The sequence below is a fragment of the Stenotrophomonas sp. STK16_22 genome, assembly GCF_051984505.1.
GTDB classification, from domain to species: domain Bacteria; phylum Pseudomonadota; class Gammaproteobacteria; order Xanthomonadales; family Xanthomonadaceae; genus Stenotrophomonas; species Stenotrophomonas maltophilia_A.
Map to the genome: position 1 here is coordinate 4,201,400 of NZ_CP196972.1, position 113,090 is coordinate 4,314,489.

General features: G+C 67.6%; 100 protein-coding genes, 1 tRNA gene, 5 pseudogenes and 2 riboswitches (2 of these 108 running past the window's edge). Of the genes and pseudogenes, 57 read left to right on the forward strand and 49 right to left on the reverse strand.

From position 1 onward, the window contains the following. A protein-coding gene (locus ACSYAO_RS19420) for a DUF932 domain-containing protein (protein WP_099470511.1) crosses the window boundary here: on the reverse strand, nt 1-572 show its 5' portion. The gene continues 385 nt to the left of window position 1, outside the view; only the first 572 of its 957 coding nucleotides appear in the window; the start codon lies at nt 570-572; its stop codon lies beyond the left edge, outside the window. Between the two features lie 490 nt (nt 573-1,062). Here ACSYAO_RS19420 and ACSYAO_RS19425 point away from each other — a divergent pair. Beyond that, a pseudogene (locus tag ACSYAO_RS19425) lies at nt 1,063-2,196 on the forward strand (transposase); the annotation flags it as partial. A gap of 106 nt (nt 2,197-2,302) precedes the next feature. Here ACSYAO_RS19425 and ACSYAO_RS19430 read toward each other — a convergent pair. The 4 genes and pseudogenes from ACSYAO_RS19430 to ACSYAO_RS19445 all read right to left on the reverse strand — a co-directional run bounded on the left by ACSYAO_RS19430 (nt 2,303) and on the right by ACSYAO_RS19445 (nt 6,745). Further along, a complete protein-coding gene (locus ACSYAO_RS19430; protein WP_075076221.1) occupies nt 2,303-2,815 on the reverse strand; it encodes a TetR/AcrR family transcriptional regulator in 513 nt (170 codons plus the stop codon). A 108-nt stretch (nt 2,816-2,923) separates the two neighbouring features. Next, nucleotides 2,924-3,811 (reverse strand): 3-hydroxyacyl-CoA dehydrogenase, encoded by an 888-nt coding sequence (locus ACSYAO_RS19435; RefSeq protein WP_016448220.1) that lies wholly within the window; start codon nt 3,809-3,811, stop codon nt 2,924-2,926. Further along, nucleotides 3,808-5,766: pseudogene (locus ACSYAO_RS19440) on the reverse strand (oleate hydratase). Before ACSYAO_RS19440 ends, ACSYAO_RS19435 begins: the two are co-directional and overlap by 4 nt. 10 nt (nt 5,767-5,776) lie before the next feature. Beyond that, nucleotides 5,777-6,745 (reverse strand): IS5 family transposase, encoded by a 969-nt coding sequence (locus ACSYAO_RS19445; protein WP_075076220.1) that lies wholly within the window; start codon nt 6,743-6,745, stop codon nt 5,777-5,779. A gap of 318 nt (nt 6,746-7,063) precedes the next feature. Between ACSYAO_RS19445 and ACSYAO_RS19450 the strand changes: the two genes are divergently transcribed. After that, entirely contained in the window at nt 7,064-7,855 is a 792-nt protein-coding gene (locus ACSYAO_RS19450) for a 3-hydroxybutyrate dehydrogenase (RefSeq protein WP_023124372.1), read from the forward strand. A gap of 38 nt (nt 7,856-7,893) precedes the next feature. Continuing rightward, entirely contained in the window at nt 7,894-9,090 is a 1,197-nt protein-coding gene (locus ACSYAO_RS19455; RefSeq protein WP_023124371.1) for a patatin-like phospholipase family protein, read from the forward strand. A gap of 16 nt (nt 9,091-9,106) precedes the next feature. On the opposite strand, the gene ACSYAO_RS19460 is transcribed toward ACSYAO_RS19455, so the two are convergent. Further along, entirely contained in the window at nt 9,107-9,466 is a 360-nt protein-coding gene (locus ACSYAO_RS19460) for a CopD family protein (protein WP_440566171.1), read from the reverse strand. Between the two features lies 1 nt (nt 9,467). Here ACSYAO_RS19460 and ACSYAO_RS19465 point away from each other — a divergent pair. From ACSYAO_RS19465 to ACSYAO_RS19505, 9 genes and pseudogenes are all read left to right on the forward strand, one after another. Continuing rightward, a pseudogene (locus ACSYAO_RS19465) lies at nt 9,468-9,701 on the forward strand (TCP-1/cpn60 chaperonin family protein); the annotation flags it as partial. Nucleotides 9,702-9,937: 236 nt separating this feature from the next. Continuing rightward, nucleotides 9,938-10,738: pseudogene (locus ACSYAO_RS19470) on the forward strand (transposase zinc-binding domain-containing protein); the annotation flags it as partial. Between the two features lie 307 nt (nt 10,739-11,045). Continuing rightward, nucleotides 11,046-11,801 (forward strand): hypothetical protein, encoded by a 756-nt coding sequence (locus ACSYAO_RS19475; protein ID WP_146260259.1) that lies wholly within the window; start codon nt 11,046-11,048, stop codon nt 11,799-11,801. 104 nt (nt 11,802-11,905) lie between these two features. Beyond that, on the forward strand, nt 11,906-12,952 hold the full coding sequence (locus ACSYAO_RS19480) for an efflux RND transporter periplasmic adaptor subunit (protein ID WP_171974408.1): 1,047 nt from the start codon (nt 11,906-11,908) through the stop codon (nt 12,950-12,952). Nucleotides 12,953-12,958: 6 nt separating this feature from the next. Further along, complete coding sequence (locus ACSYAO_RS19485; RefSeq protein WP_075077143.1) at nt 12,959-16,063, forward strand: efflux RND transporter permease subunit; 3,105 nt, start codon at nt 12,959-12,961, stop codon at nt 16,061-16,063. Next, on the forward strand, nt 16,060-17,574 hold the full coding sequence (locus ACSYAO_RS19490) for an efflux transporter outer membrane subunit (RefSeq protein WP_075077144.1): 1,515 nt from the start codon (nt 16,060-16,062) through the stop codon (nt 17,572-17,574). Before ACSYAO_RS19485 ends, ACSYAO_RS19490 begins: the two co-directional genes overlap by 4 nt. A gap of 397 nt (nt 17,575-17,971) precedes the next feature. After that, complete coding sequence (locus ACSYAO_RS19495; protein WP_075075807.1) at nt 17,972-18,748, forward strand: AadA family aminoglycoside 3''-O-nucleotidyltransferase; 777 nt, start codon at nt 17,972-17,974, stop codon at nt 18,746-18,748. 31 nt (nt 18,749-18,779) lie between these two features. Continuing rightward, entirely contained in the window at nt 18,780-19,133 is a 354-nt protein-coding gene (locus ACSYAO_RS19500) for an MmcQ/YjbR family DNA-binding protein (RefSeq protein WP_003246929.1), read from the forward strand. A 408-nt stretch (nt 19,134-19,541) separates the two neighbouring features. Continuing rightward, a pseudogene (locus tag ACSYAO_RS19505) lies at nt 19,542-19,700 on the forward strand (PLP-dependent transferase); the annotation flags it as partial. Between the two features lie 139 nt (nt 19,701-19,839). On the opposite strand, the gene ACSYAO_RS19510 reads toward ACSYAO_RS19505, so the two are convergent. Next, the gene (locus tag ACSYAO_RS19510; protein ID WP_075077198.1) at nt 19,840-20,100 is read right to left on the reverse strand and encodes a Sir2 family NAD-dependent protein deacetylase; all 261 of its coding nucleotides are present in this window, start codon (nt 20,098-20,100) and stop codon (nt 19,840-19,842) included. Between ACSYAO_RS19510 and ACSYAO_RS19515 the strand changes: the two genes are divergently transcribed. After that, nucleotides 20,052-20,804 (forward strand): PepSY domain-containing protein, encoded by a 753-nt coding sequence (locus ACSYAO_RS19515; RefSeq protein WP_080469313.1) that lies wholly within the window; start codon nt 20,052-20,054, stop codon nt 20,802-20,804. The genes ACSYAO_RS19510 and ACSYAO_RS19515 overlap by 49 nt on opposite strands. A gap of 131 nt (nt 20,805-20,935) precedes the next feature. On the opposite strand, the gene ACSYAO_RS19520 is transcribed toward ACSYAO_RS19515, so the two are convergent. From ACSYAO_RS19520 to dtd, 5 genes are all read right to left on the reverse strand, one after another. Then, complete coding sequence (locus tag ACSYAO_RS19520) at nt 20,936-22,114, reverse strand: tyrosine-type recombinase/integrase (RefSeq protein ID WP_111008373.1); 1,179 nt, start codon at nt 22,112-22,114, stop codon at nt 20,936-20,938. Between the two features lie 180 nt (nt 22,115-22,294). Then, nucleotides 22,295-22,370, reverse strand: a tRNA-Ile gene (locus tag ACSYAO_RS19525). Nucleotides 22,371-22,494: 124 nt separating this feature from the next. Next, a complete protein-coding gene (yjjJ, locus tag ACSYAO_RS19530; RefSeq protein WP_065428852.1) occupies nt 22,495-23,895 on the reverse strand; it encodes a type II toxin-antitoxin system HipA family toxin YjjJ in 1,401 nt (466 codons plus the stop codon). A 258-nt stretch (nt 23,896-24,153) separates the two neighbouring features. Further along, nucleotides 24,154-26,007, reverse strand: coding sequence for an RNA polymerase sigma factor RpoD (gene rpoD / locus ACSYAO_RS19535; protein WP_014038623.1), 1,854 nt, complete (start codon nt 26,005-26,007; stop codon nt 24,154-24,156). Nucleotides 26,008-26,097: 90 nt separating this feature from the next. Then, nucleotides 26,098-26,538: a D-aminoacyl-tRNA deacylase gene (gene dtd / locus ACSYAO_RS19540; RefSeq protein ID WP_049401012.1), complete on the reverse strand. Its 441-nt coding sequence runs from the start codon at nt 26,536-26,538 to the stop codon at nt 26,098-26,100. A gap of 60 nt (nt 26,539-26,598) precedes the next feature. Here dtd and ACSYAO_RS19545 point away from each other — a divergent pair, with 60 nt between their 5' ends. From ACSYAO_RS19545 to ACSYAO_RS19560, 4 genes are all read left to right on the forward strand, one after another. After that, nucleotides 26,599-27,519, forward strand: a complete 921-nt coding sequence (locus tag ACSYAO_RS19545; protein ID WP_049461974.1) for a lauroyl acyltransferase — start codon at nt 26,599-26,601, stop codon at nt 27,517-27,519. 87 nt (nt 27,520-27,606) lie between these two features. Further along, nucleotides 27,607-28,743, forward strand: coding sequence for a GTP cyclohydrolase II RibA (gene ribA / locus ACSYAO_RS19550; protein ID WP_049461973.1), 1,137 nt, complete (start codon nt 27,607-27,609; stop codon nt 28,741-28,743). Between the two features lie 75 nt (nt 28,744-28,818). Beyond that, the gene (locus ACSYAO_RS19555; RefSeq protein ID WP_049461972.1) at nt 28,819-29,319 is read left to right on the forward strand and encodes a PH domain-containing protein; all 501 of its coding nucleotides are present in this window, start codon (nt 28,819-28,821) and stop codon (nt 29,317-29,319) included. Next, a complete protein-coding gene (locus tag ACSYAO_RS19560) occupies nt 29,316-30,860 on the forward strand; it encodes a PH domain-containing protein (RefSeq protein ID WP_049461971.1) in 1,545 nt (514 codons plus the stop codon). Before ACSYAO_RS19555 ends, ACSYAO_RS19560 begins: the two co-directional genes overlap by 4 nt. A 97-nt stretch (nt 30,861-30,957) precedes the next feature. Here ACSYAO_RS19560 and ACSYAO_RS19565 read toward each other — a convergent pair whose 3' ends face one another. Continuing rightward, nucleotides 30,958-32,016, reverse strand: coding sequence for a CDP-glycerol glycerophosphotransferase family protein (locus tag ACSYAO_RS19565; RefSeq protein ID WP_049461970.1), 1,059 nt, complete (start codon nt 32,014-32,016; stop codon nt 30,958-30,960). On the opposite strand from ACSYAO_RS19565, the gene ACSYAO_RS19570 reads away from it, so the two are divergent. After that, nucleotides 32,015-32,833: a glycosyltransferase family 2 protein gene (locus ACSYAO_RS19570; RefSeq protein ID WP_049461969.1), complete on the forward strand. Its 819-nt coding sequence runs from the start codon at nt 32,015-32,017 to the stop codon at nt 32,831-32,833. The two genes, ACSYAO_RS19565 and ACSYAO_RS19570, sit on opposite strands and share 2 nt — an antisense overlap. A 43-nt stretch (nt 32,834-32,876) precedes the next feature. Continuing rightward, nucleotides 32,877-33,998, forward strand: a complete 1,122-nt coding sequence (locus ACSYAO_RS19575) for a glycosyltransferase family 4 protein (RefSeq protein ID WP_049461968.1) — start codon at nt 32,877-32,879, stop codon at nt 33,996-33,998. Nucleotides 33,999-34,016: 18 nt separating this feature from the next. On the opposite strand, the gene ACSYAO_RS19580 is transcribed toward ACSYAO_RS19575, so the two are convergent. From ACSYAO_RS19580 to def, 4 genes are all read right to left on the reverse strand, one after another. Beyond that, nucleotides 34,017-35,738, reverse strand: coding sequence for an ArnT family glycosyltransferase (locus ACSYAO_RS19580; RefSeq protein WP_049461967.1), 1,722 nt, complete (start codon nt 35,736-35,738; stop codon nt 34,017-34,019). A 23-nt stretch (nt 35,739-35,761) separates the two neighbouring features. Beyond that, nucleotides 35,762-37,093 (reverse strand): 16S rRNA (cytosine(967)-C(5))-methyltransferase RsmB, encoded by a 1,332-nt coding sequence (gene rsmB / locus ACSYAO_RS19585; protein ID WP_032128556.1) that lies wholly within the window; start codon nt 37,091-37,093, stop codon nt 35,762-35,764. Nucleotides 37,094-37,096: 3 nt separating this feature from the next. Further along, the gene (gene fmt, locus ACSYAO_RS19590; RefSeq protein WP_049461966.1) at nt 37,097-38,020 is read right to left on the reverse strand and encodes a methionyl-tRNA formyltransferase; all 924 of its coding nucleotides are present in this window, start codon (nt 38,018-38,020) and stop codon (nt 37,097-37,099) included. 120 nt (nt 38,021-38,140) lie between these two features. Continuing rightward, nucleotides 38,141-38,653, reverse strand: a complete 513-nt coding sequence (gene def / locus ACSYAO_RS19595) for a peptide deformylase (RefSeq protein ID WP_008267110.1) — start codon at nt 38,651-38,653, stop codon at nt 38,141-38,143. 126 nt (nt 38,654-38,779) lie between these two features. Here def and ACSYAO_RS19600 point away from each other — a divergent pair, with 126 nt between their 5' ends. The 9 genes from ACSYAO_RS19600 (at nt 38,780) to ACSYAO_RS19640 (ending at nt 48,388) form a co-directional block, all read left to right on the forward strand. Beyond that, nucleotides 38,780-39,913, forward strand: coding sequence for a LysM peptidoglycan-binding domain-containing protein (locus ACSYAO_RS19600; RefSeq protein ID WP_032128553.1), 1,134 nt, complete (start codon nt 38,780-38,782; stop codon nt 39,911-39,913). 129 nt (nt 39,914-40,042) lie between these two features. After that, nucleotides 40,043-41,170 carry a DNA-processing protein DprA gene (gene dprA, locus ACSYAO_RS19605; RefSeq protein WP_049461965.1) on the forward strand — a complete coding sequence of 376 codons (1,128 nt, stop codon included), beginning with the start codon at nt 40,043-40,045 and terminating at the stop codon, nt 41,168-41,170. Nucleotides 41,171-41,213: 43 nt separating this feature from the next. Next, entirely contained in the window at nt 41,214-41,687 is a 474-nt protein-coding gene (locus ACSYAO_RS19610; protein ID WP_005411195.1) for a DUF494 family protein, read from the forward strand. Between the two features lie 39 nt (nt 41,688-41,726). Then, complete coding sequence (locus tag ACSYAO_RS19615) at nt 41,727-42,485, forward strand: pilin (protein WP_049461964.1); 759 nt, start codon at nt 41,727-41,729, stop codon at nt 42,483-42,485. Nucleotides 42,486-42,534: 49 nt separating this feature from the next. Then, nucleotides 42,535-43,467 carry an RDD family protein gene (locus ACSYAO_RS19620; protein WP_049461963.1) on the forward strand — a complete coding sequence of 311 codons (933 nt, stop codon included), beginning with the start codon at nt 42,535-42,537 and terminating at the stop codon, nt 43,465-43,467. A gap of 193 nt (nt 43,468-43,660) precedes the next feature. Next, a complete protein-coding gene (locus ACSYAO_RS19625; RefSeq protein WP_049461962.1) occupies nt 43,661-46,147 on the forward strand; it encodes a DNA topoisomerase I in 2,487 nt (828 codons plus the stop codon). A 147-nt stretch (nt 46,148-46,294) separates the two neighbouring features. Beyond that, nucleotides 46,295-46,885: a Sua5/YciO/YrdC/YwlC family protein gene (locus ACSYAO_RS19630; RefSeq protein WP_019338925.1), complete on the forward strand. Its 591-nt coding sequence runs from the start codon at nt 46,295-46,297 to the stop codon at nt 46,883-46,885. 43 nt (nt 46,886-46,928) lie between these two features. Next, nucleotides 46,929-47,606: a DUF4124 domain-containing protein gene (locus ACSYAO_RS19635; protein ID WP_049401000.1), complete on the forward strand. Its 678-nt coding sequence runs from the start codon at nt 46,929-46,931 to the stop codon at nt 47,604-47,606. A gap of 35 nt (nt 47,607-47,641) precedes the next feature. After that, nucleotides 47,642-48,388: a hypothetical protein gene (locus tag ACSYAO_RS19640; protein ID WP_049461961.1), complete on the forward strand. Its 747-nt coding sequence runs from the start codon at nt 47,642-47,644 to the stop codon at nt 48,386-48,388. 93 nt (nt 48,389-48,481) lie between these two features. On the opposite strand, the gene ACSYAO_RS19645 is transcribed toward ACSYAO_RS19640, so the two are convergent. After that, nucleotides 48,482-49,258: an SDR family oxidoreductase gene (locus ACSYAO_RS19645; RefSeq protein WP_049461960.1), complete on the reverse strand. Its 777-nt coding sequence runs from the start codon at nt 49,256-49,258 to the stop codon at nt 48,482-48,484. A gap of 111 nt (nt 49,259-49,369) precedes the next feature. Here ACSYAO_RS19645 and ACSYAO_RS19650 point away from each other — a divergent pair, with 111 nt between their 5' ends. Continuing rightward, nucleotides 49,370-49,582, forward strand: a complete 213-nt coding sequence (locus ACSYAO_RS19650) for a hypothetical protein (RefSeq protein WP_049400999.1) — start codon at nt 49,370-49,372, stop codon at nt 49,580-49,582. A 73-nt stretch (nt 49,583-49,655) separates the two neighbouring features. Here the strand turns inward: ACSYAO_RS19650 and sppA are convergent, their stop codons facing one another. The 4 genes from sppA to ACSYAO_RS19670 form a co-directional block, all read right to left on the reverse strand. Then, complete coding sequence (gene sppA / locus ACSYAO_RS19655) at nt 49,656-51,578, reverse strand: signal peptide peptidase SppA (protein WP_049400998.1); 1,923 nt, start codon at nt 51,576-51,578, stop codon at nt 49,656-49,658. Nucleotides 51,579-51,693: 115 nt separating this feature from the next. Then, on the reverse strand, nt 51,694-53,058 hold the full coding sequence (locus ACSYAO_RS19660) for an MATE family efflux transporter (RefSeq protein ID WP_032129679.1): 1,365 nt from the start codon (nt 53,056-53,058) through the stop codon (nt 51,694-51,696). Nucleotides 53,059-53,297: 239 nt separating this feature from the next. Beyond that, nucleotides 53,298-53,876, reverse strand: coding sequence for a DUF3106 domain-containing protein (locus ACSYAO_RS19665; RefSeq protein ID WP_049423404.1), 579 nt, complete (start codon nt 53,874-53,876; stop codon nt 53,298-53,300). After that, entirely contained in the window at nt 53,869-54,873 is a 1,005-nt protein-coding gene (locus tag ACSYAO_RS19670; protein WP_032129681.1) for a hypothetical protein, read from the reverse strand. Before ACSYAO_RS19670 ends, ACSYAO_RS19665 begins: the two co-directional genes overlap by 8 nt. 412 nt (nt 54,874-55,285) lie before the next feature. Here ACSYAO_RS19670 and ACSYAO_RS19675 point away from each other — a divergent pair, with 412 nt between their 5' ends. Together ACSYAO_RS19675 and ACSYAO_RS19680 are read left to right on the forward strand one after the other, a co-directional pair. Next, entirely contained in the window at nt 55,286-57,463 is a 2,178-nt protein-coding gene (locus ACSYAO_RS19675; RefSeq protein ID WP_049461959.1) for a primosomal protein N', read from the forward strand. Between the two features lie 294 nt (nt 57,464-57,757). Then, complete coding sequence (locus tag ACSYAO_RS19680; protein ID WP_182266802.1) at nt 57,758-58,720, forward strand: IS110 family transposase; 963 nt, start codon at nt 57,758-57,760, stop codon at nt 58,718-58,720. A 141-nt stretch (nt 58,721-58,861) separates the two neighbouring features. Here ACSYAO_RS19680 and ACSYAO_RS19685 read toward each other — a convergent pair whose 3' ends face one another. Together ACSYAO_RS19685 and ACSYAO_RS19690 are read right to left on the reverse strand one after the other, a co-directional pair. After that, the gene (locus ACSYAO_RS19685; protein WP_049461958.1) at nt 58,862-59,482 is read right to left on the reverse strand and encodes a glutathione S-transferase family protein; all 621 of its coding nucleotides are present in this window, start codon (nt 59,480-59,482) and stop codon (nt 58,862-58,864) included. A 113-nt stretch (nt 59,483-59,595) separates the two neighbouring features. Next, nucleotides 59,596-60,375, reverse strand: a complete 780-nt coding sequence (locus ACSYAO_RS19690) for an NYN domain-containing protein (RefSeq protein ID WP_010481148.1) — start codon at nt 60,373-60,375, stop codon at nt 59,596-59,598. 123 nt (nt 60,376-60,498) lie between these two features. On the opposite strand from ACSYAO_RS19690, the gene ACSYAO_RS19695 reads away from it, so the two are divergent. Then, entirely contained in the window at nt 60,499-61,779 is a 1,281-nt protein-coding gene (locus ACSYAO_RS19695) for an NAD(P)/FAD-dependent oxidoreductase (RefSeq protein WP_049461957.1), read from the forward strand. Between the two features lie 218 nt (nt 61,780-61,997). On the opposite strand, the gene ACSYAO_RS19700 is transcribed toward ACSYAO_RS19695, so the two are convergent. From ACSYAO_RS19700 to ACSYAO_RS19710, 3 genes are all read right to left on the reverse strand, one after another. Continuing rightward, on the reverse strand, nt 61,998-62,429 hold the full coding sequence (locus ACSYAO_RS19700; RefSeq protein ID WP_049461956.1) for a nuclear transport factor 2 family protein: 432 nt from the start codon (nt 62,427-62,429) through the stop codon (nt 61,998-62,000). Between the two features lie 68 nt (nt 62,430-62,497). Beyond that, nucleotides 62,498-62,890, reverse strand: coding sequence for a hypothetical protein (locus ACSYAO_RS19705; RefSeq protein ID WP_223224703.1), 393 nt, complete (start codon nt 62,888-62,890; stop codon nt 62,498-62,500). 94 nt (nt 62,891-62,984) lie between these two features. Further along, nucleotides 62,985-63,251: a GIY-YIG nuclease family protein gene (locus ACSYAO_RS19710; protein WP_005419660.1), complete on the reverse strand. Its 267-nt coding sequence runs from the start codon at nt 63,249-63,251 to the stop codon at nt 62,985-62,987. A gap of 40 nt (nt 63,252-63,291) precedes the next feature. Next, a riboswitch (glycine riboswitch) is annotated at nt 63,292-63,381 on the forward strand. Between the two features lie 13 nt (nt 63,382-63,394). Next, nucleotides 63,395-63,498, forward strand: a riboswitch (glycine riboswitch). A gap of 84 nt (nt 63,499-63,582) precedes the next feature. On the opposite strand from ACSYAO_RS19710, the gene ACSYAO_RS19715 reads away from it, so the two are divergent. The 4 genes from ACSYAO_RS19715 to ACSYAO_RS19730 all read left to right on the forward strand — a co-directional run bounded on the left by ACSYAO_RS19715 (nt 63,583) and on the right by ACSYAO_RS19730 (nt 71,782). Further along, on the forward strand, nt 63,583-64,200 hold the full coding sequence (locus tag ACSYAO_RS19715; protein ID WP_005411215.1) for a trimeric intracellular cation channel family protein: 618 nt from the start codon (nt 63,583-63,585) through the stop codon (nt 64,198-64,200). Nucleotides 64,201-64,485: 285 nt separating this feature from the next. Then, the gene (locus ACSYAO_RS19720) at nt 64,486-65,652 is read left to right on the forward strand and encodes an MdtA/MuxA family multidrug efflux RND transporter periplasmic adaptor subunit (protein ID WP_012512239.1); all 1,167 of its coding nucleotides are present in this window, start codon (nt 64,486-64,488) and stop codon (nt 65,650-65,652) included. Next, the gene (locus tag ACSYAO_RS19725; protein ID WP_149908989.1) at nt 65,649-68,726 is read left to right on the forward strand and encodes a multidrug efflux RND transporter permease subunit; all 3,078 of its coding nucleotides are present in this window, start codon (nt 65,649-65,651) and stop codon (nt 68,724-68,726) included. Before ACSYAO_RS19720 ends, ACSYAO_RS19725 begins: the two co-directional genes overlap by 4 nt. Continuing rightward, nucleotides 68,723-71,782 (forward strand): efflux RND transporter permease subunit, encoded by a 3,060-nt coding sequence (locus ACSYAO_RS19730; protein WP_080356513.1) that lies wholly within the window; start codon nt 68,723-68,725, stop codon nt 71,780-71,782. The genes ACSYAO_RS19725 and ACSYAO_RS19730 overlap by 4 nt, the downstream gene beginning before the upstream one ends. Before the next feature lie 43 nt (nt 71,783-71,825). On the opposite strand, the gene ACSYAO_RS19735 is transcribed toward ACSYAO_RS19730, so the two are convergent. The 8 genes from ACSYAO_RS19735 to ACSYAO_RS19770 all read right to left on the reverse strand — a co-directional run bounded on the left by ACSYAO_RS19735 (nt 71,826) and on the right by ACSYAO_RS19770 (nt 77,693). Next, nucleotides 71,826-72,137 carry a DUF5076 domain-containing protein gene (locus ACSYAO_RS19735; RefSeq protein WP_080356512.1) on the reverse strand — a complete coding sequence of 104 codons (312 nt, stop codon included), beginning with the start codon at nt 72,135-72,137 and terminating at the stop codon, nt 71,826-71,828. A gap of 452 nt (nt 72,138-72,589) precedes the next feature. Continuing rightward, nucleotides 72,590-73,663: a 3-deoxy-7-phosphoheptulonate synthase gene (locus ACSYAO_RS19740; RefSeq protein ID WP_049462798.1), complete on the reverse strand. Its 1,074-nt coding sequence runs from the start codon at nt 73,661-73,663 to the stop codon at nt 72,590-72,592. Nucleotides 73,664-73,958: 295 nt separating this feature from the next. Next, entirely contained in the window at nt 73,959-74,216 is a 258-nt protein-coding gene (locus ACSYAO_RS19745; protein WP_005414620.1) for a hypothetical protein, read from the reverse strand. Nucleotides 74,217-74,328: 112 nt separating this feature from the next. Further along, nucleotides 74,329-74,667 (reverse strand): DUF6616 family protein, encoded by a 339-nt coding sequence (locus ACSYAO_RS19750; protein WP_149908988.1) that lies wholly within the window; start codon nt 74,665-74,667, stop codon nt 74,329-74,331. A gap of 55 nt (nt 74,668-74,722) precedes the next feature. After that, the gene (locus ACSYAO_RS19755; protein WP_049462800.1) at nt 74,723-75,463 is read right to left on the reverse strand and encodes a DNA alkylation repair protein; all 741 of its coding nucleotides are present in this window, start codon (nt 75,461-75,463) and stop codon (nt 74,723-74,725) included. Continuing rightward, entirely contained in the window at nt 75,460-75,960 is a 501-nt protein-coding gene (locus tag ACSYAO_RS19760; RefSeq protein ID WP_049462801.1) for a MarR family winged helix-turn-helix transcriptional regulator, read from the reverse strand. Before ACSYAO_RS19760 ends, ACSYAO_RS19755 begins: the two co-directional genes overlap by 4 nt. A gap of 55 nt (nt 75,961-76,015) precedes the next feature. Continuing rightward, nucleotides 76,016-77,044, reverse strand: a complete 1,029-nt coding sequence (locus tag ACSYAO_RS19765; protein ID WP_049462807.1) for an LLM class oxidoreductase — start codon at nt 77,042-77,044, stop codon at nt 76,016-76,018. Between the two features lie 13 nt (nt 77,045-77,057). After that, nucleotides 77,058-77,693: a glutathione S-transferase family protein gene (locus ACSYAO_RS19770; RefSeq protein WP_049462802.1), complete on the reverse strand. Its 636-nt coding sequence runs from the start codon at nt 77,691-77,693 to the stop codon at nt 77,058-77,060. 246 nt (nt 77,694-77,939) lie between these two features. Here ACSYAO_RS19770 and ACSYAO_RS19775 point away from each other — a divergent pair, with 246 nt between their 5' ends. After that, nucleotides 77,940-78,863 (forward strand): LysR substrate-binding domain-containing protein, encoded by a 924-nt coding sequence (locus ACSYAO_RS19775; protein ID WP_049462803.1) that lies wholly within the window; start codon nt 77,940-77,942, stop codon nt 78,861-78,863. An 88-nt stretch (nt 78,864-78,951) separates the two neighbouring features. Here ACSYAO_RS19775 and groL read toward each other — a convergent pair whose 3' ends face one another. Both groL and ACSYAO_RS19785 read right to left on the reverse strand, forming a co-directional pair. Then, complete coding sequence (groL, locus tag ACSYAO_RS19780) at nt 78,952-80,601, reverse strand: chaperonin GroEL (protein WP_005411226.1); 1,650 nt, start codon at nt 80,599-80,601, stop codon at nt 78,952-78,954. 81 nt (nt 80,602-80,682) lie between these two features. After that, nucleotides 80,683-80,970 (reverse strand): co-chaperone GroES, encoded by a 288-nt coding sequence (locus tag ACSYAO_RS19785; protein WP_005411227.1) that lies wholly within the window; start codon nt 80,968-80,970, stop codon nt 80,683-80,685. Between the two features lie 312 nt (nt 80,971-81,282). On the opposite strand from ACSYAO_RS19785, the gene ACSYAO_RS19790 reads away from it, so the two are divergent. From ACSYAO_RS19790 to ACSYAO_RS19810, 5 genes are all read left to right on the forward strand, one after another. Beyond that, nucleotides 81,283-83,073, forward strand: a complete 1,791-nt coding sequence (locus ACSYAO_RS19790) for an endonuclease (RefSeq protein ID WP_049462804.1) — start codon at nt 81,283-81,285, stop codon at nt 83,071-83,073. A 68-nt stretch (nt 83,074-83,141) separates the two neighbouring features. After that, the gene (cutA, locus tag ACSYAO_RS19795) at nt 83,142-83,480 is read left to right on the forward strand and encodes a divalent-cation tolerance protein CutA (protein WP_014648595.1); all 339 of its coding nucleotides are present in this window, start codon (nt 83,142-83,144) and stop codon (nt 83,478-83,480) included. Then, a complete protein-coding gene (locus ACSYAO_RS19800; RefSeq protein ID WP_049462805.1) occupies nt 83,477-85,858 on the forward strand; it encodes a protein-disulfide reductase DsbD family protein in 2,382 nt (793 codons plus the stop codon). Before cutA ends, ACSYAO_RS19800 begins: the two co-directional genes overlap by 4 nt. Further along, entirely contained in the window at nt 85,855-86,418 is a 564-nt protein-coding gene (locus tag ACSYAO_RS19805) for a TlpA family protein disulfide reductase (protein WP_049462806.1), read from the forward strand. The genes ACSYAO_RS19800 and ACSYAO_RS19805 overlap by 4 nt, the downstream gene beginning before the upstream one ends. Nucleotides 86,419-87,068: 650 nt before the next feature. Further along, on the forward strand, nt 87,069-89,591 hold the full coding sequence (locus ACSYAO_RS19810; RefSeq protein ID WP_149908987.1) for a PepSY domain-containing protein: 2,523 nt from the start codon (nt 87,069-87,071) through the stop codon (nt 89,589-89,591). Between the two features lie 78 nt (nt 89,592-89,669). Here the strand turns inward: ACSYAO_RS19810 and ACSYAO_RS19815 are convergent, their stop codons facing one another. After that, nucleotides 89,670-92,207 carry a methyl-accepting chemotaxis protein gene (locus tag ACSYAO_RS19815; RefSeq protein ID WP_049463268.1) on the reverse strand — a complete coding sequence of 846 codons (2,538 nt, stop codon included), beginning with the start codon at nt 92,205-92,207 and terminating at the stop codon, nt 89,670-89,672. Between the two features lie 202 nt (nt 92,208-92,409). Here ACSYAO_RS19815 and ACSYAO_RS19820 point away from each other — a divergent pair, with 202 nt between their 5' ends. Next, nucleotides 92,410-93,249, forward strand: coding sequence for an arylamine N-acetyltransferase family protein (locus tag ACSYAO_RS19820; protein ID WP_049463269.1), 840 nt, complete (start codon nt 92,410-92,412; stop codon nt 93,247-93,249). Between the two features lie 91 nt (nt 93,250-93,340). Here the strand turns inward: ACSYAO_RS19820 and ACSYAO_RS19825 are convergent, their stop codons facing one another. Genes ACSYAO_RS19825 through ACSYAO_RS19835 form a run of 3 tightly spaced genes read right to left on the reverse strand, consistent with a single transcriptional unit; the run spans nt 93,341 to nt 95,470 of the window. Next, nucleotides 93,341-93,712, reverse strand: a complete 372-nt coding sequence (locus tag ACSYAO_RS19825; RefSeq protein ID WP_032129576.1) for a VOC family protein — start codon at nt 93,710-93,712, stop codon at nt 93,341-93,343. A 22-nt stretch (nt 93,713-93,734) separates the two neighbouring features. Beyond that, nucleotides 93,735-94,373, reverse strand: a complete 639-nt coding sequence (locus ACSYAO_RS19830; RefSeq protein ID WP_032129575.1) for a response regulator transcription factor — start codon at nt 94,371-94,373, stop codon at nt 93,735-93,737. Next, nucleotides 94,370-95,470 (reverse strand): sensor histidine kinase, encoded by a 1,101-nt coding sequence (locus ACSYAO_RS19835; RefSeq protein WP_049463270.1) that lies wholly within the window; start codon nt 95,468-95,470, stop codon nt 94,370-94,372. Before ACSYAO_RS19835 ends, ACSYAO_RS19830 begins: the two co-directional genes overlap by 4 nt. 156 nt (nt 95,471-95,626) lie before the next feature. Here ACSYAO_RS19835 and ACSYAO_RS19840 point away from each other — a divergent pair, with 156 nt between their 5' ends. From ACSYAO_RS19840 to ACSYAO_RS19850, 3 genes are all read left to right on the forward strand, one after another. After that, complete coding sequence (locus ACSYAO_RS19840) at nt 95,627-96,049, forward strand: DUF2141 domain-containing protein (RefSeq protein ID WP_049463271.1); 423 nt, start codon at nt 95,627-95,629, stop codon at nt 96,047-96,049. A 25-nt stretch (nt 96,050-96,074) separates the two neighbouring features. Next, nucleotides 96,075-97,598 carry a carotenoid oxygenase family protein gene (locus tag ACSYAO_RS19845; RefSeq protein ID WP_049463272.1) on the forward strand — a complete coding sequence of 508 codons (1,524 nt, stop codon included), beginning with the start codon at nt 96,075-96,077 and terminating at the stop codon, nt 97,596-97,598. A 62-nt stretch (nt 97,599-97,660) separates the two neighbouring features. Continuing rightward, complete coding sequence (locus ACSYAO_RS19850) at nt 97,661-98,377, forward strand: ABC transporter substrate-binding protein (protein ID WP_049463273.1); 717 nt, start codon at nt 97,661-97,663, stop codon at nt 98,375-98,377. A 72-nt stretch (nt 98,378-98,449) separates the two neighbouring features. On the opposite strand, the gene ACSYAO_RS19855 is transcribed toward ACSYAO_RS19850, so the two are convergent. Next, complete coding sequence (locus ACSYAO_RS19855) at nt 98,450-99,349, reverse strand: LysR substrate-binding domain-containing protein (protein ID WP_049463274.1); 900 nt, start codon at nt 99,347-99,349, stop codon at nt 98,450-98,452. A 98-nt stretch (nt 99,350-99,447) separates the two neighbouring features. On the opposite strand from ACSYAO_RS19855, the gene ACSYAO_RS19860 reads away from it, so the two are divergent. Continuing rightward, entirely contained in the window at nt 99,448-99,633 is a 186-nt protein-coding gene (locus ACSYAO_RS19860) for a hypothetical protein (protein WP_049463275.1), read from the forward strand. Here the strand turns inward: ACSYAO_RS19860 and ACSYAO_RS19865 are convergent. After that, the gene (locus tag ACSYAO_RS19865) at nt 99,630-101,177 is read right to left on the reverse strand and encodes an alkaline phosphatase (RefSeq protein WP_049463276.1); all 1,548 of its coding nucleotides are present in this window, start codon (nt 101,175-101,177) and stop codon (nt 99,630-99,632) included. The two genes, ACSYAO_RS19860 and ACSYAO_RS19865, sit on opposite strands and share 4 nt — an antisense overlap. A 118-nt stretch (nt 101,178-101,295) precedes the next feature. Between ACSYAO_RS19865 and ACSYAO_RS19870 the strand changes: the two genes are divergently transcribed. Continuing rightward, nucleotides 101,296-102,090, forward strand: coding sequence for a D-alanyl-D-alanine carboxypeptidase family protein (locus ACSYAO_RS19870; RefSeq protein ID WP_049463277.1), 795 nt, complete (start codon nt 101,296-101,298; stop codon nt 102,088-102,090). Nucleotides 102,091-102,095: 5 nt separating this feature from the next. On the opposite strand, the gene ACSYAO_RS19875 is transcribed toward ACSYAO_RS19870, so the two are convergent. Together ACSYAO_RS19875 and ACSYAO_RS19880 are read right to left on the reverse strand one after the other, a co-directional pair. Beyond that, nucleotides 102,096-102,689, reverse strand: coding sequence for a TetR/AcrR family transcriptional regulator (locus ACSYAO_RS19875; RefSeq protein ID WP_049463278.1), 594 nt, complete (start codon nt 102,687-102,689; stop codon nt 102,096-102,098). 16 nt (nt 102,690-102,705) lie between these two features. Beyond that, a complete protein-coding gene (locus ACSYAO_RS19880; protein WP_049463279.1) occupies nt 102,706-103,302 on the reverse strand; it encodes an NAD(P)H-dependent oxidoreductase in 597 nt (198 codons plus the stop codon). Between the two features lie 126 nt (nt 103,303-103,428). On the opposite strand from ACSYAO_RS19880, the gene ACSYAO_RS19885 reads away from it, so the two are divergent. After that, entirely contained in the window at nt 103,429-103,962 is a 534-nt protein-coding gene (locus ACSYAO_RS19885) for a hypothetical protein (RefSeq protein WP_049463280.1), read from the forward strand. Between the two features lie 73 nt (nt 103,963-104,035). On the opposite strand, the gene ACSYAO_RS19890 is transcribed toward ACSYAO_RS19885, so the two are convergent. After that, entirely contained in the window at nt 104,036-104,863 is an 828-nt protein-coding gene (locus ACSYAO_RS19890; RefSeq protein WP_049463281.1) for an isocitrate lyase/PEP mutase family protein, read from the reverse strand. Between the two features lie 165 nt (nt 104,864-105,028). On the opposite strand from ACSYAO_RS19890, the gene ACSYAO_RS19895 reads away from it, so the two are divergent. From ACSYAO_RS19895 to accC, 5 genes are all read left to right on the forward strand, one after another. Further along, nucleotides 105,029-105,757: a DOPA 4,5-dioxygenase family protein gene (locus ACSYAO_RS19895; protein WP_049463282.1), complete on the forward strand. Its 729-nt coding sequence runs from the start codon at nt 105,029-105,031 to the stop codon at nt 105,755-105,757. 350 nt (nt 105,758-106,107) lie between these two features. After that, entirely contained in the window at nt 106,108-106,557 is a 450-nt protein-coding gene (gene aroQ, locus ACSYAO_RS19900) for a type II 3-dehydroquinate dehydratase (RefSeq protein WP_049401743.1), read from the forward strand. Then, on the forward strand, nt 106,554-106,979 hold the full coding sequence (locus tag ACSYAO_RS19905) for a lysozyme inhibitor LprI family protein (RefSeq protein ID WP_080355197.1): 426 nt from the start codon (nt 106,554-106,556) through the stop codon (nt 106,977-106,979). The genes aroQ and ACSYAO_RS19905 overlap by 4 nt, the downstream gene beginning before the upstream one ends. A 53-nt stretch (nt 106,980-107,032) precedes the next feature. Then, nucleotides 107,033-107,512, forward strand: a complete 480-nt coding sequence (gene accB / locus ACSYAO_RS19910) for an acetyl-CoA carboxylase biotin carboxyl carrier protein (RefSeq protein WP_032129560.1) — start codon at nt 107,033-107,035, stop codon at nt 107,510-107,512. A 10-nt stretch (nt 107,513-107,522) separates the two neighbouring features. Then, nucleotides 107,523-108,890, forward strand: a complete 1,368-nt coding sequence (gene accC / locus ACSYAO_RS19915; RefSeq protein WP_032129559.1) for an acetyl-CoA carboxylase biotin carboxylase subunit — start codon at nt 107,523-107,525, stop codon at nt 108,888-108,890. Nucleotides 108,891-109,019: 129 nt separating this feature from the next. On the opposite strand, the gene ACSYAO_RS19920 is transcribed toward accC, so the two are convergent. After that, complete coding sequence (locus tag ACSYAO_RS19920) at nt 109,020-109,394, reverse strand: hypothetical protein (protein WP_049463283.1); 375 nt, start codon at nt 109,392-109,394, stop codon at nt 109,020-109,022. Further along, entirely contained in the window at nt 109,391-110,356 is a 966-nt protein-coding gene (locus tag ACSYAO_RS19925) for a hypothetical protein (RefSeq protein WP_032129558.1), read from the reverse strand. Before ACSYAO_RS19925 ends, ACSYAO_RS19920 begins: the two co-directional genes overlap by 4 nt. A 163-nt stretch (nt 110,357-110,519) precedes the next feature. Between ACSYAO_RS19925 and prmA the strand changes: the two genes are divergently transcribed. The 3 genes from prmA to fis all read left to right on the forward strand — a co-directional run bounded on the left by prmA (nt 110,520) and on the right by fis (nt 112,643). Beyond that, a complete protein-coding gene (gene prmA / locus ACSYAO_RS19930) occupies nt 110,520-111,440 on the forward strand; it encodes a 50S ribosomal protein L11 methyltransferase (protein WP_049463300.1) in 921 nt (306 codons plus the stop codon). Between the two features lie 42 nt (nt 111,441-111,482). After that, on the forward strand, nt 111,483-112,253 hold the full coding sequence (locus ACSYAO_RS19935; protein WP_049463284.1) for a DUF3426 domain-containing protein: 771 nt from the start codon (nt 111,483-111,485) through the stop codon (nt 112,251-112,253). 114 nt (nt 112,254-112,367) lie between these two features. Continuing rightward, complete coding sequence (gene fis / locus ACSYAO_RS19940; protein ID WP_005419706.1) at nt 112,368-112,643, forward strand: DNA-binding transcriptional regulator Fis; 276 nt, start codon at nt 112,368-112,370, stop codon at nt 112,641-112,643. A 125-nt stretch (nt 112,644-112,768) separates the two neighbouring features. Here the strand turns inward: fis and ACSYAO_RS19945 are convergent, their stop codons facing one another. Further along, a protein-coding gene (locus ACSYAO_RS19945; RefSeq protein WP_032129555.1) for a phosphatidate cytidylyltransferase crosses the window boundary here: on the reverse strand, nt 112,769-113,090 show its 3' portion. The gene runs 674 nt beyond the window's last position; only the last 322 of its 996 coding nucleotides appear in the window; its start codon lies beyond the right edge, outside the window; it ends in the stop codon at nt 112,769-112,771.

The window sequence follows — 113,090 nt, forward strand, 5'->3', positions numbered from 1 at the left end:
ACCAGGTCCGGATTGAACTGGCTGCGGTGGGGCACCTTCACGGCCCCGGCGTTGCTGCCCAGGGCGATCGACAGGGTGTTGTTGCAGACCACTCGGACCGAGGTGAACTGGGCGGTCGTGGCCAGGGTACCGTCGCAGGCCGTGGCCAGCAGCAGGTAGCCGTCCACGCGGTCCCTTCGCTTCAGGACGGTGCTCTGCCCGGTCTTGGCCAGCGCCCAGAACTTGCGCCCCTCGCGGAGCACGCCGGCCGACTCCAGCTCGAAGCCGCCGACTTCGGTCAGGTCGCGGTAGAACTCCAGGATCTCACCCGGCTGGACCACCTTGTACCGCTTGGACACGACCGACAAAGGCGCTTGCGTGTCGGACCGGTACAGGACTTTCTGCTCCGGGAAGGCGTTGATGGCACCGATCCCGTTCTTGCCAACCACGTAGCGGACCTCCGACTCTTCGATCGACCAGTCCATGCCGGCCTCCCGCTTCCAAACATCGATCGGCTGTTGCGGCGCCAGCTTGTGACCGAGGCCGTGCCACGGCCGCTCGCCGGCATAGGCCATTGTTTCAACCAGGTGCATCGTCTCTTCTCCTTAATCTCGGGCATAAACGCACAAGGCCCGGCGATTGCCGGGCCTTGTGGTGTGTCACGGGTTGGATCACGGGAACTTCGGGTGTTTACTGCGGACGCAGCTGGCAACGCTCACCAGAGCTGTTGCGATTACCACAAGGATGCAGTAGATCGCCTCCGACCTGTCACTCATAGGGAATCCAGGATTAAGGCACACAAGGAGCGCTGTGCCCTTGCGCAAAGCCAGACCCTACTGGCTTCAACGAGGTGATATGTAGGTAAGATTCTTTTGAATCGCGTTTTGATGCGTTGTTCAACGCGCTCGGCCGGAGGTGCGTTCCATAATGCCGCTCCGTCACGGTTGCTGTTGTGGCTGACCGGCATGCCAGCCGACGTCCGCTTTCGACCCGAAGCGGACATTCGCATGATTTGAATCGAAAAGGCCCGCATCTCTGCTGGGCCTCCGCATTCTGAGCGATCAGGAAGTGAACCTGACCCCGTTGTTCCTCCCCTACCCGTTGCGCTTCCTGTTCGCCAGCAAGCCGGAGGCCATCAGCCCGGTGCTGGGCATCGTGCATCGTGTGATCGCCGGTTGGCTTGCCGATCAGGCCGGCGTGCCGCGGGATACGGCGCAATGCGGCGTGGTGACCCTGATCCAGCGCTTCGGCAGCGCGCTGAATCTCAACATCCACTTCCACATGCTGTGGCTCGACGGCGTGTACGAGGACACCACCGAGCGTCCGCAGCGCAAGCCGCGCCTGCACCGCACCCGTGCGCCCACATCGGCGCAACTGACGGAACTGGCCAACACCATCGCGCATCGCGTGTGCCGGCACCTGTCGCGCCGCGGCTGGCTCGAAGGCGAAGACGAATCCGTGTTCCTGTCCGACAGCGCGGGTAGCGACGACGGCATGGATGGGCTGCGGATGAGTTCGATGACCTACCGCATCGCCACCGGTCGCGACGCTGGCCGCAAGGTCGTCACCCTGAAAACGCTACCCGGTGATGCGGGTTCTCTGGACGGCGACGCCGGCAAGGTCGGCGGCTTCTCGCTGCATGCCGGCGTGGCCGCGGAAGCACACGAAAGCCACAAGCTCGAAAAGCTGTGCCGCTACATCACGCGCCCGGCGATCAGCGAGCAGCGGCTATCGATCTCGCCACAGGGCAGGGTGCGTTACCAGCTCAAGACGCCGTGGCGCAATGGCACCACGCATGTCGAATGGGATGCGGTGGACTTCATCGCCAAGCTGGCGGCACTGGTCCCGCCACCTCGCGCGCATCTCACCCGCTTCCACGGCGTATTCGCCCCGAATGCAAACCTGCGTGCGCAGCTGACGCCCTCGGGGCGCGGCAAGCGGCCTGCGGGCGATGCGGCGCCGGTTGACGCAAGCGCCCACGACGAGCCGCGCAGCCCCGAGCAGAAGCGCCGTGCGATGAGCTGGGCGCAACGGCTCAAGCGGGTCTTTTCCATCGACATCACCACCTGCGCCCACTGCGGCGGCGCGGTACGGATCGTCGCCAGCATCGAGGAACCCACCGCCATCCGCGCCATCCTCGCCCACTTCGAGAAGCACGGCGCGCTGGAGCAAGCGCACTACCGGCCCGCAGCGCGCGCGCCGCCGCCGGCCGCGTGATGAGGCGCCGGCCACACAGCCGGCAGCCAAGCCAGAGTCCGATCCGATGCGGCCACGACCCCGCAGGGCTGCGCTCGGCCCTGTGCCGGGAATCGGTGAGGAATGGCTACGCACTGAGCCGCTGCGAGGCCCCGCGATGTCGAAAACCCACGCATGAACCCCCGATCTGTGCCCGATCTGTGCCCAAAGCGGCGCTTGCGCGGCCGCTTCCTACCCGCCAGACTCGCCAAAAAGGGCGGTTGAACTTCCTATACCCCAGCTCCATGGCGATGCGCGCCCATTCGCCCCGATGGTGGATGGTGTCCAGCCAATCCAGGATGCACGCCAGGGTGCCGTCGAGACCTGCGTCGCCGCAGGTCGCCAGCATCTGCTCCAGGCTGGCGGCCTTCTGTTCGAGGTTGCGCTCCATCACCTCCAGCAGCAGCTCCTCGCGATCGGCGAAGTTGGAGTAGAAGGCCCCCTGCGTATAGCCGGCACGCGTGCAGACGGCGCGCAGCGACAGCGCCGGGATCGAGTGCTCCACGATCAGCGCCTCGGCGGCATCCAGCAGCGCCGCGCGCGTGCGGGCCTGCGATTCACTGCGGTTGAGCGGACGTGCGTGGCGTTGGGCTTGGCTCACGGCCGGCTCCGGCGCGACGGGGCGGCAGTATGCCACCGCCTTGCACAGGACGCCGTCAGCGTGCGGTGACCGTTCCCGACGGAGCACGCACGGGCGGCGGACATGGCGTCAATCATCGTAGAAGCCACCCCCCGCACCGGCGCCCAGGCGACCCTTGTCGATGTAGTTCACCTTGAGATATTCGGCCCAGCCCTGCGTTGCGGGATTTGCGCTTGCGATGTTGTACGCCGTGCGCAGGCCGACAATGTCGTAGATCTGGAACGGCCCCAGCTTGGCGCCGGTCCCGATTCGCCAGGTCTTGTCGATGTCCTCCGGACTCGCCACACCTTTCAACAACAAGGCGGCGGCCGCGTTGAGCAACGGCACCAGCAGCGAATTCAGCACGTAACCCGGCTGCTCCTTGTGCAGTCGGATCGGTTCCATGCCGATTTCCGCAGCGAAGCGCGCCACCTGCTCGAACACCTCAGGATCGGTCTGCGGCGTACCCATCACTTCCGCTGTGTTCTGGCGCCAGATGTGATTGGCGAAATGCAACGCCAGGAACTTCTCCGGCCGGCCCGTCGCATCCGCGAATGCACTGGGCAGCAGCGTGGAGGAGTTGGTGGCGAAGATGGTGCCTTCGCGCGCCAGCCTGGCGAGTTCGGCATAGACTGAGCGCTTGAGTTCCAGCTTCTCCGGCACCGCTTCAATTACCAGGTCCGCGTCGCGCACGGCCTGCGCAAGGTCGCTGCTCAGTGCGATGGCCGCCGCGACCCTGGTGGTCGCCTCGGGCGTCGTCCCCGGCAGGTCGGCGGCATATGTCTGAGCCAATCGCGTCAGGGCGTCGCGGGCACGCTCCAGCGCTGCTGCGTCAATGTCGTACGCCGTGACGCTCTTGCCGTGAAAGGCGCACTGGAAGGCGATCTGCGCGCCGAGCACGCCAGTGCCCAGCACGGTCACCCGCTGCAGGCCGGAGGGCGAGGCGACGGTCTTTGTGGTGTCCTGTGTCATGTTCATGCGTCCTCCCCGGCCAGCAGGCCGGCGTCGTGGAGCAATGCACCGATCTCGGTGCGGTCGAGCCTGGCCAACACGCGGTCGCGCAGGAACGACGGGCCCGGCAACGCCAATTCTTCGCCATCGCGCAGCTGGTGCAGTGCATCCAGCAGGGTGCGGATGTCGTAGGTGGAATTGAACACTTCCGGCACGCCGCGTTCAATGCCCAACAGCGTGTAGACCGCTTCCATCGGCGTGCGCACCGAGTACTCGGTGGTGAAGATACAGTCGCGTTGCTTCGACTCCGCGAACTGGCCGATGAATGCGAAGTTCACAGCGCCCGCTGGCACCACGTCAGGGCGATCACCGGCTTGACGCGGCATGAAGAAGGCGGTGATGTACGGCATCATCACCGGCACGGTGTTGGCTCCCGTGGCTGCAAGCTCCGCGATGTCCTCAACCGACACACCCATGTGATACAGCCATTCCTGGGTGATTTCCTCGCCGGTGCAGTCCTGCATCGGCTTCTTGACGTAATCCCCCGGCACGTCCGCGAACAGGCCATAGAACCAGATCACGACCTGGTCCTTGGGCTGCTTCTTGAAGTGCGGCTGGCGGTTCACCGTCCAGCTCAGCAGCCAGCTGGAATCCTTGGCGGTGACAATCCCGCCGGTCACCACCTTGCCGCTGAACGGGTCGCGCTTGGCGATCTTCTCGATGTACTTCGGGATGCGCGCGTCCAGCGTGGTGATGGTGGCGGATTCCCATTTGGTCTCCGGAATGTGCGTGCCGAACACGTCGGGCCGCCCGAACGACGGATCCTTGGCCGCGATGCGCCGCCACAGATCCCAAGCCGGTGCCGGGCCTTCGTCCAGCAGCGCCGCGGTCTTGTGGTCGCCCTCGTTGCTGTTTTCCACCAGCGAGCCGATGGTCATGAACAACAGGTCATCGGGGCCGAGTGCCATGCCACCGGGCTGGCCGTCGCGGTTTCAGTGGATGCGCGTGGCCTGCTTGCGTCCGTTGGTGGCATCGATGTCGAAATCGACATCTGTCACCTCGGTGCAGTACTGGAACACCACGCCCTGGTCCTTCAACCACTTCACCAATGGCAGCACCAGCGATTCGTACTGGTTGAAGCGGGTGAACTTCAACGCGGAAAGATCCGCCAGACCGCCGATGTGGTGGATGAAGCGGTGCAGATAGAGCTTCATTTCCAGCGCCGAATGCCACTCTTCGAACGCGAACATGGTGCGCCAGTACATCCAGAAGTTGCTGGCGAGGAAGTCCTCACCGAACACCTCGTTGATGCGCTTGTTCTCCATCTCCTCGCGCGTGGCCATGAAGACCTTGAGCATGTCCTTCTGCGCGGCCTTGCTGAGCGTGAACTTGCCCATGTCGGGCGCAGGCTTGCCCTGTTCGATGGTGGCGCGCTGCAGGGAGAAATTGGGGTCGTCCTTGTTCAGCCAGTAGAACTCGTCGAGCACGCTGGCCCCCTCGACTTCCAGCGACGGAATGCTGCGGAACAGATCCCACAGGCATTCGAAATGGTTCTCCATCTCGCGGCCGCCGCGGATCACGAAGCCCTTGTCCGGCTTCTCAAGTCCATCCAGTGCGCCGCCCGGCACGTCGATGCGTTCCAGGATGGTGATGCGCTCGCCCGGCATCTGGCCATCGCGGATCAGGAAGGCGGCGCCGGCCAGCGAGGCCAGGCCGGAGCCGACGAACCATGCGGATTTGCCGTCGACCCCGTCTGGCTTGCGCGGGCGGGCGAAGGCTTCGTAATTGCCACTGCTGTAATACATGTACGGACTCCAGTCGGGGAAGTTCAAGGTCATCGATCTAGGGATCATCTGAATAACACGCCCTGATGCTGCTTTTGCCGCCACACGAGCATCAATATTGTGTCGGGCAGCGATTTTCATCGATTTCAGGTCGGATTTCGGCCGTTTCCGGCCTGTTCTGGCGGGCTTCCCCGCCATCCAGGCGCAACTATCCCGCAGCCGCCAATAAATCTCGCCGCGCCATCCACAGGTTCGACAGCGCGAACAGTGTCAGCACCTGCGCAGTGTTCTTTGCCAGCCCGCGGTAACGCACTTTGGCGTAACCGAACTGGCGCTTCACCACCCGGAACGGGTGCTCAACCTTCGCGCGCACGCTGGCCTTGTAGCGCTCCCAGCGCTCGGCGTATTTGCGGTCACGCTTGTTCTTCATCGCCCGCAGCTTCGACGGCTTCTCCGCGATCAGGAAGCCGACGGCAACGTGCTGCAGCTCTTCGCGCTTGTCGGCGCCGGTGTAGCCACTGTCGCCGCACACCGTATCCTCCTTGCCATGCAGCAGCTTGTGCACCTGGGTCACGTCGCCGACGTTCGCGGCCGTGCACTCCACGTGGTGCACCAGCCCCGAATACTCGTCCACGCCAATGTGCGCCTTCATCCCGAAGTGCCACTGGTTGCCCTTCTTCGTCTGGTGCATCTCCGGATCGCGCTTGCCATCCTTGTTCTTCGTCGAGCTTGGCGCGGCAATGATCGTGGCGTCCACGATCGTGCCCGCGCGCAGGCTCTGGCCCTTGCGTGCCAGGTGCGCGTTCACCCGCGCCAGGATCTTCGGCGCCAGGTCATGCGTCTCCAGCAGACGCCGGAAGTTGAGGATCGTGGTCTCGTCGGGGATGTCGTCCAAACCGCTCAGCTCGGCGAACCGGCGCATCACCGCTGTGTCGTAAAGCGCCTCTTCCATGGCCGGGTCGCTGAGCGCGTACCACTGCTGAAGGAAGTGAACCCGCAGCATCGTTGACAGCGGATACGGCTGCCGGCCAGGGCGACCCATCTTCGGATAGTGCGGCTCAATCAGCTTCAGCAGCGCCTTCCACGGCACCACCTGATCCATCTCGGCCAGGAAGATCTCCTTGCGGGTCCGCTTGCGCTTGCCCATGCCTTCGGCATCACCGAACGTCAGCTGTATCGATCGTCACCCTCATCGCGTTGCGCTATTGTCGCCCACTTCGGGGGAGTTGTTCAGAGTTTCCCTAGCGAAAGGTCACTCCCACGGTAATGTATATCATCTGATATTTGAATTCCATTTGAGATCTATATGGCTGTCCGGACGGCTTTTCGCGGCCCGCAAATGATCTGGGCACCCGAAGGTGCCCAGAGGTAAGCGCGTTTGATGGCGGGGACGATGCCGGTGCCGGGCCGCTTCGCCACGCCTTGATGCCCTTTCGGCCGATGGCGGCCGGCCACGCGCTGGGCGATCATCGACGACCCGCCTGAGGAGAGCCCCATGTCCCGAATCGAACTTGATGGCAAGGTCTGCCTGGTCACCGGTGCCGCCAGCGGCATCGGCAAGCACATCGCCGAAACCTATGCCGCCGCCGGTGGCCGCGTCGCGATCGCCGACCTGAAGCTGGACGCCGCGGAAGCCACCGCCGCCGCGATCCGCGAATCCGGCGGCCAGGCGATGGCCGTGGCGATGGACGTCACCAGCGAATCGCAGGTGGTCGAAGGCGTCGCGCAGATCGCCGCCGAATGGGGCCGGGTGGACGTGCTGGTCTCCAATGCCGGCATCCAGATCATCAACAAGATCACCGAGTTCTCGTTCGAGGACTGGAAGAAGATGCTCGCCATCCACCTCGACGGCGCCTTCCTGACCACCCGCGAGTGCATGAAGGACATGGAGAAGCGCGGTGCGCCCGGCGCGATCATCCTGATGGGCTCGGTGCACTCGCATCTGGCCTCGCCGCTGAAGGCGCCCTACGTCACCGCCAAGCACGGCCTGCTCGGCCTCGCCCGCACCATCGCCAAGGAAGGCGGCAAGCTCGGCATCCGCTCCAACGTGATCTGCCCGGGCTTCGTGCGCACCCCGCTGGTGGACAAGCAGATCCCGGAGCAGGCCAAGGAGTTCGGCATCAGCGAAGAGGAAGTGATCCAGAAGATCATGCTGAAGGACACCGTCGATGGCGAATTCACCACGCTCGACGACGTGGCCAACGTGGCGCTGACCCTGGCCGCTTTCGAGACCAACGCGCTCACCGGCCAGAGCATCGTGGTGAGCCACGGCTGGTTCATGCAGTGAAGCGGTCGGCCACGCACGCCGTGGCATGATCCCTCGCCATGGACACGTCCCCGCAACTGCTCGAGAAGGTCGCTCAATATCCCGCCATCGCCCTGGTGCTCCAGGGCGGCGGCGCGCTCGGCGCCTACCAGTGCGGCGTCTATCAGGCGCTCAACGAGGCCGGCATCCGCCCCAACTGGTACGCCGGCATCTCGATCGGCGCGATCAACGCGGCGATCATCGCCGGCAACCGGCCGCAGGATCGCATCGAACGGCTGCGTGATTTCTGGGAAACGATCTGCGAACCCGCGGGCCTCGCCAGCTGGCCGGCGATGGGCGTGCGCGCCGGGCTTTCGATGCTGCCGATGAACCCGGCTCTGGAAACCTGGGCCGCGACGATGAGCGCCCTGGCCGCCTTGTGGCAGGGCCAGCGCGGCTTCTTCACCCCGTGGCCGGCCTCGCCCTTCATGCGCTGCGACGGCACGCCGCAGGCCACCAGTTTCTACGACACCACGCCGCTGTTGGCAACGCTCGAGCGGCTGGTGGATTTCGACCGCATCAACGATGACCGCACGGTGCGCCTGACCGTTGGCGTCACCGACGTGGAGAGCGGCAACTTCCGCTATTTCGACAGCCGCGACACCCGGATCGGGCCGAAGCACATCCTCGCCTCAGGCTCGCTGCCGCCGGCCTTCGCGCCGGTAGAGATCGAGGGCCGCCATTACTGGGACGGCGGCGTGGTCTCGAACACGCCGCTGGAACACATCCTCGACGAATGGCCGCGCGAAGACACGCTGGCCTTCCAGGTGGACCTGTGGAGCGCGCGCGGGCAGCGGCCGCAGACGATGATGGACGTGCTCGAACGCGGCAAGGACATCCAGTATTCCAGCCGCACCCGCCACGGCACCGATACGGTCGCGCGCACCCAGCAGTTGCGGACCGCGCTGAACGACCTCATCGCCCGCCTGCCCGAAGGCGGACTGCCCGAAAGTGCCCGCGAGGCACTGGCGCCGTGGCTGGACGATCGCGTCATCAACATCGTCCACCTGATCTACCAGGCCAAGCCGCACGAACAGCAGTTCAAGGACTATGCGTTCGGCCGCATCAGCATGGAGAGCCATTGGCAGAGCGGGCTGGCCGATACCCGGCAGACGCTGTCACACCCCGGCTGGTTCGACCTGCCCGACCGCGACCACGGCTACGCGGTACACGACGTGCACCGCGTCACGCAGAAGAAGCATCTGACGCGCTTCTGATCGGTTCGGGCCCGCCTCAGAACGGCTTGCCGACCACCAGATAGACGATGCCGACCAGGACCACCAGCGGGATCTCGTTGATCCAGCGCAATGCACGTGCCGACGGCAGCGGACGCCCGGCTTCGGCAGCCTTCAGCCAACGCCCGATGACGATGCTGAAGACGAACACCAGCGTGACCAGCAACAGCTTGGCGTGCAGCCAGCCGCCGGCGAAACCGAAGTGCAGCCACAGCGTGAGCCCCATCAGCAGCGCGATGCCGAACAGCACGTGCCCGAAGCGGGAGAGCCTGCGCCCCATCAACACCAGTCGCTCGCGCACGGCCGGGTGTTCGCCTGCCTCGGCCAGGTTCACGAGGATGCGCGGCAGGTACAGCACCGTCGCCGATGGCCAGGGCGCGTTCGGCTACAACGCCGCCAACGGCGAGTTCGGCGACATGATCGAGTTCGGCATCCTGGACCCGACCAAGGTCACCCGCACCGCGCTGCAGAACGCGGCGTCCATCGCCGGCCTGATGATCACCACCGAAGCGATGGTGGCAGAGCTGCCGAAGAAGGAAGAGCCGGCGATGCCGGGCGGCGGCATGGGCGGCATGGGCGGCATGGATTTCTAAGCCCCGCGATCCATCAAGCAAGACCACAAAGCCCGGCCTCGTGCCGGGCTTTGTGCGTTCTGGCGTCCGAGGCGGGAGACTTCCTACCCGCCCCGCGGCAATGTCTGACGCGAAGATCAGAAAACGCCGATATGAACGCGTGCTCGCGGGCGCAACCCTGAGCAGCCGTCCCTGCAACGGAGCGCTGCGTGCCGCGCCTGACCGCACCCCGGCGGCAGGCCGAGGTGTGCGCGCCACTGCCGGCCGCCCACGCCGCTGCGCGTTACGCGCGCCACCTGCCCGAGCGCACGCTGCTGTACGCGCTAGTGCAGGCGCACTACCCGGACTTCATCGCGCGTCTTGAGGCCGAAGACCGCCCGCTGCCCGAGTATGTGCGCGAGGAGTTCGAGACCTACCTGCGCTGCGGCGTGCTCGAGCACGGCTTCCTGCGCGTGGTGTGCGAGCAGTGCCGGGCCGAGAGGCTGGTGGCCTTCTCCTGCAAGAAGCGCGGCTTCTGCCCCAGCTGCGGGGCGCGGCGCATGGCCGAGAGCGCGCGGCACCTGGTGGAGGAGGTGTTTGGCCCGCGGCCGGTGCGGCAATGGGTGCTGAGTTTTCCGTACCCGCTGCGCTTCCTGTTCGCCAGCAAGCCGGAGGCCATCGGCCCGGTGCTGGTGATCGTGCAGCGCGTCATCGCCGGCTGGTTAGCCGATCAAGTCGGCGTCGACCACGCCAGCGCGCAATGCGGCGTGGTGACCCTGATCCAGCGCTTCGGCAGCGCGCTGAACCTGAATGTTCACTTCCACATGCTGTGGCTCGACGGCGTGTACGACGCGAACGTCGAGCCCCCGCGGCGCAAGCCGCGCCTGCGCCGCGCCCGTGCCCCCACCTCTGCGCAACTGACGCAGCTCGCCAACACCATCGCGCATCGCGTGTGCCGGCACCTGTCGCGCCGCGGCTGGCTCGAAGGCGAAGACGAATCCGTGTTCCTGTCCGACAGCGCGGGTAGCGACGACGGCATGGATGGGCTGCGGATGAGTTCGATGACCTACCGCATCGCCAGAAGCACGGCGCGCTGGAGCAAGCGCACTACCGGCCCGCAGCGCGCGCGCCGCCGCCGGCCGCGTGACGAGGTGCCGGCCACGCAGCCGGCAGCCAAGCCAGAGTCCGATCCGATGCGGCCACGACCCCGCAGGGCTGCGCTCGGCCCTGTGCCGGGATTCGGTGAGAAATGGCTACGCACTGAGCCGCTGCGTGGCCCCGCGATGTCGAAAACCCACGCATGAACCCCCGATCTGTGCCCGATCTGTGCCCAAAGCGGCGCTTGCGTGGCCGCGTCCTACCCGCCAGACTCGCCAAAAAGGGCGGTTGAACTTCCTATACCCAGGGCGCGTGCGCGAGTGGCGCGCCGACGCCGGCCCCGACGATCCCGCACGGCTGCGCGCCTGGTCCGGCCCCGGCAGCGACGATGCGCCCTTCGATCCGCAGCTGGCCGGGGAGGCGCCACCCGCGCTGGGCTATCGGCCGCTGACCGGTGGGCTGCCGGCGGCCGGGCCGGGCGCGGCCGACATGATGCGCTGGCAGGCACTGGGCCGGGGCCGCATCGGTGTCGTCACCGTGGCCGACAGCTGGCAGCTGCCGCTGGCGGGCCGGGCCGATCTGCACGGCGAGTTGTGGAGTGCCTGGGCCGCCGCACTGGCCCGTCCGCCCGGCGCGGCCGTGGCTGGCTTCCGCGGCGAGGCGCGGGTCGGCGAGCGCGTGGCGCTGTGCGACCTGGCGCCCGGCGCGCGCGTGGTGGCGCCCGATGGCCGCGCGATCCTCCCCGTGCCCGATCCGGCCGCCGACGGCTGCGCCGGCCTGTGGCCGCGCGCGCCCGGCTGGCACCGCGTCGACGGCGGCGACGTGCTGTGGGTGCGTGGCGTCGACGATGCGCCCGGCATGCAGGCGGCCGCGCTGCAGGCCGGGACCCGACGGCTCGCGGGCGCCGGCGCCGGCGCGCAGACGCCGCCGCCCCGTGCGGTGCCTGCCGTCGTCTGGTTCTTCGCCTGCCTGCTGGTCACCGCGCTGCTGTGGGCGCTGCACCGCATGCGGCGCGGGCGCGGCGGCGTCGCTCCCATCGCCTGAGTGCGCCACCCGCGCTGCGGACACGGCCTGTTCACAGATCCGTGACGGGACTTCGGCGACCCTAGGCGTCCTGCCGCACGTCGGCCTGCCCGGGGTGTGTGGCGTTGCGAGTCCGTGTCCTGTTGTTACTGAGCGTGCTGCTGGCGGCCTGCAGCGATGCGCCCGACGCCCCGCCGCCGCCGCGCCCGGTGATCGTCCAGCTGGTCGAAAGCGCGTCCGCCGACCGCACGCTGCGCCTGCCCGGGCGTGTGGAGGCCGCCGAAGGCACCGAACTCGCGTTCCAGGCTGATGGCCGCATCACCCGGTATCGGGTGAGCGACGGCGAACGGGTCGAACGCGGCCAGGTCCTGGCCGAACTCGACGACACCGACTACCGCCTGCAACTGGGCGAGGCCGAGGTCGCCCTGCGGACCGCCGAGGCCGATGTCGCCCGCCGCCGCGGCCTGCGCGACGAAGGCATCCTCGCGCCGGCCGCGGTGGAACAGGCCGAGGCGCAGCTGGCGAGTACGCGCGCGAACCGCGATGCCGCGGCGCGCCAGGTGGGATTCACCCGGCTGCGCGCGCCGTACGCGGGCGTGGTGGTGCGCCGCCTCGCCGCGGCCGGCGTGGTGGTGCCGGCCGGCGAACCGGTGCTGCGGATGCAGGATGCGGACTTGATCGAGGTCGTCGTCGACGTGCCCGAGCGCGACGCCGCGCGCCTGGCGTTCGGTCCCGCACTCGTCGCCCGCGGTCGCGTGCTCGCGTTGCCCGAACTGCCGCCGATGGTCCTGGCCTACCGTGAACATGCGACCGCGCCGGATGCGCAGTCACGCAGCTATCGGCTGGCGTTGCGCGGTACGCCGCCGCCGGGTGCCAACGTGCTGCCCGGCATGGCGGTGCAGGTGGCGATCGAAGACCCGGCGCCCGCCACGCTCGCGGCCGGCCAGCACCGTGTGCCGGCGAGCGCGGTGCTGAGCGCGGCCGACGGGCAGGCGGTGGTGTGGACGGTGGGCGAGGACGGCGCCGCGCAGCCGGTGCCGGTGCGGGTGCACGCGATCGAGGGCACGCAGGCGCGCATCGAAGGCGAACTTGCGCCATCGGCGCAGGTGGTCGTCGCCGGTGCACGCCTGCTGCAGGCCGGGCAGATCGTCGAACCGCGCATCCGGCGCTGACCCGGCATGGAGATCGCGCGTTACGCCATCCGCCACCCGGTCAATGTCTGGCTGCTGATCCTCGCCTGTCTGGTCGGCGGCGTGTTCGCCTATTTCAATCTCGAGCGGCTGGAAGACCCCGAGTTCACGATCAAGGAAGCGGTCGTGACCACGATCTACCCCGGCGCCAGCGCCGAACAGGTGGAGCGCGAAGTCAGCGACGTGCTCGAAAGCGCGGTCCAGCAGCTCACCCAGCTCAAGCAGGTGCGCACGACGTCGCGGCCCGGCTATTCCGAGCTGCGGGTGGAGATCCTCGAGCGCTATTCCAGCGAGGAGATTCCGCAGATCTGGGACGAGCTGCGGCGCAAGATCAACGACACCGCGGCCAGTCTGCCGCCCGGTGCGCAGGCGCCGGTGGTCAACGACGATTTCGGCGATGTCTTCGGCCTGTACTACGCGATGACCGGCGACGGCCTCACCCGCACCGAGCTGCACGAGGCCGCCAAGACCCTGCGCCGCGGCCTGCTGCCGGTGGAGGGCGTGGGCAAGGTCGAGATCGCCGGCGCGATCGAGGAACGGTTCGTCGTCGAGATTCCGCAGGCGCGCCTCGCCGCGCTGCGCATCGCGCCCGAGGAGATCGCCGGCGCACTGGCCGATGCGGAAACCGAACTGCACGCCGGTGGGCTGCGCAGCGAGGACCTGTACCTGCGCGTCGCGCCCGGCGGCGCCTTCGATACGCTGCAGGCCCTGCGCACGTTGCCGGTGGGGCGCGGCGATGCGCGGGTGACCCTCGGCGACATCGCGCAGATCCGCCGCGAGTTCGCCGAGCGGCCGGCCCAGATCATCCGCCACGACGGGCGCGAGGCGCTGACCATCGGCGTCGCCGGCCTGCCGTCGGTGAACATCGTCGACGTGGGCGAGGCCGTCGACGCGGCCCTGGCGCGGCTCGAGCCGACCCTGCCGCTCGGCGTCGAACTGCATCCGATCTACCAGCAGGCCGATGTCGTCGACGCGGCGGTGACCAGCTTCGCGATCAACGTGGCGATGTCACTGGGCATCGTGATCGGCGTGCTGTGTCTGGTGATGGGCTGGCGCGCCGGCGTGATCATCGGCAGCGTGCTGCTGCTGACTGTCGGCGGCACGCTGCTGGCGATGTATCTGCTGGGCCTGCAGCTCGAACGCGTGTCGCTGGCGGCGCTGGTGATCGCGATGGGCATGCTGGTCGACAACGCTGTGGTGATCTGCGACGGCATGCAGGTGCGGCTGCGCCAGGGGCACTCGGCGATGCGCGCGGCGCGCGAGTCGGTCCGGCTGACGCAATGGTCGCTGCTCGGCGCGACCATCATCGGCATCCTCGCGTTCGCCGGCATCGGCCTGTCGCAGGACACCACCGGTGAATTCCTGTTCTCGCTGTTCTCGGTGATCCTGATCTCGCTGCTGCTCAGCTGGGTGCTGGCGATCACCGTGGTGCCGCTGCTGGGCTACTGGTGGCTGGCGTCGAAGGACGCGCGCGAGCGCGACGACGAAGACGGACGCGACGGCGACGGCGATGCGGGCGACAGCCCCTACCGGGGCAGGTTCTACGACCGCTTTCGCGGCGTGCTCGATGCGCGACTCGGTCGTGCCGGCCTGACCGTGACCCTGGCGACACTGCTGACCATCGGCTGCGTCGTCGGATTCGGCTTCCTGCCGCAGTCGTTCTTTCCGCCCGCGTCCACGCCGATGGCCTTCGTCGACATCAACACCCGCCAGGGCAGCGACATCCGCGCCACCGACGCCGCGGTGCGCGAGGTCGAGGACTATCTGGCCCAGGAGTTCCCCGAGGTGCTCAGCCGGGTCGCGTTCGTGGGGCAGGGCGCGTCGCGCTTCATGCTGACCTACGCGCCGGCGATGCCCGACAGCGCGTTCGCGCAGGTCATCCTGCTGGTCGACGACGCCGACGTGCTCGAGGACATGCTCACGCGCCTCAATCGCGAAGCCGCAGAGCGCTTCCCCGAGCTGCGCGTGCACGCGGCGCGGCTGATGTTCGGCGGCGCGTCCGAGGCGCGCGTCGAGGCGCGCTTCAGCGGTCCCTCGGGCGAGACGCTGCGCGAGATCGCGGCGCGTGCCGAGGCCATTTTCCGCGACACGCCGATGCTCGAGAACGTGCACCACGACTGGGGCGAACGCGAGCTCGTGCTGCGGCCGCGGCTGGATCTGCAGCGCATGGCCGAGGCCGGACTCGGTCGACAGGACATCGCCCAGGCGCTGACCATGGCCACCGAAGGCGTGCCGCTGGCGGTGCTGCGCGAGGGCGATGCGCAGCGCCAGGTGCTGCTGCGCGCGCCGGACGACGAGCGCCCTGCGCCGGAGGGGTTGCTCGATCGCCTCGCCTGGAGCGCGGGCGCGACGGCCTACGTCCCGATCGCCCAGGTGGCCGATCGCGTCGACGTGGTGCAGGAGGACGCCGCGATCCAGCGCCGCGATCGCGTGCGCACCATCGCCGTGCAGGCCGAGCCGGTGGTCGGCGTGGAGGCGAGCGACGCCCACGCCGACATCCGCGAGGCGATCGAAGCCATGCCGTTGCCGCCCGGCTACACCCTGACCTGGGGCGGCGAATTCGAGAGTTCCGGCGATGCGCAGACGGCCCTGATGCGCACGCTGCTGCTGCCGTATCTGGGCATGATCCTGGTGACCGTGCTGCTGTTTTCCCGCGTGCGCCAGCCGGTGGTGATCTGGCTGGTGGTGCCGATGTCGATCTGCGGCGTGACCATCGGGCTGGCGATCTCCGGCCAGCCGTTCGGCTTCGTGGCGCTGCTCGGTCTGCTCAGCCTGACCGGCCTGCTGCTCAAGAACGCGATCGTGCTGGTGGAGGAGATCGACCGCCGGATGGCCGAAGGCGGCAATGGCCGCGCCGCGATCGTCGAAGCGACGACGAGCCGCCTGGTGCCGGTGACGATGGCGGCCGGCACCACGGTGCTGGGCATGGTGCCGCTGCTGTTCGACGATCTGTTCGCATCGCTGGCCGTGACGATCATGGGCGGTCTGGCGTTCGCGACCGTGCTCACCCTGGTCGTCGTGCCGTGCCTGTACCTGCTGGTCTTCAAGGTGCCGCGCGACGACGACCGCAGAACCGCGGAGGCACGCGCATGAAGATCTCCAGGCTCGGTGTCCTCGCGGCCGCGCTCGCGCTCGCCGCCTGCAGCACGCCGCCGGTGCGCGAGCGGCCGCCGCTGCCGGCGGCCTACTACGCGCCCGCGGGTGATGCTGCGCGGCCGGCCGATCCGGCGGCGCTCGCATACTGGTGGCGCCAGTTCGACGATCCGCTGCTGGCGGAACTGGTCGAGACCGCGCTGGTCCGCAGTCTCGACCAGCAGGCGGCGCTGGCCCAGCTGCGCATCGCACGCGCGCAACTGCGGCAATCCCGCGCGGCGCTGCTGCCGCGGCTCGATCTCGGCGGTCAGGCCAGCCGCCAGATCATCAATACCGATGCGCTGGCCGACACGCCGCTGGGCGAGGAATTCGATGTCGGCGGCGACGTCAATTTCGACACCTGGCAGCTGGCGCTGCAGGCCGAGTGGGAAGTGGATCTGTTCGGCGCGAACCGGCTGCGCCGCGATGGGGCCGGGCGCCAGGTGCAATCGGCCGAGGCACAGCTGGTGGCGGTGCGCCTGGGCGTCGCATCCAATCTCGCGCAGGGCTACGTGCAGGCGCGCGCGCTGCTCGCCCAGCGTGCACTGCTCGACGAAGGCGTGCGCATCGCGCGTGAGGCCGAGCGTGTCGCCGACGGGCGCTTCCGGCTGGGCGAGGTCACCCGACTGGATGTGGAAGCCGCCGGCGCGCAGCGCGCGGCGCTCGAAGCGCAGCGCGGCGACATCGACGCCGGTCTCGCCGAAACCGCGTTCGCGCTGGATACGCTGATCGACCGGCCGCACGGAACGGTGCTGCAGCGCCTGGGCGACGGCACGCGCGTGCCGATGGCCGATGCCGGGATTCCGCGCGGACAGCCGATGGATCTGTTGCGCCGACGACCCGACGTCATCGCCGCGGTCGCCGGGCTGGAGGCCGCCGAACTGGCGGCGCTGGCCAGCCGCCGCGACCTGTTCCCCAAGCTGGGGGTCAGCGCGGCGCTCGGGCGCAGCGGGGTCGCGATCGGCGATCTGTCCGGTGCTTCGGACCTGCGCTCGCTCGCCGCGCAGCTCGGGTTTCCGTGGCTGGACTTCGGCGCCAGCCGCGCGGCGATCGATCTCGCCGACGCGCAGGCCGACGCCGGCTTCGTCGAGCTGCGCCAGGCGCTGGCCACCGCATTGCAGGAGGTCGAGACCGCGACCGCCCAGCTCGCCGCGCGCGGGGCGCAGCGCGCCGCCCGTGGGGAAGCGCTGTCACGCGCCGAACGCACCCGGGCGATGGCCCGACGCACCTACGAGGTGGGCCTGGCCAATCTCGCCGACCTGCTCGATGCCGAGCGCGCATGGCTCGATGCACGCCAGCAGGCGCTCGACACCGAGCGCGCCGTCGCATTGGCACAGATCGCGCTCTACACCGCGCTGGGCGGTGGCTGGCGTGCGCCGGACGCCGCCGCGCCGCAGGAGGCCGCGGTACGCGACACCATCGAGTCCGTGCCCGATCGCATCCGCGCACCCGCGTCGCCCGCTGGCGATTGAGTCGCCGAGAGGCGGGCGCCCGGATGCGTGCCGCCATCCTCGCCCACTTCGAGAAGCACGGCGCGCTGGAGCAAGCGCACTACCGGCCCGCAGCGCGCGCGCCGCCGCCGGCCGCGTGACGAGGTGCCGGCCACGCAGCCGGCAGCCAAGCCAGAGTCCGATCCGATGCGGCCACGACCCCGCAGGGCTGCGCTCGGCCCTGTGCCGGGATTCGGTGAGAAATGGCTACGCACTGAGCCGCTGCGTGGCCCCGCGATGTCGAAAACCCACGCATGAACCCCCGATCTGTGCCCGATCTGTGCCCAAAGCGGCGCTTGCGTGGCCGCGTCCTACCCGCCAGACTCGCCAAAAAGGGCGGTTGAACTTCCTATACCCCCTGAAGCGCAATGGCGAAAACATGAACCTGCAGATCAGCAATGCCCTCACCCTCCTGCATCATCATCTTGGCGACAACCTGCTGGCGGTGCATCTGTTCGGTTCCGCCGTCAGCGGCGGCCTCAAGCCGGCAAGCGACATCGATCTGCTGGTCACCGTCCGCACGCCCCTGAGCGATAGCACGCGCAAGGTCCTGATGACCGACCTGCTGAGGCTGTCGGCCTGGCCGGCCACCGCGCACCTGCGCCCGCTGGAGGTGACGCTGCTGGTGCACGACGCCGTGCGGCCCTGGCGTTATCGGCCGATGCGCGAACTGCAGTTCGGCGAATGGCTGCGCGACGAGCTGCAGGCGGGTCGCTTCGAGCCGGCCATGGCCGATCATGACCTGGCCATACTGCTCAGCAAGGCACGCCAGCACGCTATCAGCCTGCTAGGCCCGCCGGCTGCCGAACTGTTCGAGCCGGTGCCTGAAGCGGACATGATTCGCGCCCTGCACGACACCGCGGCGCAATGGAACGGACCGGACGACTGGCTGGGCGATGAGTGCAACGTGGTCCTGGCCCTGGCACGCATCTGGCTGACGCTGAGCAGCGGCGAGATCGCTGCCAAGGACGTGGCGGCCGACTGGCTGCTCGAGCGCTTGCCCCCTGAGCACCGGCCGCTGCTGGAAACTGCGCGAGACGTCTATCTGGGCCAGGCCAGGGATGACCTGGCTCAGCGGCCCCAGGCACTGGCCGCTTTCATCGGTTATGCCCGGCACCAGATCGAGCGGCTACGCAGCGAGTCGGTCAACCGATAGACTGCCGTTTCGACCAGCGATGGACATGCCCATGACGCCCGACCAGATCGCCAGCTTCTGCCTCAGCCTGCCGGGCGCCCGCGAAGACCTCAAGTGGGGCAGCAACCGGGTGTTCTCGGTAGCCGGCAACAAGATGTTCGCCATCCTCGATTTTCTGGGCGAGGATCTGGCCTTCAAGGTCGATCACGACCTCTTTCTCGGCTACGTCGACCGCCCCGGCATTCGCCCCGCGCCCTATCTGGCGCGAGCGCACTGGGTCAGCATGAGCGCCCGCCAGCTACCGCTTGGCGACCAAGAGCTGCGCCAGTTGCTGACCCGTTCCCATCAGTTGGTGGTACGCCGACTGCCCAAGCGCCTGCAGCCCGGTCTGCTACTGGACGAATAGCACATCACCACCTGCGCCCACTGCGGCGGCGCGGTACGGATCGTCGCCAGCATCGAGGAACCCAAAACCATCCGCGCCATCCTCGCCCACTTCGAGAAGCACGGCGCGCTGGAGCAAGCGCACTACCGGCCCGCAGCGCGCGCGCCGCCGCCGGCCGCGTGACGAGGTGCCGGCCACGCAGCCGGCAGCCAAGCCAGAGTCCGATCCGATGCGGCCACGACCCCGCAGGGCTGCGCTCGGCCCTGTGCCGGGATTCGGTGAGAAATGGCTACGCACTGAGCCGCTGCGTGGCCCCGCGATGTCGAAAACCCACGCATGAACCCCCGATCTGTGCCCGATCTGTGCCCAAAGCGGCGCTTGCGTGGCCGCGTCCTACCCGCCAGACTCGCCAAAAAGGGCGGTTGAACTTCCTATACCCCGCATCCGGCCTCGACCACGCATCGCCAGCTTTCCCCGGCGGAACTGGCGCAGGCCGGCGTGAGCGAGGATACGGTGCGCCTGTGCATCGGCATCGAACATGTCGACGACCTGATCGCGGATCTGGAGCAGGCGCTGGCACGGGCCTGAGCGGCGAAGCCGGCGGGTCGGGCGGCTGGCCGGGGCTGGCAACGGCCGCTTGCCGCAGTCACGGCGGAAGAGGTCTGGTCGCCGGCATGCGCGATGCGACGGACATCGCGCTGCGTCCGGCGCCGCTCGCGAGCGGCATTCAGATAAAGCGCTCCCGCAGCATCGCGACGCCCGCGCTCGCCGGCAGGCGCAGCTGCTCGCTGGCGTACGCGCTCACCGCACTGTCGACAGGATTGACCTCGATGACCTGCGCACGCCGTTGCCGCGCGCGCAGCGGCAGCGACGCGGCCGGATGCACCAGGCCGGACGTGCCGACCACCACCAGGACATCGCAACCGTCGATCGCGGCGCATGCGCGCGCCCACGCGTCCTCCGGCAGCGCCTCGCCGAACCAGACCACGCCAGGCCGGAACGGGCCGCCGCACAGGGGGCAGGCGGGTGGCGTCTCCCGGGCCCCATGCCGACCCCGCCGTGCTTGAGCGATTGGTGGCGGAATGGGCGCCGCGGGGCGTGCGCTCCATCGACTTGCCTAAAGCCGAACTCCCGGTGTGGCAGGCATATTTCGCCAACGGCGAACGCGCCTACTTCGGGCCGGACGACGGCACCTTGCTGCTGCGACGTGGCCCCGACAACGACGTGCTGATGTGGCTGCACGAATGGCATGTGGCGCTGCTGGCCCACGACACGGGCAAGCAGGTACTCGGCATTATCGGCTGGATCTCGCTGGGGCTGCTCTTGAGCGGTTTGTACCTGTGGTGGCCCAAGCCTGGGCGCTGGCGATCGCACTTGAAGGTACACGCACAGCCCCCGGCGCGAAGGTGGGCGACCTGGCACCGCAGTAGCGGCGCTTTGTTGCTGCCGCTTCTGCTGATGGCCACTGTGACCGGTGTAGGGATGGTCTATGGCAAGGGTTTCCATGCCGTGCTGACGGCGGCGTTCGGTGGTGCCGCGCCGCCCACGCCGGTGCTGGCGGGCACAGTGGAGAAAGTGGCATGGGATCCTGTGCTGAATCAGGCGCTCCACGCACTTCCAAGCGCCCGTCTGAGCCGCGCGTCCAATGATTCCTCTGGCGTGATTCGCAAGCCACTTTGCGTGATCGGCTAGCAAACGAAGGTGGGATGCCAGTGCGGGATTCGGTGAGGGATGTCCGCTCTTGGCCGAAAGCGGACGTAGTCAGATCCAACGATACGATGGACAGTGGCTATGCGCTGCGCGACTCATCCGTGAGTCGAGGCTTAGGCGCTACGTCTCAGCTCGTCTAGGTAGTTAGCCCAAGCCTGCATCATCTTCTTTCGCTCTTCCAGGTGGGTAGTTCTGTTGTACGCCCGCCCCAGCGGATCCCGCACCGCATGGGCGAGCTGATGCTCGATGAAATCCGGCCTGAACCCCAGCACCTCGTCCAGCAATGTTCGTGCCATGGCCCGAAATCCATGGGCAGTCATCATCGTGCCATCGAACCCGAGGTTCCGTAGGGCAGCGTTGATCGTATTCTCACTGATCGGCTTCTGGATGCTCCGCACGCTCGGAAAGACGTACTGACTTTTCCTTGCGTAGGGCCGGACATCTTCCAGGAGTTCCACCACCTGCCCAGCCAAGGGAACGATGTGCTGGGTCTGGGTCTTGCTGGTGACGTAACGCCACTCAGCAGCATCCAGGTCAATATCGTCCCAGCGCGCCGCACGGAGCTCGCCCGGCCGGACGAACAGGAGTGCCGAGAGCTTGAGCGCAGCCGACACGATCGGCGACCCTTGGTAGCCGTAGATTGCCTTGAGAAGCTTTGCCACCTCATCTGGCTCAGTCAGGCTGGAGAAGTGCTTGGTTTTCGTAGAGGTCAATGCGCCGGCAAGACTCAGGGCCGGGTTGTTCTCGGCCCTACCCGTGGCGATGGCATAGCGAAAGACCATGCCCGCGGCGGCGCGAGCCCGATGCGCCGTCTCGACTGCTCCACGGGCCTCGATCTTGCGGAGGGCCTTCAGCAGGATTGGCGCAGTCACGCTCCTGACCGGCAGATTCGCGATGCTCCCCAGGTCGCGCTCCAGCATCCGTCGCTCCCGGACGACTGACCCAGGGGTCAGCTTCTTGGCCCGTTGCGAAACCAGTTCTTCAGCAAGCGCGCCAAAGGTGTTGCCGGCCTCTTCCTCCTGTGCCGCTCGCTCGATCTTCACCACCAGGCCCGGGTCCATGCCCTTCTTGAGCTGGGCCCGGGCCGTGTCCCGCTCGGCGCGAGCTTCGGCCAATGAAACCGCCGGGTAGTCCCCGATGGTGAGCATGTTCGCCTTGCCGGCGAACCGGTACCGATAGCGCCAGATCCTGGCTCCAGAAGGCCTCACCTCGACGCACAGCCCATTGGCATCGGCGAGGCGATACACCTTGCCCTGAGGCTTGAGGCTGCGCAGCTTGGTGTCTGTCAACATGGCTGTGAGTAACCGATATGTGAGTAAGCGGAGATCTTCCGATCATCTTACTCGCAACGTTACTCACATTCCAGCTGGATGGAGACGCACGCGACCGGACCCGGCTGGACACGAAAGCCCTGAAATACAGCGGTTTTACTAGGATATTCGGACGGATCTGGACGTGGCCGGATCAGTAGATGGTGGGCCCACCAGGATTCGAACCTGGAACCAAGGGATTATGAGTCCCCTGCTCTAACCGTTGAGCTATAGGCCCTGCGCAGCGTCACAGTGTAGTGGAGCCTGCGCTCAACCGGCTACCCGCCGGCGCCAAGACACACTGAAAAACCCTCAGCCATCGCTGCGCAACGCCACGCGCCCAGGCTTGCGCAACAGCTGGCTCACCCAAACCGCGCGCCCATCTCCCGCACCCGCTCGGCGTTCGCCCCCGCCAACGACCGCATTGCCGGCGACTGGATCCGCCCGTCAACAGCCACGCACTGCCAGAATGCTTCAGCCACCGGTGCCGCCCAGCGCAGATGCTGCAGATCACCACTGCCCAGCGGTGCGACCGGCGACAGCGGCTCGTCCGCGCGCAACACGCCCAGCTTTGACGGCGCCAGCGACATCGGCAGCATGTCGTAGACCGGCGCCAGCGGCAGCGGGCCGCGATCAATGAAGTGGAAGGCGATGTTGCCGTGGTGCATGTCGCTGTTGCCGATCAGCCGCCCGAACGCATGGCGTCGGCCCATCGCCTGCACGGTGTCGGCCGTCAGCCAGCCTTGATCACGCAGTTCGGCGCCTGCAACCGGCCACGCTGGGGTGACCTCGCCGGTGAACGCAGACGATAGCGACAGCAGCGAGACCAGGCCTCGCCGCCCCAGCAGATCGGGCGTGCGGTCGAAGCGCTCGATTTCCAGGAAGGTGTGCGTGGGCGACTGCAGCAGTTCGCTGGACGCCGCGGCTTGTCCGGACTCGCGCAGGGCCTCAAGCGCCAGATGTTCGCAGACCAGCAGATCGCTCCAGCGCTGGGCGGCGGCGCCTTCATCGGGCTGCGCGAACTTGACCAGGACCGAGCGGCGCCTGCCGTAGGCCTCTACGGTGGCGGTGAACTTGGGTTGCTCGCCACCCGGCGAGGAGCCCACGTCCTCTCCGTCCAGCGCAGCACGCGCACGCTCGCGATACTGTGCAAGACGATCGTCGGCCGCAACCCGATCGATCGGCACCTGCAACGTCTCCATCGCCGCCTCCACGGCGGCGGTACCGAGCAGCAGATCGCCCGCTTCAGTCCCGCCAGCGGTTACCAGGGCCATCAACACATCGTCCGGTTGCCAGCTCTTGAGGTCCTTCGGCAGGCCGAGCGCCTGCGCACGGCCATGGGCGAAGCTGCGACCAAGAAATCCCTGCGGTCGCAGGTCATCCAGGTACCACGGCAAGTCAGGAAAGAAGGCGGCAACGTCACCTTCGGGCGCGCGTCGCAGGTTCGGACAGTCAGGCCCGGCATCGACGTGGAAGCCGCCTCCTACCAGCGCAATTACCCGCCCCAGCTCCTCCAGCGTCGCATCTTCGCGCAGCCGGTACAGCGGCCATTCGCTGCCGGCCCGGGTGGGCCGCCGCAGTGCATAGGCGGTTGCCCGGGTGCTGCCCATGCGCACCACCTGCGGGCCACTGGCGGCCACCAGCCGGCTGAGCGCCATCCGGTCCACCCCCAGACGCTCGGCCAGCGCCGCGGCAGGTAGCGGCTGGCCGGGGGCCAGCTGAGCGATCAGATCCAGTACCTGTGGGCGTTGAGCGCGTGGCATGTGCATTACGTAATACGAAATTTGTTACGTAATTAGCATCAAAAAAGCGGGACTGCAAGCGCGGCCGTGCACCTATGAGCTTGAAAATAATGGGCATGTTCACGAAGAGCCAGCTTCGACGCGGGTCTTCCGTTACATTATTTGTTACGTAATCATAAGCCTCAGTCGAGCAAAGGCTCGGCTTTACAGGGATATGGTGGGCAAAGAAAAACCCCGCCGAAGCGGGGTTTCTCTCAACGCTTCAACAGCCGCTGGAAATCAATCGATATCCAGGAAGCTGCGCAGCTGCTCCGAGCGGCTCGGGTGACGCAGCTTGCGCAGGGCCTTCGCTTCGATCTGGCGGATGCGCTCGCGGGTCACGTCGAACTGCTTGCCGACTTCCTCAAGGGTGTGGTCGGTGTTCATGTCGATACCGAAGCGCATGCGCAGCACCTTGGCTTCCCTCGGGGTGAGGCCGGCCAGCACGTCGCGCACGGTTTCAGACAGATTGATGTTGGTGGTGTTCTCGATCGGGGACTCCACGTTGGTGTCCTCGATGAAGTCGCCCAGATGGGAATCCTCGTCGTCGCCGATCGGGGTTTCCATCGAGATCGGCTCCTTGGCGATCTTCATCACCTTGCGGATCTTGTCTTCCGGCATGTCCATTTCCTTGGCCAGCTCCTCCGGCGTAGCCTCGCGGCCGTACTGCTGGAGCATCTGGCGGGAAATGCGGTTCAACTTGTTGATCGTCTCGATCATGTGCACCGGAATACGGATGGTGCGCGCCTGGTCGGCGATCGAGCGGGTGATCGCCTGGCGGATCCACCAGGTGGCGTAGGTCGAGAACTTGTAACCGCGGCGGTACTCGAACTTGTCCACGGCCTTCATCAGGCCGATGTTGCCTTCCTGGATGAGGTCGAGGAACTGCAGGCCGCGATTGGTGTACTTCTTGGCGATCGAGATCACCAGGCGCAGGTTGGCCTCGACCATTTCCTTCTTGGCCTTGCGCGCCTTGGCTTCACCGTAGGCCATGGCACGGCTGATTTCCTTCAGCTCTTCCAGGTCCAGCTGGGTCAGCTTCTCGATGTCGATCGTCGCCTGCTGTTCGGCGATGATCTGGTCCTTTACTTCGCGCAGGGCCGAAGACCACTTCTGCTTGCGCTTCAGCGCGTCTTCCACCCACTCCAGATTGGTCTGGTTGCCTTCCCAGGAACGGATGAAGTCCTTGCGCGGCATGCGGGCGGTGACGGTCGCCAGATTCAGCACACGGCGCTCATGGGCCTTGATCGACGCCATGGTGTCGCGCAGCTGCTTGGTCAGCACGTCGGTCAGCGGCAGCGGCAGCTTCAGGGTGACGAACACCGCCGACATCTCTTCGCGCAGGCGCGGCAGGTTCTTCTTGTCGCCCTTGGTGGCGGCCTTCTTGAAGGCGTTGAAGGCATCGCTCAGCGCCTGCATGCGCGCAGCGACTTCCTCCGGATCCGGACCGGTCGGTGCGGCTTCTTCCTCGCCACCCTCGACATCATCGTCCTCGTCCTCGTCGCCTTCGGCGTCGGCATCGCTGCTGTCATCGGCAGCAGCCGCCGGCGGCGCCGGCTCTTCGTCGGCCAGGTCGTTGAAACCAACGATCACTTCGGCCAGGCGCTTCTTGCCTTCCTTGTGGGCTTCGTAGTCGGTCAGCAGCGACTCGACCGAGACCGGGAACTGGCCCAGGGCGGCCTGGACCTGCGAAAGGCCTTCCTCGATGCGCTTGGCAATGGCGATTTCGCCTTCGCGGGTCAGCAGCTCGACGGTGCCCATTTCGCGCATGTACATGCGCACCGGGTCGGTGGTACGGCCACCTTCGGTATCGAGCGCGCTCAGCGCGGCGGCGGCTTCTTCGGCCGCGGTGTCATCGACTTCGCGGTTACCGGTGTTGCCATCGTTGAGAAGCAGGGTTTCCACATCCGGCGCAACTTCATGGACATCGATGCCCATGCCGTTGATCATGCCGATGATGTCTTCGATCTGTTCCGGGTCGACCATGTCGTCCGGCAGATGGTCATTGACTTCGGCGTAGGTCAGGTAGCCCTGTTCCAGGCCCTTGCTGATCAGTTGCTTGATTTCGGATTGGGCAGGACGTTCGTTGGCCATGTAGTGCTCGCGCCACCGGCTAGGGAGAAATAGGGAACGTAGCATTATACCAGCCCGGGGCCCCGCCTGCCGGGCGGTGGTCCCGCAGGCTCAGGGCCTGAGAAGGAAGGTCACGGGACCGTCATTGACCAGGCTGACGACCATATGGGCACCAAATCGGCCCGTTTCCACCCCTGGTGCGTGATTTTCACGACAGATCTCGACAAATCGATTGAACCCGCGTTCAGCCTCGTCCGGCGGTGCGGCGCTGGTGAAGCTGGGCCGCATGCCCGAACGGGTATCGGCCGCCAGGGTGAACTGGCTGACCAGCAGCAGGCCGCCGCCGGTATCGCGCAGCGACCGGTTCATCTTCCCGGCCTCGTCGGCGAACACCCGGTAGCCCAGCAGGCGCTCGGCCATGCGCCGCAGCTGGGCCTCGGTATCGCCCGGTTCCATGCCCACCAGCGCCAGCAGGCCCGGACCAATCTGGCCGACCGCTTCGTCATCGACGTGGACGGCAGCCTGGCTGACACGCTGGATAAGGACGAGCATCGTGGGCTCCAATGAACGGGGCCGGCCACGATAGCAGCGCCCTTGGCTAAACTGGCGCAGATGAATCCGCAACGCAAAGCCCGGCTGGTCTACCGCGCCACCACCCTGTTCGCCCGCCTGCCCTGGCCGCTGCTGCGGGGAATCGCCCGTGCCCTGTCCTGGACCTGGATCAGTCTCAATGCCCGTGAGAGCCGCGTCACCCGACGCAACCTGGAGCTGGCCTACCCGGACCTGGACCGCGCCACGCGCGACCGCCTGCACCGGGAGCTGCTGCGCTCCACCGCCCTGCAGGCCATCGAGACCCTGCGCCTGTGGAGCCAGGCGCCGGCCGACAACCTGCGCCTGCACCTGAAGCAGCGCCACGGCGAGGCCCTGTACGACGCGGCCCTGGCCAGCGGCAAGGGCGTGATCGTGGCCGCACCGCACTTCGGCAACTGGGAGCTGCTGAACCAGTGGCTGGCCTCGCGCGGGCAGATCGCCATCGTCTACAAGCCACCGGAGGACGAGGCCAGCGATGCCTTCCTGCAGCTGGTGCGGGGCGGCCAGAACGTACAGCAGGTGCGCGCCGAAGGCCCGGCCGTGCGCCAGCTGTTCAAGGTGCTCAAGGACGGCGGTGCCACCGGCATCCTGCCCGACCAGCAGCCCAAGGCCGGCGATGGCGTGTTCGTGCCGTTCTTCGGCGTGCAGGCGCTGACCATGACCCTGGTCAACCGGCTGGCCGAGCGCACCGGCGCCACCGTGCTGTATGGCTGGTGCGAGCGCATCGGCCCGGACATGGAATTCGCCCTGCACATCGAACCGACCGACGCCGCCGTGGCCGACCCCGACCCGCAGGTGGCCGCCACCGCGCTCAATGCCGGCATCGAGCGCATTGCCCGCCGCGATCCGGCGCAGTACCAGTGGACCTACAAGCGCTATACGCTGCGGCCACCGGGCAGCGGCGAAGAAGACCCGTACGCGACCGAAGAGCATCCGCACTGACGGCCGCCGCACCCAGGCCCATCCGGCCCCTGCGACCGGCGGCCGCACCACGTTGAATACGACGCCGGCGCCCCCATAGAGACTGCGATGTCCGACTCCCCCGGTCCTGCCATGTCTGCTGCTTCTTCCCTGTTCGGCGATCCGGCCGCGATCCGCTGCGAGCGCGCGGTGGCCGAACTGCGTGCCGGTCGCCCGGTGCTTCTCCACGATGGCCAGGGCCAGCGCCTGGCGGTGATCGCGCTGGACAGCGCCACGGCCAGCAGCTTCGCTGCCTTCGCCAATGCCGCCCGCGAGCGGCACTACCTGTTCCTGACCGCCACCCGCGCCCGCGTGCTTGGCGTGGAGGCCCCGCAGGGTGCGCGCCTGCCGCTGGCCGGTGTTGCCTTCGATGCCCTGCCCTCGCTGGGCTACCTGCGTGAACCGGGCCCGATGCCGGACGGCTGGAGCGCCGGTGACGCCTTCGATGCAGGCGCGGTGGAACTGGCCCGCCTCGGCCTGTTGCTGCCGGCGATGGTGGCGGTGCGCCTGGACGCCAAAGACCACACCTTCGATGGCGCGGCCGAGGTTGCGCTGTGCGACCTGGCCGAGGGCGCAGCACATGCCGCGCATGACTACGAACTGGTGGCGCGTTCGCCGGTACCGCTGCGCGATGTCGGCATGACCACGTTCGCGGTGTTCCGTGGTGGCGTCGCCCAGCGTGACCAGGTCGCGATCATCGTCGGCGAACCGGATCTGTCGGCGGTGGTACCGGTACGCGTGCACTCCTCGTGCCTGACCGGCGACCTGTTCGGTTCGCTCAAGTGCGACTGCGGCGACCAGCTGCGGCGCGGCCTGCGCAAGCTGAAGGAACTGGGCGGCGGCGTGCTGCTGTACCTGGACCAGGAAGGCCGCGGCACCGGCATCGCCGCCAAGATGCGCGCCTATGGCTACCAGCATGACGGCCTGGACACCATCGATGCCGATGCACAGCTCGGCTTCGGCGCCGACGAACGGCGCTACGGCAGCGCGGTGGCGATGCTGCGCGGCCTGGGCATTTCGCGCGTGGCCCTGCTCAGCAACAACCCGACCAAGGCGCAGCGCCTGCGCAACGCTGGCATCGAGGTGCTGGACTGCATTCCGGTCACCGGCGAGATCACCGCCGAGAACGAGCACTACCTGCGCACCAAGGCTGATCGTGCCGGCCACATGCTGGATGTGGACGCGCTGATCCAGGCTGCCCAGTAACGCAGCCGACCTGCTACCGTCTGCGCGGTGCGGCCACGGCCGCCACCGCCCGCCCTGCCACCTGACGGAGCCCGCGTGACCGACGTTCCCCTTACTGCTCCGACCACCGATGCCTGGCAGTCGCTGCCGCGCCGCGCCGCGCGGCTGGCCGCACTGGAAGGTGCCTTCGGCGGCCTGTTTGTGCCGGGCCTGCCGCTGGCCGCAGCCGCGTGGTTCTTCGACCTGCCCGGCGACCTGTGGACGGCCGCCCTTGGGCTGCTGATCGGCATCGTCTTCGGCGCCTGGCTCGGCCGCCGGCGCTTGACCCGCACCCGCTGGCGGCTGGATGCCCAAGGGCTGGGCCTGCGCCGCGACCTGATGTGGCAGCTGGAAACGCGCATCCCCATTTCGCGCGTGCAGCACCTGGACCTGCGCCGCGGCCCGCTGGAACGCCGTGCCGGCCTGGCCACGCTGATCGTGCACACCGCCGGGACCCGCATGAGCGCAGTGACCGTGAGCGGCCTGGACGAGGCCGACGCCGAGCGCCTGCGTGACACCCTGTCCCATCAGCTCGACCAGGACGCCGACGCCCTGTGAGCCTGCCGCCGCCCCTGCCCGCATCGCTGCCTGCCGGTGGCGAGGACCATCGCCTGCATCCGTGGTCGTGGTTGTTCGTACTGTTGATGCAGTTGCGCCATTACTTCCTGCCGCTGGTCGCACTGCTGGTGTTCGGCCAGCGCGGCGACCGCGACCCGATGTGGGCGCAGCTGATTCCGCTGACGGCAATTGCCGCACTGGTACTGGTGTCGGTGCTGCAGTACCTCAGCTACCGCTACCGTATCGGCAGTGATGCGATCACCGTGCGCAGCGGTCTGCTCGCGCGCAACCGGCGCGAGATTCCGTTCGCGCGCATCCACAACGTGGAGGTGCGACAGAACCCGCTGCACCGTCTGTTTGGTGTGGCCGAGCTGCGCCTGGAATCGGCCGGTGGCGTGCGCCCGGAAGCGGAGATGCGGGTGCTGAAGCTGGACCAGGCGCTGGCGCTGGAACGGCTGGTCCGCCAGCGCGGGCAGGCGCCGCAGGCCGCCGGCATCACCGAGCCCGACCCGGTTGCCAGCACCGCGACTGAGAACGAGCAGGTACTGCTGCGCCTGTCGAGCTGGGACGTGGTACGCATGGGCCTGCTCTCCAACCGCGGCTGGGCGCTGGCGATCGCCGCGTTCGGCGTGCTGTTCCAGACCGTGCCACGGCCGGTGATGGACGATGCCCTCCAGCGCGGTGGACGCGAAGCCTTTGGCTACGCCAGCCATCTGCACCCCGGCGTGACCGGTGCGTTTCTGCTGCTGGCTGCCGCGCTGCTGCTGGGCTGGCTTGCGCTGCGCGTGCTGTCGGTGGTGCTGACGCTGCTGCGCTACCACGGCTTCACCCTCAGCGAGCAGGACCGACGCCTGACCGTATCGGCCGGTCTGCTCAGCCGCACCCGCAGCAGCGTGGCGCGCCGGCGCATCCAGGCCTGGACGCTGCGCGAAGGTACTTTGCAGCGCTGGTTCGGGCTGCGTCAGCTGCGCATCGACAGTGCCGCCGGTGGCCCCGCGCGCGATGAGGACCGCGCCCTGCGCGAACTCGCGCCGCTGGCGTCCAGTACACGTTGTGAGCAGCTGGTGCAGCACCTGCTGCCGCAGCTGCAGTGGCCTCCGCTGCAATGGCAGTCCATTCCGCAGCGCGGCTGGTGGCGGCTGTGCCTGGGCGCACTGGTGCTGGTGCCGCTGCTGGCTGCGGCCGCGTACTGGCGCTGGGGCCCATGGGGCCTGCTGGTGCTGGCGTGGCTACCGGTGGCGCTGCTGGTCGCGCACCGGCAGATGGCACGCATGGGCTGGTACCTGGACGAACACTATGTGGCGGTGCGCGGCGGCTGGTGGAAGCGCTGGTGGCGCTGGGCCGAGCTGGACAAGGTGCAGGGCCTGCGCCTGCAACGCTCGCCGCTGGACAAACTGCTGGGCACCAGCAGCCTGCAGCTGGACACCGCCGGTGCACATGGTGATGTGGCGCTGACGCTGCATCATCTGCCGCAGGCGCAGGCGCAACACGTGATGGAGCAACTGGCGGCGGCGCTGGCGCGGCGCAAGCTGCGCTGGTAAGCACTACAGGTCGTGCCGGTCGCTGGCCGGCAACTGCCGCCATTCCCGAGGTTGCCGGCCAGCGGCCGGCACTACCGCGAGCGGGGTCAGCGAGGCATCAGCGCTGCGACGGGCCCCAATACCCCAGGTCCTTGCGGATCTGCAGATCGCGCACCCAGCTGCCGAATGGCTTGCGCCGCAACGCACCCATTTCACCGGACAGGAAATCCTCGGTGGCCGCGATCACCCGTTCACTGGAGCGGCCATCGCGGTAAGGGTGGATGGCATCGGCGTAGCGCACGATTTCCGCCTGCAGCGCGGCGTCCGGGTGCAGCGCGCGCTGCAGCATCGCCTGCAGCTGCGCAGGATCATCGAAGTCGATCATGTGCGGCTTCGGCACGCGGTTGCGGAAGGTCACCACCGGCTTGTGCTGCACGATGAACTCCGAAACGATCGATGAGGTGTCCGACACCAGCACATCGGCGGCGCGCTGCGCGGCCATCACCTGCTCCGGCTCGATGAAGCGGGCATTGGCACCGGCCAGCGCGCGGTAGCGTTCGAACAGTTCCGGTGGGCACTTCGGGTGCAGGGTCAGCAGCCAGTAGTGGTCACCGGCGGCGATATCAGCGGCGATCTGCGCATGCAGGTGCGGAGCCGCGCTGAGCCGCTCGGTGAAGGTGGAACCGAACAGGATCACCGGGCGGTCACCGGCCGGTGCGCGCAGCGCGGAACTCTCGCCTCCGTCATCGCGGAACAGCGGGTCCAGCTTCGGCCAGCCAGTCTCGGCCACGGCGAAGTGGCCCTGCAGGCTGGCGATCTCGCGGAACGGTGCGGTCGTGGCCGGCCCCTGCGTGCAGTACAGGTCGAACATGCCGCGCACCCGGAAGTGGCCGCGCGCACTGTCCCGCTTCTCCACGTTGAAGCCATGGAACAGCTGCACCTTGGCCCCCGAAAGGAAGGTCGGCACCCAGTTGGCCGCGCTGAACACCGCCCGCGGACGCATTGCCAGGGCCTGCTTCAGGCCCACGTTGGGCACCCCCGGCAGGCTGCTGCCGGCCGCGCCGTCCTCGAACCAGGCCGCCACCTCCTGCCCGGACGCGTGCAAGGCCTGCGCCAACGGGGCGAGAATAGGCAGCGCATAGCGCTCCGTCGCAAACAACAGGTACCCGGCCATCATGTCCTCCACGACCGCTCCCATCGAACGGCCTCGCATCTCGGCGTGCATTATCGCGTTCAACGAGGCCGGGCGCATCGGCGACTGCCTGGCCTCGCTGGCCTTCTGCGATGAGATCGTGGTGGTGGACTCGCAGTCCACCGATGCCACCGTAGCCATCGCCGAGTCCGCCGGTGCCCGCGTGCTGCAGCGCCGGTTCGAGGGCTTCCGCAGCCAGAAGGCGTTCTGCGTCGAGCAGGCCAGCCACGACTGGGTGCTGTGCCTGGACGCCGACGAGCGCATCAGCCCCGAGCTGCGCACCGCCATCGAGCAGGCCCGCGACGGTGGCTTCGCCGGCCAGGCCGGCTACCGCTTCGCCCGCCTCTCGGAGTACTTCGGGAAGTTCCTGCGCCATGGCAATGCCTACCCGGACCGGGTGATGCGCCTGTTCGACCGCCGCCGCGGCGGCTGGCGCGGCAAGCGCGAGATCCACGAGGCGGCCAGTGTCGACGGCAGTGTGGGCACCCTGCGCGGCGACCTGATCCACTATCCGTACCGGTCATTGCAGCAGCAGCTGGCCAAGACCGAGAAGTACGCGCGGATGATGGCCGAGCACGAGTTCGCACGCGGCAAGCGGGCCACGCTGGGCAAGCTGGTGCTGGCGCCGGCCTGGCGGTTCTGGCGCGGCTTCCTGTTCCGTGGCGGCTTCCGCGACGGCTGGCACGGCCTGGTCTACGCCTACGTCCGCGCCAACTACGTGCGGCAGAAGACCATCATGCTGTGGATGCTGGGAAATGGACAGGCGGTGGCCGACCCGGCACCTTCCGCGGACCGGCCTTGACCACGCTGTGTCACACTGCGTGGGCGTTGCCTGAAGACCCCCCATGAAAATCCTGTACACCAACTTCCACTACGGCGACGGTGGCGGCCACACCACGTACATCGTCTCGCTGGCGCGTGCGCTGCACGGCCAGCACACGCTCCACGTCGCCGCGCCGGCCGACAGCCGCCTGCTGCGGACCATGGCCGATGAAGGCATTGCCCGCACACTGCCGATTGCGTTCGGCAGCGGCCTGCCAACGCTGCCCCGGCAGCTGGCCGAACAGCGCGCGCTGCGCAGGCTGGTCCACGATGAAGGCATCGACCTGATCCATGTCAACGGTGCACGCGACCACCGCTTCGTGATGCAGGGGCTGCTGGGCATGCGCCGCCCGCCGATCGTGCTGACCAAGCACAACAGCAAACCCACCAATACCTTTGGCAATGCGCTGCGCGCACGCTGGGCCACCGATCGACTGATCGCGGTCTCGGCCGACACCAAGCGCCTGCTGGAACAGGGCCCGTACCGTCGCTGCCCGATCGACGTGGTCCGCAATGGCGTTGACCTGGAGCGCTACTCACCGCAGCCGGCCGGCACCGGCAGCGCGCTGCGCCAGCAGTGGACGCAGGATCCACAGGCGCTGGTGCTGGTCAGCAACGCCGGCACCGACGATTACAAGGGCTGGATCGACCTGGCCCGGGCCATCGCACGGCTGCCCGATGCGGTGCGTCCGCATGTGCACATGGCCGTGGCCGGCCACCTGCCCAGCGCGCAGCAGCGCGAACAGGTGCTGGCGCTGGGCGAGGTGGCCGCGCAGGTGCACTTCACCGGCCTGCTGGCCGATACCCGCGTCCTGATCGCGGCCGGCGATGCTGGTTTCGTACTGTCCCATGACGTCGAGACGATCTCCTTCGCCTGCCGCGAGATGATGGCCAGCGCCAAGCCGATGCTGGTCAGCGACTACGCAGGCCTGCCGGAGAACATCGAACAAGGCGTCGATGGCTGGGTGGTTGCCACACGCGACATCGACGCCATCGCCGCCCAGGTACAGGCGCTGTACGCACAGCGCGATGCGCTGCCGGAACAGGGCCGCGCAGCACGCCGCCATGCACAGCGGGAGTTCGGCCTGCAGACATTCGCCGACGCCACGCTGGCCAGCTACCACGCCGCCCTGGCCAGCACCTGAGCCACGCTCCCCGAACGCTCAATCGGTGATGCCGGGCCCCTGCAGGCGGCGCTCGTGCTCGAGTTCCGCCACTGACGGCCGGCAGTCGCCGGCGACCGCATCGGCAGGCACCAGCCACCAGCGGCGACGATTGGAAATGCCCGCCATCTCGGCCCGCGCACGATCGATGCAGGCCTGCATCGCATCCTCGTTCACCAGCAGCCAGCGTTGCTGCGGAACCAGCCGCTGCCAGCGCACGGCCGCCTGCAGCTGTTGATGCCAACGTGCTTCGAATCCAAAGGTGGCCGCCGGGCGATCGGCCATCAGCAGGTTCTGCTCTTTCCATGCCACCAGTCCCAGCTCGGCCTGCGGGCCGATGCGTACACTCACTTCACGCATCAGGCCACGGGCCGAGCTGGAGTCGTTCAATACCGGATAACCGACCAGGCTGTACAGCACCCAGACTCCTGCCAGGGTAGAGACCAGGGCAACGTGCCGACGCTGGCGCCCGCACACCCACAGGCTCAAGGCCGACCAGACCGCCATCGCCAGCGCCGCCCAGGCCAGCGCATCGGTGGCACCGGGAAGCAACCCGCGGCCATGGGTAAGGCGCACTTCGAAATCCGGATCACCCAGCAGCGCCAGCGCACCCACCAGCCCCAGCGCCAGTGCCAGCAACGCGGTGAATGCGCCCAGCACGCGCTGCACATCGCGCCGCCTCAGCAACCCGGGCAGCAACGGCGCCAACGCCAGGCAGAACATCGGCAATGCCGGCAGGATGTAGACGTCGCGCTTGCCGTGCGGAAGGGAGAAGAACAGCACGACCAGCAGCCACCAGGCCAACGGCAGCAGGTAGCGCGCATCGCGCCGGCGCAGCCGCCGGAACCAGGCCGGAAGCGCCCAGGGCAGCAGCAGGAACGCGGGAATCCACATCGACGGCATGATCGCCAGGAAGTACCACCACGGCTGGTGATGGTCCCAGGACTGCGTATAGCGCCGCGCGGTCTGCCGGAACAGGATGTCGTCCATGTAGGCGCGGTACGGCTCCGAACCGGTGGCGAAGCCTGCCAGCAGCATCGGCGCCAGCCACAACGACACCGCCAGCAGGAAGGCCAACGGTGCCAGCCAGAAACGCAGGTCGCGCACGTGCAGGCGTACCCGTGGCCAGTGCAGCACGGATGCGACTGCCGCCGGCGCGATCATCATCAGCGCCAGCACGCCTACGCCCTTGGTGATCACACCGACGCCGGCAAAGAACCAGCCCAGCCACCACCAGCGCCAGGCCGGACCCAACAGCAGATGGCGCAGCAGGCCGTAGTTGGCCAGGGTGATGAACAGCACCACCAGCGGATCGATCTGCGCCTTCTTCGCCTGGAAGGTGAAGTGCAGCGCGAACAGCAGTGCCCAGCCCGCGTACAGCCCCACCTGCCGCGTCCACAGGCGGCGGCCGAGATCGACCACGCACCACAGCGTGCCCAGCGCGGCCAGCAGCGAGGGCAGCAGGAACGCCACCCGCCAGTGGCCGACCAGGCTGTACATCGCCGCCTGCAACCACATCAGCATCGGCGGCTTGTCCGAATACAGCTCGGGGCCGCGATGCGGGAACAACCAGTAGCCACTGTCGACCATCTGCTTGGCCACCAGCGCGAAACGTGGCTCATCCGAGGGCCATGGATCACGGAGGCCCAGGCCGGCCCCCAGCACCAGCAGGGCCATCACCACCAACAACCACGTCTGGCGCGACGCGTGGGCTTTCAGCATGGGACTCGAAACGGCAGCGGGGGTCAGGCTGCTTTTAACAGACGCGCGTAGAAGAAACCGTCAGCATCGTTTTCACCCGGCAGCCGCTGGCGCGCCACCCCTTCGCAATCCACGCCGAATGCATCGCCCAGCGGCTGCGCCACGGCATCCGGATGCCACTTCAGGAATGCGCGCACCTGATCGATGTTCTCGGCGCGCAGGATCGAACAGGTGGCATACAACAGAACGCCGCCCGGGCGCAGCATCGACCAGCAGGCTTCCAGCAGGCGCGCCTGCACGCCGACCAGTGCATCGATGTCTTCGGCGCGACGGTGGAACATCACATCCGGCTGGCGGCGGATCACGCCGGTCGCCGAGCACGGCGCATCAAGCAGGATCGCGTCGAACGGCACGCCATCCCACCAGGCGCCCGGATCACTGGCATCTGCCGCCAGGGTCTGCGCATGCTCGCCCACGCCGGTACGGGTGTAGGTATCGCGTGCACGGGCCAGGCGGCGCGCGTCGATATCCAGCGCCAGCAGGCGCAGGCTGGGGTCGCGCTCGAGCAGGTGCGCCGACTTGCCGCCGGGTGCCGCACAAGCGTCCAGCACGCGGGCACCGGCCACCGGGGCCAGCGCATCGGCGGCACACTGCGCCGACAGGTCCTGCACCGAGATCGCGCCCTCGGCGAAGCCGGGCAGCTGATTCACGGCAACCGGAGAGGCCAGGCGCAACGCGTCGGCACTGAGCGGACTGGCTTCTGCGGCAATGCCGGCTTCGGCCAGCGCGGCCAGTGCCTTGTCACGACCGCCCTGCTGGCGGTTGGCGCGCAGCCACAGGGGCGCCGGTTGCAGGCTGGCACTGAAGATCGCGTCGGCCTGTGCCGGCCAATCGCGTTGCACCGCATCGGCCAGCCATTCCGGGAAGGCATCGCGCGCTGGCTGCTCCGGGAAACCTTCGCGCTGCGCGCGGCGCAGGATCGCATTGACCAGGCCCGCCTGGCGCTCACGGCCCAGTGCACGCGCGGCATCGACGGTGGCCGACAGCGCCGCGTGCGCCGGCAGCTCCAGCACGTCCAGCTGGGCGAACCCGACCATCAGCAGCGTGCGCAGATCGGCATCACGCGCCGACAGCGGCTTCTGCATCCACGACTGCAGCGCCGCGTCATAGGTGCTGCGGCGGCGCAGGACGGCGAAACACAGGGCTTCCAGCAGCGCGCGGTCGCGGCTGTCGGCCAGCTTCGGCAGCGCCCAGGCCAGTTCGGCCTTCAGCGAACGGCCACGGGTGAACACCTGTGCCAGCACACGTGCGGCCAGCATGCGCGTGGCCGCGCCCGGCGCCGCCTTGGCGACGGAGAAATCGTTCTGCTTCGACACCGCTTATGCCCCCACGCGCAGATCGCGACGGGCGTTGAGGTAGTCGGCCGCAGTAATCGCCTTGCCACCTTCCCGCTGCAGCACACGCAGGCGCAGTGCGCCCTGGCCACAGGCGATGTCGATGCCATCGCGGCTGGCCGCCAGCACCGTGCCCGGCGCCTGGCCGTGGGCCTCATCCAGCGCCACCGCGCCATGGATGCGCACCCGCTCGCCAGCCAGCGTCGCCTCGGCGATCGGCCACGGATTGAAGGCGCGCACGGTGCGTGCCAGCGCCTCTGCATCCAGCGCCCAGTCCAGACGGGCCTCGGCCTTGTCCAGCTTGTGCGCGTAGGTCACGCCCTGCTCCGGCTGCGGCCGCGCGATCGGCTTGATGCCGGCCCGCAGCAGGCCCAGGCCGTCGGACAGCACCTGCGCGCCCAGTTCCGCCAGCTTGTCATGCAGCTGGCCACCGGTATCGGTGGCCGCGATCGGCAGCTCCTGGTGCAGCAGCACCGGGCCGGTATCCAGGCCGGCCTCCATCTGCATCAGGCAGACGCCGGTCTTCGCATCGCCGGCCTGGATCGCGCGCTGGATCGGCGCGGCACCGCGCCAGCGCGGCAGCAGCGAGGCATGCACGTTCCAGCAGCCGTGGGTCGGAATGGCCAGCACCGCCTTGGGCAGGATCAGGCCATAGGCCACCACCACCATCAGGTCCGGCTGCAGGTCGCGCAGCTGCTGCTGGGCGGCTTCATCCTTCAGCGATTCGGGCTGGTAGACCGGAATGCCACGGGCCACGGCTTCAAGCTTGACCGGCGACGGCGCCAGGCCACGGCCACGGCCGGCCGGACGATCAGGCTGGGTGTAGACGGCCACGACCTCATGGTGGCGCGCAGCCGCGCGCAGCGACGACACCGCGAATTCCGGCGTACCGGCAAAGACAATCCTCATGGCTACCCCACTTGCAGGATGGATTCGTGCAGGAAAGAAAACGGCGCCGTCGGCCGGCGCCGTACAGCCCGCGCGCGTCGCGCAGGCACGGGCCACCCGAAGGGCGGCCCGGATTGGCGATCACGCCACGTGCTTGCGCTGCTTGGCCAGCTTCTTGCGCACCATCTCGCGCTTGAGCGGCGACAGATAGTCGATGAACAGCTTGCCGTCCAGGTGATCCATCTCGTGCTGGATGCAGGTGGCCAGCACTTCGCCGGCTTCCAGCTGCTGTTCCTGGCCGTTGCGGTCCAGGTACTTCACGGTGATGGTATCGGCGCGGGTCACGTCGGCGAAGATGCCCGGAACCGACAGGCAGCCCTCCTGGTACACCCGGCCTCCGTCCTTGGCGACGATTTCCGGGTTGATGAACACATGCGGTTCATTCTTTTCTTCGCTGACGTCGATGACCATGAAGCGCTTGTGCACGTCCACCTGGGTGGCGGCCAGGCCAATGCCCGGGGCGTCGTACATGGTCAGGAACATGTTGTCGATCAGTTCCTGGAAGGCCGGCGTGGTGACTTCGGCGGCTTCGATCAACGCAGCCTTGGTACGCAGGCGCGGATCGGGGAACTCGAGAATGGGGAGAAGGGCCATGGCTGTTTCCGGATAGGGGGCCGGCACGCCGGCATACGTCGCAGATTCTAGCTCCAACGCTTGCCTTGCGCCCCGGTTTCTGGACTATAGTGCGCGGACCTGTTGGGGAATCAGGGCTTCACACCTATGTTGCTTCGTTTTCGTACGGTCGTCGCCGCGGCGATGCTGACCGTGGCTGCCTATGCTACCGCCGTGGAAGTGAATGGCGGGCACCCGGACACCTATGTGGTCCGAAAAGGGGATACGTTGTGGGATATCGCCGCACGTTTCCTGCAGAAGCCGTGGCTGTGGCCGGAGATCTGGCAGGCCAATCCGCAGATCGCCAATCCGCACCTGATCTATCCCGGTGACGTGCTCAGCCTGGCCTATCTGGACCGGGTGACCGTCGCTGCCAAGCCCGGCCCGCGCCAGGAAGCCCCGATCGATGCCATTCCGCTGGCCCAGGTCGAGCCGTTCCTGAAGCAGCTGAGCGTGGTCGACAGCATCGAGCAGCTACCCTACGTGGCCGGCCTGGAAGAAGAACGCCTGCGCGTCACCAGCGGCAGTGCGGTCTACGTGCGCCTGGCCGACGCCCAGCTGGGCCAGCGCTGGGCCGTGGTCCGCCCGACCGTGCGCTACGCCCAGCCCAAGCCGACCGAGGACCTGACCGCCAACGGCGACGTCACCCCCGGCAGCGGCAACCTGTGGCGGGCCTACAACGCCCCCAACCACCGCCGCGGCATACTCGGCTATGAGCTGGCCCAGGTCGCCACCGGCACCATCACCCATGTCGCCGGCGGCAAGGTCGAGGCGTCCACCCTGGTGCTGGACAAGAACGAAGGCGGCCGCGAGGTGCGTGCCGGCGACCGCCTGGTCCCGGTCGAGGCCAAGCCGTACGACCTGCAGTTCGTCCCCCATGTCCCGGCCGCCGGTGTCGAGGGCGTCGATGTGCGCGTGCTGGCCGTTACCGACATGTTCACCGCCGCTGGCCCGCGCGATGTGATCGCGATTTCCGCAGGTCGCGCACAGGGCGTGGACAACGGCACCGTGTTCTCGCTGTGGCGCCCGGGCCGCCACGTGGCGCACCGCATGAAGTACCCCACCTCGTCGCGCATGGACGATTCGCTCAGCACCGGCGCCGGCCGGGTTTCGCTGCCGGACGAATACGCCGCGCACGCCATGGTGTTCCGTACCTTCGACAACGTCAGCTACGCGCTGGTGATGCAGGGCGTGAAGCCGGTACGCGTGGGGTTCAACGCACTGCACCCGGACGCGAAGTAACCAGTCCCGGGTTGCCCGGCCACTGCAGGTAGTGCCGGCCGCTGGCCGGCAGGCACCTCCGGCAAAACCTGACAGCCACATGCGAAGGCGCCCTAGGGCGCCTTTGTTGTATGCGCTCGATAGTGGGGGATGACCAACCAAGCTGACGAGGCGCTGCTGCGCCTGTTGATGGCAGGCGGCGCGCTGGCGCCACGGCGGGCACTGCTGCAGGCCGCAGGCAGCGCGGAGATTGCGATCGCGCAGGGCGCCGCGAACTGGCGCGCGCACGGCTGCACGCCCGAGCAGTGCGCCGCGCTGGAACGCCCGGACACCCGGGCCTGGGCCGCGGCACGGCGCTGGCTGGAAGACGACAACCAGCACCTGCTGGCCTTCACCGATCCGGCATTCCCCCCGCCCCTGCTGGATGTCCCGAACCCACCCCTGGCGCTGTTCATCGCCGGCGACCCCAGCCTGGCCTGGCGCCCGTCGGTGGCGCTGGTCGGCAGCCGCTCGCCGACGCCGGGCGGACGCGCCCTGGCCGCCCGGTTTGCCGGCTGCTTCGTCGAAGCCGGGCTGGCGGTGACCAGCGGCCTGGCGGCAGGCATCGACGCGGCCGCCCACCAGGCCACGCTGGACGCCGGGGGCTGCACCGTGGCGGTGATCGGCACCGGCCCGGACCGGGCTTACCCGGACAGCCACGCCAGGCTGCAGGCCCGGATCGCCACCGAAGGCACGGTGCTCAGCGAGTACCTGCCGGGCACACCGGCACGCCCCGGTCACTTTCCAGCCCGCAACCGCCTGGTGGCCGGGCTGGCGCTGGCGACGGTGGTGGTCGAGGCCGCCCAGCGCTCCGGCGCATTGATCACCGCACGCCTGGCCGCCGAGGCCGGCCGCGAGGTCTGTGCCCTGCCCGGTTCGGTACTCAACCCACGCGCCGCGGGCTGCCACCGGTTGATCCGCGAGGGTGCCGCACTGGTCGAGCGCCCGGAGGAGGTCCTTGAACTGCTGGCGCCCGCCCTTCGCCAGCAGCTGCCGGGCTTGCAATCACGGCTCGCCACCCCCACTGAACAGGCACCGCCGGTACTCCTGCCGGCGCGCTGGGCCGACGACCCTGACTACCAGTGCTTGTGGCGGGCCCTGGACCACAACCCAAGCGGTATGGATTCACTGATCACGCGCTGTGGATTGACGGCGCCCCAGGTGTCCTCCATGCTGCTGGCCATGGAACTGGCGGGAATCGTGGTGTGCGTACACGGCCGCTACTGTCGAACTCCCTAGTTTCTTCACCTCCACAGCGTCGCGCGACGCAGGCCGAGGGGCAATGAAAGAGAGCATCCTGGACGTACTGCTGTACCTGTTTGAACACTATTTCAGCGAAGATGCGGACCTGATCCGTGACCGCGATTCGCTCCAGAACGGCCTGATCCAGGCCGGTTTCAGCCCAACCGAGATCAACAAGGCATTCGACTGGCTCGATGCCCTGGCCGCGCAGCGGCCGAGCGTGGCCCAGGCACGGGTCGATGGCCCCGTGCGCGTCTACCACGGCCCCGAACTGGACAAGCTGGACGTGGAATGCCGTGGTTTCCTGCTGTACCTGGAACAGCACGGCATCCTCGACGCCGACCAGCGCGAGCTGGTGCTGGACCGGGCCATGGCCCTGGACCAGGACGAACTGGACCTGGACGACCTGAAGTGGGTCGTGCTGATGGTGCTGTTCAACCAGCCCGGCTCCGAGGCGGCGTACGCCTGGATGGAGACGCAGATGTTCATGGACGAGCCAGAACCCCTGCACTGACCGTACACTTGGGGGCATAGCGCATTCAGGAGCGTCCCCGTGAGCGAGTGGTTCCATGCAGAAGGCAACCGGCAGCAGGGTCCGCTGCCGGCGGAACAGTTGGTCGAGTTGTTCCGCAACAACCAGATCTCCCTGGACACCCTGGTCTGGCGCGACGGCCTGCCGCAATGGCAGCCGTTGCGCACCGTGGTCGACGAACTCGGCCTGATCGTGCCGGCGCTGGACGCTGCCGCACCGCCGGTGGAACCCGAGCCCGATCCGGAACCGGTGGCACCGCCTCCGCCGCAGCCGCCGGTACTGCCGCCGTCCACGCCCTACACCACCAGTGCATCGGCCACCGCCCTGCCGGCGCCGAAGAAGAAGCTGTCCGGCTGCGCCCTGACCGCCATCATCGGCGGCGGCCTGCTGCTGGTGCTGGTCCCGATCGTGGCCATCCTGGCTGCCATCGCGCTGCCCGCCTACAACGACTACACCGTGCGCAGCAAAGTCGCCAGCGCCGTGGCCGCGCTGCAGCCGCTGAAGGACCAGGTGCAGCATTTCGCCGATGACGAAGGCCGCTGCCCGGGTGCCAATGACGCCGGCTTCCCGGCCCCGGGCGACTTCGCCAACGCGGGCCTGTCGGCGGTGAACATCGGCCGCTTCAACAACGGTCACTGCGGCATCGAAGCAACGCTGGCGGTACCAGGCAAGGGCATCGACGGCGACCTGCTGTGGCTGGAATACGATCGCGACAGCGGCCGCTGGGAATGCAGTGGCGAAAGCAACGACAAGTACCTGCCGCCGACGTGCCGCGGCTGAGCCACGCGCACGCCAGCACCTCCAAGGATGATTCAACAGGGAACATGCAATGACTGAGTGGTACTACGCCGAAGGACAGCAACGCCAGGGCCCGCTGCCGGTCCAGGAGATCCGCCAGCGCTTCCAGCGCGGCCAGTTGAACCTGGACACCCTGGTCTGGCGCGAGGGCATGGCCCAGTGGGCTGCACTGCGCCAGGTGGTCGACGAGCTCGGCCTGCAGACCCTGGCCGATGCCAGCACCGCCACCGGCAGTGGCGGCTTCGACCTGCGTGGCGACTATGCCGCGATCGACAACGGTACGGCGCCACTGCCTGGCACCGGCGCGCTCAGCAGTTCGCCCTACAGCGCCCCTGCGGCGCTCGGCGGCGGCGGCCATGCCCAGCCGGTGATGGGCGGCGAAGTGGTCTACGCGGGCTTCTGGAAGCGCGTGGCGGCCTACATGATCGACTACTTCGTGCTGGCCATCCCCGGCGGCATCATCGGCGCCATCCTCGGTGTGGCGCTTGGTGCCAGCATGGGTGCGGTGGGCAGCGGCGAATCGGCCATCGAAATCGTGGCCCAGCTGGCCAGTGCCCTGATCAACCTGGCCATCGGCATGGCGTACTACACCTGGTTCCATGCCTCGCAGGGCGGTGCCACGCTGGGCAAGATGGCGGTCGGCATCAAGGTCGTGCGCAGCAATGGCGAGCGCCTGACCAAGGCCCGCGCATTTGGTCGCTACTGGGCCGCGGTGCTCAGCACCTTCACCCTCGGCATCGGTTTCCTGATGGCCGCCTTCACCGAGCGCAAGCAGGGCCTGCACGACATGATCTGCGACACCCTGGTGGTCGACCGCTGGGCCTACACCGACCAGCCGCAGCTGCAGCGCCGGGAGCTGGGCACGGTGACCGTGCTGGTGCTCGTACTGACCGGCCTGCTGTCGCTGGTGGGCCTGGCGCTCATGGTGTTCGCGGTTGGCTTCATCGCCAAGATGGCCTCATGAACGGCCATCCTCACGCCTGGCTGCTTGACATGGGCTGGCCGGGCGTGATTCCTCTAATAAGGTGAAACCTGAACGCCCGGCACATTACCGGGCGTTCAGTTTATGGATTTGCCCGTGGCCGCTTCACTAATGCGGCCGTTTGCTCCACCCTAGCGGCCCCTCTCCCCCGGTCCGCCCACAGACCTTTCCTGACATGCCCAAGCACCTGCTCATCGTCGAATCGCCGGCCAAGGCCAAGACGATCAACAAATACCTCGGCAAGGACTACACGGTCCTGGCCTCGTATGGGCACGTGCGCGACCTGATCCCGAAGGAAGGCGCAGTCGACCCGGACAACGGGTTCGCCATGCACTACGACGTGATCGACAAGAACGAAAAGCATGTCGATGCGATCGCCAAGGCCGCCAAGGGCGCCGACGACATCCTGCTGGCGACCGACCCGGATCGCGAGGGTGAAGCGATCAGCTGGCACATCGCCGAGATCCTGAAGGAACGCGGGCTGGTCAAGGACAAGCCGATGCAGCGCGTGGTGTTCACCGAGATCACCCCGCGCGCCATCAAGGAAGCGATCAGCCAGCCGCGCGCGATCGCCAGCGACCTGGTCGACGCCCAGCAGGCGCGCCGCGCGCTGGATTACCTGGTCGGTTTCAACCTGTCGCCGGTGCTGTGGCGCAAGGTCCAGCGCGGCCTGTCCGCCGGCCGCGTGCAGAGCCCGGCGCTGCGCATGATCGTCGAGCGCGAGGAAGAGATCGAAGCCTTCATTGCCCGCGAATACTGGTCGATCGCCGCCGAGTGCGCGCACCCGTCGCAGCACTTCAACGCCAAGCTGATCAAGCTGGACGGGCAGAAGTTCGAACAGTTCACCATCACCGACGGCGACACCGCCGAGGCCGCCCGCCTGCGCATCCAGCAGGCCGCGCAGGGCTCGCTGCATGTCACCGATGTGGCCAGCAAGGAGCGCAAGCGCCGCCCGGCGCCGCCGTTCACCACCTCCACCCTGCAGCAGGAAGCCTCGCGCAAGCTCGGCTTCACCACCCGCAAGACCATGCAGGTGGCGCAGAAGCTGTATGAAGGCGTGGCGATCGGTGACGAAGGCACCGTCGGCCTGATCTCGTACATGCGTACCGACTCGGTGAACCTGTCGCAGGACGCGCTGGCCGAGATCCGCGACGTGATCGCCCGCGACTACGGCATCGCCTCGCTGCCGGACCAGCCGAACACCTACCAGACCAAGTCGAAGAACGCCCAGGAAGCGCACGAAGCGGTGCGCCCGACCTCGGCGCTGCGCACGCCTGCGCAGGTGGCGCGCTACCTGACCGATGACGAGCGCAAGCTGTACGAGCTGATCTGGAAGCGTGCGGTGGCCTGCCAGATGATTCCGGCCACCCTCAACACCGTCAGCGTCGATCTGTCCGCCGGCAGCGAACACGTGTTCCGCGCCAGCGGCACCACCGTGGTGGTGCCCGGCTTCCTGGCCGTGTACGAAGAAGGCAAGGACAACAAGAGCGCCGAAGACGAGGACGAAGGCCGCAAGCTGCCGGCGATGAAGCCCGGCGACCGCGTGCCGCTGGAACGCATCCAGGCCGAACAGCATTTCACCCAGCCGCCGCCGCGCTACACCGAAGCGGCGCTGGTGAAGGCGCTGGAAGAGTACGGCATCGGCCGTCCCTCGACCTACGCCTCGATCATCCAGACCCTGCTGTTCCGCAAGTACGTGGAAATGGAAGGCCGCAGCTTCCGCCCGTCCGACGTCGGCCGCGCGGTGTCCAAGTTCCTGTCCAGCCACTTCACCCGGTACGTGGACTACGACTTCACCGCCAAGCTGGAAGACGAGCTCGACGCCGTCTCGCGTGGCGAAGAAGAGTGGATCCCGCTGATGGCCCGCTTCTGGGAGCCGTTCAAGGAGCTGGTGGAAGACAAGAAGGAATCGGTCGACCGTGCCGAGGCCAGTGGCGCGCGCGAGCTCGGCACCGACCCCAAGACCGGCAAGCCGGTCAGCGTGCGCCTGGGCCGCTTCGGGCCCTATGCGGCCATCGGCAGCACCGCCGAGGACGCCGAGGAGAAGCCGAAGTTCGCCTCGCTGCGCCCCGGCCAGTCGATGCACACCATCTCCCTGGAAGACGCGCTGGAACTGTTCCTGATGCCACGCGCGCTGGGTGAGGACAAGGGCGAGCCGGTCAGCGTCGGCATCGGCCGCTTCGGCCCGTTCGCCAAGCGCGGCAGCACCTATGCCTCGCTGAAGAAGGAAGACGACCCGTACACCATCGACCTGGCCCGCGCCGTGTTCCTCGTCGAAGAGAAGGAAGAGATCGCGCGCAACCGGATCATCAAGGAGTTCGAGGGCAGCGACATCCAGGTGCTGAACGGCCGTTTCGGCCCGTACATCAGCGACGGCAAGATGAACGGCAAGATCCCCAAGGATCGCGAGCCGGCCTCGCTTACCTTGGCCGAAGTGCAGCAGCTGATGGAAGAAACCGGCAAGCCGGTGCGCAAGGGCTTCGGCGCCAAGAAGGCTGCCGCGAAGAAGGCCCCGGCAAAGAAGGCCGCGGTGAAGAAGGAAGCGGCGCCGAAGAAGGCCGCTGCAAAGAAAGCGCCTGCCAAGAAGGCCCCGGCAAAGAAAGCGGTGAAGAAGGCTGCTGCGAAGAAAGCCTCGGCGAAGAAGGCCGCTGCAAAGAAGTAGATCCACGCCATGCGTGGATGAGGGTCAAGGTGTGCGGACTAACGGTCCGCACCCACCATAAGCAGTCATTACCTACCGCTGATGCCGGCCAGCGGCCGGCACTACCGTGTGCCAGGGTCCACCCCTTCTGCACGCGGCAGGGGGATAATGAAGGCCCACGCCGGGCCGGTCGCCGCCATGAAAGAACTCACCCTGGACTCTGCTGTCGCCACGCTCCGCGCGGGCGGCGTGATCGCCTACCCGACCGAAGCGGTCTGGGGCCTGGGCTGTGATCCCTCGCACGAAGCTGCGGTGCACATGGTGCTGCGGCTGAAGCAGCGCCCGATCGAGAAAGGCATGATCCTGGTCGCGGCCGAACTGGCGCAGCTGGAAGGCTGGGTGCGACTGCAGGCGCTGCCCGACGCCCGCCAGCGCGCGGTGCTGGCCAGCTGGCCCGGTGCCAACACCTGGATCCTGCCTGCCGGCCCGCGCGCGCAGCCCTGGGTCACCGGCGAACACAGCGGTATCGCGGTGCGCATCAGCGCGCACCCGCTGGTGGCCGAACTCTGCCGCGCCTGGGGCGGCCCGCTGGTCTCCACCAGTGCCAACCTGGCCGGCGAACCACCAGCGCGCAGCCGCGAAGAACTGGACCCGCGCCTGCTGCGCCTGCTCGACGGCATCCTCGATGGGCAGACCGGCGGCCTGGCCCAGCCCACCCCGATCCGCGACGCGCTCAGCGGCAACGTGCTGCGCTCCTGAGCCGGCGATTGCGCTGCTGCGGACAATCACGCACCCTGCCGCCATGACCCTGCTGCGCGCCACCTTGAGCCTGTGCCTGCTGCTGCCGTGGACGGCACCCGCGGCCGAGGACGTGCGTGTCTACCGCTGCGTTGCCAGCAACGGTGCCGTCGCCCTGCAGGACAGGCCGTGCAACAGCGGCCGCCAGCAGGTGCGCGACCTGCAGCGCCCGCGCGATCCCGCTCCACGGGTGGTGCGCAGTGATGCCACGCCTCCGCCGCCCAGCGAAACCCCGGTCATCCGCGAGCGCGAAGTCCGCCACGTCTACATCCAGCCGCCGCAGCCGATGTACGAGTGCGTGAGCGAGGACGGACGGCGCTATACCAGCGACAACAACGAAGGCAATCCGCGCTGGGTGCCACTGTGGACCAGTGTCTGGCTGCCGCACGGCCATCGTGGTCCAGCCTATCCCGGACCACGCCCGGCCATCGGCACGCCGATCGGCGAAGGCACGGGTTATCGCCGCCCCTCGATCGGCATGGACGTGCAGGTGCCGGCCGGCAGCGTGCTGGTCCGCGACAGCTGCCATGCGTTGCCACCACAGGAAGTCTGCGCACGGCTGAGTGACCGCCGCTGGGAGCTGGATCGCCGTTACAACAGCGCGCTGCAGAGTGAACGCACCGCCATCAGCAACGAACAGCGCGGTATCGATGCGCGCCTGTCGCGCGATTGCGAACGCTGAGCGCAGCACGCCGTCGCAGCCTGTACGCTGTGCGCATGAACCGAGTGATCTGGCTGCTCCTGGTGCTGCTGCCCGGAAGCGCGTTGGCCGAAGAGGGCGTGATCTACCGCTGTACCTCCAGCAGCAGTGACGTCCCTACCCTGCAGCGCACGCCGTGCGCCACCGGCAGCAAGCAGCAGGTGCTGCGCATCCCCGACCCGGCCAACTCGCAGGCGGCCGCCGCTGCGCCTGTAGCCGCCGAACCTGCATCCGCGCCCGTTGAAACACCCGCGCCGGTGCCGGCCGGACCGGCTGTTGCCCCTGCGGCCCCAGCAAAACCGCGACGCGCGGACGAAGGACGCACGATCATGGAAGCAGGCATGGTCGAACACGCAGGAGACGACCAGATCCTCGACAGCGCGACGCTGCGCCGCGATGCCGAGGCCCGCGCCGCCGCAGGTGACGGTCCACCGAAGCCGCCGCTTCCTCCGATCTTCCAGTGCACCGACAGCCAGGGCGGCGGCTACCTGTACGAGTACGAAGCCGCGCCCGGCCGCTGCGAGCTGATGACGGTACAGGGCCTTGGCGGAGTGACGCCGGTGAATGCCGCCAGCTGTGAAGTGGTGCGCGACCACTGCGAAGCGCTTCCCGAAGCGCAGCGCTGCGGTGGTTGGCAGCAGCGCTTCCGCGATGCCCGCGGCCGTGAGCGCTTCGCCGCGCCGGAGAACCGCGATACCGTGCGCGGTGAACGCGAACGGCTGCAGGGCGTGCTGGAGGCCAGCAACTGCCCGGTACCGGGGTGACAGCCACCGGTAGTGCCGGCCGCTGGCCGGCAACCACAGGATCTGCAGATGATTGCAGTTGCCGGCCAGCGGTCGGCACTACCTGCTGAAAGATCAGAACCCGTAGCGCAGGAAACCGCCGTCCACCGCGATGCACTCGCCGGTCACATAGCCGGCCGCCGGCAGGCACAGGAAGCCCACGGCTGCGGCCACTTCCTCCGGCTCGCCGATACGACGCATCGGCGTGCGGTTGATCACTTCCTCGTAGTAGTCCGGGTCCGCCAACGGACCGGACGTGCGCCGCGTGCGGATGTACCACGGCGCCACCGCGTTGACCCGGATGCCATCCTCGGCCCACTCGACGGCCAGGTTGCGGGTCATCTGATGCATCGCCGCCTTGGTCATGCCGTAGACCACGCCGCTGCGCACATGGGTCAGGCCGGACACGCTGCCGACGTTGACGATGGATGACGACGCGTGGCGTGCCAGCAACGGATGTGCATAGCGCGACAGCTCGAAGGCCGAGAACAGGTTGGTCTCGAAGATCTTCCGCCATTCGTCCTCGGAATACTCCGTGGCCGCCTTGGTGACATTGCCGCCGGCGTTGTTGACCAGGATGTGCAGGCCATCACTATGGTCCTCCACCCAGTCCAGGATCTGGCGGCGGTCCTCGTCGTCTGAGACATCGGCGGCCAGCGCATGCACCTGCATCTGCGGATACACGTCCAGCAGTTCGTCGCGCGCGGTCTCCAGCATGTCGATATCACGGCCGACGATCATCAGATCGGCGCCGAAGCCAGCCAGTTCATGCGCGATGGCCAGGCCGATGCCGGCGCTGGCGCCGGTGATCAGGGCGGTCTGGCCGTCCAGGCGCCACCGTTGCTGGGTCATGTGTTCTCCCGGGCCGCGCCCGCTGTGTTTCGATGCGGCAAGGATACGCGCTCACGGCCGCCCCCTGCCGAGGATGCGACACTGCCCGCACGCCCATCACGGAGTGCCGCCATGCGCATCCTGATCCTGTCCACGTCCCTGCTGGCCACCGCGCTGCTGGCGGGCTGCCAGCGCCCACCGGCGCCGAACCCGGAAAAGCCACCGGTGCCCCGGGCGATGTCGCGCGCAATCAACGAACCGCTGGACCGCGCCAAGGGCGTGCAGAAGACCGTGGACGATGCCGCCGCGCGTGAGCGCAAGGCGGAAGCCGACGCGACGCAGTAACCCCGCAGACGAAAACGCCCGGCCGAGGCCGGGCGCTTCCAGTAGATCCACGCCGTGCGTGGATGGCCTCCGATCAGAACCCGCAGAAGCAGTACGCCAGCGCCTTCACCGGCGTGCCGTTGCCCTTCTCGCGGGCCGCGTTCTCGACAAATCGCAGCTGCGTATCCACTTCGGGCATCGTGCGCGCCAGCACCATCCGCGCCATGCCCGAGTCGGACAGCATCCAGGCACCTGCACGGCTGCCGGCGAAACCGCTGACGAACTGCGCGAACGGCGTTGCCGCCTTCTCGATGTAACGCACGCGGTAGGCATCAGCCTTGCCCAGCTTGGCGCGGCTGGCGGCATCGGCCACCGCATCCTTCAGGCCACCGAAGGCATCGACCAGGCCACGTTCCTTGGCCTGCGCACCGCTCCACACGCGTCCACGGGCCACTTCGTCGACGGCCTCGACCGGCTTCTTGCGGGCGTCGGCGACGCGACCGGTGAAGTCGGCGTAACCCTTGTTGATCACCGACTGGATGACCTGGCCCACGGCCGGATCCATCGGGCGGGTGACATCGAACGCACCGGCGAAACGGGTGGTGCCGACACCGTCGGTGTGCACGCCGATCTTGTCCAGCGCGCGGCTGAAGTTCGGCACCATGCCGAAGATGCCGATCGAACCGGTGATGGTCGACGGATCGGCATAGATGCGATCGGCATTCATGCTGATCCAGTAGCCACCGGAGGCGGCCAGGTCGCCCATCGACACCACCACCGGCTTGCCGGCGGCCTGCAGGGCCACCACTTCGCGGCGGATCTGCTCGGAGGCGAACACTTCACCACCCGGCGAATCCACGCGCAGCACCACGGCCTTCACGTTCTCGTCGTCACGCGCGGCACGCAGCAGCGCCGAGGTCGATTCGCCACCGATGCGGCCGGCCGGCAGGTCGCCACCGCTGATTTCGCCGGCAGCCACCACCACCGCCACCTGCGGACGGCTGTCGACCGGGTTGCGGCGCGCATCGAGCTGGCCCAGGTAGGAGCCGAAGTCGATGTTGCGGAAACCACCGTCGGCATCGTCGTCAGCCACGCCGCGCTCGATCATCAGATCCTCGAATTCCTCGCGGGTCTTCAGCGACGTCACCAGCTTCTGCTGCAGGGCGAACTTGGCCAGGTCACCACCGGCAGCGGCGATGCCTTCCGGCAGCGTGTCGATGCCGGCAGCCAGCTGTGCCGGATCCAGGCGGCGGGCCTTGGCGATGTCGCCCAGGTAGCGCTGCCACACGTCGTTCATCCAGAACAGGTCAGCTTCCTTGGAGGCCGGCGAAGCGGCGTCGAGCACGTAGGGTTCGGCGGCGGACTTGTACTCGCCCACCTTGAACAGGTGCACGTCCACACCCAGCTTGTCCTGCAGGCCGGTGCGGAAGTACTGGCGATAGCGGCCCAGGCCCTCGAGCACCACCGACCCCATCGGGTCCAGGTAGACCTCGTCGGCCTGTGCGGCCAGCAGGTACTGCGACTGGCCCATGCTCTCGCTGTAGGCCACCAGCTGCTTGCCGGACGCACGCAGGTCCTGCAGTGCCGCGGCCACTTCACGCAGCGAAGCGAAGCCCGACGGCTGCAGCTTGTCCAGCTCCAGCACCACGCGCTCGATCTTCTTGTCTTCCTTGGCCGACTCGATCACCCGCAGCAGGTCGCGCAGCTGGATCTCTTCGGCACCGTTGTCGCCCACCGCCTTGGCCAGCGCGCGGCTGACCGGGTCAGCGCTGAACTGCTCGACCAGGCGGCCTTCCGGCGCGATCACCAGGGTCGTGCGGTCCTGCAGCGATTTGCTGGCACCGGCGCCCATGCCGGCGGCGATGACGAACATCACCAGCAGCAGGAACAGCAGGCCGAAGAACACCAGGTTGAGGATCAACCGGCGGGTGAAGTTCATGACGTCCCACAGCCCGATGAAGAAACTGGCGACGGGGTTGCGACGCGCCGGGGGCAGCGGGGGCACGGGTTGATTCATGGAACGCTCCGGATGGCTTCTTGCCGTGGTGCCAGCATAGCCGGTGCCGTGTGATGCGGCATCGGACACAAGTCAGGGGATCGCCCGCCATGGGTCGGCAGGGCGGGCGGGACGATCAGGACAACATCGATTGGCCGATGCGCAGGCTGCTGCGACGCAGGCGCCAGCCCATCAGGATGGCGGCGGCGGTCAGGCCGACGATCAGGCCGATCCACATGCCCTGCGGGCCCATGCCCAGGCCCAGGCCGAGCCCGGCGCCGAGCGGCATGCCCAGGCCCCAGTACGCGAACATGGCGATGAACATCGGCACGCGGGTGTCCTTCAGCCCGCGCAGCGCGCCGGCCGACAGCACCTGGATGCCATCCGGGAACTGGAAGGTGGCCGCGTACAGCAGCAGGGTGGAGGCCAGGCCGGCCACCGCCAGGTCGTTGGTGTAGACACCGACGATGGCGTCATGGCCGAACAGCAGCACCGCTGCCGACAACGTCTGCGTACCCATGATGATCGCGTAGCCGGCCCAGGCCGCGCGCCGCACGCCGAAGCCATCGCCACGACCGACCGCATGGCCGACGCGCACGGTGGTGGCCTCGGCCACGCCCATCGGGATCATGAAGCACAGCTGGGCGACGTTGATCGCAATCTGGTGCGCGGCCGCTTCATTGGCACCAAGGCGGCCGATCAGCAGCGCGGTGACGATGAACAGGCCGCCCTCCATCAGCACGGTGATGCCGATCGGCAGGCCAGTGCGCAGCAGGTCCCAGATCGCCTTCCAGCGCGGTCCTTCGAAGTGCGAGAACAGCTGCAGGTGGGCAAAGCGCTTGGTGAACCACAGGTAGGTGGCGAAGGCGATCGCCTGCAGCCACATCATCACCGCCGAAGCGATGCCCAGGCCCTCGGCGCCCATTTCCGGGAAGCCGAGCTTGCCGTTGGCCAGCACGTAGCCCATCGGTGCCAGCACCAGCAGGCCACCGAAGCCGAGCAGCATGGTCGGCAGCGTCCAGTGCATGCCCTCGCTGAGATAGCGCATGCAGAAGTACAGGGTCAGCGCAGGTCCGCCCCAGCGCACCGCGTGCAGGAACGCGGTGGCCCCCGGCACGATGTCCGGTGCGATGCCGAACGCAGGCAGCAGCGGCGGCACCACGGTGAGGAAGGTGAACATGATCAGGCCCAGGCCCAGCGCCAGCCACAGTGCCTGGCGGAACAGCGGGCCGATCTCGCGCTCGCGGCCAGCGCCATGCAGCTGCGACACCGAGGCGGTGAGTGAGATCAGGGTGCCGATCGGGATCAGCATCGGCAGCCACAGCAGGGCGGTGCCGATGGTCACCGCGGCCAGGGTCGCCGTGGCGTGGTGGCCGGCAATGACATTGTCGACGAAGGAGATCAGACCGGTGGACACATGCCCGAGCACAAGCGGCAGGGCGAGCAGACCGGTAGCGCCGACTTCCTTGCTGAAGCGCGGCGTGGAGGTTGCAGTAGACATAAGGTGCTTGACGCGAACTACGGTTGCGCGCGAAGGGCACAGGCACCGGGTTGCGGGCCGCCATCTTACGCGTGCAGCGCGCGCATTCCCATGACATGGCGTGAATGCTGGGTTCCGGCAGGCCCCGGCATCACGCGTTGCGATCACGTTACGAACAGAAAAAGGGGACGGAGGGGATTAAGTCGTTTCAAGCCCGACTGTGCCGAATACGACTTAATCCCCTCCGTCCCCTTTTCTTTCTACTGCCCGGCCTGGCGCTTGAGCCAGGTATCGCGCTCGGCCGGCGGCACCGCGAGGAACGCGCCGCGGACCTTGTCGCGCTCCTGCGGTGGCGTGCGCTGTGCCACCAAGGTCAGTTGGGCCAGCTGCGCCGGGCTGAGCTGGCGCAGCACGGCCAGCGCGGCCTCGCGCTGTTCCGGCGGCACGAAGCCGAACAGGCCGTGCAGCTTGGGGAACTCCAGGCCCAGCTGCGGGCCCAGCCGCCAGCCTTCGCGGAAGGCCTGGTCCTGCGCCTGGAACTGCTGGCGCAGGCGCTGCTGCTGGTCGGCCGGCAACGCATTGAATCGCGCAGCGGCCTGACGGATCCGCTCACGCTCGCCCTCCGGCAATGCCCGCCATGCGGCGTAGTCGGCGCGGCGCTGGCGCTGCTGCTGGGCATCGAGCTGGGCGAACGCAGCGGGCGTCGTACCTGTGGTGGCCGGGGCCGCCGGTGAACTGCCCGGCACTGGCGGCGGCAGCGGCACGTTCAAGGTCTGCGGCGCGGCGGACAGCGACAACGGCAGGGCCAGCAGCAGGCTGGCGAATACGGTCTTATTCATCGGCAGCAGCGGTTTCCAGCGTGGCGCTGGCCGGCTCCGGCCGACTCGGCTTGGATTGCGACTCGTCCACCGGCAGCGGGCCGCCCGCGGCGGTCCATGCATACAGATCGGCATCGGCCACCAGCGGATAGTCGCGGTCGGCCAGCATCGTGGCGTCGTCCGTCGCCTGCGCAGGGGTCGCGTCCGGCGTGGCATTGACCTTGCTCGGCGGCAGTGCTTCCACCGTGACGGGACCCGCCTCACCAACCACGCCTTCCGGCAGCGGTGCGTCGCTGCCGAACGAATGTCCCTGCCAATGGCGCCAGCCCAGCGCGGCGGCCAGCAGTACCACCACGGTTATCAGCAGGATCAACGGACCGCGCCAGCGCGGCTTGGCATTGGCGCGGCGGCGCTTGCCAGTGGCTGCAGCCCGCTCGTCGCGCTGCGGGGTGCGCCAGCTGGAGGTCGGCGCTTCACTGCTGTTCGTCGGTGCGGCCGGCTGTTGCAGCTGCTGCAGGCGTTTGACGGGCAGATCGCGGATGCGCAGCTGCACCTGTTCGGCCAGCTGGCGCCAGGCCGAGGCGTCGGGCTGGCCGTGCGCGTCACGCGGGCAGGCATCGGCCAGCAACTGCTGGTAGCCGGCTTCGTCCTGGTCGAGCACGCGCGTGGCGATACCTTCATCCAGGCTGCCGCCCACCCGCAGCAACAGCGCCAGGCGCGGCAACGGTCCCATCTGGCCCAAGGCGGCAAGCGGCGGCTCCCACTGGCCGCCCACCGGCTCACGCAGCGCTTGGCGCTGGCCCAGCAGGGTCCAGAAGCGGGTTGGCCACTGCGCCATCGGCAGGTCACTGGCGACCGCCGCAAACGCGCGCATCACCGCCACCAGGGTCTGTTCGGCCCGGGCAGCATCGCCGCACTGCAGTTCAGCCACCACCAGGGCGCGGCGTTCAACGCCTCGCAGGAACGCCGACAGCGCGCCGGCCGCGGTCGAGGAAACAGGGGCGGGCACAGCCGTCATCGATCACTCCAAAGGTCTGCCCGCATGATAGCGGCAGGCCATCGGCGCCCGTAGGACTTGCGCCCACAGGCACTTCGTGCTGCAGGTTGTGCACAGCACCACGCTGCCTGCGCAGGAAACTGTGGCATCCAGCTGAATTCACTCTGTTTCAGCATTGTTTCACACTTAACTCATTGATTTTGATGGATTTTAAAGTATGGCGATTTTTTGACCAACCCGAGCGTGAGGCCGTCGCCATCGGCCTCCTGCGCGCCCGCCGACCGGTAACGCACAGCGTTATCCACAGAACATGTGGATAAGACTGAATCTCCAATGGACACCGATATTTAGGTGACATTTATGATTCAACGGACCCCGCCCCGCCGCCGCCCACTCCGCCATTCGCGCGCGCATGGCCCGGTACACTGGCCCGATGCTTTCACCGATTCCGACCCTGCAGGTCGCCCTGCCCGTCCCCCTGCCCCGCCTGTTCGACTACCTGTCGCCGGAGGGCGTGGCCCCCACGGTTGCGGTCGGCTGCCGCCTGAAGGTGCCGTTCGGCAACCGTGAGCTGGTCGGTGTGGTGGTGGGACACGGCCAGACCGACGACGGCCAGGGACTCCGCCAGGCGTTGGCCTGGTGCGACCCGCAGCCGCTGCTGCAGGGTGAGCTGTGGCAGAGCCTGCAGTGGCTGGCGCGCTACACCCACGCGCCGTTGGGCGAAGTACTCAGCACTGCCCTGCCCGGCCCGCTGCGCCACGGCGAGGCCCTGCCCGACACCCATCACTGGGGCTGGCAACTGACACCCGAAGGCCATGCCCAGCGCGGGAAGCTGCGCGCCGGCAGCCGCCCGCGGCAGCTGGCCGAACTGCTGGCCGAGGCCGTGGTGGATGAAGACGTACTGGGCGAACGCATGGAGGACTGGCGCACCGCCGCACGCAGTCTGGCCAAGCGTGCACTGGCCGAGCGCGTGGCGATGACGGTGGCACCGCAGCATGCGCAGCCGCTGCCCGGGCCCACGCTCAACCCGGACCAGGCCGAGGCCGTGACTGCGATCAACGCCGCCGACGGCTTCCAGCCTTTCCTGCTGGATGGCGTGACCGGCAGCGGCAAGACCGAGGTCTACCTGCAGGCGATCATCCATTGCCTGGCACAGGGCAGGCAGGCGCTGGTGCTGGTGCCGGAAATCGGCCTGACTCCGCAGACCCTGGCACGCTTCCGCGGCCGCCTCGGCATCGCCGTGCATGCGCTGCATTCGGGCTTGAACGATAACGAGCGCGCTCGCGTCTGGGCAGCCGCCTCACGTGGTGAAGCACGGGTCATTGTCGGCACCCGCTCGGCAGTGTTCACGCCGCTGCCGCAGGCCGGTCTGCTGATCATCGACGAGGAACATGACGGCAGCTACAAGCAGCAGGACGGCATCCGCTACCACGCGCGCGATTTCGCCCTGGTGCGCGCCAAGGCGCTCGGCATTCCCGTGCTGCTCGGCAGTGCCACGCCCTCGCTGGAAACACTGCACAACGCCTATGCCGGGCGCTACACCCACCTGCGCCTGAAGCAGCGTGCCGGCGATGCACGACCACCGCGCGTGCGCATCCTTGATGTGCGCAAACGGCCATTGCACGATGGCCTCTCGGCCGATGTTCTGGCCGGCATCGGCGAGCACCTGCAGCGTGGCCAGCAGGTGCTCGTGTTCAAGAACCGCCGTGGCTACGCACCGGTGCTGCTGTGCCACGACTGCGGATGGACCGCGCCGTGCCAGCGCTGCGATGCACCGATGACCGTGCATGGTGGCGGCCGCCGGCTGCAGTGCCACCACTGCGGTGCGCGGCAACCGGCGCCGCTGGCATGCCCGGCCTGCGGCAGCCTGGCGCTGCAGCCGCAGGGCATCGGCACCGAACGCCTGGAAGAGCACCTCACCGCCGCCTTCGCCGATTTTCCGGTGGTGCGCATCGACCGCGGCACCACCTCACGACGCGACGCACTGGAACAGCAGCTGGCGAGGCTGGGCGACCAACCCGGCATCCTGGTCGGCACGCAGATCCTGGCCAAGGGCCACGACCTGCCGAAGCTGACACTGGTGGTGGTGGTGGGCATCGACGAAGGGCTGTTCTCGGCCGACTTCCGTGCCAGTGAAAAACTGGCACAGCAGCTGATCCAGGTCGCTGGCCGCGCCGGCCGTGCACGCGATCCCGGCGAGGTCTGGCTGCAGACCCATCACCCCGGGCATCCGCTGCTGGAAACCCTGGTGAGCGGTGGCTACCACCTGTTCGCGCAGGCCGAGTTGAACCAGCGCCAGGCCGCCGGATTCCCGCCGTTCGCGCATCTGGCACTGATGCGCGCCGAGGCACAGCAGGTCGAGCATGCCAATGCGTTCCTGCTGGCGGCGCGGCAACTGCTGGGGGAACAGAATGTGGTCGAGGCCTACGGGCCGATGCCGGCGCCAATGCCGCGGCGTGCCGGCTACCAGCGCACCCAGCTGCTGCTGTCCGCGCTGCAGCGGCCACCGCTGCATGGCGTGCTGGCCCAGCTGGTGCCGCAGCTGTATGCGCTGCCGGAGGCACGCAAGGTGCGCTGGTCGCTGGATGTGGATCCGACGGATCTGTATTGAGGGCGCTGCCCAATGCTGCGTAGAGTCGAGCTTGCTCGACTGCCGTGCGCCAGAAACAGTCGAGCAAGCTTGTATGTTCCTCCCGGCTCCTACGAGGTATGTAGGAGCCAGGGTGGAGGGACCGTCAAGCATGCATCTGCGGATACTAGCCGACAGACGAGTCGAGCGATCCCCATCCCGCACACGAACGTCGATAAAGGATCGTACGGCCCCCAAAGGGGATCGTCGATGTAGGCAAGCTAACGTCGGTGCGGTACCACCCCAGCCCCTTAAAGATAGCTGGGAGCCGTACAAATGTCTGATTCTCTCGATATTGGCGTGGACGTGGACTCCAAGGAGTTCGTACCGGCAGTGGCCGACCGCAAGGCCGGCGACAGGATCGCCAACACCCGGGCCGGCATAGCCCAGTGGCTCAACACCTTGCCCCAGCGATGCCGGATTGGCATGGAGGCGACGGGGCGGTACTACGAGTTGTTGGCTCGGATGGCTGGCCAGGCAGGCCACGTTGTCTATGTGATCAATCCACGTCTGATCAAGCACTACGGCCGGGCGACGGGCTCGCGTGGCAAGACGGACGCCATGGACGCCGAAGCGATCGCCCGGTACGTGAAGAAGGAGAACGATCGCCTGCGTGAATACGTACCGCGTACCGACGAGCAGCAGCAGATGCACGATTTGCTGCGCAAGCGGCAGACGCTGGTAAAGACACGCGCGCGCCTGGAGCAATCCTTCGGGGTAAGCAAAAGTGCCCCCGGGGAGCTGTCAGATCTGTTCTGCGCTCTGGCTGGGACGCTGTCCGAGCTGGAAAGCGAACTGCAGCGCTTGGGTCGCGATGGAGAGCATGGCACGCTCTACAAGCGCCTGTTGACCATCCCTGGTGTCGGCCCTGCCGTCGCCGCTCACCTGATTTACTACATGACGCGCTGGCCGTTGGCCAACGCCAACGCGTGGATCGCCTGCACCGGCCTGGATCCCCGGCCTAACGAGTCTGGCGGAAGAACGGGACGGCGTCGGCTGTCCAAACAGGGCGCGCCAGTGCTGCGCCAGATGCTCTACATGGCCGCCATGGGGCTCAAGCGGTGTCGTCGGGGGCAACCGCTCTACGACGAGCTGTCAAAACGCGGTCACCCCAGCACCGCCGTCTTCAACATCCTGGCCAGAAAGCTGGCCAGGATCGCCTGGGGTGTCTTCAAAAGCGGCCGGGACTTCGATCCGGCGATGCTGAAGGTGGGTCAAGCCTGCTTCCAGCAGGCTTGACCACGAACATAGGATCTCGACTCTACCGTCGGTCCGTATGGACCCGACGGATCTGTATTGAGGCAGACGAACGCTAGCGCCGGGCCATGCCCGGCGGTCCTCCGCATACCACGCTCGCCGGGCATGGCCCGGCGCTACCCCTCAGGTCAGCGGCGACATCACGCCGCGCTGGTAGGCCGGGCGTTCGCGCAGGCGGGCGTACCAGTCGGCCAGGTGCGGCAGGTCCGGGCGCTGGATGGGCAGTTCGAACCAGGCATAGATCAGCGAGCCCAGCGGGATGTCACCCATCGCGAACGTCTCGCCCGACAGCCACGGCTGTCTGGCCAACGTGGCATCGGCCATCGCCAGGTAGTCACCGGCACGCACGATGGCGGCATTGATGCGCGCTTCGTCGCGGTCAGCTGGGGCGGTGCGCATGATGCCCCAGATCAGGTCGGTGTACAGCGGCGCCATGCGCGAGGTGCTCCAGTCCATCCACTTCTCGGCCTGGGCGCGTTCCATCGGGTCTTCGGCGTACAGCGTGCCCAGCGCGTAGCGCGCGCTCAGGTAGCGCACGATGGCATTCGATTCCCACAGCGGCAGGCCATGGTCTTCGATCACCGGCACCAGGCTGTTGGGATTCATCGCCAGGTACTCCGGCGTCTGCGTGCCGCCATGGCTGCCACCAACCTCGATGGATTCGTACGGCAGGCCGATTTCCTCGGCGCACCACAGCACCTTGCGGACGTTGCTGGAATTGCGGCGGCCCCAGATCTTCAACATGCGGGTTTTTCCTTGCTGGCAATGCGAGCGGCAACGATACGCCTGATCGGAGTGGGTGTGTGGGTGGCGGATGTGGAATCGGGCATCTGCGCGCTGCCGGCCAGCGGCCGGCACTACCGGTTTTTCTTCGGCAGCGCGCGCACGTAGGAGGACTTGCCGTCCTTCTTCAGCTCGAACAGCCCGATCGCCGCCAGCAGGTCACTGAGCTTGCCGTAGCCGTAGTTGCGCGGGTCGAACGACGCCTGGTTGCCGATCTGGCTGCCGACCGGGCCAAGGTGCGACCAGCCATCCTCGCCCTCGGCCGAGGACACCGCACGGCGCAGCATCTTCACCAGCCGCGTATCGCTGCGCATTTCCGCGCCGCTCTTGCGTGGACGCGCATCGTCGTTGGCCACGGGCTCGTTCGATGCCTGTTCGCTGGACGCCTGTTCGGTATCCGGCACGCTGGCATGGGTCTGGCCCAGCGCTTCCAGATAGGTGAACTTCGAACACGCATTGACGAATGGTTCCGGCGTTTTCTTCTCGCCGAAGCCATACACCTTCACGCCATCGGTCAGCAGGCGCATCACCATCGGGGTGAAATCGGCATCGCTGGACACGATCGCGAAGCCATCCAGATTGCGCGCGTACAGCAGGTCCATGGCATCGATCACCATCGCCATGTCCGACGCGTTCTTGCCTTTGCTGTAGGCGAACTGCTGGATCGGGCGGATCGCGTACTCGTGCAGCACCGCCTCCCATCCCTTCAACCGTGGGCTCTTCCAGTTGCCATAGGCGCGGCGCACGTTGGCCACGCCGTAGCGGGCGACTTCAGCCAGGACCTCGTCGATCTTCGAGGCCGGCGCGTTGTCGGCGTCGATCAACAGGGCGATGCGCTTTTCCGGTTCGCTCATGGGCTCCTCACGGGCGGTTGCCTGAACCCGAGTATCGCCGATCCATGCGGGCGCTGACGTGACAGGGCGCCATCGTGCGAAGATGCCAGGCGCTTCCCCCAATGCCCCCACTGGAGTGAGTCGATGAGTCGCGAGCGCGTTCCCCATCTGGTCGTTGTCGGCGGCGGTTTTGCCGGCCTCTGGGCCACCCGTGCCCTGGCCCGCGAGCGCATACGCATCACCCTGGTCGACCGCCGCAACCACCATCTCTTCCAGCCACTGCTGTACCAGGTGGCCACCGCCGGCCTGTCCGCGCCGGACATCGCCGCGCCGCTGCGCCACATCCTCGGCCACCAGCGCAATGTGGAAGTCCGCCTCGGCGAAGTGGTGACCATCGACAAGCAGGCCCGGCAGATCCGCATGGCCGATGGCAGCACGCTGGACTACGACAGCCTGCTGCTGGCTACCGGCGCCACCCACGCCTACTTCGGCAACGACCAATGGGCCGATGATGCGCCCGGGCTGAAGACGCTGGACGATGCCATCGCACTGCGCCGCAAGCTGCTGCTGGCGTTCGAGCGCGCCGAGGCCGAGCCGGACCCGGCGAAGAAAGCGGCGTGGTTGAGCTTCGCCGTGGTCGGCGGCGGCCCCACCGGTGTTGAACTGGCCGGCACCCTGGCCGAAATCGCGCGGCATACGCTGCGCAACGAGTTCCGCCATATCGACCCGGCCAGCGCCAAGGTGCGGCTGGTCGAAGCCGGCCCGCGCGTGCTGTCTTCGTTCCCGGAAGTGCTTTCGCTGAAGGCACGGCGGCAACTGGAAAAACTGGGCGTGGAAGTATTGACCGGTACCCCGGTGAGCGACATCGACAGCCAGGGCTTCAAGCTCGGCGATCAGTTCGTGCCGGCCCGCACCGTGGTCTGGGCCGCCGGCGTGGCCGCTTCACCGCTGGCGCGCACCCTGGACGTGCCACTGGACCGCGCTGGACGCGTGCAGGTGCAGCCGGACCTGACCCTGCCCGACCACCCCGAGCTGTTCGTGGCCGGCGATCTGGCCGCACTGAATCAAGCCAATGGCAAGCCGGTGCCCGGCGTCGCGCCCGCCGCCAAGCAGATGGGCAAGTACGTGGCCGAGGTGATCCGCGCGCGTCTGCATGGCAAGGCCGCACCGGGGCCGTTCAAGTACGCCGACTTCGGCAACCTGGCCACCATCGGCCGCATGGCCGCGATCGTGCACCTGGGCCGGCTGCAACTCTCGGGCGTCCTCGCCTGGTGGTTCTGGCTGGCCGCACACGTGTTCTTCCTGATCGGCTTCCGCAACCGCATCGTGGTGCTGCTGAACTGGGCCGTGGCGTACTGGAGCTACCAGCGCAGCGCGCGCATCATCTTCGGTGATGACCAGGAAGACCGGCGACCGAGGCGCTAGGGCCGAAGACGGACACGGGTTCTCTGCCTGGGAGTAGATCCACGCCATGCGTGGATGAATGTCTGTGCAGGCCGCATGGAGCTCAGCCACGCATGGCGTGGCTCTACTGCCTCATCAGGCCGCCGGGCACTCGCCGTTTCGACCAAACCCGGCAGAGGTCTTCCTTTCTCGCAGTACCGGCAATTGAAAGCCAAGCTCTACCTGCGGCACGCATCGCTCTACCGCGCCTTCGGTTTCGGGTACCACAGCGCGTTGACGATGACCCAGCGCTGGTCGAAGCGCCCCATGTGGAAGTAGTCGACGAACCACGGCGTTTCCAGCCGTACCGAGGCCGCGTTGCCGGTCACGTCCAGCACCGTGCAGCGGCGGTCCCATTGATCCTTCGGGGTCTTCAGCGCGCCCTGCTTCGTCAACGAGACCAGCTCTTCCTTCGACATGCGGCGCAGGCCCAAGCGTTCGTCGGGTGTATCGCCGAGGACCGCGCGCTTGGCCAGGTCCGAGTGCAGGGAGCGGGCGACGCGCTGCGGGTCGGCCTCCAGCTGGCCGTCGACGTAATCGTGGCAGGTGGCTTCGATGGCCGCGATGGTGGCCGGGTCGGCGGCAGGGCTCGTTGCTGCGGAAAGAGCGAACAGCAGGGCAATCGTGGACATCCGGGTCTCCGGCTCTGGGCGCGGGGCGATCATCGCATGGGCAAGCCGCATCCACGCATGGCGTGGATCTACTGCATCAGGCCCATTTCGTCGACGCTCAGCTGCATGTACAGGAACGCGGCCGCTTCGTCGGTCATCGGCTGGCCCTGCGGGAAACTGTCGAGCCAGGCGGAGATGCGCGCATGCCGATGCTTCAGCGCATCAGCTATCGCGCGCTTTTCCGCGTCGGTGGCATGTTCCCGCATCTCATCGCGCAGCAGGTCATCGCCGATGCCCCATTTTTCGGCCAGCGGGATCAGGTCGACCAGATCGGGCGGCACCTGGTCGCGGCGCAGGTGGATGGGCTCGGGCGTGTCCGGGCCGCGCTGTGCGGCCAGTTCGGCGGCGCTGCCGATCTGCCCGTGCTGCAGCGGTGGCGGAGTCTGGGCGCAGGCCGACAGGGGGATACAGAACGTCAACATCAGCATCCAGCAGGATTTCATCGGACCGCTTCCTGTGTCGATGGATGTGGCGATGATGGCATGGCCCAGCACACCATCCACGCATGGCGTGGATCTACAGGACCGGGGCCTGCAGCCAGGCCAGCTTGCGTTCGCGCGGCTGCTGCTTGAGCTGCCACTCGGCCCGCGAGGCGGCGGCCCGGTCCGGGTACTCGCGCACGGCCAGCACGCGCAGCGGCGGCCGGGCCCGGGTGTAGCGCGCGCCCTTGCCGGCCTGGTGGGCGGCGAAGCGCGCGTCCACGTCGGTGCTGATGCCGGCGTAATAGCTGCCATCGCGGCATTCGAGCAGGTACAGGAACCACGGGCGGAGGGACGGGGCCATGCCCGGATTATGCCGTGCTGCACTGCAGCGGATATACTGGCGCCCGAATGCAGGAGAGAGGCGCCGCGCTGGCGCCCGCCGAAGGCGCAGGCTCCCATGATCGCTCAGGCCGGTGGGCTGGAATCCCACCAACCATGCATTCGACTCGCCGAGCTGGAGAGAGGTCACCGGGCACGCCCGGGACGATCCGCCGAAGGGGCACGCGGCCTACGCCGCTGAACTCTCAGGCAAAAGGACAGCGGGAGCGGCACCGGTCATCGTCATCCCGTCATTGCGCAGGCAGTGGCGGTAGCCGCGCATGGCCGGCCCCACCGCGCCCGGAGCCTGTCCCATGCTGCTGTCCATCATCTACCTGATCGCCATTTCCGCCGAAGCCATGACCGGCGCGCTGTCCGCCGGCCGCCGCCGCATGGACCTGTTCGGTGTGGTCATGATCGCCTGCGTTACCGCCCTCGGCGGCGGATCACTGCGCGACATCCTGCTCGGTCACTATCCGCTCGGCTGGGTGAAGCATCCCGAGTACCTGGGCTTCACCGTGTGTGCGGCGCTGATCGCCACCTGGGTCGCACGCTGGATGCACCACTTCCGCCGCACCTTCCTGGTGCTCGATGGCCTGGGCCTGATCGCCTTCACCCTGATCGGCTGTTCGATCGCGCGCGAGGCCGGCCATGCCATGCCGATCGTGCTGATCGCCGGCATGCTGACCGGCGCCTTCGGCGGCGTGCTGCGCGACATTCTCTGCAACGAGGTGCCGCTGATCTTCCAGAAGGAGCTGTACGCGATCATCGCGCTGCTGACCGGCGCGGCCTACCTGTTGCTGCTGCACTGGGGCGTGGCCGACGCCACCGCGATCCTGTGCTGCCTCGGCGGCGGCTTCGCGCTGCGCCTGCTGGCGATCCACTACCGCTGGGAAATGCCGAAGTTCGTCTATCACGACGAAGTGCATTGATTGTTTGTCGGTAGTGTCGGCCGCTGGCCGGCAACACGGCACACGCCCGCAGATTCCGGCAGGTTGCCGGCCAGCGGCCGGCACTACCGAATGCGTTGCATGACCATGGTCATACGGCATTGGCCGGGGTGATTGGCTACCATTGTCACCCCGTCGCTGCCGCGACGGCATCCAGCCACGCCGCGCCCGCGGCCCCGCCAGACAACTCCCTCCCCGCTGCCCGTGGTGCCGTGAACGCGCCGACGGGCCCGCATGTCCCTGCGCGCGCAGGGCGCAGGATGCCCCATGTCTGTCGCCGAAAATTCCCGCTTCCGTCGTGCCCGCCTGTTATGGGCGGTGCTGGCCATCGCCCTCGTCGCCGTTCTGGCGTGGTGGCTGTGGCCCCGGAATGGTGCCGGCAGCAGCGACGATGCGCCGGGCAAAACGGTGCCGGTACGCGTGGCACGCGCCAGCGCCGAGCCGCTGGTGCTGCGCCTGAAGGCGGTCGGTACGGTCACCCCGCTGCACAGCGTGGTGGTACGCAGCCGCGTGGATGGCGAACTGCTACGGCTGCATTTCCAGGAAGGCCAGCAGGTGAAGGCCGGCGATCTGCTGGCGCAGATCGACCCGCGCCCGTATGAAGTGAAGCTGGCACAGGCGCAGGGTACCCAGCAGCAGAATCTGGCCGAGCTGGAAAACGCTGAGCGCCAGCTGCAGCGCTACCGCGAACTGCAGAAGCAGAACTACGTGTCCGGGCAGGAACTGAGCGACCAGCAGAGCAAGGTGCGCCAGCTGCAGGGCCGCCGCCTCAGCGATCAGGCGTCTGTTGATGAAGCGCGCCTGCAGCTGCAGTACACCCGCATCACCGCGCCGGTCAGTGGCCGCGTCGGGCTGCGCCGTTTGGACGTGGGCAACCTGGTGCGCGCCAGCGATGCCGAAGGCCTGGTGACGCTGGCGCAGACCGCGCCGATCAGCGTGCTGTTCACCGTGCCCGAACCCGAGCTGCCTGCGCTGCTCGATGCCGTGCAGGCGCAACCGGCACTGGCGGTGGAAACCTGGGACCGCGAAGAACGCCGGCAGCTGGCCCGCGGCTCGCTGTCCAGCGTCGACAACCGCATCGATACCACCACCGGCACGTTGAAACTGCGTGCGCACTTCGACAACCACGATCTGGCGCTGTTCCCCAACCAGTTCGTCAACGTCCGCCTGCAGCTGGGCGAGCAGCCCGCGCTGCTGATTCCCGATGCCGCCGTGCAGTTCGGCAGCCAGGGCAACTACGTGCATATCGTCGACAAGGACAGCAAGGCACAACGCCGCACCGTGGTGCTCGGTCCAGCCGATGATGGACGCGTGGCCGTGCGCTCCGGGCTGGCCGCAGGGGACAAGGTGGTGATCGAAGGCATCGACGGGCTGGAAGACGGCACGGCGGTGGAGATCATCACCGAGGAGGCCGCGACCAAGGCCGGCGCATGAACCTCTCGCGCCCGTTCATCCTGCGCCCGGTCGCAACGACTCTCCTGATGGTGGCGCTGCTGCTGTCCGGCGTGCTGGCCTATCGCCTGCTGCCGGTGGCGGCGCTGCCGCAGGTCGATTACCCGATCATCCAGATCACCACGCTGTATCCGGGGGCCAGCCCCGAACTGACCACACGCACCATCACCGCACCGCTGGAGCGCCAGCTCGGCCAGATTCCCGGCCTGAAACAACTGTCGTCGACCAGTTCCGGTGGCGCCTCGGTCATTACCCTGCAGTTCGGGCTGGAGGTGTCGCTGGGTGTGGCCGAGCAGGACGTGCAGGCCGCCATCAACGCGGCGGGCAGCTTCCTGCCCGGGGACCTGCCGGTGCCGCCGGTGTACCGCAAGGTCAACCCGGCCGACACCCCCATCCTGACCTTGGCGGTGACCTCGCAAGGCCTGTCGCTGCCGCAGGTGCACGATCTGGTGGATACGCGCATCGCCCAGCGCCTGGCGCAGTTGCCCGGCGTCGGCCTGGTCAGCCTGGCCGGTGGCCAGCGCCCGGCGGTGCGCATCCAGGTCAATCCAGCGGCGCTGGCCGCCAACAACCTGGGCATGGACCACATCCGCACCGCCATCGCCGCCGCCAACGTCAACCTGCCCAAGGGCAGTTTCGATGGCCCGATCCGCGCGGTGATGCTCGATGCCAACGATCAGATGCGCAGCGTGGATGAGTACCGTGCCCTGATACTGGCCTGGCGCGACGGCGCGCCGCTGCGGCTGGGCGATGTAGCCACCATTACCGATGGCGCCGAGAACCGCCAGTTGGCTGCGTGGAGCGGTACCACGCCGGCAGTGCTGGTGAACATCCAGCGCCAGCCCGGCGCCAACGTGATCGCCGTGGTCGAGCAGGTGCGTACGCTGCTGCCGCAGCTGCAGGCCACGCTGCCCGCCGGCGTGCAGATGAATGTACTGAGCGACCGCACCGAATCGATCCGCGCGTCGGTGCGCGGCGTGCAGAAAGAACTGGTACTGGCCATCGGCCTGGTGGTGCTGGTCACCTGGGTGTTCCTGCGCAATCTGCCGGCCACGCTCATTCCCAGCGTCGCGGTGCCGCTGTCGCTCATCGGCACCTTCGCGGTGATGCTGCTGGCCGGCTATTCGCTCAACAACCTCACGCTGATGGCGCTGACCATCGCCACCGGCTTCGTGGTGGACGACGCCATCGTGATGCTGGAGAACATCGCCCGCCATCTGGAGGAAGGCGAAAGCCCCCGCGATGCAGCGCTGAAAGGCGCAGCCGAGATCGGCTTCACCCTGGTGTCGCTGACTGTTTCGCTGATCGCGGTGCTGATCCCGCTGCTGTTCATGGCCGACCTGGTGGGTGCACTGTTCCATGAGTTCGCAGTGACACTGGCGGTAGCCATCAGCATTTCGCTGGTGGTCTCGCTGACGCTGACGCCGATGCTGTGCGCGCGGTTCCTGAAGCCGCACGCGAAGACTGCACATGCGCCCGATGTCTTCGACCGCGTCATCAGCCTCTACGACCGCCAGCTGCGCTGGGTGCTGCAGCGCCAGCCGCTGATGTTGCTGGCCACCGTTGCCACCCTCGCACTGACCGTGGCGCTGTACTTCGCCTTGCCCAAGGGTTTCTTCCCGGTGCAGGATGCCGGCCTGGTGCAGGGCATCAGCGAAGCGCCGCAGGCGATCTCATTCCAGGCCATGCGCCAGCGCCAGCAGGCGCTGGCGGCGGCCATCGAAGCCGACGAGGCGGTGGCCAGCGTCTCGTCCTACATCGGCGTGGACGGCAACAACGCCACGCTCAATACCGGCCGCCTGCTGATCGAGTTGAAACCGCACGGCGACCGCGGCGGCGCCGCCGTGGTGATGGCGCGCCTGCAACAGCGCGTATCGAGTATCCCCGGCATCACCCTGTACCTGCAGCCGGTGCAGGAGCTGGGCATCGAAGACCGCATCAGCCGCACCCAGTACCAGTTCACCCTGACCACGCCGGATCTTGAAACACTGGAACGCTGGACCCCGAAGCTGCTGCAGGCGCTACGCCAGCAACCTGCACTGCGCGATGTCGCCAGCGATCTGCAGATGCAGGGCCGGCAGGCGCGCGTGGCGATCGACCGCGATGCGGCGGCGCGCCTGGGCGTAAGCGTGGAAGCAGTAGCCGATGCGCTGTACGACGCCTATGGGCAGCGCCAGATTTCGACCATCTTCACCCAGGCCAGCCAGTACCGGGTGGTGCTGGAGGCCGATCCTTCACGACAGCCCGGGCCGGAGGCGATCACGGGCCTGCGTGTGCGCAGCAGCAGTGGGCAGACCGTGCCGCTGGGTGCGGTGGCGCGGGTAGAGGTGGGTCCGTCCGCACTGCTACGCAATCACGTGGGCCAGTTCCCGGCGGCCACGCTGTCGTTCAACCTTGCCCCGGGCGCTTCGCTGGGCGAAGCGGTGGAGGCTGTGCACGCCGCGCGCGCACAGGTGAACCTGCCGCAGAGCATCGAACTTCGCCTGCAGGGTGCCGCAGCGGCCTTCAGCAGCTCGCTGTCGTCCACACTGTGGCTGATCCTGGCCGCGGTGGTGGTGATGTACATCGTGCTGGGCGTGCTCTACGAGAGCTTCATCCACCCCATCACCATCCTCTCCACCCTGCCCTCGGCCACCGTCGGTGCGCTGGCTGCGCTGTGGGTAAGCGGACGCAGCCTGGACCTGATCGCGGTGATCGGCATCGTGCTGCTGATCGGCCTGGTGAAGAAGAACGCGATCATGATGATCGACTTCGCGCTGGACGCGCAGCGCACACGCGGCATGTCACCGCGCGAGGCGATCCATCAGGCCGCGCTGCTGCGTTTCCGGCCGATCCTGATGACCACGCTGGCCGCGCTGTTCGGCGCAGTGCCGCTGATGCTGGCCAGTGGTTCCGGCGCAGAGCTGCGGCAGCCACTCGGCTGGGTGATGGTGGGGGGGCTGCTGGTCAGCCAGGTACTGACCCTGTTCACCACGCCGGTGATCTACCTGGCCTTTGATCGCCTGCAGCGAGGCCGTGCGACGTCCCCGGTGGCCGTTGACGAGGCGCGCGCGTGACCCCCATCGCGCGCCTGGCGCAGGCCTGCGTGCAGCGCCCAGTAGCGACGATCCTGCTGGCGGTGGCGCTGGTGCTGGCCGGCCTGCTGGCATTGCGCCTGTTGCCGGTGGCGCCGCTGCCACAGGTCGATTACCCCGCCATTGAAGTCAGTGCCAGCCTGCCCGGCGCCTCGCCCGAGTCGATGGCAGCCACCGTCGCCACGCCGCTGGAGCGCGCACTGGGCAGCCTGCCCGGCATCTCACGCATCGACTCGGCCAGCACCCAGGGCCAGACCCAGATCGAACTGAAGTTCGTACTCGGCCGCGACATCGATGAGGCAGCGCGTGAAGTGCAGGCCGCCATCAATCTTGCACGCGGGCAGTTGCCCAGTGGCATGCCCGGCATGCCGCAGTACCGCAAGGTCAATCCCTCACAGGCACCGATCCTGGCGCTGGCACTGACCTCGGACACGCGTTCGCCAGGCCAGCTGTATGACCTGGCCTCCACCGTGCTGGCGCAGAAGCTGTCGCAGGTACCGGGCGTGGGCGAAGTGCAGGTGGGCGGCAGCGCCTTGCCCGCCGTGCGTGTATCGCTGGACCCGAATGCACTGAACCATGCAGGCCTGGCGCTGGAGGACGTGGCCCAGGCCATCGGCCGCGCCAACGCCATGCGCCCGCTGGGTGCCGTGGGCGATGACCGCCAGCAGTGGCAGCTGGAAGCGCCGCTGCAGCTGCGCCAGGCCGCGCAGTACCGCGAACTGGCTCTGAAGGTGAGCGACGACCGCACGCTGCGGCTGGGCGATGTCGCCGCCGTTGCCGATGGCGTGGAAGACCGTTACGCCAGCGGCTTCCACAACGAACGCCCGGCCGTGCTGCTGATCGTCAGCCGCCAACCCGGCGCCAACATCATCGCCACCGTCGATGCCATCCAGGCCCAGCTGCCCCAGCTGCATGCACTGCTGCCCTCCGGCGTGGACATGCGGCTGGTGATGGACCGCTCGCCGGTAATCCGCGCCACCCTGCATGAGGCAGAGCTCACCCTGGTGCTGGCGATCGTACTGGTGGTGCTGGTGGTGCTGGCCTTCCTCGGCCACTGGCGTGCTGCACTGGTGCCCAGCGTGGCGATTCCGGTGGTGCTGTTCGGTACGCTGGCGCTGATCGCGCTGATGGGCTTCTCGCTCAACACGCTCTCGCTGACGGCGTTGATTGTCGCGGCGGTGCTGGTGGTGGACGATGCCATCGTGGTGCTGGAGAACATCGCCCGCCATCGCGAGCTGGGCGCTGACCGCTGGCAGGCGGCGGTGCGTGGCGCATCGGAAGTCGGTGCCACGCTGCTGTCGATGAACGTTGCACTGGCCGTGGTGTTCGTCTCCATCCTGTTCCTGGACGACTTCGTCGAACGCCTGTTCCGCGAATTCTCGTTGACCCTGGTGGCGGCCATGACGGTCTCCGTGCTGGTCGCGCTGAGCCTGGTGCCGATGCTGTGTGCACGATTGTTCGTGGATGCCGCGCAGCAACCCTCGCGCTGGCAGCGGGGCAGCAATGCGCTGTTCGAACGTGTGCGCAGCGCCTACCTGCGCACGCTTCAGGCCAGCCTGCGCCGGCTGCGCTGGCCGTTGCTGGCCTTCGTTGCAGTCATCGCGCTTAACACGTGGCTGTTCCAGCAGGTGCCCAAGGGCATCGTGCCCAAGCAGGACACCGCGCAGCTGCGCGGCTTCGCGCGCGGCGATGACGGCCTGTCCTTCCAGGCCATGCAACCGAAGATCGATGCGTACAGGAAGCTGTTGCTGTCCGATCCGGCCATCGAGGACATCATCGGCTACATCGGTGGCAGCAACGGGGTCAACAACGCCTTCATCATGATCAAGATGAAGCCGCTGGCCGAGCGCAAGGTGTCCAGCCAACAGGTGATCGACCGCCTGCGCGCGCGGCTGCCCAAGCTGCCCGGCGGCAATCTCTATCTGTGGGTCGACCAGGACATCCGCCTGGAGGGCGCCGGCAGCAGCGGCAAGTACGAGTTCCAGCTGCTGTCGGCCGATACAGCACCACTGCGCGAATGGGCGCCGAAGGTGGCGGCCGCGCTGCGTGGCCTGCCCGAACTGGTGGACGTGGAAGCACAGGGTGAAGCGGGCATGCGCCAGGTGGTGCTGGATATCGACCGCGAAGCAGCCGCGCGCCACGGCGTCGACCTGCGCACGGTGGCCAACATGCTCAACAACTCCTTCAGCCAGCGCCAGGTCGCCACGCTGTACGACAGCCTCAACCAGTACCGCGTGGTGATGGAGTTGGACCCGAAGCACACCCAGGACCCGGGCACGCTGTCACGCCTGCAGGTGATCGATGGCAACGGCCAGCGCATTCCGCTGTCGAGCATCGCCAGCTGGCGCTATGGCATGGCACCGGACCGGGTGTACCACAGCGAGCAGTTCGCCTCGATCTGGATCGAGTTCGCACTGGCACCGGGGGTGGGCCTGGAACAGGCCACGCAGGCGATCGATGGTGCGATGTCGAAACTGATGCTGCCACGTTCGGTCCAGGGAAAACTGTCCGGCGAAGCCGGCGGCCTGGATCAGCTGCGCGCGCGCCAGCTATGGCTGGTGCTGGGCGCCACGCTGGCGGTCTACCTGGTGCTGGGCATCCTCTACGAGAGCTTCCTGCAGCCGCTGGTGATCCTGTCCACCCTGCCTTCGGCCGGTGTCGGTGCGCTGCTGGCGCTGTGGCTGTTCGGCAACGAACTGAACCTGATCGCCCTGCTCGGCCTGTTCCTGCTGGTGGGCGTGGTGATGAAGAACACCATCCTGCTGGTGGATTTCGCACTGGCCGGCGAGCGGCGCGGGCTGAGCGCGAAGGATTCAGTGATGGAAGCCGCACGGTTGCGCCTGCGGCCGATCCTGATGACCTCGCTGGCAGCGCTGCTGGGCACGCTGCCGCTGATGCTGGCCAATGGCGAAGGCTGGGAGCTGCGGCAACCGCTGGGCATTGCGATTGTCGGCGGCTTGCTGGTCAGCCAATGGTTGACGCTGTACACGACCCCGGCGATGTATCTGGCGTTGGCGAGGATTCGGGCGAAGCGGTGAAGGTGGGGCGGGGAATTCATCCACGCGTGGCGTGGATCTACCGTCAATGCCGCACGACGAACCCGCCGGACCGGCCGCTGGATGGCGCCTGCAGCTCCTCGTTGAAGGCTGCCTTGATGGCCTCGACCACCACGTCACGGTCCATGCCCTCACTGGTCACCAGCGCGTCGGCAACGTGCTGGGCAACATCTGCAAGAATTCGCCCCCAGGCACGTTCTTCGCGGATGTCAGGGCGATCCTCGTACAGCCCCACTTTCAATGATGCATGCAGCCCGCGCTCAGCGATCCACACGCGAATCATCTCGACCGAAGATTCGTCGCGTTGGGCAGCTTCAGGGATGATCAGTTCTTTCATGGCGGCAGCCGCAAGGAGAAGTGATCGCATTGTGGCCCACATCCATGCATGGCGTGGATCTACTGCGGACCTTGAGTAGAGTCGAGCTTGCTCGACTGCCGTTGGTGCACGTTTTTCCGCAGTCGAGCAAGCTCGACTCTACGTGTCCAAGGCGGATCATCGCACTGTGCGGACTGGACCACTTGGCGTGCCGGGTGCGACCCGACGGGCCCGCGACAAATGTGGCCTCCAGCGGGTCGTAGCCGTCATTGCCGGGGACGGCGAATCGTCCACGCATGGCGTGGATCTACTGCCACCCCGGCGATGTACCTGGCGCTGTCGCTCATGCGCAGCGCCAGGCGCATCGCCGGTGCAGATGGGCCGGTCTCCAACTCCGACCGGCCCTGATCGCGGCCGCACCCCCGCAGGCGCTGGCCGCCATCCACACACGTGCCGCACTCAGGCGGCTTCCATCAAGCTGCTTCGGACACCTTCACGTCGCGACGGGCGCGCACGGCCGCAGCCAGTCGCTCCAGCACCGTCACGGTGGTGTCCCAGTCGATGCAGCCATCGGTGATGCTCTGCCCATAGACCAGCGGCTGGCCTTCCACCAGTTCCTGGCGGCCACCGACCAGATGGCTCTCGATCATCACGCCAACGATGCGCTGTTCGCCGTCTTCCAGCTGAACGGCGATGTCCTCGATCACCTTCGGCTGGTTCTCCGGGTTCTTCAGGCTGTTGGCATGGCTGGCGTCGATCATCAGGCGCGTCGGCAGCTTGGCCTTGGCCAGCACCTGGCAGGCCTCGGCAACACTGCCTGCGTCGTAGTTCGGCTGCTTGCCGCCGCGCAGGATCACATGGCAGTCCGGGTTGCCGGTGGTCGACACGATGGCGGTGCCACCCTGCTTGGTGACCGACAGGAAGTGATGCGGGTTGGATGCCGCACCCACGGCATCGGCCGCAATCTTCACGTTGCCATCGGTGCCGTTCTTGAAGCCGACCGGGCACGACAGCCCCGAGGCCAGCTCGCGATGCACCTGGCTTTCGGTGGTGCGTGCGCCGATCGCGCCCCATGCCACCAGGTCGGCGATGTACTGCGGCGAGATCACGTCGAGGAATTCGACGCCGGCCGGCAGGCCGAGTTTGTTGATGTCGCGCAGCAGGCCGCGGGCAATGCGCAGGCCCTTGTCGATCCTGAAGCTGCCGTCCAGGTCCGGGTCGTTGATCAGGCCCTTCCAGCCCACCGTGGTGCGCGGCTTCTCGAAGTACACGCGCATGACGATCTCCAGCTCACCGGCCAGCGCGTCACGCAGCGGCTTCAGGCGCTGGGCGTACTCGATGGCGGCGTTCGGGTCGTGGATCGAGCACGGGCCAACCACCACCGCCAGGCGGTCGTCACGGCCATGCAGGATCTGGTGCAGGGCCGCGCGCGAGGCGCTGACGGTGTCGGAAGCTTCATCGTCACAAGGCAGCATCGCCAGCAGCTGGGCAGGCGGTGTCAGCGGTTCGATGGTGCGGATACGCAGGTCGTCGGTGTGCGGGGGCATTGCAGGAGATCTCCGGAACGTTGGGGGCCCCCAGCGTGGCGGCATGAAAAAAGCCGCCAGGTTCGCTGGCGGCTTTCGGGAATGCGTCTGAAGCTTTCTTCAGGGTGAGCGCAGTCCTTCCTCCGCCAGTGGCTTCGGAAAGTAATACCAGTAAAAGCGGGTGGCGGCTGCGTTCATGGGATCTATTGATAGCACAGCTTTTGCGCAGTGCAAAATGTTTCATCCGCAACTGGGGACGCGGTTCAGCGAGGTGCGCACCAGCCATGCCTACGCGGCGGCAGCCACGCGAAGTTGCTCATTTACCATGCACTTCCACGTCCAGCAGCAGGCCCTCATGGATGTCGGCCCAGCGCTCCAGCACGCGGTCCAGCTCCTGCCTGGCTTCGTCCAGCTGCTCGGGGTTGAGCAGGGAACGCGCGGTGTAGAGGTCGGAAACCAACCGCCGCAGGGCCGATTCCGGGATGGCCACCGACGGCCCCTCCAGGCCCGGCAACTGCAACGCCGGGCTGTCGCCAAGAGGGCCGAACAGCGTGACCTGGAGCGTGCTCTGCATGATCGACTTCCCTGCGGATGGACATGGGCAATGCACTGTTTACCGTGTCTGGGTGACAGGCGCATGTGCCATCCATGCCGTGGGCTGCGCTATGCGAGCGCTCTTCGCGCCGCTACAACGCAGCCAGATCAGCCAGATGCTGGGCCATGTCGTCCACCGCGCCTACCGCATGGGTGGTGGTGAAGTAGTCGTGCCAGCCGGTGGCGGCGATGCCCGCCACCAGCGCGTCGGCCTCCTCGCGGCTGGCGCAGCACCAGACGGCATAGAACTGCTCACCACTGCCGTGCGGTACGTCCGTGGCAATGCGGCCCATCGCCAGCGGCGTGATGCGGGCTGGATCGAACTGCTGCATGCCGGCGCCAATACGGGCGAAGAAGGCATTCCGCTGCTCGGGCGGGAGTGCGGTCCAGGCTGGTGTGGCGGTGTAGAGCTCGATGAAGGTGTGCGACATGGTGGTTCGTCCTTGAGGTTTACGGGGTTGCGGGGTTGCCGGCCAGCGGCCGGCACTACCGGAACGAGCGCAATGCGCGTTTGCGGATGTAGGCGTTGGCGTCGCTGTGGCGCTCGTGCTGCCAACGCGTGCACAGCTCGCGCAGCCACTGCGGATGAGTCTTGCCGGCGTCATTGAGCCAGTTGCCGACCGAATCCTGCACATAGCGTTCCGGGTCGTCAGCCAGTGCTTCCAACATGGGTAACGCAAGTTCCGGATGCTGCTTGAACAGTGCGATATGCGTGGCCCAGACACCGCGTGGGCGCAGCGCTTCACAGGCGAAGCGGCGCAGGTACGGCGATGTTTCCTGTGTCCAGGGTTGCAGGTACTCAAGCGCCTGCATCGGCGCGGCAACGATGTCCGTGCGTAGCGCCAGCCACGCCCATTCGCGCACACCGAAGTGTGGGTCATCGGCCAGCGTGCGCATCTGCTGCAGCTTCTCTGCCAACGTTGCGTGGGCATCGTTGCCGACCAGATAGCAGGCCCAGCCACGCACGGTATCGGAGCTGTGATCCTGCCAGAACTCAGGCGCGCCCTGCCCCGCCTCACGCAGCAGTTGCGCGGCCAGGGCCATGCGCAGCGTGATGCCCTTGCCTGAGGCATCCCGCATGCGTTGCAGCGCTTCCGGTGCAAGCGCAGGCGCCACCACCTGCAGCAACGCGGCGAAATCCACTGCCAGGCATTCGGCCAGATGGGCGGTGGCAACGCGACCGGTGTTGAGTTCATGCAGGCGTTGCGCCGCAATCGCCGGGCTCATGCTGCAGACTCTCGTCCAGCATCGGTGTGCTGCCAGACCTTGTGCAGCAACCGCGACAGCTGCTGCTGTTCATCGGTATCCAGACCATTGAACAGGCCTCCGATCCACTGTGTGTGCTGGTCAAACAGTGTCTCGGCCAAGCGTTTTCCCCGTGCGGTCAATACGATCTGCAGGCGACGGCCATCCTCAGCATCGCTGCGACGCTGCAGCAGTTCTTCGCGCTGCAGGCCATCGAGCAGGCCGCTGATGGTGGCGCGGGTCACGCCTGCGCGTTCGGCCAGCTCGTGGGGCGACAACGTGCCACCGGCCCCATGCAGCAGGAACAACACGATGAAGCGACCCTCACTGAGCCCGTGTGGCGCCAGCCGGGTGGCGCAATCGTGGTCGATGGACGACGACAACGACAGCAGCTGGAAGCACAGGCGCAGCTGCGCAACATTGGCATGGCCGCGTCGCAGCGCCTCTTCCAGCAGGGCATTGTGCTTGGCTTCGATCATCTCGTGATGAGCATATGATTAGGCGCCTAATCATATGCCATCCCCTTCGGCGTGGCTACCAGTCCATCACCTTCGCCGCCGGCCCGGGATGCGACGGAAACAACGGCAGTACCTCCTCGGCCAGCTCCTGCAGCACCTCGCCGGCAGGCCGCTCGGCGAACTGGATCCCCAGTGCGGCATGGTTGACGCCGGCCCGCTGCCAGGCCTGCAGCAGATCGATCAGACCCTTGCGGCCGGTGCGCAGGGTGAAGCCACCCCGCAACGGCATGCGTGGATGATCCGGATCGTCCACCAGGTCGATCCATTCGTTGGTCATGTGCGGACGGAAGCCGCCGTCCGGAATCAGCGCGCGCCAGGCGCCGATCTTCGCGGCCAGCCGCTGCGGACCGGCGTTGTCATGGGTGGCCTCTGGATAGGTCAGCCACCCATCGGCATGCTGGCCGATCCACTCCAGTGGCTGACGTGCGCCACCGGTGACAACCAGCGGAACGCGGCCACTGACCGTGGGCGGCAGCAACTGCACGCCCTGCCCGGCACCGGCGTGTGTCATCCGCCCATCCGTGCCCGGTTGCAGCCAACGGCGCATCTCGTTCATTGCGGTGGCGAAACGCTCTCCGCGCGCCGCGTGCTCCAGTCCATAGGCCGGGAACTCCAGCGGTCGATCACCGGACGCCACACCCATCACCAGCCGCCCACCGGACAGCTGATCGATCGACGCCGCGGCCTTGGCCAGATCGATCGGATGGCGAAGTGGCAGCACCACGCTGCCGGTGGCCAGGGCCACGCGCTGTGTGCGCGCTGCCAGCCACGCAAGGTAGGTGAATGGATCGAACAGCTGGCCTGCATCACCGAACAGCGGATCGAACAGCGGCACGTCGCGCACCCATACCGCGGCAAAGTTGTGGCGGTCGATCTCCTCCACCAGCCGCGCCTGGCCCTGCAGCACGGCCATGTCGCCCTGGTAGAAGCGCAGCGGCAGGTAGATGCCCAGCGTCAGTGCATCGGCGCGGAACATGCGCTGGTAGCCCGGGTGCGCGGCAAAGACCGGCGCCGACGCGCCCGGCATCGCAATGGAATCATTCATCAGCATCGCCTCCTTACGGACCGGTGGCCGGCTCGGGCAGCTGCACGCCGCGCTGTACCGCAGGGCGTGCTGCAACCCGCGCGTACCACGCATCCAGATGGCGATGCCGCGACAAATCGATGTCGATGATGCGGGCGATATGCAGCCAGCCGAAGTGGGCGATGTCGGCAATCGAGTAGTGATCGCCAGCCAACCACTCGCGTCCCTGCAGGCGCTGGTCGAGTACGCCGAACAGCTCGTCGCTCAGGCGGCGGTAGCGTTCGATTGCCGCGGAATCGGGCTGTTGTGCGAAATGCTCGAAGTGCACGCGCTGGCCGAGGATCGGGCCGACGCTGGCGGCATGGAACATCAGCCAGGTCAGCGTCTCCCAGCGCGCAGCCGGTTCGGAAGGCAGCAACGCATTGCCCTGTTCGGCCAGGTACATCAGGATCGCCGCCGATTCGAAGACAACGATGCCGCGCGCGCGATCTTCCAGCACGGGAATGCGGCCATGCGGGTTGAGCCGCAGGAAGTCGGGATGGCGATGTTCGCCATCGGCGATGTGGACGTGGTGAAGGCGATAGGGAAGACCCAGCTCTTCCAGTGCGATGGTGGCCTTGAAGCCATTGGGAGAACTGTCGGAGTACAGGTGCAGCGAAGGTTCGTTCATGGGAATCCTGGACGGCAGGGAGCGACGGCAGGTACCGGCCGTTGAAGGTGGCCGGGCGATGCGGGAACGGGCGCTGCAGCAGCCGTGCAGGCAGTCTAGGAAAGGCCTGCGTCGCGGGGAAACGATGTCTTCTGCACGGGGAGTTGAGCGGGGCTCAACGTGCGCGACGCGCGCGCGACAGGCTGCAGTGTGGTCGATATGCTGTCGCAGCGCGGCGCGTGCCGACGCGGTTACAGGAGAGTGGAGATGGGTGCGGTGCTGCCGCTGCTGGGCCTGCGGGCCTTCGTTGAAACCGGCCGACATGGCAGCCTGACCGCCGCCGCCGATGCGATGGGGGTGACACCTGGTGCAATCAGCCAGCAGCTTCGACAGCTGCAGGAGCGGCTGGGCGTGAGCCTGTTCGACCGCACCCGGCATGGCGTGGTGCTCAGTGCAGCCGGCGCGCGCGTGTATCCGGAGCTGCTGCAGGCCTTCGATCAGATCGCACAGAGCCTGCAGACACTCGAACGCTGGGAAACCCGGTGCACGCTACGCATCAGCGCGGCACCGAGCTTCGCCGCACAGTGGTTGGCGCCGCGACTGGGCCGGTTCAGTGCGTTGCATCCGCAGGTGGACGTGCAGCTGGACTCGAGCGCGGCGTTGGTCGACCTGCGCCGCGAGGGGGTGGACATCGCGATCCGTCATGGACTGGGCCGCTACCCTGGCCTGCATGCCGAGCATCTTCTGGCGCCGGTACTGCTGCCGGTGGCCAGCCCTGCGCTGCTGGCCAGCGCGCCTGCCGTGGGTACGGTGCAGGATTGCCTGCAGCTGCCGCTGCTGCAGGACGCCGACCGCAGCGACTGGCGGCTGTGGTTCCAGGCACTGGATCTACCCGTCGATGAACGACTGGAGCGCGGCCCTGCGTTCGATGACGACCTGTTGCTGATCCGCGCGGCGGTGGCCGGGCAAGGCATCGCCCTGGTGCGCGACATCCACGCGGCCGAAGAACTCGCCAATGGCCGGCTGCAGGTGGTGATCGACCAGCCCTGGCCACAGGCCTTTGCCTACTACGCGGTGACGCGTGCGGACGGCGAGGCCAACGCGGCGATACCTGCTTTCATGACCTGGTTGCATGCAGCATTGATGACGCCGCAGGCAGCAGGCACACACACCCTGCAGGACGCAGGATAAGCCGCTCGAAAAGCGATGCCATTGCAGCCGGCCACAAAAAAACCCCGCCTTGCAGCGGGGTTTTTCATTGCGGTGCGAATGCGGGGACTTAGAAGTCCATGCCGCCCATGCCACCCATGCCGCCCATGCCACCGGCGCCACCCATGGCCGGCTCGTCCTTCTTCGGAGCTTCGGCAACCATGGCTTCGGTGGTGATCATCAGGCCAGCGATCGAGGCCGCGTTCTGCAGCGCCGAACGGGTCACCTTGGTCGGGTCCAGGATGCCGAACTGCAGCATGTCGCCGAACTCGCCGGTGGCGGCGTTGTAGCCGAAGCTGCCGGTGCCTTCCTTGACCTTGTTGATGATGACCGACGGCTCGTCACCGGCGTTGGCAACGATCTCGCGCAGCGGGGCTTCCATCGCACGCAGGGCGATCTGGATGCCGTGGTTCTGGTCTTCGTTGGCGCCCTTCAGGCCGGCCAGCGCGGTGATCGCGCGGACCAGGGCAACGCCGCCGCCCGGAACCACGCCTTCTTCAACGGCCGCACGGGTGGCGTGCAGGGCGTCGTCGACGCGATCCTTCTTTTCCTTCATTTCGATTTCGGTCGAGGCGCCGACCTTGATCACGGCAACACCGCCGGCCAGCTTGGCCACGCGTTCCTGCAGCTTCTCGCGGTCGTAATCCGAGGAGGTGTCCTGGATCTGGGTCTTGATCTGCGCCACGCGTGCATCAACGTTGGCCTTGTCGCCGACGCCGTCGATGATGGTGGTGTTCTCCTTGGAGACCTGCACCTTCTTGGCGCGGCCCAGGTCCTTGATGGTGGCCTTCTCCAGCGACAGGCCGACTTCTTCGGAGATCACGGTGCCGCCGGTCAGCACGGCCATGTCTTCCAGCATCGCCTTGCGACGGTCGCCGAAGCCCGGCGCCTTGACGGCCACGACCTTGACGATGCCACGGATGGTGTTGACGACCAGGGTGGCCAGCGCTTCGCCTTCAACTTCCTCGGCCACGATCAGCAGCGGCTTGCCGGCCTTGGCGACGCCTTCCAGCACCGGCAGCAGGTCACGGACGTTGGAGATCTTCTTGTCGTGCAGCAGGATGAACGGGTCATCCAGGTCAGCGGTCTGCGACTGCTGGTTGTTGATGAAGTACGGCGACAGGTAGCCGCGGTCGAACTGCATGCCCTTGACCACGTCCAGCTCGTTGTCCAGGCCCGAGCCTTCTTCAACGGTGATGACGCCTTCCTTGCCGACTTCCTTCATCGCGTCAGCGATGATCTGGCCGATCGACTCGTCCGAGTTGGCCGAGATGGTACCGACCTGGGCGATCGCCTTGTCGTCGGCGGTCGGCTTGGAGATGTTCTTCAGCTCGGCGACGGCGGCCGAAACGGCCTTGTCGATACCGCGCTTGAGGTCCATCGGGTTCATGCCGGCGGCAACGGCCTTGGCGCCTTCGCGGATCAGGGCCTGGGCCAGCACGGTGGCGGTGGTGGTGCCGTCGCCGGCATCGTCGTTGGTGCGCGAAGCAACTTCCTTCACCATCTGCGCGCCCATGTTCTCGAACTTGTCAGCCAGTTCGATTTCCTTGGCGACGGAGACGCCGTCCTTGGTGATGGTCGGGGCGCCGAAGCTCTTTTCCAGCACGACGTTGCGGCCCTTCGGGCCCAGGGTGGCCTTGACGGCATTGGCGAGAACGTTGACGCCGCGCACCATGCGCGAACGGGCGTCTTCACCGAAACGAATATCCTTGGCAGCCATTGCATTTACCTCATTGGTAGCGCCGGACGATGCCCGGCGGCTGGGAGTTTGGGATCAGGTTGAAACAGGTCGCGCCGAGGCTCAGCCGATGACGGCGAGCACGTCGTCTTCGCGCAGGACCTTGTATTCGACGCCTTCGCTCTTGTACGAGCTGCCGGCGTACTGGCCATAGATGACCTTGTCGCCGACCTTCAGCGACGGCGCGCGCACGTTGCCGTTGTCCAGCGGCTTGCCCGGGCCGACGGCCACGACCTCACCCTTGGTGGACTTTTCCTTGGCCGAGTCGGGGATGACGATGCCACCGGCGGAGATTTCGTCGGCTTCGATCGGCTTGACCACAACGCGGTCGTGCAGCGGCTTGATGCTCATAGGAGACCTCTTAAGTGATTGATTGGTCTAAAAAAGTCCGGCGATGTTAGCACTCACCCCAGGCGAGTGCCAGAACCGCACGTGAAGAAACCCGACAACGTCGGGAGCAGGGCAGAGATGGAGCCGCGCCGCCCCCTTTCAAGGGCGGAATGAAAAAATTTTTTCCACCCGCGCGCCTCGGCCACGGCGTCGGTCCTGGACAATTTCGGTGACAAGCGTCGCACTGTCAGATATCTGACGTTCATTTACGACAAAGTGTCACTGGATCGGCCTTAGGCTCGGTCAGGCATTCCCAATCACAAGGAGTAGTCGATGCGATTGCTGTCCCCGCTTGCCGCCGCCTGCCTGCTGGCACTGGCCGCGGCGCCGGCCCAGGCCGAGGTCTTCATCAATGAACTGCACTACGACGACAGCACCGCCGCCGGTGACGTCGGCGAAGTCATCGAAGTGGTCGCTACCGCAGGTGAAGACCTGTCCGGCTACCGCCTCTACCTCTACAACGGCAGCAATCCTTCGGCCGCCACGGTCTACGCCAACAACCCGGTCCCGGCCGGCACCGCCGCCGGTTGCGGCAGCGCCAGCATCGCCGTGGTCAACTACCCGACCAACGGCATCCAGAACGGCCCGAACGACGGCATCGCCCTGGTCGACGCCAGCGGCAAGGTGGTCCAGTTCCTCAGCTACGAGGGCGCCATCACCGCCTCCGGTGGCCCTGCCGCCGGCATGACCAGCCAGAACATTCCGGTGGCCGAGACCAACAGCACGGCCCCCGGCACCTCGCTGCAGCTGACCGGCAGCGGCAGCCAGTACGCCCACTTCACCTGGGCCGAGTCGGCCAGGCAGACCTTCGGCAGCTGCAACAACGGCCAGACCTTCAGCGGCGGCGGCACCCCGGGCCCGAACACGCCGCCGTCGGTGTCCACCACCACCCCGGCGCAGGGCAGCAGCACCTTCCCGGCCGCGGCCGATCTGGAAGTGGTGTTCAGCGAGACGGTGAACCTGGCCAGCGGCGCGTTCGCGCTGAGCTGCGGTACCTCCGGCATCGTGCCGCTGACCTACCCGGCCAGCGGCCGCAGCGTGAAGCTGTCCACCAACACCGCGCTGGTGGCCGGTGAAGCCTGCCGCTTCGACATCCGCGCCGCGCGCATCACCGACCTGCAGGGGGCGCACCCCGCCGCCGACAGCCGCATCGCCTTCACCGTGGCCAGCACCGGCGGCAATCCGGACCCGGGCAACCCGGGCGTGCCGGCCGGTTACTACTCCAAGGTCAATACCAGCAGCCCCAGCCAGCTGCGCTGCTCGCTGCACGCCACCATCAAGGGCCACACCGCCTACCCGTACAGCGGCTCGGGCACCAGCACCTGGACCATCCTGGAAATCGCCGACGAGGATCCGAACAACAGCGGCAGGATCCTGGATGCGTACCGCAACCGCAGCTACGCCAAGGTGACCGACCGCGCCGGCAGCGGCGGCGGCCTGAAGTACAACCGCGAGCACACCTGGCCGAACTCGCTGGGCTTTGCCAGCACCACCGGCGACAAGGGCCTGCCGTACGCGCCGTACACCGACACCCACATGCTGTACCTGACCGACGCGCAGTGGAACGCCGACCGTGGCAACAAGCCGTTCGGCAAGTGCGACGCCAACTGCGGCGAACGCGCCACCGAGGCCAACAACGGCCAGGGCGGCGGCAGCGGCGGCTACCCGGGCAACTCCAACTGGGTGCGCACGCCGGACGGCAACACCGGCACCTTCGAGGTGTGGGGCAAGCGCAAGGGCGACATGGCACGTGCGGTGATGTACATGGCGATCCGCTACGAGGGCGGCAAGGATGCGGCCACCGGCCAGTCCGAGCCGGACCTGGAGCTGACCGACGACCGCAGCAGGATCGTCAAGACCAGCAGTTCGCCGGCCTACATGGGCCTGCTCTCGACGCTGATCGACTGGCACCTGTCCGATCCGCCGGATGATGCCGAGCGTGCCCGCAACGACGTGATCTACAGCTTCCAGGGCAACCGCAACCCGTTCATCGACCACCCCGAGTGGGCGACCCCGGGCCTGTTCACCTCGGCCAAGCCGGCCTCCTGCCAGCTGGCCAACTGACCGCGCAACGCAGCGGTCCACTGCCGCCGCCGGGCCCTGACCCGGCGGCGGCCCTATACTCGACGGTCATGTCGACCGTCGATCCCGTCCTGCTGCTGTTGACCACCTGCCCGGACCGGGCCAGTGCCGAGCGCATCGCGCACGCGCTGGTCGGCGAGCGCCTGGCCGCGTGCGTGACCCGCCTCGATGGCGCGCAGTCCACCTACCGCTGGCAGGGCGAGGTGACCACCGACGCCGAACTGCAGCTGCTGGTGAAAACCACCGCGAGCCGCGTCGATGACGCGATTGCCCGGATCGTCGCACTGCATCCGTATGAACTCCCGGAGTGCATTGCGGTCGAAACCCGGGCCGGCCTGCCGGCGTATCTGGACTGGATCCGGGCACAGACCCGGGAGGACACTGATTGAAGACTCTGTTTGCGCGCGGCGCCGCCTTGTGCGCCCTGTTGTGGCTCTCGCTGCCGGCCTTCGCGCTGGATGAGAAGGACCTGCTGCCGGTGGACCAGGCGTTCGCGCTGACCGCCAGCGCCCCCGAACGGGGCCAGGTGCAACTGCAGTTCAAGATCGCACCGGGCTATTACCTGTATCGCCACCGCACCAGCGTCAAGGCCGACCCGGCCTTCAATGCCGGCGCGCTGCAGATGCCCAAGGGCGACAAGCACCACGACGATTTCTTCGGCGAAGTCGAAACCTATCGCGAACGCCTGCAGGCCACCCTGCCCGGCACGCCGACCGACGCCGCCGGCACCATCAGCCTGGAAGTGCGTTACCAGGGCTGCGCCGATGCCGGTGTCTGCTACCCGCCGCAGAAGCGCGTGGTGCAGGTCACGCTGCCGGGCGCCGGTGCGGCGGCCGCGGTGCCTGCCGCGCGTGCCGGTGCGGCAAGCCCGTTCAACAACCCGCTGGCCGGTGCCGGCAACAGCGGTGGCCTGCGCCTGCCGGGCGCGGCCAGCAACAGCCAGGCGCTGCCGCTGCCGTCGGAGCAGGCGTTCGGCTTCGACGCCATCGCCAGCGACGGCAATACCCTGCTGCTGCGCTTCAGCCCGGCACCGGGCTACTACCTGTATCGCGACCGCACATCGGTGAAGCTGGACGGCAGCACCGGGGTGCTGGCCGACAAGCTGCGCTGGCCTGCCGCACAGTCGCATCGCGACGAACACTTCGGCGATGTCTCGGTGTACTTCAACCAGGTGGAAGTGCCGCTGCCGCTGCGCCGCTCCATCGCCGATGCGGTCGACAGCACTCTGGTGGTGACCTTCCAGGGTTGCCAGACCGATGGCATCTGCTACCCGCCGATGACCCGCCGGGTGAAGCTGTCCATTCCGGCCGGCAAGGTCAGCAGCAGTGCCGACCAGGCGCCACCGCGCAATGAGGTGATCAGCCCGCTGCCCGCTGCCAACGGCGCACCACGCGAAGCCGCCAACGGCGCACCGCTGCGCCTGCTGCCAACCGTGCCCAATACGGATGCCACGACCCCTGCTGCAGGTGACGGCACCGCCAGCAGTGAGTTCGCCGCCGATGCACAGGGTGACAACGCGCTGCGCACGCGACCGCCGGTGACCACGCCGAATCCGGACCGTTCGTTCGTATGGGTCCTGCTGCTGGCGTTGGCCGGTGGCCTGGTACTGAACCTGATGCCCTGCGTGCTGCCGATCCTGTCGCTGAAGGTCCTGAGCCTGGCGCAGAGTGGCGAAAGCCCGCAGCGCGCGCGCAGCCATGCCCTCTGGTACACGCTGGGCGTCTTGGTCGCGTTCGCGGTGATCGGTGCGTTGATGGTTGGCCTGCGCGCGATCGGCAACGCCGTCGGCATCGGCTTCCAGCTGCAGCACCCGGGCGTGGTGGCGGCGCTGGCCTACATCATGTTCGCGGTGGGCCTGAGCCTGTCCGGCGTGTTCACACTGGGCGGCGGCATCGGCAACCTCGGCCAGTCGCTGGCCAGCCGCAGTGGCCCGGCCGGTGATTTCTTCACCGGTGCGCTGGCCTGCGTGGTCGGCAGTGCCTGCGTCGGCCCGTTCATGGGCGGCGCGATTGCCTACGCGTTCATTGCCCCGCCGCTGAAGGCGATGACCGTGTTCCTGTTCCTCGGCCTGGGCCTGGCCCTGCCGTTCCTGCTGATCGGCTTCGTGCCGGCGCTGGCGCGCCGCCTGCCCAAGCCGGGCCCGTGGATGGAAACGCTCAAGCACGTGCTGGCCTTCCCGATGTATGCCACCGTGCTGTGGCTGCTGTGGGTGCTGGGCAAGCAGCGCGGCGTGGACGGCATGGCGCTGGTGCTGGGTGGCCTGCTGCTGCTGGCCTTCGGTCTGTGGCTGTTTGAACGCAACCGCTGGACCGGCTCGCGCGCCGTCACCCTGCTCGGCGTGCTGCTGGCGATCGGTGCACTGGTTCCGGCCTGGGGCGTGACCCAGCTGGCAGCGCCGGCGCGTGCCGCACAGGCGGCCACTGACAACGTGGTCGAATACTCGCCGCAGCTGCTGGATCGCCTGCGCGCCGACAACCGCGTGGTGTTCGTGAACATGACCGCCGACTGGTGCGTGAGCTGCAAGGCCAACGAGCGCGCCGTGCTGTCGCGCCCAGAGTTCAAGGAACTGCTCAAGCGCACCAACGCGGTGTACATGCGCGGTGACTACACCAACGTCGATCCGCAGATCACCACGTTCCTGGAAGAGCACAAGGCCGTGGGCGTGCCGCTGTACGTGGTGTACGGCCCCGGCGCACCGCCGACCGTGCTGCCGACCCTGCTGACCCAGGCGGTGGTCGAGGAAGCGCTGCTGCGCACCGCACGATGAAGTGGCAACGGCCAGCGCTGCTGTGGACAGCGGTGCTGGCCGCCGGCCTCGGCCTGTGGGCCGGGCATCGATTGGCTCCCGCGCCGGCTGCGCCTGAGGCCATGCCAGCGGCGCCTGCGGTGGCGGCGGTGGCACCCGCCCTGCAGGTCGGCGACAACCTGCCCGCACTGTCGCTGCCCGATCTTGAAGGCCGACCGCTGGACCTGCGCCAGCACGCTACCGGCCGCCCGCTGCTGATCAACGTCTGGGCCAGCTGGTGCGCGCCCTGCGTTGAAGAAATGCCTGAACTGGCGCGCTTTGCCCACACCCAGGGCGACAACGGTGTGCAGGTTCTTGGCCTGGCGCTGGATACGCCGGAAGACGTGCGCGGTTTCCTGCAGCGGGTACCGGTGGATTACCCGATCGTGATCGAGACACCCGGGCCACGCGATGCCAGCGTGCAGCTGGGCAATACGCAGGGCCTGCTGCCCTACAGCGTGCTGTTCGATGCACAGGGCCGGCTGGTGAAGGCGAAGCTGGGGCCGTTCGCCCACGGCGAGATCGACAGCTGGGTGAAGTGAGGGTGTTTTTTGCAGGGCTTGCAGCCCTGCACCCTGCTCAATGCAACGCAACGGCAACGGCAACAGCCAAAGCGGGCATTCCGTGGGTTGGCGGGACGGTATCGGAGTGCGGGGACGCTGCAAGTACATCCCTGTAAGCTTGGCAGCCGCATCCATGCGGCTGACACCCCGCACTCCGACACCGCCCCACCTCTGACAGATCTTCGCGGCTGTTGCCAGGTGTCGACCTTGGTCGACACATCTGTCAGATATCGATATTCAGAGCGGAATCAGACCCCGTGCCGACCAACGGTCGGCACCCACCAAAGCAGAACGCCGTTCCGACAGATCGCAGGAAACTGTCGAAGGCGGGGTAGGTCCGGTTGAGGGGGCGTGAGCGCCATGGATGGCGCGACCGAGGCTACATGGACGTATTCACGCCGTCCCCCGCAACCGGACCCACCCCGCCTCCTCACAGGAAACCCGCTGTTGCTTCGGCTGTTGCTTCTGAGGTTGCCGGCCAGCGGCCGGCACTACCACGGGTGCCGGGCGGCGCCCGGCCGATATCCCCTGCTTGACCACAGCCGGGGCGCCACGGAGAATTCCGCGACTAATTCTCATTTGCTGTTGCGCAGGATGCGGGCGGCAGCCTTCCAGGCCCTCCTCCTTCGATGTTCAAGAACGTCCTGTTCCAACTGCACTGGCTGCTGGGCATCACCGCCGGCGCCGTGCTGGCCGTGATGGGCCTCAGCGGCGCCGTGCTGTCCTTCGAGGATGAACTGCTGCGGGCGGCCAATCCCGGCTTCGCCGAGATCGCCGAGCACCATGCCGACGGCCAGCTTCCGCTTGAACTCAGCGAGCTGGTGCCGCTGCTGCAGGCTGGCAGCGAACGCCCGCTGCAGCGCCTGCGCGTGGATGCCACCGGACAGCGGCCGTCGATGGCGCGCTTTGCCGGCGGCAAGGAACACTGGGTGTACTTCGACCCGTACAGCGGTGAGCGCTTCAGTGCCCTGCGCGGGCAGGCGTTCTTCGATTTCGTCGAGGACCTGCACCGCCACCTCGCCGCCGGCGAGCGCGGCAAATGGATCACCGGCAGTTGTGCCATCGCGCTGCTGTTCTTCACCCTGTCCGGGCTCTACCTGCGCTGGCCGCGGCGCTGGTGGCACTGGCGCAGCTGGCTGGCGGTGGAATGGAAACGCAGCGGCCGTGGCTTCCTGTGGAGCCTGCACTCGGTGGTCGGCACCTGGGTGCTGTTGATCTACCTGATGAGTGCGCTGACCGGCCTGTGGTGGTCGTTCGACTGGTATCGCAGTACCGCCAACACCCTGCTGGGCGTCGCACCGGCCGCCAAGCACAAGGTCGCCACCGACGCCGCCCTGAACCTGGAACGCATCGAAGCCACGCTGTACGCACTGCCCGGCGTGCGCACCGGCTACATCGACCTGCGCCTGCCGGAGAAGCCGGGGCAGGCACTGAACGTGCGGGTGATGGCCGGTGATCCGTCGCAGCGCGGCGGCCAGCATGACCGCGCGCATGATCTGCTGCAGCTGGACCCAGGCACGGGGGCCACGCTCGATGCCCGCCCCTATGCGCGCCAGGGCGCCGGCGCGCAGCTGGCCACCAGCGTGTTCGCGCTGCACTCGGGCAGTTACTTCGGCGTGCCCGGGCGTGTCGTGGTGATGCTCAGCAGCCTGGGCATGAGCCTGTTCTTCATCACCGGCTGGATGCTCTACCTGGACCGCCGCCGCAGCCAGCGCGCCGCGCGTGACCTGCGCCAGTCGCTGCCAGCAACGCCTGCCGATGGCGGTGGTACGCCGTGGCTGGTGGTGCATGCCAGCCAGAGTGGACTGGGAGAACAACTGGCATGGCGCGCCGCCGCGCAGCTGCAGGCGTCCGGTCATGCGGTGCAGGTGCTGCCACTGGCCCGCGTTGATGCCGCGCAGCTGGCACGCACCGCGCAGGTGCTGTGGGTACTGAGCACCTTCGGCGACGGCGAGCCACCGGATGCGGCGCGAGGCGCTGCACGACGGCTGACGGCACAGACACTCGACCTGTCAGGCCTGCAGTTTGGACTGCTGGCGCTGGGTGACCGACAGTACCCGCACTACTGCGGCTTCGGTCGCCAGGTTGATGGCTGGCTGCTCGGCAACGGCGCGCGCCCGTTGTTCGACCGCGTCGAAGTCGATGCCGCCTCGGTAGCGGCCTTGCGCCAATGGCAGCTGCAGCTGGGCGCGCTGACCGGCATCGTCACCGATGACAGCGTGCTGCCGGCGGCCACGCAGATGCATGAGTGGCGGCTGCTCGGCCGCGACCGGCTCAATCCGGGCAGCATCGGTGGTGCCATCTGGCGCATCCGTCTTGCGCCACCGGCCGACGTGCAGTGGCAGGCGGGCGACATCCTGCATATCGCGCCCCGGCACAACGCACGGCACGCCAACGCCGTGTTGAAGGCACAGGGGTTGGATCCGCTGCAGCCGCTGCTGGTGGACGGCCACCCACGCACCCTGCTGGCGCTGGCCAGTGAACGCGAGCTGCCCGAGGCCGACGCCGCGCTGGCGGTGCAGGATGCCTGCCTGTGGCTGTCCGGATTGCCAACGCTGCCCGGACGCGAATACTCCATCGCCTCCTCCACGAGTGATGAAGTGGTGGAACTGGTGGTGCGCCTGGTGCATGACCTGTCGGGTCGAGCCGGGCTGGGCTCGGGCTGGCTGGCGCTGCATGCCCCGGTCGGTGCCAGCATCGTGGCCCGTGTGCACCGCAATCCTGGATTCCATCGTGTCAGTGGCGCCCCGATGGTGCTGGTCGGCAATGGCACCGGCATCGCGGGTCTGCGCAGCCTGTTGCGCGAAGCTGCCCACACAGGCGAGCACGGGCACTGGCTGCTGTTCGGTGAGCGCCAGCGCGCGCACGACTTCCTGTTCGCCGACGAGATCGAAGCGTGGCAGGCCGATGGCCATCTCGCGCGGGTGGACCTGGCGTTCTCGCGCGATGGCGAAGGTGGTTACGTGCAGGATTGCCTGCATGCCGCCACCGATGCGCTGCGCGAATGGATGCAGCGTGGTGCGGTGATTCATGTCTGCGGCTCGCTGCAGGGCATGGCCGAAGGCGTGGACCAGGTGCTGCGCGCTGCGCTGGGCGATGAGGTTGTGGAAACGCTGCTGGAGACCGGGCGCTACCGGCGCGACGTGTACTGAGCCACAAGGGTAGTGCCGACCGCTGGCCGGCAGGATCATCGACGGTGCCGGCCAGCGGCCGGCACTACCGGAGCGGGATCAGGCCGCAGCGCGCGCCTGTGGCATCGACTGCAGACGGAACGCGCCCACGGCTTCTGCCAGGGCATGCACCTGCGCCTGCATCTGCGCGGTCGAGGCCCCCGCCTCTTCCACCAGACTGGCGTTGCGCTGTGTACTGGCCTCCATCTGCACGATGGTCTGGTTCACCTGGGCGATGCCGGCATGCTGGTCCTGCGACGCGCTGCGGATCCCGGCCAGCAGATCCGCCAGCTGCTGCACGCTGCCGACAATCTCGCCCATCGTGGTGCCGGCCTGTTCGGCCTGCTGGTTGCCCTGGCCCACACGCGCCACCGAATCCTCGATCAATCCCTTGATCTGCTTGGCCGCCTCCGCGCTGCGCTGAGCCAGCAGGCGCACTTCGGCAGCCACGACGGCGAAGCTGCGGCCCTGCTCTCCAGCGCGCGCCGCTTCCACCGCCGCGTTGAGCGCGAGGATGTTGGTCTGGAAGGCGATGCCATCAATCAGCTGGGTGATGTCACCGATCCGCCGTGAGGCTTCGCTGATGCCATGCATGGTGGCCACCACCTGGCCGACCGCCTCGCCTCCGCGCTGGGCCACTGCCGCCGCGCCCTTGACCAGCGCATCCGCACGGCCCGCGGCATCGGCATTGCGGCCAACAGTGTCGGTCAGCTCGTGCATCGACGCTGCCGTCTCTTCCAGATTGACCGCCTGCTGCTCTGTACGCTGCGACAGATCATGGTGACCGGCAACGATCTCGCCGACACCGGTATCGAGGCTGGACGTGGCCTGCTGGATGCGGGTGACGATGCGGCCCAGTTGCGCGACGGTGGCGTTGGCATCATCGCGCATGCGCGCGAACACGCCCTGCAGTTCACCTTCCATGCGCACGCTGAGGTCACCGCGGGCCAGCGCGGCCAGAAGCGCCTGCAGATCGCCAAGATTGGTCTCGAAGGTGGTCAACAGGCGATTGATGCTGGTCGACAACGTGCGCACAAAGCCCTGCTTCCCCTCCAGCGCGATGCGACCGTGCAGGTCACCGTGCGCGGCCGCGTCGACCAGGGCTGCCACTTCGGTTTCCAGCAGGGTTTCCAGCGCGCGACTGCGCCATTCCACCGCCACGCCGAGGAAATGCCCCTCGTCGACAATGGGATTGGCGACCAGCTGATAGCGCACACCGCAATGGCCGATCTCGCGTTCTTCGCGTTGTCGCACGCCAGCCAGGCTGGCCAGCGCCGGATGCAGGCGTACCGCATCGCTCCCCACCAGCTCATCGCCCTGACGTTCCAGCTGCTCCAGCAGCGCCGGATTGGCGTACGCCACCAGGCCCTCGGCATCGACCACCATCAGCCCGGTCTGCGCACTGTCCAGCGCCTGGCGCACGCGGGTGTTGCCGCGCGCCACGGCACGCTCGGTTTCGATGCGCGCGCGCAGGCGCTGCTGCATGTCGACCAGGCGCTGGGCAAGCTGGCCGATCTCATCGTTGGCGTTGTAGACGCGCAGGGTGGTGTCGAGGCGGTCGTCGGCGATGTCGCTGGCGAAACGCAGGGTGTCCTGGATCGGCTGGCGCACCGCACGCAGCGCCAGCACCAGGCTGGTGATCAGCACGCCGGCCACCAGCAGCAGGGTCAGTGCGAACAGCACGCTCATCGTGCGCGCGGCGACCTGCTGGCGCGCCTGCGCCTTGGCCAGCGCTGCCACCTGCGCCTGCTGGAAAGCGGCCAGCGCCGGCGCTACGCCCGCGGCGGTATCCAGCAGCGACTGCGCTTCCACATCCAGGCCGACGCGGGCCGCGGTATACCCCAGCAGGGCGCCTTGATAGCCCTCCATCCCGCTGCGCAGGGCGTCCTGCGCATCCGCGGGCAGGCCCGCCAGCGCGAGGTCGAACGGCAGCTTTTCCTCGCTGGCGCGGTCGGCGTGGGTGGAATCACCGTCGAGCAGCAGCAGGGCCTCCTGCCTTCGCATCTTCTGCAGGGACAGCGCCAGCGACGGCCGCTGCAGCGCATCCACCTGTGCCTGCAGGGTTTCGGCGGCCTGCTGCAGCTGTGCAGCGAGGCCGGCCTCACCGCGGCCCATCTCGTCGACCCGTTCAAACAGGGCGGCGACACCCTGCGAGAACGCGTCGGCCGATTCGGTCAGCACCTGCAGCGCCTTGCGTCGGCCGGCGTCCATCGGCATCGCGCGAAGCGCCTGCAGGTCAGCCTGCAGGGCCTTCTGTGCTGCCAGCAACTGGCTGCGGTCAGCATCATCGAAACTGCGTGCATACTGGGTCTGCAGGCGGCGCGCTTCGGCCACCCGCGTGGACAGGCTGGCAGCCAGATCGCTGCCGCGCTGGTAGCTGGCCTGGCTGCGCGCGGCCAGGGCGTTGGCATGGCCAGTCCAGGCGTAGACAGCGGCGATCGCCACCAGCCCCAGGCCACAGACCCACAGGGTCGCCTTGAGCTTGTTGGCCACGCTGAGCCGGTGTGGTTGCAGCCACAGCAGCAGGCCGGGGGACGCCGAGCGCAACGTGGCAAGACGCGTGCGCAGGGACCGGAGGTGGGGGACAACGGCCGACATGACAGACTCCAGGCGGAAGGACGCACCTGTATCGGCCGGATTCAGGTCAACTTTAGGCCTTTTTTCGTCTGCGTCCCCCGTCACTGGCGGACGCGGTCTTTGTACCGGGTGCAGGCGACGGGGGCATGACACGGCCGCCGTGCTTGACCTCAACCCCGGTTGGGGGAGCACAGTGGACCTCCCTTCCCCGCCCGGTGCCCCCATGACGAGGCTCGATGTCCCCCGCTACCTGCAGCGCCTGCAGCTGGATGCGCCGCCACCACGGACCCTGGCCGGCCTGACCCTGCTGCAGCAGCGCCACAACGCACTGCTGCCCTTCGAAACCCTCAGCTGCCTGCTGCGCGATGCGGTGCCGATCGACCTGGACAGCGTGCAGCGCAAGCTGCTTGACGAGTGCCGCGGTGGCTACTGCTTCGAGCTCAATGGTGGGTTGCTGGCGCTGCTGCAGGCCTTGGGCTTCGATGCCCAGCCATTGAGCGCGCGCGTACTGCTGGCCGCCCAGGACGGCGAACTGACCGCGCGTACCCATCTGCTGCTGCGCGTGCAGGTGGACGGCGATGACTGGCTGGTGGATGCCGGTTTTGGCAGCCTGACCCCGACCGTACCGCTGCGCCTGCATGACCCGCAGCCGCAGGCCACCCCGCACGAACGCTATCTGTTGCAGCGGTTGGGAGACGGCGGTGATTTCATGCTGTCGGCCGAATCCAGCGACGGCTGGCGGGTGATGTACCGCTTCGATCTGCAGGCGCCGGCGCCGATCGACAACGTGGTGGGCAACTGGTACGTATGTACCCATCCCGATTCCAGTTTCCCCGGCCAGTTGCGCGCGTCGCTGACCGGGCCGGACTGGCGCCGCACCATCGGCAGCGGCAACTACACCGAGTACCGCCCCGGACAGGCACCGGACAAGCGCCCGCTGCATGATGTGGGTGATGTGCGCGACGTGCTGGAGCAGCGCTTCGGCATCCAGCTTCCGGACGACCCGCGGCTGGATCCCGCAATCAACGACTGGCTGCAGCGCTCACGCGCCGCGACGCTGTAGAGTCGAGCTTGCTCGACTGATGCATCTACGGCGACGTCAAAATCAGTCGAGCAAGCTCGACTCTACAGATGCGCGCACCGCAGCGTTGACGTTACGGCGCTGTGCGCGCCTGCAATGCGATACGGTTGCCTTCGCTGTCGCGGATCTCGGCCACGCGCCAATCGCCGGCATCGGCCGGGCCGAAGCGCAGCTCGGCTCCGGCCTGCAGCGCACGGTCGAGGCTGGCATCCAGGTCACCGACGCCGATGTAGATGCGCGCGCCCTGCTCGGAAGGCAGATAGTCCGCGCCGTGCACCAGCGCAATGCTGGCACCGGCGGCCTCATCGGAAAACGGTAGATAGGCCATCCGGCAGTCGTGCAGCACGATGGGTTCGTCCACCGCAACCTGCAGCCATCGCTGGTAGAACGTGATGGCCCGGTCCAGGTCACTGGCCGGGATTTCCACATGCAGGATCGGGTTCACTGACATTCCTTGCCACGTCCACTCAGATGATGCGCAGGGTAATCGCCTTCAGCACTGCACGGGTGCGATCGCGGGTGCCCAGCTTGTCGAGTATGGCGGACACGTAGTTCTTCACCGTGCCCTCGGCCAGGAACAGGCTGCGCGCGATCTCCTTGTTGCTGTAGCCCCCGGCCAGCAGGCGCAGGATTGCCACTTCACGTTCGCCGAAGGTATCGGTGGGCGGCGCTTCATCGTGGAAGCGGTAACGCGCGCGCACCGGATCGGTACTGACCGGCAGCAGCAGGGTCTCGCCAGCGGCAACGCGTTCGATGGCCTCGCGCAGGTCGGCCGGCGCGGCATCCTTGAGCAGGAAGCCCTGTGCGCCGGCCTCGCTGGCGCGCAGCAGCAGATCACTTTCATCGAAGGTGGTCAGCAGCAGCCACGGCGTGGCATCGCCGCGCGCGCGCAGCTGGCGCAGTGCCTCGATCCCATCCAGCCCTGGCATGCGGATGTCACTGAGCACCACGTCCACGCGCTGCGTATCCAGCGCATCCAGCAGGGCCTGGCCATCCTCGGCCTCCAGCACCACGTCCACCCCCAGGCCCTGCAGCAGCGCACGCAGGCCTGCACGCACCAATGCCTGGTCGTCGGCCAGCGCTACGCGGATTGCGGCCGGGCTCATGCCGGCAACCGCGCGGTCAGATGCATGCCGCCCTGCGCGGTTCGGGCCAACTCCAGCCGCCCCTGTACGGCCGCCAGGCGCTCGCGCATGCCGGCGATGCCATTGCCCTCGCGGATGCGTTCGGCGCGCTGGCCATCATCGCGGATATCGATACGCAACTGGGATTCCTCTTCACTGATCGTCAACCACACGGTGTCTGCATTGCCGTGCCGGGCGGCATTGGTCAGGGCCTCCTGTACCAGCCGCAGCACGGTCTCGGCCATCAACGGGTCAGCCACGCGCACCCCGTCGCCGATCTGCAGCTGCAGCTTCGGTCGTGGGAAGGGTGCGGCCAGCGCATGCAGCGCGGTGGCCAGATCGAGGCCGCGATCATCGCGCATCGACTGCACCACCTGGCGGATGTCGGCCAGCAACTCGCCGGACAACTGTTCGGCCAGCACCAGCCCTTCGCGGCCGGCCAGCGCAGGGTCTGCGGCCAGGGCGCGCAGGTTGAGCCGCATCGCGGTGAGCTTGTGCCCGGCCACATCGTGCAGCTCGCGCGCCAGGCGCAGGCGCTCGGCATCGCGTGCGCTGTCGGCCAGCAGCGCGCGGGTGGCCAGCAGGTCGGCGTTGACCCGGGCCAGGTCGTCGCGGGCCAGCGCCGTGCTGCGGGCATAGTGCGCGGTCAGCGCGGCGAAGGCCTGGAAACCGCCATACAGCAACACCACCAGCAGCGGCTGGCTGAAGCCGCTGTGGCGGAGCACGGCATACACCGCCAGGTTGGCCAGCAGCGCAACGCCCAGCACGAAGCGCGGCGGCCAGTGTTCGGCCAGCTGTGCAACCAGCACCACCAGCAGCACCGGGGCGGTACCGGTACGCGGCTGCAGCGCAACCAGCACAACCGCCAGCAGCGCCTGCAACACCGCAGCAGCGGCGCGCACGCGGGATGGCATCGACGCCCAGCCGTGCACCACGAACAGCAGCAGGAACACAGCAAGCAACAGCAGGCTCAGCCCGGCGCCACTGCGCTGCACTGCGAACGACAGGCCGACCACCAGCACGGTGATCAGGCCGGCAAGGCTGAGCGGACGCAACAGATGGCGGAACAGGCTGGGCATGGCCAGATGCTGACGGCCGCGCACGCCGGCGGCAATGGGTCCGGCGCAGAAAGTGACTTCTGGCACGTCGAATCGATGACCACTGGCCCTGAACCCGGTGCAGCGCCCCACGCAGACTGGCTCCACACCGCCACACACACTTCCGGAGCCACTGCCATGATCCGCACCGCCCTGCTCAGCACCGCACTGACTGCCCTGGCCCTGGCCGGCAGTGCCCACGCCGCCGACCTGGCCGTGACCGTGCACGACGTCCGCGCGCAGACCGGCACCCTGCGCGTTGCGTTGGTCGGCAACGCCGCCGCCTGGGACGGCAAGGCCAAGCCCGTGCAGGCCCAGCAGGCGGCGCCCAGCGGCGACAGCGCCCACTTCACGTTCAAGGGCGTGCCGGCCGGCAGCTATGCCGTGCTGCTCACCCACGACGAGAACGACAACGGCAAGCTCGACACCAACCTGGTCGGGATGCCGGTGGAAGGCTACGGCTTCAGCAACAACCCGCAGGTGATGCGCAAGCCGACCTTCGACGAGGCGCGCGTCGACGTGCCGGCCGCCGGCACCGCCATCGACATCACCCTGCGCTGATTCCGCATCCATACCCGAGGCCACCATGGACCGTCGCCGCTTCCTTCGTACCCTGCTCAGCAGCAGTGCCTGTCTGGCCCTGGGCGCCACCGCGCTGCGCAGCGCTCCCGCCTTCGCCGGCGACCCGGCGCGGTTCGCGCAGGGCATGCAGGAACACCCGTGGCTGCTTGGCTGGCGCAGCGTCGGCAGCGAAAGCCTCGGCCCGACCACCGTGCAGTTGCAGGGAAAGCTGCCGTCAGGCCTGGCCGGTACGCTGTACCGCAACGGCCCGGCGTGGACCGAGCGCGATGGCTTCCGCTATGACCACTGGTTCGACGGCGACGGCATGGTGCATGGCTGGCGCTTCAATGGTGATGGCAGCCTGACCCATCACGGGCGCATGGTCGCCACGCCGAAATTCACCCGTGAACAGAAGGCCGGCCGCTTCCAGTATCCGGCTGCCGGCACCAGCGTTCCCGGTGCGCTGGCAGTTCGAAACAACGACGATGCCAACGTGGCCAATACCTCGGTAACCATGATCAATGGCCGCCTGTTCGCGCTGTGCGAGTCCGGCTCGGCATTCGAAGTAGACCCCGATTCCCTGCAGACGCTGGGTCCGGTGACCTGGCGTCCGGACCTCGCCGCACTGCCGTTCTCGGCGCACCCGCTGCGCGACCGCGACGGCAGCGTCTGGAACTTCGGCTCGATCAGCCTGATGGGTGGCCATGGCCTGCTGGTCTGGCACATCGGTGCGAACGGCCAGCTGCGCAGCGCCAATGTGATCGAAACACCCGAGCATGGCTACCTGCATGCCTTCGCGATGACCGACCAGCACCTGGTGTTCGTGATGATGCCGTTCGATTTCACCGGCGCAGGCGGCAGCTTCTTCGAGCGCATGCAGTTCGCACCGCAGCGTCCCGTACGCATCGCGGTGGTCGCCAAGGATGCGCCGGACAAGGCGCAGTGGTTCGAAGCCCCGTTCGCGGCGATCTACCACTTCGGCGATGCGTTCACCCGCAATGGCGGCATCGTGCTGCGTGCAGTGCGCCACGACGACATCAATGAGGCGCGCTCGCCGATGAAGGAAGCGATGGCCGGTGATGGCGCACACGCTGCCAACAGTGGCGCCAGCCTGGTCGAGCTGCATCTGGACCTGCGTCGTGGCCAGGCCCGCTGGCAGCCGCTGGGCATCAGCGCAGTGGAGTTCCCGTTGTTCGACCCGCGCTCGGCGAACACACGTGGCGCACGGCTGTATGCGCCGACCATCGACGGCACGGCCAATGCGCCGTACTTCAACGCCGTGGCCGCGTTCGACATCGAGCACGGGCGCCGCCAGCTGTGGAACTATGGCCCGGACATCATGGCCGAAGAGCATGTGTTCGTACCGCGCCCGGGCAGCCGCAACGCCGATGATGGCTGGCTGATCGGCACCCTGCTTGACCCGGTGAACAAGCGCAGCGGCCTGGCGGTGCTCGATGCCCGCCACCTGGACGACGGTCCGCTGGCACAGGCCTGGCTGCCCTATGCGGTACCACTGGGCTTCCACGGCACCTTCGCCGCGCGCGGCTGATTCCACGCCACGCGGACACCGTTATTGGCATGCTGGGTCTCCCCTGCCCCGTGGAGTCCCGCATGTCCCTGGCCGACCACCGAAGTACGCTGGCACCACACGGTTTCCTGCGCGCGGCGATCAACCTGGGCAACCCGGTGCTGGCACAGGGCGATGCGCGCTCACCGCGCGGCCCCTCACTGGAACTGGCTACCGCATTGGCGCAACGGATGGGGGTGCAGGCTCGCTTCACCTGCCACGATGCCGCAGCCTCGGTGGTCGAGGCAGCAGGCGAAGACGGCTGGGATCTGGCCTTCCTGGCCATCGATCCGGCACGCGCCGACCGCATTGCCTTCAGTGCTCCGTATGTGGAGATCGAAGGCACCTATCTGGTGCGCGAGGACAGCCCTGCGCAGCAGGTGGCCGACCTGGATCGCGAGGGGCTGCGCATCGCGGTGGGGCGTGGCGCGGCCTATGACCTGTTCCTCAGTCGCGAACTGCGCCACGCCACGATCGAGCGGGCGGAGACCTCGGCGGCGGCCATCACCCTGTTCGATCAGCAGCGCCTGGATGCCGCCGCCGGTGTACGCCAGCCGCTGGAAGCATGGGCGCAGGTGCATCCCGGCCACCGTGTGCTGGCCGGCCGTTTCACCGCGATCCAGCAGGCAGTGGCGGCGCCGGCCTCACGCCCGGCCGATGCATTGCGGGCGTTGTTCGAGGAAGTGGAGGCGATCAAGGCAGGCCCGTTGCTTGAGGCAGCGTTCGCGCGTGCCGGGCAGGCGGTCACGCTGGTTCGGTGACTGTAGAGCACCAGCAGTCGAGCATGGCTCGACGCTACAGATCCAGATGCAATGGTCGAGCATGGCTCGACGCTATAGATGTGCGTCTGCCATGTGCCGCACGTGCTCGGCGGCCTGCGCGTGCAGCCAGTCGCGGAACGCAAGGAAACCGCGATGGCTGGCCGAGCGCTGCGGGTACACCAGCCAATGCGGCCAGTCGGTTTTCAGGCGCTGGCTGGACAGTGCAACCAGCTGGCCCGAATCCAGCAGCAGCCGCGCCCGCGTCACCCGCCCGAGCGCTACGCCCACGCCATCCAGAGCGGCGCGATGGTGCGCCTCCGAATCATCCAGCACCGCCACGAAACGCGACGGTGGGCTCTGCCCGCTCAACGCGAACCAGGCGCCCCACGCGCCATCCGGATCACCGAGCAGCGGCCACCGGGTCAACGGCACACGGTCAATGCCGCCCATGCGTTCGATCAGCGCCGGGCTCGCCATCGGCACCAGCCACTCGTCGAACAGCGGTTCCACCACCAGGCCCGGCCATTGCCCGCTGCCCAGACGCAGCGCGGCGTCGAACTGGCGCTGCCGCTCGAAATCAATCAGGCGTTCACTCGACTGCAGGTTGATCTCGATCTGTGGATGCTCGGCCACGAAGTGACCCAGGCGCGGCACCAGCCAGGCCGACGCCATCGACGGCACCGCGCTGATCGTCAGCACGTGCTCGGCACGTGCGGCATAGGGCTGGAAGGCTTCGTTGATCGCATCCAGATGCGGTCCGACCTGGTCGAGCAGGCGCTGCCCCTCAAGGGTGAGGGTGACACCACGCGGCTGGCGGATCAGCAGCGGCTGCCCGAGCCGTTCTTCCAGCTGCCGCATCTGATGGCTGAGCGCACTGACGGTCACATTCATCGACGCAGCGGCACGCGACAGGTTGCCGAGCCGGGCAGCAGCCACGAAGCCCTGCAGGGCATGGAGCGGAGGGCGGGACATCAGGCTTGAATTCCTCTCAAGGCATGCTTGCGGAAATGTCGCTTTTTGCCCGTCCATGCTGCCCGTATCGTGCAATCCACTCAAGTGGAGGCACGCTCATGAACATCTTCAGCGGCTTGTTGTTCCTGCACGGCCACGTGGCCAGTGTCGAGCTGGCACGCCAGCTGGCCAGCCCGTCGCCGACGCCGCCGCCCAGCACCGCCCCCGGTAGTGCCGGCCGCTGGCCGGCAACCTCGCCGACCGGGAAACCTGCAGCTGCCAGCCAGCGGCCGGCACACCCCTAACGCTGCAGCGCTTCCTGCACCGCCGCAGCCACGTCGGTGTTGTCGATGTAACTGCCGTCGTTCCAGCGCACGTGCTGACGGTAGCCGGCATCAACGCCCCGCACGCGCTGGCCCAGCAGCTCCGCGCCCGCGCCCTTGGCCCACAACGGCACCAGCGCATTGGAATGGTTGCCGGTGGGACGGAAGCTGATCCCGGGCATGCGCCCACGGCCGTTGTTGCGCACCGGCTCGAAGGCGACGTTCTGTGCATCCGGGCCCATCGGCATGCTGTTGTCGTGGTCGGTGGTGACGATCAGCAGGTTGCGCTCCCAGCCACCGTTGCGTTCGATCCACTCGATCACTGCTGTCACCGCGTCGTTGAACTCCACGGTTTCCTCGATCAGCCGGCCGTACTGCGGCTGGTCGCTGCACTGGCCGTAGTGCCATTCAGTGCCGCAGGCACTGGTATGGGCGGCCCAGTCGGTGGCGCCACCTTCCACCATCAGGAACAGGCCGTTGGACGAACGCTGCTGCAGGAATTGCAGCGCGCCACGGGTCATGGTCGCAAGATCCGGCACGCTGTCGATCTTCCTCACACCGGAAGGCGTGGCCGCATCCTTGCCCAGCACCTGCAGCTGGCGCGCCTGCTGCAGCGTGTTGGCCACGCGCGGCACGCCGATCAGCGGCCGGTCGGCCGGCAACCGTCCCTGCGCCAGCGCGGCGAACGCTTCCTTGCTGCGGATCAGGCGCCACGGCCCCGACGGATTGCCGCCGATGGTGCTGCCCGCTTCCAGCTGCTGCCAATCCTGCGGCGACACCCATTCCCACGGGTTCGCACAGCCCTCGGCCTTGGCCGTGCCGGCACTCTCGTCACAGGCGCGACCATCAACGCTGTAGCCAGGGCCTCCGGTGCCCATCACCAGGTCCATATGCCCCTGTGCCAGCATCTGATGGGCGATGGCGTGATAGTTGTTGCGCGATTCGTTCTGCGCCGCGAACGCGGCCGGCGTGGCATGCGCGAACGGTACCGAAGTCACCACACCGGTCGCCATGCCCAGCCGCTTGGCGCGCAGCGTGTTGAACTCGACCGGATTGCCATCGTTGTTGTAATTGATGGCGTTGTTGTAGGTCTTGATGCCCGAGGACAACGCGGTGCCCGCCGCCGCACTGTCGGTAGCCACCGCAGCCAGGTACTGGTAGCCCGCAAACGGCAGGTCCTGCGCAGGAACCGGTGTGTCATCCCAGGCCTTGCCCGCGTCGTAGCCCAGGGTCTGCGCGTTGTCGCGGGTCGGCTGGCTGCTGGCGTTCAACGGGAAGGTGGTTACCGCCAGGCGCTGCGGAAAATCCGCATACGGCGCCCCTTCGCGGCTGCCGTATTGCCAGTAGGCGGCGGCGTCCCAGGTGCCCCAACCGGCACCGTCGTTGATCATCACGATCACGTTGTGCGGGCGCGCTGGGCCGGAAGCAACAGCCTCGGCGCGCAGGTTGGGCTGGCAGCCACCCAGCGTAGCCAACGCAAGCAGCAGCGAGGAATGGAGCCAACGGCGTGGCATGCGTGCAGTCATCGGATGTCCCGTCGGGCCAACGGCGGCCCACAATGGCGGTACGTTATATCGTTTCAATATTGCAGCTTCATGCAGCCGCCGCGGGCTATCCTGCAGGCCCTCCTCCATCGGCCCATCCATGCCGCCTCCCGCTACTGAGCGCGCGCCGTTGTCCTCGATCACCCTCGATGCGGCAACTTTCGCGGTGGTCCATCAGCACAACGCGGACATCGCGCGGCAACCGGCCTCGCTGACCAAGCTGATGACCGCCTATGCGGCGTACGAATGCGTCGAAGAGAACGGAGGCGCGTGGGACGAAGCGGTCACCATCGCCGCCGGGGATGTGCACGCGGTGGCCGATGATGAAACGCGCATGGGCCTGGTGCCCGGTGAAACAGTCACCCTCGCGCGCCTGCTGGAAGGACTGATGATCGTCTCCGGCAATGACGCGGCGCTGGCCATCGCGCGCCATCTGGACGGATCACAGCCTGCGTTCCTGGACCGCATGAACCGGCACGCGCGCCAGCTTGGCCTGCGCAGCAGCTGGTTCGCCAGCGTATCCGGCATCACCACCCCGCACCATGCTTCCAGCGCGCGCGACATGGCAGTACTCGCCGCCTGCCTGCTGAATGACCATCCGCAGATACTGGCAATCACCGCGCAGCGCACGTTCGCGCATGGCAGCCTCAGCCGCAGCAACCAGAACGCCCTGCTCGGCGATGACGGCGTGGATGGCTTGAAGACCGGCTACACCCAGGCCGCAGGCTTCTGCCTGGCCGCCACCGCCTGCCGGGCAGTGCCCGGGCGGGATCAGCCGGTACGCCTGATCACCGTGGTGCTGGGTTCTGAAAGCCGCGACGCACGCGATGCCCTTGTGCGCGAGCGGCTGGCCGCCGGGTTCGCGGCGCTGGCCGACAGCACCGCCGACGCCTGAGCGGCTCAGCGCCGCTTGACCGTTGCCACGATCAGCCGCTGCAGCTCGGCTTCGGCTGCGGCCTTGTCCAGCGCGCCTGCTGCCACGGCTTCGGACAGGGCTTCGGCCGCACCGAGAATCGCCCAGCGCCCGGCCAGTGGCACCGTGCCGTCGGCAGCAAACGGGCCCAGCCAGGTATCGCAGTTGTCGATGAAATCCTGCTGGTAGCGCCGCCGCACCTCGTGCAGTTCCGGCGCGCCCACCAGCGCGGCGAGGATGCCCTGCACTTCACTGCCCTGGCTGAGGATGCAGTCGATGTAGCCGGAGGCGATTGCCGCCGCACGATCGGCCAACTGCGCCCGTGCGCGGCCGATGCGCTCGTTGAAGACCACCGTCTGGCGACCGTCGTAGTCATCGTAGAGCGCGGCCAGCAGGCCGTTGCGGGTCACGAAGTGATCGTAGGCCACCGGCTTGGTCACGCCCGCGGCCTCGGCCAGCCGACCCAGGGTCAACGTGTCGGTGCCTTCTTCGCCAACCAGCGCCCAGGCCACGTCCAGCAACTGGCGGGCGCGTTGCTCGCGGGTCAATCGGCGGCGCGTGGGAGCGGCGTTGGCAGGCATCGGCGGAACACGGCGATCAGTGCATCGGAGTTCCGATTTTACAGCCGATCGCCAGCGCGGTCTGCAGATGCGTTTCGGCCGCACCGGTATCGGCATCCAGCAGCAGTTCTGACGTCAGCACGCGCGCGCCGCAGTAGTCGAAGATGCCCATGTCGATCTGCGTCTTCATCGCCGCGCCGTAGCCACGACGTTCGACCATGTCCGCGCCGGCTCCACCGATGCCGACCAGGTGCACGCGCAACCGCTGCAGCTTCTTCTGCACCTTGCCGTCTGCACCGTCCTGGTAGGCCCAGCCCTGGGTGAACACGCGATCGATCCAGCCCTTCAGCAGTGCGGGGAACGACCACCAGTACAGCGGATAGACCAGTACCAGCGTGTCGGCAGCATCCAGCCGCGCCTGCTCGGCGGCGACGTCGGCTGGAGGTGCGCCGGTGCCACGGAACAGCGCCTGGTCGTGCGTGTTGAAGCGCGGATCGAAGCCTTCGGCCATCAGATCGGCATGGGTCACGGTATTGGCGGTATCCGTTGCGGTGATGGCTTCGCCGATGCGCCTGGCGATGGCATGGGTCAACGCGGCGGATTCAGGATGGGCGGTAACGATGAGGGTGTGCATGGGGGATGTCCGGAATTCACTACCTACCAATAGTAGTTAATGACGCCCGGGACACCAGCGCCATGCGTGGGATGCTGTTTCCGCATCCGCCGTATAGTGCGGCGGTTCCCGCTGAGATACCCGACGATGCACCGATACCTGCTCGCCCTTCTGCTGGCCCTGCCGATGGCAATGGCCGTTGCGCCAGCGCTGGCCGGTGAGCTCAGTCCGGAAGACTCAGCCGCATTGCGCCAGGACGTGCAGGCGATGATGGGCGCATTCGCCCGCGGCGATGCCGAGTTGATCATCGCCCGAACCCATCCCAGCCTGAAGCGCCTGGCCGGGGGCGATGAGGCCTATGCACGGATGACCCGCGACACGGTAAAGGAACTGCGCAAGGCCGGCGTCACCATCATCAGCGACGAAGCGGGCGTGCCGGGCCGCACCTATGCGGCCGGTGATGAGGAAGTCTGCTTCGTGCCACGCCAGTCGCTGCTGCGCGTGCGCGAGGCGCCGATGCGCAGCACCTCGTTCATGCTCGCCGTGCGCCGCGTCGGCACAGCCCAATGGAGTTTCATTGACGGTGCTGCGTTGCTGGACAATCCCGCGCTGCTTCGGCAACTGCTGCCAGCGTTGGAGCCTGGGGTGACGCTGCCCAAGGGTGGGATGGAAGCGCTGTAATCGCAGGCGCATCCATCCACGCATGGCGTGGATCTACTATCCCTGCTGGTCTGGGACTGCACCGGGATTTCGCTCAACGGAACAGCGCGTTCAACGCGGCCCCGGAAGCCGCCTGCTGCAGGCCGTCGAAGCGTCCGGCCTGCACGATCGGCTGTGTCGCCTGCATCAGTCCGCCCCATGCAGCACGGGCCAATGCGCCGCCCAGGCTGACGCGGCGGACGCCGAGTGCAGCAATGTCCTGCAGGCTCAGCGGTGTCGGCCCACCGACCAGCAGGTTCACCGGCTTCGACCATACGGCGGCAATCACCGCGCTGATCTGCTCGCGCGTGCTGATGCCCGGTGCATACAGCACGTCTGCACCGGCCTCGGCATAGGCGCGCAGGCGTTGCAGGGTGTCCGGCAGATCCGGCACGCCGACGAAGAAGTTCTCGGCACGGCCAACCAGCAGCACGTCGCCGCCCGCGCGGTCGATGGCTGCACGGGCAGCGCGCAGACGCTCCACCGCCTGATCGATCGGACGCAGCGGTGCATCGGCGACGCCGCTGGCATCCTCGATCGACAACGCCGCGATGCCGGTGTCGATCGCCGCGGCCACCGCCTCCTGCACCTTCTGCGGCGTATCACCGAAGCCATCGCCGAAATCGGCGTTCAACGGCAGCGGCGTCGCTGCCGCCATCAGGCGCAGATGCTCCAGCGTGGCCTGCAGCGAAACCGCTCCGTCCGGCCGCCCTTCGCTCCAGGCACAGCCGGCACTGGTCGTGGCCAGTGCCTGGAAGCCCTGCCGCTGCAGGTAGCGCGCACTGCCCACGTCCCATGGATTGGGCAGTACGAAGCACCCTGCTGAATGCAGCTGGCGGAAGGCCGCGCGCTTGCGTTGGGTATCGGCATCGGGCGAGGTCATGGCGGGCTCCGGGGCGGCAGACCTGCACCCTAGCCCGCCCTGCAGCCGGGCTCAACGACGACGGCGCAAACCTGCATGAGGTGATGCCACCTGCTTATTGGACGCTGTGGATGCAGGTGCCCGAGCGTGCTTGCCTGCCCACACGATGCCGCCACGGAGCCCTTCATGCACCCGGACCCGCTGACCTTGATCGACGCCGGCGACGATGACGCCCACTGGGCCGACCTGCTTTCGCCCACACGCCGCCGCCTGATCGCATCGGCCGGTCTGGCCGCCGGCGGCCTGGCCAGTGCGTCGACCGCCGCCGCAGCCCCGCGCGGCGAAAGCACGGTGAACACCACCGAACCCGGGCGCCCAGGCTTCCGTGCCATCGTCCCGCCGCCGGTGAAGGGCAGCAGCCCCTGGGGCCAGGTCACCGCCAGCGAACCGACCCCGCGCCCGGCCAGCGTGCGTCCCGGGGAGGCCCCCCTGCCCGCGACCCCACGCGCCTACACCGACATCAAGAGCTATCACGCGCATATCTACTTCGACGAGGACAGCTTCGAGAAAGCTGCGCTGCTGCGGCGCTGGGCGGCGGAGCGCTTCCCGGTGGAGCTGGGCAACTGGAACCTGGAACCACGCGGACCGCACGTCACCCCGTCGTTCTATTTCGGCTTCACCAACGACCTGCTGCCGGTGCTGGTGCCCTGGCTGCAGCTCAACAGCCTGGGCCTGACCATCCTGATCCACCCCAATACCGGTGATGGCCGCGCCGACCATCTGTATTACGCATTGTGGGTGAACCGCGCGCAGCCGGTGAACGCCTACAACTGGCCGGCACCGAAGCCGGGGGAACGGGAGCCCTTGGAGGAGGTGTTCCCGAACGTGGTGCCGACGGTGCCGCTGGAGACGTGAGCGGGTGCGTGGCGGGGGCGGTGGGTGGCGTGCAGCGCACCTTGGGCCGTCCCTCGGTGGGTGCGTAGCCTGCTGCGCACCGAACTTCCTTCATCCACGCATGGCGTGGATCTACCGCATCACAGCCCGTTGCGGCATCCGTCATCGCCCGGCCTGCCGCCATCGTCGGCCTACGTGCACGCATCCCCCACCTGCACGGCGTTCAGCGCGCCTTGATCCAGCGCCCGCCATACGGCCGCAAGCCCTCCGGGGAATTTCAAACAATTGATTGAAACGCTGCAAACTTCGCCGAACTGGACAGCATCCGCCGGTTCCGCCAGACTGCCGCCCTTTCCCGTCTTCCGGATCCCATGGCGAAGCTGCTGGTCCTGCACGGCCCCAACCTCAACCTGCTCGGCACCCGCGAGCCGGAGGTCTACGGCCACACCACGCTGGCCGACATCGACCAGGCGCTGGCCGTCCAGGCCTCGGCTGCCGGGCACGCGGTGGAGAGCCTGCAGTCCAATGCCGAGCACGTGCTGGTGGACCGCGTGCAGGCCGCACGCGACGACGGAACCGCTTTCATCCTGATCAACCCCGCCGCCTTCACCCACACCTCGGTCGCCCTGCGCGATGCGCTGGCGGCGGTGGCGGTGCCGTTCATCGAGATCCACCTGTCCAACCCGCATACCCGCGAACCGTTCCGCCAGCACAGCTACTTCAGTGACAAGGCCGTGGGCGTGGTCTGCGGTTTCGGCGCCGACAGCTACCGCTACGCGATGGACGCGGCGCTGCTGCGCGTGCAGGCGGCCCGCGCGTGAAGATGCTCCCAAGAGTGCTTGCCTGCATCGTGCTGTGGGCCGGCGTGTGCGGCGCCAGCATCGCCGCCGAGCGCGCGGCCGCTGGCATTGACTGCGCGCAGGCGACCGGCGGCTACGAGCGCGACATGTGCGATTCCGATCGCCTGGATGACGCCGACAGCGCATTGAACGCCGTTTACGTCCAGGCGCGCGGCGAACTGAAGGCGCAGGCCGCCGATGGCAGCTGCAGCCGATGCGCAGCGGCCGAACAGCAGCTGGTGAAGGCCCAGCGCATCTGGATAACCCTGCGCGATGCAGACTGCGAGGCAGTCTACGCCTTCAATGCAGACGGCACCTCGCGCAACCCTGCGAAGATGCAGTGCCTGATCACCCAGACGCGCGACCGTACGCGGCAGCTGCGCGAGTTCTACGAACTGCTTTGACCCGAGCGCGATGCGCTTCCCACCACACTGACATCAAGAGCAAAGAGGCCACCATGGATCTCCGCAAAATCAAGAAGCTGATCGACCTGCTGGAAGAGTCGAACCTGGCTGAAATCGAAATCAAGGAAGGCGAAGAGTCGGTGCGCCTGTCGCGCGCCCCGGTGGCCGGCTATGCCGCCCCGGTCGCCGCCCCGGTGTACGCCGCTCCGGCCGCTCCGGCGCCGCAGGCGATGCCGATGCAGTCGCCGACCGAAGCCTCCACCGGTGGCACCGCCAAGCCGGGCCCGGCGCTGCCGGAAGGCCACGTGCTGCGCTCGCCGATGGTCGGCACCTTCTACGCGTCGTCCGCCCCGGACAAGCCTGCGTTCGTCAGCGTTGGCCAGCAGGTCAAGGAAGGCGAGACCCTGGCCATCATCGAAGCGATGAAGATGTTCAACCCGATCGAAGCCGACAAGTCCGGCACCATCGTCGCCATCCTCGGCGAGAACGGCCAGCCGGTCGAATTCGACCAGCCGCTGTTCGTGATCGGCTGAGGGGCACGCCATGCTCGACAAAGTCGTCATCGCCAACCGAGGGGAAATCGCGCTGCGCATCCTGCGCGCGTGCCACACCCTCGGCATCCGCACGGTGGCCGTGCATTCCACGGTCGACCGCAACCTCAAGCACGTGGCCATGGCCGACGAGTCGGTCTGCATCGGTCCGGCGCCGTCGCCGCAGAGCTACCTCAACATCCCGGCACTGATCGCCGCGGCGGAAGTCACCGACGCCCAGGCCATCCACCCGGGCTACGGCTTCCTGTCGGAGAACGCCGACTTCGCCGAGCGCGTGGAAGAGTCCGGTTTCATCTTCATCGGCCCCAAGGCCGACACCATCCGCATGATGGGTGACAAGGTCGAAGCCATCCGCGCGATGAAGTCCGCCGGCGTGCCGTGCGTGCCCGGCTCGGGCGGCCCGCTGGGCGAAGACATCGTCGCCAACACCAAGATCGCCCGTGAGATCGGCTACCCGGTCATCATCAAGGCGGCCGGTGGTGGCGGTGGCCGCGGCATGCGCGTGGTGCACGCCGAAGCCTCGCTGAAGACCTCGATCGAAACCACCAAGAGCGAGGCCAAGGCCGCGTTCGGCAATGGCGAGGTCTACATGGAGAAGTTCCTGGAGAACCCGCGCCACGTGGAAATCCAGGTACTGGCCGACGGCCAGGGCAACGCCATCCACCTGGGCGAGCGTGACTGCTCGATGCAGCGCCGCCACCAGAAGGTGGTGGAAGAAGCGCCGGCACCGGGCATCACTGCCGAGCAGCGCGAGCAGATCGGCAAGGTGTGCACCGAAGCCTGCGTACGCATCGGCTACCGTGGTGCCGGCACGTTCGAGTTCCTGTACGAGGACGGCCGCTTCTACTTCATCGAAATGAACACCCGCATCCAGGTGGAACACCCGGTCACCGAAATGGTCACCGGCATCGACCTGGTGGCCGAGCAGCTGAAGATCGCCGCCGGCCAGAAGCTGTCGATCAAGCAGAGCGACGTGGTGCTGACCGGCCATGCCATCGAGTGTCGCATCAACGCCGAAGATGCGGAGACCTTCGTGCCGAGCCCGGGCACCATCACCGGCTTCCATCCGCCAGGCGGCCCCGGCGTGCGCGTGGACACCCACATCTACAGTGGCTACCGCGTGCCGTCGAACTACGACTCGATGATCGGCAAGCTGATCGTGCACGGCCCGGACCGCGAAACCGCCATTGCCCGCATGCGCGTGGCACTGAGCGAAATGGTGGTCGATGGCATCAAGACCAACGTCGCCCTGCAGCAGCGGATCATGCGCGACAAGGGCTTCCAGGCCGGTGGCCAGAACATCCACTACCTGGAAAAGCGCCTGGCCGAACGCAAGAACAAGCCGATCGCGCTGACCTGATCGGCGCCACGTGCTGGACATGAAAAGGGCGGGGATATCCCCGCCCTTTTCTGTTGCTGCAGCGCCGAGCCCATGCTCGGCTTGCCGGAAAGCTCAGCCGAGCGTGGGCTTGGCGCTACAGCAGGCGCATCAGCGCTTGTCGGAAGCTTCGGCCGGAATCTGCGAGTTCGCCAGCGGACGCACGCCATTGGGCGACGTCGGGTCGACGATCACCATGGTCTCGGTCGAACCATCCGGCCACACCACCTGGAAGGTGCTGCCCGCCGGCAGCGACGCGAACGGCATGCCGCTCTGCGCGCGATAGACCGCGGCCACCTGGCTGGCACCGGCACGGCGCACGTCTTCCTGCGCCTTCACCGTGGTCAGTTCCACCTTCGACAGATGCCGGTAGCGATCTTCATAGGTATCGATCATCAACAGGCCAACCGCGCCGGCCGAGTAGGCCACGAACAGGGCCACCCAGAACCAGAACTTGGCCCCGTGCAGGAATCGGCGGTAGTTCATTGCTCGTTCCTCTTTCCAACCAATCGCTTGATCCATTCCTTCATCTTCCCAGCGCCCTGCCGCGATACCGCAGCGTCATACACGAAATCCCGGAAATCCTGCGTACCATCCTGCGAACAGATCCCTCCGTTCGCACAAAAACTGTTGACCAGCACACTGTCTGCCCCACACGGTAGACCGAGTTCGCAGGCCGCAAGCCGCCATGCGAGTTCACTGAGCTGCTCGCCCGCCACCAGGCCGTTGAGCGCGCGGTCACCCGAGGCGCGCACGCCCATGCCCGGTGCGATCGCCATGAAGGCCTCCGGGTCGCGCGAGGTGCGCACCCGTTCAACCAGGTCACGGCGGTACTCGGGGCTGTCCTGCAGCGGTTCGCCCTCGGCGAACAACGCAGCCTCAGCAGCCAGATTGCCTTGTGCGGCCGCCTTGCGACGTTCGGACAGCACCAAGGCCGTGCCCAGCTTGTCGCCCGGCACGAAACCACCACAACGCTGCGCGACGCGTTCGCGCGCCTGCACCATCGCCGGTGCGGCGGTCAGGCCCAGCCCGGCCAGCACGTTGTTGTCCAAGCGGTAGCCACCCGGATCGACCGCGTACTGCGCGCAGTAGTCATAGACACGGCTGAGCATCCAGCGCGCCTCGTGGTTGCCTTCGTCCGCCTGGGCACGCAACCGCTGAGCATAGGCATACAGGTCGGTGGCGTCTTCGATATCGGCGCGGAGATCCAGGGGCAGCCCGGACGGCAATGCGTTGCCACGCTCGAAGGGTGCCAGGCGGCGCGCGAGCGCCTCCGGCATCACCGGCAGCGGCGCCGCACTGTCAGCGGCCGCGACCGCACCTGCCAGATCCGCCGACGCTACCGAAGACGTCGCAGCATGGCCGCTGGCCCGATAACCGGCCACGCCCAGCACGGCCACAGCCGGCAGTACGAGCAACCAGGTTTTCAGGGTCGGAGCGAAGGCCATCGGCGGCGGTAGGCGATGCGGCGCATAGGAAAGCACGAAGTTTAGCAAGGCCCGACGGGCCTGTCTGAACGGGCTTCGTTCATCTCGGAGCGGCATCTCAGGCAATACGGAGACGCCCCGATGGTCTAGCATGGCCCCCTTTCCCGCGATTGCCCCCACCACCATGCCGTTCCTGGAACTGACCCTGCGCTGCACCGAAGCCACCCAGCCCCGCTATGAAAATGCACTGGAGGACGTTGGTGCACTGGCCGTGACCCTGCTCGATGCCGAGGCCGATACCAGCAACGAACAGGCCATTCTCGAACCGGGCGTGGGCGAGACCCCGCTGTGGGACACGCTGGTGCTGAGCGCGCTGTTCCCCGCCGACAGCAACGCGCTGTTGCTGCTGGCCGCACTGGAATCCTTCGATCCGGAGCTGGACTGGAGCAGCGGCAGCTTCCGCGCGGTCGAGGATGAAGACTGGGAACGTGCCTGGCTCGACCAGTTCCAGCCGATGGACTTCGGCAGCCGTACCTGGATCGTGCCGTGGAACCATGAACTGCCCGATGCCGCACAGGCCGCCGATGCCGCCGTGGTGCGGTTGGACCCTGGCCTGGCGTTCGGTTCGGGCACCCACCCGACCACCGCACTGTGCCTGCGCTGGCTGGACCAGTTGGCGGTCGATGGCCTGCTGCAGGGCCAGCGCGTGCTCGACTTCGGTTGCGGCTCGGGCATCCTCGCACTGGCCGCGCTGAAGCTGGGCGCCGCCGAAGCCATCGGCGTGGACAACGATCCGCAGGCCCTGGTCGCCACCGCCGACAATGCCGAGCGCAACGGCGAGCAGGCCCGCATGCATGTGTACCTGCCGCAGGACGAACCGGTCGCGACCTATCCGATCGTGGTCGCCAACATCCTCGCCTCGGCGCTGGATGCGCTGGCCGAACTGCTGGCTGCGCGCGTTGCTGCCGGTGGCCGCATCGCCCTGTCCGGCATCCTGCATGGCCAGGAAGGCGAACTGCTGCAGCGCTATGCAGCATGGTTCGACGATCTGCAGGCCACCCAGGATGGCGACTGGATGCGCATCACCGGCGTGCGCCGCGCCTGATCGTGGTTGAATGACCGCTGGATCCGAGCCCGCGCCCTGAGCATGTCCGAGCCGAACCCACCGCGCCGTCCCCTGGCCACCTTCCTGCGCACGACGCCGGAGGGTGAGCCTGCGCCTGCGACCGATGCGCGCATGCAGGACGAAGCCCGGCACGCAACGCCTGTGGAGCAGATGCAGGCCGAGCCCATCGACCTGGCACGCCCACCGGCGACAGAGATGCGACACGACGATGACGTTGTCATCGTTGATGAAGCAGCGGCCATCGAACCGGCGCCGGTCGCGGTGCAGGCAACGGCGGTCGCCAGTGATGCCCCCAGCTTCCTCGGCAGCGCGCGCACGCGCACGCTGCCAACACCCCGCTGGCACTGGCTGCTGGTCGCCGGGCTGGCATTGCTGCTGGTACTGCAGAGCGTACTGGCCGACCGCGCGCGGCTGGCCGCCGACGCCGGCAACCGCGCATGGCTGGGCACGCTGTGCGGCGTGCTGCGCTGCAGCCTGCCTGCCTGGCACGAGCCCACTGCGTTCACCATGACCAGCCGCGAGATCCGCCCCCTGCCGGGCCAGGCCGGTGTGCTGCAGGTGCAGGCCAGCATCCGCAACGATGCGCGCTGGGCACAGGCGTGGCCGGACCTGCGGTTGTCATTGTCCGATGCCGATGGCCGGGTGATCGGCAGCGGCGTGTTCACGCCCGCGCAGTACCTGGGCGAGAACCCCGGTGCAGCCCTGCTGGAACCGGGCCAGAGCGCGCGCGTCGCCTTCCGGTTGCAGGAGCCCGCTGCGTCCACCGTCGCATTCACCTTCGACTTCCTCTGACCGGGGAGAGGCGACCAGCCGTGGCAGGCCGGGCACGCTCGCGCTAGACTGGCCGCCACCACCTCGTCCGGCCGCGCGCTCCGCGCGCACGGGCCAACCGAATCGGGAACCCCCTTGAACGCTGTCCTTTCTCGTCCTGACAACAGTCGTGGCGCTCCCCGGCCACCGCTGCGTGAACACGTCGCCCAGTCCGTGCGCCGCTACCTGCGTGACCTTGATGGCTGCGATGCGGACGATGTCTACGAGATCGTGCTGCGCGAGATGGAGATTCCGCTGTTCGTGGAAGTGCTCAATCACTGCGAAGGCAACCAGAGCCGCGCCGCCGCGATGCTGGGCATCCACCGTGCCACCCTGCGCAAGAAGCTGAAGGAATACGGCATCAGCGCGTAAACGCGCACGGGTAGTGCCGGCCGCTGGCCGGCAACCCCACGAACGGTGGCAGGATGTTGCAGTTGCCGGCCAGCGGCCGGCACTACCGGTAGATCCGCCCCATGCGTGGATGGAAGCCGGCAGAATCAACCGCCGCCGCCCGCCTTCCAGTAGTACCGCACCACATGGAAGAACACCGGCGCGGCGAAGCACACCGAATCCAGTCGGTCGAGCATGCCGCCATGGCCCTCGATCATGTGGCCCCAGTCCTTGATGCCACGATCGCGCTTGATCGCCGACATCACCAGGCCGCCCCAGAACCCCATCAGGTTGATCAGCAGCGACAGGCCGAACGCCTGCAGCGGCGTGAACGGGGTGATCCACCATAGTGCCGCACCCAGCGCACTGGCACTCAGCACACCGCCCACGAAGCCCTCCACCGTCTTCGACGGCGACAGCTTCGGCGCA

Bases quoted from the DNA above. Each gene is read 5' to 3' on its own strand.
- ACSYAO_RS19435 (WP_016448220.1), bottom strand. From the start codon at position 3,811: ATGAACATGACACAGGACACCACAAAGACCGTCGCCTCGCCCTCCGGC.
- ACSYAO_RS19450 (WP_023124372.1), top strand. From the start codon at position 7,064: ATGTCCCGAATCGAACTTGATGGCAAGGTCTGCCTGGTCACCGGTGCC.
- ACSYAO_RS19455 (WP_023124371.1), top strand. From the start codon at position 7,894: ATGGACACGTCCCCGCAACTGCTCGAGAAGGTCGCTCAATATCCCGCC.
- ACSYAO_RS19485 (WP_075077143.1), top strand. From the start codon at position 12,959: ATGGAGATCGCGCGTTACGCCATCCGCCACCCGGTCAATGTCTGGCTG.
- ACSYAO_RS19490 (WP_075077144.1), top strand. From the start codon at position 16,060: ATGAAGATCTCCAGGCTCGGTGTCCTCGCGGCCGCGCTCGCGCTCGCC.
- ACSYAO_RS19495 (WP_075075807.1), top strand. From the start codon at position 17,972: ATGAACCTGCAGATCAGCAATGCCCTCACCCTCCTGCATCATCATCTT.
- ACSYAO_RS19500 (WP_003246929.1), top strand. From the start codon at position 18,780: ATGACGCCCGACCAGATCGCCAGCTTCTGCCTCAGCCTGCCGGGCGCC.
- ACSYAO_RS19515 (WP_080469313.1), top strand. From the start codon at position 20,052: ATGCGCGCGCCCACGCGTCCTCCGGCAGCGCCTCGCCGAACCAGACCA.
- ACSYAO_RS19520 (WP_111008373.1), bottom strand. From the start codon at position 22,114: ATGTTGACAGACACCAAGCTGCGCAGCCTCAAGCCTCAGGGCAAGGTG.
- yjjJ (WP_065428852.1), bottom strand. From the start codon at position 23,895: ATGCCACGCGCTCAACGCCCACAGGTACTGGATCTGATCGCTCAGCTG.
- rpoD (WP_014038623.1), bottom strand. From the start codon at position 26,007: ATGGCCAACGAACGTCCTGCCCAATCCGAAATCAAGCAACTGATCAGC.
- dtd (WP_049401012.1), bottom strand. From the start codon at position 26,538: ATGCTCGTCCTTATCCAGCGTGTCAGCCAGGCTGCCGTCCACGTCGAT.
- ACSYAO_RS19545 (WP_049461974.1), top strand. From the start codon at position 26,599: ATGAATCCGCAACGCAAAGCCCGGCTGGTCTACCGCGCCACCACCCTG.
- ribA (WP_049461973.1), top strand. From the start codon at position 27,607: ATGTCCGACTCCCCCGGTCCTGCCATGTCTGCTGCTTCTTCCCTGTTC.
- ACSYAO_RS19570 (WP_049461969.1), top strand. From the start codon at position 32,015: ATGTCCTCCACGACCGCTCCCATCGAACGGCCTCGCATCTCGGCGTGC.
- ACSYAO_RS19565 (WP_049461970.1), bottom strand. From the start codon at position 32,016: ATGATGGCCGGGTACCTGTTGTTTGCGACGGAGCGCTATGCGCTGCCT.
- ACSYAO_RS19575 (WP_049461968.1), top strand. From the start codon at position 32,877: ATGAAAATCCTGTACACCAACTTCCACTACGGCGACGGTGGCGGCCAC.
- ACSYAO_RS19580 (WP_049461967.1), bottom strand. From the start codon at position 35,738: ATGCTGAAAGCCCACGCGTCGCGCCAGACGTGGTTGTTGGTGGTGATG.
- fmt (WP_049461966.1), bottom strand. From the start codon at position 38,020: ATGAGGATTGTCTTTGCCGGTACGCCGGAATTCGCGGTGTCGTCGCTG.
- def (WP_008267110.1), bottom strand. From the start codon at position 38,653: ATGGCCCTTCTCCCCATTCTCGAGTTCCCCGATCCGCGCCTGCGTACC.
- ACSYAO_RS19600 (WP_032128553.1), top strand. From the start codon at position 38,780: ATGTTGCTTCGTTTTCGTACGGTCGTCGCCGCGGCGATGCTGACCGTG.
- dprA (WP_049461965.1), top strand. From the start codon at position 40,043: ATGACCAACCAAGCTGACGAGGCGCTGCTGCGCCTGTTGATGGCAGGC.
- ACSYAO_RS19610 (WP_005411195.1), top strand. From the start codon at position 41,214: ATGAAAGAGAGCATCCTGGACGTACTGCTGTACCTGTTTGAACACTAT.
- ACSYAO_RS19620 (WP_049461963.1), top strand. From the start codon at position 42,535: ATGACTGAGTGGTACTACGCCGAAGGACAGCAACGCCAGGGCCCGCTG.
- ACSYAO_RS19625 (WP_049461962.1), top strand. From the start codon at position 43,661: ATGCCCAAGCACCTGCTCATCGTCGAATCGCCGGCCAAGGCCAAGACG.
- ACSYAO_RS19630 (WP_019338925.1), top strand. From the start codon at position 46,295: ATGAAGGCCCACGCCGGGCCGGTCGCCGCCATGAAAGAACTCACCCTG.
- ACSYAO_RS19635 (WP_049401000.1), top strand. From the start codon at position 46,929: ATGACCCTGCTGCGCGCCACCTTGAGCCTGTGCCTGCTGCTGCCGTGG.
- ACSYAO_RS19640 (WP_049461961.1), top strand. From the start codon at position 47,642: ATGAACCGAGTGATCTGGCTGCTCCTGGTGCTGCTGCCCGGAAGCGCG.
- ACSYAO_RS19645 (WP_049461960.1), bottom strand. From the start codon at position 49,258: ATGACCCAGCAACGGTGGCGCCTGGACGGCCAGACCGCCCTGATCACC.
- ACSYAO_RS19650 (WP_049400999.1), top strand. From the start codon at position 49,370: ATGCGCATCCTGATCCTGTCCACGTCCCTGCTGGCCACCGCGCTGCTG.
- sppA (WP_049400998.1), bottom strand. From the start codon at position 51,578: ATGAATCAACCCGTGCCCCCGCTGCCCCCGGCGCGTCGCAACCCCGTC.
- ACSYAO_RS19660 (WP_032129679.1), bottom strand. From the start codon at position 53,058: ATGTCTACTGCAACCTCCACGCCGCGCTTCAGCAAGGAAGTCGGCGCT.
- ACSYAO_RS19665 (WP_049423404.1), bottom strand. From the start codon at position 53,876: ATGAATAAGACCGTATTCGCCAGCCTGCTGCTGGCCCTGCCGTTGTCG.
- ACSYAO_RS19670 (WP_032129681.1), bottom strand. From the start codon at position 54,873: ATGACGGCTGTGCCCGCCCCTGTTTCCTCGACCGCGGCCGGCGCGCTG.
- ACSYAO_RS19675 (WP_049461959.1), top strand. From the start codon at position 55,286: ATGCTTTCACCGATTCCGACCCTGCAGGTCGCCCTGCCCGTCCCCCTG.
- ACSYAO_RS19680 (WP_182266802.1), top strand. From the start codon at position 57,758: ATGTCTGATTCTCTCGATATTGGCGTGGACGTGGACTCCAAGGAGTTC.
- ACSYAO_RS19685 (WP_049461958.1), bottom strand. From the start codon at position 59,482: ATGTTGAAGATCTGGGGCCGCCGCAATTCCAGCAACGTCCGCAAGGTG.
- ACSYAO_RS19690 (WP_010481148.1), bottom strand. From the start codon at position 60,375: ATGAGCGAACCGGAAAAGCGCATCGCCCTGTTGATCGACGCCGACAAC.
- ACSYAO_RS19695 (WP_049461957.1), top strand. From the start codon at position 60,499: ATGAGTCGCGAGCGCGTTCCCCATCTGGTCGTTGTCGGCGGCGGTTTT.
- ACSYAO_RS19700 (WP_049461956.1), bottom strand. From the start codon at position 62,429: ATGTCCACGATTGCCCTGCTGTTCGCTCTTTCCGCAGCAACGAGCCCT.
- ACSYAO_RS19705 (WP_223224703.1), bottom strand. From the start codon at position 62,890: ATGTTGACGTTCTGTATCCCCCTGTCGGCCTGCGCCCAGACTCCGCCA.
- ACSYAO_RS19710 (WP_005419660.1), bottom strand. From the start codon at position 63,251: ATGGCCCCGTCCCTCCGCCCGTGGTTCCTGTACCTGCTCGAATGCCGC.
- ACSYAO_RS19715 (WP_005411215.1), top strand. From the start codon at position 63,583: ATGCTGCTGTCCATCATCTACCTGATCGCCATTTCCGCCGAAGCCATG.
- ACSYAO_RS19720 (WP_012512239.1), top strand. From the start codon at position 64,486: ATGTCTGTCGCCGAAAATTCCCGCTTCCGTCGTGCCCGCCTGTTATGG.
- ACSYAO_RS19725 (WP_149908989.1), top strand. From the start codon at position 65,649: ATGAACCTCTCGCGCCCGTTCATCCTGCGCCCGGTCGCAACGACTCTC.
- ACSYAO_RS19735 (WP_080356512.1), bottom strand. From the start codon at position 72,137: ATGAAAGAACTGATCATCCCTGAAGCTGCCCAACGCGACGAATCTTCG.
- ACSYAO_RS19740 (WP_049462798.1), bottom strand. From the start codon at position 73,663: ATGCCCCCGCACACCGACGACCTGCGTATCCGCACCATCGAACCGCTG.
- ACSYAO_RS19745 (WP_005414620.1), bottom strand. From the start codon at position 74,216: ATGCAGAGCACGCTCCAGGTCACGCTGTTCGGCCCTCTTGGCGACAGC.
- ACSYAO_RS19750 (WP_149908988.1), bottom strand. From the start codon at position 74,667: ATGTCGCACACCTTCATCGAGCTCTACACCGCCACACCAGCCTGGACC.
- ACSYAO_RS19755 (WP_049462800.1), bottom strand. From the start codon at position 75,463: ATGAGCCCGGCGATTGCGGCGCAACGCCTGCATGAACTCAACACCGGT.
- ACSYAO_RS19760 (WP_049462801.1), bottom strand. From the start codon at position 75,960: ATGATCGAAGCCAAGCACAATGCCCTGCTGGAAGAGGCGCTGCGACGC.
- ACSYAO_RS19765 (WP_049462807.1), bottom strand. From the start codon at position 77,044: ATGAATGATTCCATTGCGATGCCGGGCGCGTCGGCGCCGGTCTTTGCC.
- ACSYAO_RS19770 (WP_049462802.1), bottom strand. From the start codon at position 77,693: ATGAACGAACCTTCGCTGCACCTGTACTCCGACAGTTCTCCCAATGGC.
- ACSYAO_RS19775 (WP_049462803.1), top strand. From the start codon at position 77,940: ATGGGTGCGGTGCTGCCGCTGCTGGGCCTGCGGGCCTTCGTTGAAACC.
- groL (WP_005411226.1), bottom strand. From the start codon at position 80,601: ATGGCTGCCAAGGATATTCGTTTCGGTGAAGACGCCCGTTCGCGCATG.
- ACSYAO_RS19785 (WP_005411227.1), bottom strand. From the start codon at position 80,970: ATGAGCATCAAGCCGCTGCACGACCGCGTTGTGGTCAAGCCGATCGAA.
- ACSYAO_RS19790 (WP_049462804.1), top strand. From the start codon at position 81,283: ATGCGATTGCTGTCCCCGCTTGCCGCCGCCTGCCTGCTGGCACTGGCC.
- cutA (WP_014648595.1), top strand. From the start codon at position 83,142: ATGTCGACCGTCGATCCCGTCCTGCTGCTGTTGACCACCTGCCCGGAC.
- ACSYAO_RS19805 (WP_049462806.1), top strand. From the start codon at position 85,855: ATGAAGTGGCAACGGCCAGCGCTGCTGTGGACAGCGGTGCTGGCCGCC.
- ACSYAO_RS19810 (WP_149908987.1), top strand. From the start codon at position 87,069: ATGTTCAAGAACGTCCTGTTCCAACTGCACTGGCTGCTGGGCATCACC.
- ACSYAO_RS19815 (WP_049463268.1), bottom strand. From the start codon at position 92,207: ATGTCGGCCGTTGTCCCCCACCTCCGGTCCCTGCGCACGCGTCTTGCC.
- ACSYAO_RS19820 (WP_049463269.1), top strand. From the start codon at position 92,410: ATGACGAGGCTCGATGTCCCCCGCTACCTGCAGCGCCTGCAGCTGGAT.
- ACSYAO_RS19830 (WP_032129575.1), bottom strand. From the start codon at position 94,373: ATGAGCCCGGCCGCAATCCGCGTAGCGCTGGCCGACGACCAGGCATTG.
- ACSYAO_RS19835 (WP_049463270.1), bottom strand. From the start codon at position 95,470: ATGCCCAGCCTGTTCCGCCATCTGTTGCGTCCGCTCAGCCTTGCCGGC.
- ACSYAO_RS19840 (WP_049463271.1), top strand. From the start codon at position 95,627: ATGATCCGCACCGCCCTGCTCAGCACCGCACTGACTGCCCTGGCCCTG.
- ACSYAO_RS19845 (WP_049463272.1), top strand. From the start codon at position 96,075: ATGGACCGTCGCCGCTTCCTTCGTACCCTGCTCAGCAGCAGTGCCTGT.
- ACSYAO_RS19850 (WP_049463273.1), top strand. From the start codon at position 97,661: ATGTCCCTGGCCGACCACCGAAGTACGCTGGCACCACACGGTTTCCTG.
- ACSYAO_RS19855 (WP_049463274.1), bottom strand. From the start codon at position 99,349: ATGTCCCGCCCTCCGCTCCATGCCCTGCAGGGCTTCGTGGCTGCTGCC.
- ACSYAO_RS19860 (WP_049463275.1), top strand. From the start codon at position 99,448: ATGAACATCTTCAGCGGCTTGTTGTTCCTGCACGGCCACGTGGCCAGT.
- ACSYAO_RS19865 (WP_049463276.1), bottom strand. From the start codon at position 101,177: ATGACTGCACGCATGCCACGCCGTTGGCTCCATTCCTCGCTGCTGCTT.
- ACSYAO_RS19870 (WP_049463277.1), top strand. From the start codon at position 101,296: ATGCCGCCTCCCGCTACTGAGCGCGCGCCGTTGTCCTCGATCACCCTC.
- ACSYAO_RS19875 (WP_049463278.1), bottom strand. From the start codon at position 102,689: ATGCCTGCCAACGCCGCTCCCACGCGCCGCCGATTGACCCGCGAGCAA.
- ACSYAO_RS19880 (WP_049463279.1), bottom strand. From the start codon at position 103,302: ATGCACACCCTCATCGTTACCGCCCATCCTGAATCCGCCGCGTTGACC.
- ACSYAO_RS19885 (WP_049463280.1), top strand. From the start codon at position 103,429: ATGCACCGATACCTGCTCGCCCTTCTGCTGGCCCTGCCGATGGCAATG.
- ACSYAO_RS19890 (WP_049463281.1), bottom strand. From the start codon at position 104,863: ATGACCTCGCCCGATGCCGATACCCAACGCAAGCGCGCGGCCTTCCGC.
- ACSYAO_RS19895 (WP_049463282.1), top strand. From the start codon at position 105,029: ATGCACCCGGACCCGCTGACCTTGATCGACGCCGGCGACGATGACGCC.
- aroQ (WP_049401743.1), top strand. From the start codon at position 106,108: ATGGCGAAGCTGCTGGTCCTGCACGGCCCCAACCTCAACCTGCTCGGC.
- accB (WP_032129560.1), top strand. From the start codon at position 107,033: ATGGATCTCCGCAAAATCAAGAAGCTGATCGACCTGCTGGAAGAGTCG.
- accC (WP_032129559.1), top strand. From the start codon at position 107,523: ATGCTCGACAAAGTCGTCATCGCCAACCGAGGGGAAATCGCGCTGCGC.
- ACSYAO_RS19920 (WP_049463283.1), bottom strand. From the start codon at position 109,394: ATGAACTACCGCCGATTCCTGCACGGGGCCAAGTTCTGGTTCTGGGTG.
- ACSYAO_RS19925 (WP_032129558.1), bottom strand. From the start codon at position 110,356: ATGGCCTTCGCTCCGACCCTGAAAACCTGGTTGCTCGTACTGCCGGCT.
- prmA (WP_049463300.1), top strand. From the start codon at position 110,520: ATGCCGTTCCTGGAACTGACCCTGCGCTGCACCGAAGCCACCCAGCCC.
- ACSYAO_RS19935 (WP_049463284.1), top strand. From the start codon at position 111,483: ATGTCCGAGCCGAACCCACCGCGCCGTCCCCTGGCCACCTTCCTGCGC.